The following is a 115,343-nucleotide window of genomic DNA, read 5'->3' as shown; positions in this document are numbered from 1 at the left end:
GCCGGCGAAGGGCTGGCAATTGTCGATCCGTTCACGGCCGTCGGCGCCAGGGCCGGCGGGCTGGATGTCTGCCCACTGTCACCCGCCATCGGCGTTACCCTGTACGCCCTGACGCTAAAGGATCGCGAGCCGAGCGCCGCCTTGAAGGCCCTGCTGGAGATCGTCGGCGAAAAAGCCGTGGCGATGCTGCTCTGAGCCTGTCGCCCGTCAGGGCTGCCCGGCAAACAACAGGTACCAGAAGATCGCCACTTCCGAGGTCTGTGCATCGATCCCGCGATAACGCAGATAATCCAGGCCACCCAGCACATAGCCGCAACGCTCGTACAGGCGGCACGCGCCCAGGTTGTTGTTCTGGGTTTCGAGCATGATCCCCGGCAGGTTCTTCTTGTGGGCCCAGAAGCGCACCACATCCAGTAGCGCCCGGGCTACCCCGTGACGCCGCGCCGAGGCGTCGACCGCCAGCTCATCGACATGGGCGAAGCCGTTCCAGTTGGTGCTGACCACCACATGGCCCACCGCGCGACCGTCCAGATAAGCCATGAAGATCTCGCTGTCCACCGCCGAGCGATAACTGGCGAACTCCTCGGGATCGATGCCGTAGCACTTGCGGTAGGGCGGCACCGGGACCAGTGGCCACTGGTCGACCCGCTTGCCGATTTCAGCCAGGCCGTGGGCCTTGACCTCAAAGCTGAAATCGCTGCCCCAGATGTACTCGGAGAAACCAGCGTCAGCTACACGGACCGATACCTCGGGATACTTCGGGTTCGTGACTAAATGCATTGGGCCAACCATCCTCAAGCCTTGATGTCACGGTGCACAATCAGGAGGGGAAACGTCGAGTTCCAGTCCATGGGCATTCCTGTCCCTGGACGATGAACCTCTGAGCACCGGCTCCTTCAGCTTAGAAGGTCAATCGCCGGTGCACAAAAGATCAACCACGGGCCACTAGTGGCGTTGCGCCTCGGCTTCGGCCAACTGCGTCCAGAGCGCCGGGGCGCCGGCGGACTTGGCGATGGCCTCGAGGCGCGAAAGGTGTGCGGCCAGATCGTTTTCACTGGCGCGAATGATCCGCGCCGGCTGGCGACCGGCCGGCAAGCGGCGAATTTCGCTGGCCTGATTGCCTGAACCCTCACCGGAACCGTTGCCATCGCTGGCGTTGCCGGCCAGGGACAGGCTGGTCTGGCCACCGGTCATGGTCAGGTAGACGTCGGCGAGAATCTCCGAGTCGAGCAAGGCGCCGTGCAGTTCGCGGCCGGAGTTGTCGACGCCATAGCGCTTGCACAGGGCATCGAGGCTGTTGCGCTGCCCCGGGTGACGTTCCCGGGCCATCAGCAGGGTGTCGAGGATGCCGCAGTGCCGGGTGATATCGGCGCGATCCTGCTGGCCCATCAAGGCGAATTCGTTGTTGATGAAGCCCACGTCGAACGCCGCGTTGTGGATGATCAGTTGGGCGCCCTTGATGAATTCGAAGAACTCGTCGGCCACCTCGGCAAAACGCGGCTTGCCCACCAGGAATTCGTTGGTGATGCCGTGCACGCCGATGGCGCCTTCGTCACTTTCACGATCCGGTTGCAGGTACACATGGAAATGCCGGCCGGTAAGGCGGCGGCCCATCAGCTCGACACAACCGATCTCGATGATCCGGTGGCCGTCGGTGACCGGCATGCCGGTGGTTTCGGTATCGAGCACCACGCTACGCATGTTTGATCCCTCGTACTTCATCCACGCCACGGTTGGCCAGTTGGTCGGCGCGCTCGTTGCCGTGATGGCCGATATGCCCGCGCACCCACTTCCACTTCACCGTGTGACGACTGACCTGCTCGTCGAGCAGTTGCCACAGGTCGGCGTTTTTCACCGGTTCCTTGGCTGCGGTCTTCCAACCGCGTTTCTTCCAGTTGACCATCCACTCGGTGATGCCTTTCATCACATACTGCGAGTCGGTCACCAGCAACACCTCGCAGGGACGCTTGAGTTCTTCGAGGCCGCGAATCGCCCCCATCAGTTCCATGCGGTTGTTGGTGGTGTTGGTTTCGCCGCCCCAGAGTTCTTTCTCGACGCCCTTGCAGACCAGCAAGGCACCCCAGCCCCCCGGGCCGGGATTGCCCTTGCAGGCACCGTCGGTGAAGAGTTCAACGCTATCGCTCATTACAACCTTTCCATCGAAAATGACCCCGTGGCGCGCCGGTAACTGACCGACGTATCCCGGGCCGAGCCAGCTCGACCCTCCAGGAAAAAATGGTTACTGCTCGCTTTGCCGCCGGTTGACCTTGGCCATCGGCAGTGGCACCAGCTTGCCGACCGGTTCACGGCGCACCTGGCGCACGGGCCGCAAGCCGACCACGATCTTGCGCGCCACCAATAGATAGAAGCCGCCACCCGACAGCTGCCAGCCGCCGGCAACCCGTTCCCAGCCCGCCAATCGCGCTTGCCAGGCGGTTGACGCCAGCGGCGGACGATAGCACCCGAAGCGGCGTTTCTCCAGCGCAAAGCCCAGCAGGTTGAGCCAGTCGGCCACTCGCGAGGGAGAAATGCAACGGGCCTTGCGCAGCGCATCATGGGCGAATACATGTCGCAGCCCCCAGGCACTCCAGGGGTTGATGCCGAGGATCAGCAAGTGCCCGCCGGGACGCACGGCGGCGGCGGCCTCGCGCAGCAGGCCGTGGGGCGACAGGCAGAAATCCAGGCCGTGCTGCAGCACCACCACATCGGCGGCATGCTCGCTCAGCGGCCAGGCCTGCTCCTCACAAACGATTTCCACCCCCGGCAACGGCGCCCCGAGACGCACGTTGCGGCGCACCTGCTCGGCCTGCGGAGGGTTCTCGGCCGACGGGCCGTAGTGCACCAGGTAGCCGCCGAAATAGCGCCCCAGCTCGTCCTCGAGCATGCGCCGCTCCTCGTCGAGCAGCAGTTGCCCCAGGGGGCCGGACAACCAGTCGCGGGCCGCGCTGATCAGTGCCAGCCAGTCAGGATCAGCCTGAGCGAACGCTTTATCGGTCATTGCCTTCTCCAACTCGCCACAAGTACTTCACAAGCACTAAGATGCGCCATTGTTTTGCGCTTGGGAATTGCACCATGATACAGATCGACGCGCTGCCCGCCTTCACCGACAACTACATCTGGTTGTTACAGGATACCGCCCGACGCCGTTGCGCCGTGGTCGACCCGGGCGATGCCGCGCCGGTACTGGCCTGGCTGGAACAGCATCCGGGTTGGCAGCTCGCCGACATTCTGGTCACCCATCACCATCACGATCATGTCGGCGGTGTCGAACGCCTGAAGCAGGCCAGTGGTGCCCGCGTACTGGGTCCGGCGAGCGAAAACATCCCGGCTCGCGACCTGGCGCTGAATGACAACGACAGCGTCACGGTCCTCGACCTCGACTTCCAGGTGTTCGCCGTGCCCGGCCATACCCTGGGGCACATCGCCTTCTACCATGAGGATGACAGCCGCCCGCTGCTGTTCTGCGGCGATACGTTGTTCGCCGCCGGTTGCGGCCGCCTGTTCGAAGGCACGCCACGGCAGATGCACTACTCCCTGAGCCGGCTGGCGACACTGCCGGCGGCAACCGCCGTCTACTGCACCCATGAGTACACCCTGAGCAACCTGCGTTTCGCCCAGGCGGTCGAACCGCACAACCCGGACATTGCCGAACGCCTGGAGCAGGTCAGTCAGTGGCGGGCCGAGGGGCGCATCAGCCTGCCGTCGAACCTGGCCCTGGAACTGCGGACCAACCCGTTCCTGCGGGTCGAAGAAACATCTGTTAAAGAAAAAGCAGACGAACGGAGCGGCCTCGACAACACCTCGCCGAGTGAGGTTTTTGCGGCCCTGCGTCGTTGGAAAGACAGCTTTTGAATACAGTCGCGGTCGGCGCTGAAAATCTGAATGGTTGACCGCACCCCGAGCGCTTTCTAGAATCGCCCGACATTTTCGCCCGGAACTCACTTCCAGCCAATGTCGTCATCCAACCGTAAATCCATCAATTCAGACGCATTGACGCGATTAGCTCAAGCTATCGCCGTGGCTGTGTCCGCTACCCTGGCGGGCTGTTCAGGCTTTCATCACCCTTCGGACAGCAGCACCGAACCGGCCCCGAATCTCAGCACCCGGATCAAGCAGAAACCGATCTGGCTCAGCGAAAAGTCCAAGCCCCCTCAGGACGTCTGGGAGCGCATGCGCCAGGGTTTCCAGTTACAGGATGGCCTGGGCGTGAACCCGCGCATCGAACAACAGCGCCTGTGGTTCGCCAGTAATCCCTCGTTCCTGGAAAACGCCAGCGAGCGCGGCAGTCTCTATATTCATTACATCGTCGAGCGCCTGGAAGAGCGCAACATGCCGCTGGAATTGGCGCTGTTGCCGGTGATCGAGAGCGCCTACAACCCGATGGCCTATTCGCGCGCCGATGCCGTGGGCCTCTGGCAGTTCATTCCGTCCACCGGACGCTCTTTCAACCTGCGCCAGGACCGCTTCTACGACGGGCGCAAGGACATCACCGCATCAACCCTCGCGGCCATGAACTACCTGACCCGCCTGCACGACATGTTCAATGGCGACTGGCTGTTGGCGCTGGCGGCCTACAATGCCGGCGAAGGCACGGTCAGCCGGGCCATCGAGCGTAATGAAAAGCTCGGCCTGCCCACCGACTACTGGAACCTGCCACTGCCGCAGGAAACCCGCGACTACGTGCCCAAGCTGCTGGCCCTGTCCCAGGTGGTCCTGGCGCCCGAAGCCTACGGCGTGAACCTGAACCCCATCGCCAACGAACCGTATTTCGCCACCGTCGAAGTCAACCAGCCCATGGACCTGAGCCGGGTCGCGGCGCTGGCCGAGATCGACGAAGACGAGATGATCCAACTCAATCCGGCCTTCAAGCAGAAAGCCACGATGGACGGCCCGCAGCACCTGCTGGTACCCAGCTCCAAGGCGCAACTGCTGACCGCCAGCCTGTCACGGATGAAACCCGAGGAACTGATCAGCCTGCGACCGAAGAAGCCGGTATTCGAGCCCATTGCCGGCGACTCGCCTACACGCCTGACCCGCCGCTACAAGGTGAGGACTGGCGACAACCTGATCTCGATCGCCAAGGCCAACCGGGTCGACGTCAAGGACCTGCAGCGCTGGAACAAGCTCTCGGGACACCATCTCAAGGTCGGCCAGACCCTGGTCGTGCAGGACAACGCCCGGGCCGTGGCCAGCAAGAAGGCGACAACCACCTACAAGGTGCAGAAAGGCGACTCGCTGTATATCGTCGCCAAGCGTTTCAACGTCGAGATGCAGCACCTCAAGCGCCTCAACCCACGCACCGGCCAGGCGCTCAAGCCGGGACAGATCCTCACGGTCGCCCAGCCCCGCTGAAAACCCGTAACCTCAAAAACACCACTCCCCTGTAGGAGCAGCGTCGCCTGCAAGCCCACATTTCCAACCTGTCCAACCTGGCATTCGCGCCTATTCGGGCAAGCCTTTTTCCACCCGATACAAGCTGTTAAGGTACTGGCCCATAGCCCAAGCCGCCTGGATCGGATCTCTGCCTTGATGCGTCCCCTCCTTCTGCTGTTCATCAGCCTGGCCTTGAGCTCTCCCGCAAGCGCGACGATCAGCGAAAGCCACGGTTATGCGCAATTCGGCACGCTCAAGTACCCCGCCAGGTTCACCCACTTCGACTGGGTCAACCCCGACGCGCCCAAAGGTGGCACCTTGCGGGTGATGGCGTTCGGCACCTTCGACACCCTCAATCCCTACACCTTCAAGGGCACCAGCCCGGTGACCACGCCGAATTTCCTGCAGTACGGCGTCAACGAGCTCAACGCCACCCTGATGGCCGGCACCGGCCAATATGCGCCCTCGGGGGATGAACCGAACGCCAGCTACGGCCTGATCGCCCAATCGGTGGAGTACAGCGAGGACCGCAGTTGGGTCGTGTTCAACTTGCGTCCCGAGGCGCGCTTCCATGACGGCACGCCGATCACCGCCTTTGATGTGGCCTTTTCCTACCGTCTGCTGCTCAAGGAAGGCCATCCGCAATACCGCACCAGCCTGCAAGAGGTGTCGCGGGTCGACATCCTCACGCCCCAGCGGATCCGCTTCGTCTTCAAGCGCTCGGGCAACCCACTGCTGATCCTGCGCCTGGGTGAACTGCCGGTGCTCGCGCAACACTATTGGCAAGGTCGCGACTTCACCGCCACCACTTTCGAACCGCCACTGGGCAGCGGCCCCTATCGCATCACCCGGGTGCAGCCAGGCCGTCAGTTGGTCTTTGAACGCGTCAGGAACTGGTGGGGTGAAAACCTGCCGGTCAATCGTGGCAAATACAATTTCGACCGCGTCGAAGTGGAGTTCTATCGCGATAGTGACGTCGCTTTCGAGGCGTTCAAGGCCGGCGAGTTCGATATCTATATCGAACACCAGGCCAAGAACTGGGCCAACGGCTACAGCTTTCCCGCCGTGGATCGGGGCGAGGTGATCAAGGCCCGGATCGCCCACCGGATTCCGACCCAGACCCAGGGCCTGTTCATGAACAGCCGCCGCGCTGGCTTTGCCCAGGAGCAAGTGCGCGAAGCCCTGGGCCTGATGTTCGACTTCGAATGGACCAATCGCACACTGTTCGGCGGCGCCTACCAGCGGGCCATGAGTTTCTATCCCAACAGCGAGTTTTCCGCCACGGGCGTTCCGGCCGGGCAGGAATGGCTGCTGCTCGCGCCGTACCGCGAACAACTGCCCGCCCGGCTGTTCAGCGAACCGTTCAGTCTGCCGCGGACCGACGGTCGTGGCATCCCCCGCGAGACCCTGCGCCGCGCGCTCGCCCTGCTCGACTCGGCCGGCTGGAAGCTGGACGGCCAACGCCTGCTGAACAAGAACGGACAGCCCCTGCGCTTTGAAATACTGCTGGTCAATCCGAACCTGGAACGGATCCTCCAGCCCTACGTCGAAAACCTCGCGAGCATAGGTGTAGACGCCCGCTTGCGAACAGTGGATCGTGCCCAGTACAAACAACGCCTCGACCAGTTCGATTTCGACATGATTCTGATGACCCTGGACCAGACCCTGAGCCCGGGACTCGAGCAGTGGCAGTACTTTCACTCAAGCCAGGCCAACGTCAAGGGCAGCAAGAACTATGCAGGTGTCGCCAGCCCGGTGGTCGACCACCTGCTCGACGCCCTGCTGGCGGCCCGCAGCCGCGACGAGCAACTGGCCGCCGGTCGCGCCCTGGACCGGGTCCTGCTCTGGCAGCACATCATGATTCCCAACTGGTACCTTGATTATCATCGCCTGGCCTACCGCAACCGGTTCGCCTTCGTCACCACGCCGCCGTACACCCTGGGCCTGAGTGCCTGGTGGATGAAAGCTTCGGAGAAAGCCCAATGAGGTTTCCACGCGTCCTGTTCCTGCCCGCCAGCGGCCTGCTGTTCAGCGCCCTGGCCGGCGTCGCCGTCGCCGCCCCGCAACATGCCTTGACGCTCTACAACGAGCCGCCGAAATACCCGGCCAATTTCCAGCATCTCGACTTCGTCAATCCCGACGCGCCCAAGGGCGGCACCTTCCGCCAGTCGGCCATGGGCGGCTTCGACAGCCTCAACCCCTTCATCACCAAGGGCGTGCCAGCCGACGGTCTGGACCTGATCTACGATACATTGCTGCGCCATGGTCTGGACGAGCCCTTCAGCGAATACGGCCTGGTGGCCGAGAAAATCGAAAGGGCCCCGGACAACAGCTGGGTGCGCTTTTACCTGCGCCCCGAGGCGCGCTTCCATGACGGCCACCCGATGCGCGCCGAAGACGTCGTATTCAGCTTCCAGACCCTGATGAAGGATGGCGCGCCGCTGTACCGGACCTACTACGCCGACATCGACGAGGCTATCGCCGAGGATCCGCTGCGGGTGCTGTTCAAGTTCAAGCGCACCAGCAACCGTGAACTGCCGTTGATCCTCGGCCAATTGCCGGTGCTGCCCAAGCACTGGTGGGCCAGTCGTGACTTCAACAAGGGCAACCTGGAGTTCCCCCTCGGCAGCGGACCGTACAAACTGGCCGAGGTCAGAGCCGGACGCTCGGTACGCTATGAGCGGGTCAAGGACTACTGGGCCAAGGACCTGCCGATCAACCGTGGGTTCTACAACTTCGACGCCATGGTCATGGACTACTACCGTGACGGCACCGTGGCCCTGGAAGCCCTCAAGGCCGGGCAGTTCGATTATTGGTTGGAGAACAGCGCGAAGAACTGGGCCAATGCCTACAACACCCCGGCGGTCGCACAGGGTCGACTGATCAAGGAGCAGATCCCCAATCGCAACCCGACGGGCATGCAAGGCTTTATCTACAACCTGCGCAAGCCGATGTTCCAGGACATCCGCGTGCGCGAAGCCCTGAGCCTGCTGTTCGACTTCGAGTGGACCAACAAGCAGCTGTTCAATGGCGCCTATCACCGTACCCGCAGTTATTTCGAAAACTCCGAAATGGCCGCCACCGGCCTGCCGGACGCCGCGCAGCTGGCAATCCTCGAACCCCTGCGCGGACGAATTCCCGAGCAAGTCTTCAGCCAGGCCTTCGAACCCTCGGTGTGCGACGCCAGCGGCATGATTCGCCCACAACAACGCCGTGCCTACCAGCTGTTGCAGGAGGCCGGCTGGCGCATCGTCGACGACAAGATGGTCGACCCCCAGGGCAAGCCGGTGAGCATCGAGTTCCTCCTGGCCCAAACTGATTTCGAACGAGTGCTGTTGCCGTTCAAGCGCAACCTCGCGGACCTGGGCATCGACCTGGTGATTCGCCGGGTCGATGTCTCCCAGTACATCAACCGCCTGCGCTCGCGGGACTTCGACATGGTCGTCGGCAGCTTCCCGCAGTCCAATTCACCGGGCAACGAGCAACGCGAGTTCTGGAAGTCCTCCAGCGCCGACAAGCCCGGCAGCCGCAACCTGATGGGCCTCAAGGACCCGGCGGTGGATGAACTGGTGGAAGCGCTGATCGATTCCGACTCCCGGCAGAGCCTGGTGGAACACGCCCGCGCCCTGGACCGGGTGCTGCAATGGGGCTACTACGTGATTCCCAACTGGCACATCAAGACCTGGCGCGTGGCCTACTGGGACCATATCGGCCACCCGAAACTCTCACCAGCCTACGATATCGGCGTCAACACCTGGTGGATCAAGCCGGACGCCAAGCCGGCGGTATCGGCGCAAACCGACAGCACGCGCGCGGAGCAAGAATAAGATGCTGGCCTATATTTTTCGCCGACTGCTGCTGATCATCCCGACCCTGTTCGGCATCCTGCTGATCAACTTCGTGATCATCCAGGCCGCGCCCGGCGGCCCGGTGGAGCAGATGATCGCCAAGATCGAGGGTTTCGAAGGCGCTACCAGCCGGATCGCCGGCGGCGGTGCCGAAGTCTCGGTGGCCGGTTCCAGCTATCGCGGCGCCCAGGGTCTGGACCCGGCCCTGATCAAGGAGATCGAGCACATGTACGGTTTCGACAAACCGGCGCCGGAACGTCTGTGGATCATGATCAAGAACTACGCGACCCTGGACTTCGGCGACAGCTTCTTTCGCGATGCCAAGGTCGTCGATCTGATCAAGGAAAAAATGCCGGTGTCGATTTCCCTCGGGCTCTGGAGCACCCTGATCATGTACCTGGTCTCCATCCCCCTGGGCATCGCCAAGGCCACCCGCCACGGCAGTCATTTCGATGTCTGGACCAGCTCGGCGATCATCATCGGCTATGCGATTCCGGCGTTCCTGTTCGCGATCCTGCTGATCGTGGTGTTTGCCGGTGGCAGCTACCTGAACTGGTTCCCCTTGCGCGGCCTGACCTCGAACAATTTCGAGCAGTTGAGCCTCGGCGGCAAGGTCCTCGACTACTTCTGGCACCTGGCGCTGCCGGTCACCGCCCTGGTCATCGGCAACTTTGCCACCATGACCCTGCTGACCAAGAACAGCTTTCTCGATGAAATCAACAAGCAGTATGTGATCACCGCCAAGGCCAAGGGCCTGACGCAGCACCGCGTGCTCTACGGCCACGTATTCCGCAATGCGATGCTGCTGGTCATCGCCGGCTTTCCCTCGGCCTTCATCGGTATCTTCTTCACCGGCTCCCTGCTGGTGGAAGTGATCTTCTCCCTCGACGGCCTGGGCCTGATGAGTTTCGAAGCAGCGATCAATCGCGATTACCCGATCGTCTTCGGCACCCTGTTCATCTTCACCCTGCTGGGGCTGGTGGTGAAACTGATCGGCGACATCACCTACACCCTGGTCGATCCACGGATCGACTTCGAACATCGGGAGCATTGAGATGCAGTTATCCCCCCTCAATCGCCGACGTTTCGCGCGCTTCAAGGCCAACAAGCGCGGCTGGTGGTCGCTGTGGCTATTCCTGGTGCTGTTCGTCCTGAGCCTGGGTGCCGAACTGATCGCCAACGACAAGCCGCTGCTCGTGCACTACGACGGCGGCTGGTATTTCCCGGCCCTCAAGCGTTATCCGGAAACCACCTTCGGTGGCGAATTTCCGCTGGAAGCCAACTACAAGAGCCCCTACATCCGTGAACTGCTCAAGGCCAAGGACGCCTGGACCCTGTGGGCGCCGATTCCATTCAGCTATCAAAGCATCAACTACGACTTGCGTGTCCCGGCCCCGGCGCCGCCGTCGATGGTCAATCTGCTCGGCACCGACGACCAGGGTCGCGACGTGCTCGCCCGGGTGATCTACGGCTTCCGCATCTCGGTGCTGTTCGCCCTGACCCTCACCGTGCTCAGCTCCATCATCGGGGTTATCGCCGGCGCATTGCAGGGCTTCTATGGCGGCTGGGTCGACTTGGCCGGCCAGCGCTTCCTGGAGATCTGGTCCGGACTGCCGGTGCTCTATCTGCTGATCATCCTCGCCAGCTTCGTCCAGCCGAACTTCTGGTGGCTGCTGGGGATCATGCTGCTGTTTTCCTGGATGAGCCTGGTGGATGTGGTGCGCGCCGAGTTCCTCCGTGGGCGCAACCTGGAATATGTGCGCGCGGCCCGGGCCCTGGGCATGCAGAACGGCGCGATCATGTTCCGCCATATCCTGCCCAACGCCATGGTCTCGACCATGACCTTCATGCCGTTCATCCTCACCGGCGCCATCGGCACCCTGACCGCCCTGGACTTCCTCGGCTTCGGCCTGCCGGCGGGCTCGCCGTCCCTGGGCGAACTGGTGGCCCAGGGCAAATCCAACCTGCAGGCGCCCTGGCTGGGCATGAGCGCGTTCGCCGTGCTGGCCTTGATGCTCAGCCTGCTGGTGTTTATCGGCGAGTCCGCTCGCGATGCCTTCGACCCGAGGAAGTAAGATGAATCAGGACAATCTGATCGAAGTGCGCGACCTCGCGGTGGAATTCGTGGTCGGCGAGCAACGCCAGCGGGTGGTGGAAAACGTCAGCTTCGATATCCGCCGTGGCGAAACCCTGGCCCTGGTCGGCGAAAGCGGTTCGGGCAAATCGGTCACCGCGCACTCGATCCTGCGCCTGCTGCCCTACCCGCTGGCCCATCACCCCAGCGGGACGATCCAGTATTCCGGGCAGGACCTGCTGACCCTCAACGAGAAGACCATTCGCCACATCCGCGGCAACCGCATCGCGATGATCTTCCAGGAGCCGATGACCTCGCTGAACCCGCTGCACTCCATCGAAAAGCAGATCAACGAAGTGCTTGGCATCCACAAGGGCCTGACCGGCAAGGTCGCTACGCGGCGCACCCTGGAGCTGCTGGAGCTGGTAGGCATCGCCGAGCCGCACAAGCGCCTCAAGGCCCTCCCCCACGAGCTCTCGGGCGGCCAGCGCCAACGCGTGATGATCGCCATGGCCCTGGCCAACGAACCGGAACTGCTGATCGCCGACGAACCGACTACCGCCCTGGATGTGACGGTGCAACTGAAAATCCTCGAATTGCTCAAGGAGTTGCAGGCACGCCTGGGCATGGCCCTGCTGCTGATCAGCCACGACCTCAACCTGGTCAGCCGGATCGCCCACCGCGTGTGCGTCATGCAGCGCGGTCGGATCGTCGAACAGGCCGACTGCGAAGCCCTGTTCCGGGCCCCGCAACACCCCTACACCTGCGAACTGCTCAGCGCCGAACCGCGTGGCGAACCGGCCCTCACCAAGGTCGGTGAGCCGCTGCTGGAGGTCGACGACCTCAAGGTCTGGTTCCCGATCAAGAAAGGCCTGCTGCGCAGCACCGTGGACCACGTGAAGGCCGTGGACGGCATCCACTTCAGCCTGCCCCGGGGTCAGACCCTGGGTATTGTCGGCGAAAGCGGTTCCGGCAAATCCACCCTCGGGCTGGCGATCCTGCGACTGATCGGCAGCCAGGGCGATATCCGTTTCGAAGGCCAATCGTTGAGCTGCCTGTCCCAGCAACAGGTACGGCCGCTGCGCCGGGAAATGCAGGTGGTGTTCCAGGACCCGTTCGGCAGCCTCAGCCCGCGCATGTGCATCAGCCAGATTGTCGGCGAAGGTCTGCGCATCCATAAGATCGGCAACGAGCAGGAGCAGGAAGCCGCGATCATCGCGGCCCTGAAGGAGGTCGGCCTGGACCCGGAGAGCCGCAACCGCTACCCCCACGAGTTCTCCGGCGGACAACGCCAGCGCATCGCCATCGCCCGCGCGCTGGTGCTCAAGCCAGCGCTGATCCTGCTTGACGAGCCGACTTCGGCCCTCGACCGCACGGTGCAGCGCCAGGTCGTCGAATTGCTGCGCTCGCTGCAGATCAAGTACAACCTGACCTATCTGTTCATCAGCCACGATCTGGCAGTGGTCAAGGCGCTGAGTCACCAACTGATGGTGGTCAAGCATGGCAAGGCCGTCGAGCAAGGTGATGCCAGGGAGATCTTTGCCGCGCCGCAACACCCCTATACAAAACAGTTGCTGGAGGCGGCATTCCTCGTCCCCGAGACGGATCCCCTGTAGCGGACTTTCACCTCCAAGTCATCCGACTCGCCAGCACGGTCGACCGAACAGCAGCATGCCTGGCGCACCATAAAAAAAGACCGCTCAATGAGCGGTCTTTTTTTATGGTGCGGGCTGACTGAATCAACCGCTTCAGAAGCGCTTGATGTCCGCCTGGCTTTCCAACTGCTTGCGGTACGCCGCGAAGTCCTGCTGACCGGCACGGGACGCGAGGAAGCGACGATAGGACGCCTTCTCTTCTTCGCTGGGTGCCGCGCCCTCGTTCACGCCGTTCAAGCGCACGAGCACCAGGCTACCATCGGCCAGGGTCACGGTGCTGAAGGTCGGCTTGTCCTTGGCTTCAGGCTTGGGCATGCGGAACAGTGCTTGCAGCACCGCCGGATCGATACCTTCCTGGCCACGGGTGACGGCTTCCTGGGTTTTCCAGGTCTGGCCGGCCGGCAGCGCCTTGCCTTCACGCAGGTTGGCGATCAGTTGCTCAGCCTTGACCTTGGCCGCGGCCGTGGCGTGCTCCTTGGTCAATTGCTTGCGAATCGCCGCATCCACGCTGGCCAACGGCAACTGCTCAGGCTTGTGGTGTTCCTTGGCACGCAACACGATCACGGTATCCGGATCCAGCTCGATGGCGCTGCTGTTGGCACCTTCATCCAGCACTTCCGGACTGAATGCCGCGGTCACCACGGCACGGTTCGCCGCTACACCTTCACCGCCTTCACGACCGAACGGCGCGGAGGTATGCACCTTCAGGTTCAGGTCCTGGGCCGGCTGGGCCAGGTCGGAGGCTTCGAACGAAGCGTCCTCGAGCTGCTTGCTCGCCTCGACGAAACGCTGCTCCACCTGCTGGGTTTTCAGCTCGCGGGTCAGCTTGTCCTTCAGGCTGGCGAAGCTCGGCACCTGTGGTGCCTCGACGCCCAACAGCTTGATCAGGTGATAACCGAACTCGCTGCGCACCGGACCCGACACCTGGTCCTTGGTCAAGGCATACAGCGCCTTTTCAAAGGCCGGATCATAAACACCGGGACCGGCGAAGCCGAGGTCGCCGCCATGGCTGGCCGAGCCTGGATCCTGGGAGAGCTCCTTCGCCAGGACATCGAAATGCTCACCCTTGGCCAGACGCTGCTGGATCTCTTCGATCTTCGCCTTGGCCTGGGCGTCGCTCACCTTGTCATTCACTTCAATCAGAATGTGCGCCGCCCGCCGCTGCTCGGCGAGATTCGCGGTTTCTTTCTGATACAGCGCCTGCAGGTCTTCATCCTTGACGCTGACCTGATCGAAGAACGAGGACTTCTTCAGCTCCAGGTAATCGATAACCACCTGGTCCGGCGTCATGAACTCCTTGGCGTGCTTGTCGTAGTGCGCCTTGACCTCGTCATCGGTCAGCTTGACCGCCGATGGATCGATCGAGACATTCAGCGAGGCGAAATCACGGGTCTGTTTTTCCAGACGGGCAAAGGCCAGCACCTGGGCATCAGTGACGAAACCGCTACCCGCCAGACCGGCACGGATCTGGCCGATCAGCATTTCCTGGGCCAGCATCTGGCGGAATTGCAGGCGACCGTAGCCCAGTTGGCGAATCACCTGGTCGAAACGATCGGAGCTGAACTTGCCGTCCACCTGGAACTCAGGGGTTTGCAGGATAACCTGGTCCAGAGCGCCCTCGGAGAAGGCAAACTTCGACTTCTCGGCCCCCTGAAGCAGCAGCTTGCGGTCGATCAGCCCCTTGAGGGCGGATTCGCGCAGCATTTTCTCATCCAGCAACGAGGCGTCGAAATCCTTGCCCAACTGTTGCATGAGTTGACGACGTTGCATGTCGACCGCCTGGCTCAGCTCGGTCTGGGTGATCTCGTCACCGTTGACCTTTGCCGCATCCTGGCTGGTGGAGGTAGCCCTGAAAATGGCATCGAAACCGGTCAGCGCCATCAATGCGACGATGACTCCGATGATGGTCTTGGCAATCCAGCCTTGTGAATTGTCCCTGATATTTTGCAGCATGCGTCCCCCAGAAACGGTTGAACTTCAATGTGGGCAACCGTGGAGCGTGGGTAGAATCCGGATAGAAGAAAGGCGCATCCGAGGATGCGCCTTCTCGTAACTGGCGGAGCGGATGAGGGCTCGAATACGCGTCCCTCGGCGTGTCAGACCGGCCCAGTGAAAGGACCATGGCCGACCGCTTCACCGCTCCGCGGCCAGATCAGGCAAGAACCCGACCCGGATAGGCAAAGGCTTGAACGACTGTCAGTTGACAGCTTCTTTCAGTGCTTTACCGGCTTTGAAACCTGGTTTTTTGGCTGCAGCGATTTCCAGCGTCTTACCGGTCTGAGGGTTACGACCGATGCGAGCAGGACGATCGGTCACGGAGAAGGTGCCGAAACCTACCAGTACAACGGAGTCGCCAGCCTTCAGAGCGCCAGTGACGGATTCGATGACTGCGTCCAGCGCACGGCCGGCAGCAGCTTTCGGGATATCAGCGGATGCAGCGATAGCATCAATCAGTTCCGACTTGTTCACTCTAAGTCCCCTTATATCTATTGAGTATATTTCTAAGTTTTTTGGGTGAAAGCTAAACCTGTGCTGAATGGCCTACAGACACTTAAGAGCCGCTTTATAACAAGGGCTCTAAAAAGCTGTCAAGGAAGCCACCCAGGCTTGAATCGTACTTAATGCGTGCTGATTCTTTCCTTGGAATCGGAGTCGCGCTTCTCATCCTTGGCAACGATCTCCGGAACCACATCTGGCAAGGGCTCCGGCGCGTATTGCAGCGCAATTTGCAGGACCTCGTCAATCCATTTAACCGGTTTAATCTGAAGATCCTGCTTGATATTGTCAGGAATTTCCTTCAGATCGCGCACATTCTCCTCCGGAATGATTACCGTCTTGATCCCGCCGCGATGTGCCGCCAGCAGTTTCTCCTTCAGACCACCAATGGCCAGCACCTGACCGCGCAAGGTAATTTCACCGGTCATGGCTACGTCGGCGCGCACAGGAATGCCAGTCAAGGCTGACACCAGGGCTGTACACATGCCTACGCCAGCGCTGGGGCCGTCCTTGGGGGTCGCCCCTTCCGGCATATGGATATGGGTGTCGCGCTTCTCATGGAAGTCCAGGGGAATGCCCAGGCTCTTGGCGCGACTGCGCACCACGGTCAACGCGGCGGTGATCGACTCGACCATGACATCGCCCAGGGAACCGGTCTTGATCAACTGGCCCTTGCCCGGCACCACGGCGGCTTCGATGGTCAACAACTCGCCACCGACCTGGGTCCAGGCCAGGCCCGTGACCTGACCGATCTGATCCTGCTGCTCGGCCAGGCCGTAGCGGAATTTGCGCACCCCGAGGAAATGCTCCAGCAGGTCGGCCGTGACTTTGACCGAAAAGCGTTTTTCCAGGGCATGCTCTTTCACCGCCTTGCGGCAGACCTTGGCAATTTGCCGCTCCAACCCACGCACACCGGCTTCGCGGGTGTAGTAGCGGATGATGTCGCGAATCGCCTCGACCTCGAATTCCAGCTCGCCTTTTTTCAGGCCGTTGGCCTGAATCTGCTTGGGCGACAGGTACTTGGTGGCGATATTGATCTTCTCGTCCTCGGTGTAACCCGGCAGGCGGATCACTTCCATCCGGTCCAGCAGCGCTGGCGGGATGTTCATCGAGTTGGAGGTGCAGAGGAACATGACATCGGACAGGTCGTAGTCAACTTCCAGGTAGTGGTCGTTGAAATTGTGGTTCTGTTCCGGGTCCAGCACCTCAAGCAACGCCGAGGCCGGATCGCCACGCATGTCGCTGCCCATCTTGTCGATTTCGTCAAGCAGGAACAGCGGGTTGCGCACGCCAACCTTTGTCATTTTTTGTATCAATCTTCCTGGCATCGAACCGATGTAAGTCCGCCGATGGCCACGAATTTCCGCTTCGTCACGCACGCCACCAAGGGCCATCCGTACAAATTTTCGATTGGTCGCGTGAGCAATCGACTCAGCCAGGGAAGTTTTACCCACGCCAGGAGGTCCGACCAAGCACAGTACCGGACCGCGAATTTTCTTCACGCGCTTCTGCACGGCGAGGTATTCGAGGATTCGCTCCTTGACTTCGTCCAGACCGTAATGGTCCGCGTCAAGAATGTCCTCAGCCCGTGCCAGGTCCAGGCGCACCTTGCTCTGGGCCTTCCACGGCACTTGCACCAACCAGTCGAGGTAGGTACGCACCACGGTCGCCTCGGCGGACATCGGCGACATCTGCTTGAGCTTGTTCAATTCGGCCAAGGCCTTGGTCAGGGCATCTTTCGGCAGACCGGCGGCGTCGATGCGCTTTTTCAGCTCCTCGACTTCGTTATGACCTTCGTCGCTGTCGCCCAACTCCTTCTGAATGGCTTTCATTTGCTCATTCAGGTAGTACTCGCGCTGGCTGCGCTCCATCTGCTTCTTGACGCGGCCACGGATACGTTTCTCGACCTGCAGCAGGTCGATTTCGGCATCCAGCAAGGCCAGCACGTGTTCGACACGGGCCGACAAATCGACGATTTCGAGGATTTCCTGCTTCTGCTCGATCTTCAGGGCCATATGGGCGGCCATGGTATCGACCAGGCGGCTCGGCTCATCGATGCTGTTCAACGAAGACAGCACTTCAGCCGGGACTTTCTTGCCCAACTGCACGTACTGCTCGAACTGTGCCAGCAGGCTGCGGACAAAGACTTCGGACTCACGGTCCGGCGCATCGGCCTCGTCGATCAGCGCCACTTCGGCGCGGCAATAGCCATCGACCTCACTGAAACGCTCCACGGTGCCGCGCTGCTCGCCTTCAACCAGCACCTTGACGGTGCCATCAGGCAATTTGAGCAATTGCAATACGGTAGCGACTGTACCTACGCGATACAGCGCATCTTCGCCCGGGTCATCATCGGCAGGATTACGTTGGGCCAGCAGCAGGATCTGCTTGTCGCCCGTCATCGCTGCCTCGAGGGCTTCGATAGATTTCTCGCGCCCCACGAACAGCGGGATAACCATGTGCGGATACACCACGACATCGCGCAATGGCAGGAGAGGCAATTCGATGGTTGTCTTCATGATTTCGCCTCTACGGCGGCCGTACGGCCGGAAACAGGTGGATAAGCTTGAAACCAAGATGGGGGCTTGTTCGGAAAAAAACAAGCGCCAATAGAAAAGGGGCCCGAGGGCCCCTTGTCAGGTCACAGTCTGGCGCACTCAGGCGTCAGGCGCGGCCTTGGCCTGCGGCTCGCTGTTCTCGTAGATATACAGCGGCTTGGATTTACCCTCGATCACGCTTTCATCGATTACCACTTTGCTCACCTCGGACTGCGAGGGGATTTCATACATGGTATCGAGCAGGACGCCTTCGAGGATCGAACGAAGGCCACGAGCACCGGTTTTACGCTCCAGGGCACGCTTGGCGACGGATTTCAGTGCGTCGGCACGGAATTCCAGATCAACCCCTTCCATTTCGAACAGCTTGGCGTACTGCTTGGTCAAGGCGTTCTTCGGCTCGGTAAGGATCTGCATCAATGCAGCCTCATCCAGCTCGTCCAGCGTGGCCAGGACCGGCAGACGACCGACGAACTCCGGAATCAGACCGAACTTGACCAGATCGTCAGGCTCGACTTCACGCAGGGACTCACCAACCTTCTTGCCTTCTTCCTTGCTGCGGACTTCGGCGCTGAAGCCGATGCCGCCACGGGTGGAACGGTTCTGAATGACTTTTTCCAGACCGGAGAACGCACCACCACAGATAAACAGGATGTTGCGGGTATCTACCTGCAGGAATTCCTGCTGCGGGTGCTTGCGACCGCCCTGAGGCGGAACGGAGGCCACCGTGCCTTCAATCAACTTCAGCAAGGCCTGTTGCACGCCTTCACCGGAAACGTCCCGGGTAATCGACGGGTTATCGGACTTGCGGGAAATCTTGTCGATTTCATCGATGTAGACAATGCCCATCTGGGCCTTTTCCACATCGTAGTCACATTTCTGCAGCAGTTTCTGAATAATGTTTTCCACGTCTTCGCCCACATAACCCGCCTCGGTGAGGGTGGTTGCATCGGCGATGGTGAACGGCACATTCAGCAAGCGGGCCAGGGTTTCGGCCAGCAGGGTCTTGCCCGAACCGGTCGGACCGATCAGCAGTATGTTGCTTTTGCCGAGCTCGACGTCGTCACTTTTCTTGTCACGCTGGTTCAGACGCTTGTAGTGGTTGTAGACCGCTACCGCCAGAACCTTTTTCGCACGTTCCTGACCAATCACATACTGATCAAGGATGCCGCTGATTTCTTTAGGCGAAGGCAATTTATGCGCGCTGCTTTCGGCCTGTGCTTCCTGCACCTCCTCACGGATGATGTCATTGCACAAGTCGACGCACTCGTCGCAGATAAAGACCGAGGGGCCGGCAATCAATTTGCGTACTTCATGCTGGCTTTTGCCACAGAAGGAGCAATAAAGCAGCTTGCCGTTGTCCTCGCCGTTGCGGGTGTCAGTCATTCGTTCGATCCAAATCCGATAGGCTTGCAACACAAGATGAAGGCTATTGCGGGCTTTTTCAAGCCCGCTGGTGATCGGAGCAGCCGACCAACCCTATTTTGAGCTGCTTAATGTTAAGCGGGGCGCTTGTTGATCACTTCGTCGATCAGCCCGTAGTCACGCGCGGCTTCTGCGCTCATGAAATTATCACGGTTGGTATCGCGTTCGATTTCTTCAAGGGTACGCCCGCTATGCTTGGCCATCAGCGTGTTGAGACGCTCACGAATGAAGAGGATTTCCTTGGCATGGATTTCGATATCCGAAGCCTGGCCCTGGAAACCGCCCAGTGGCTGGTGAATCATCACACGCGAGTTCGGCAGGCAGAAACGCTTGCCGTGGGCACCGGCCGTCAGCAGGAACGCGCCCATGCTGCACGCCTGACCGATACAGGTAGTCGATACGTTTGGCTTGATGAACTGCATGGTGTCGTAGATCGACATGCCCGCCGTCACCGAACCGCCCGGGGAGTTGATATAGAGATGGATGTCCTTGTCCGGGTTTTCCGCTTCAAGGAACAGCAGCTGCGCACAGATCAGGTTGGCCATGTAGTCCTCTACCGGGCCCACCAGAAAAATCACCCGCTCCTTGAGAAGGCGCGAGTAGATGTCATAGGCGCGCTCGCCACGAGCGGACTGCTCGACAACCATCGGGACCAGGCCGCCAGCGGCCTGGATATCAGAGTTCTGCTGAATATAAGAATTACGGAACATGCTCTGCAGTCACTCCCAAATAGTCATGTCTTGAATACGCATAAGCCAGCGCGAGGCTGGCTTATGGTGTGTATTTTCCAACGAGTCAGAAAATCAGTCGGCTTGCGGAGCTTCCACCGGCTTGACTGCTTCTTCGTAGGAGACCGATTTATCGGTCACATTCGCCTTCTGCAGAACAGTATCCACAACTTGTTCTTCCAGCACAACCGAACGGACTTCGTTCAGTTGCTGGTCGTTCTTGTAGTACCACGACACAACCTGTTCCGGCTCCTGGTAGGCCGAGGCCATTTCCTGGATCAGCTCGCGCACACGGGTTTCATCAGGCTTGAGTTCGAACTGCTTGACCACTTCAGCCACGATCAGGCCGAGCACGACGCGGCGCTTGGCTTGCTCTTCGAACAGCTCGGCCGGCAGTTGATCAGGCTTGATGTTGCCGCCGAACTGCTGAACAGCCTGCACGCGCAGACGGTTCACTTCGTTTTCCAGCAGGGCCTTGGGCACTTCGATCGGGTTGGCGGCCAGCAGACCGTCCATTACCTGGTTCTTGACCTTGGATTTGATCGCCTGACGCAGCTCACGCTCCATGTTCTTGCGAACTTCGGCGCGGAAACCGTCCAGACCGCTTTCCTTGATACCGAACTGGGCGAAGAAGGCTTCGTTCAGCTCAGGCAGGGTCGGTGCGGACACGCTGTTCACGGTGACAGTGAACTCGGCGGTTTTGCCAGCCAGGTCCAGGTTCTGGTAGTCAGCCGGGAAAACCAGGTTCAGAACGCGTTCTTCACCGGCTTTAGCGCCGACCAGGCCATCTTCGAAGCCCGGGATCATGCGGTTGGAGCCCAGCACCAGCTGGGTGCCCTTGGCGGAACCACCGGCGAAGACTTCACCGTCGACCTTGCCGACGAAATCGATGTTCAGCTGGTCTTCGTTCTGCGCGGCGCGATCGGCCACTTCGAAACGGGTGTTCTGCTTGCGCAGGATTTCCAGCATGTTGTCCAGATCCGAGTCCGCCACGTCGGCGCTCAGGCGCTCGACAGCGATGGAGTCGAAACCGGCAACGGTGAACTCAGGGAACACTTCGAAAGTCGCGACGTATTCCAGATCCTTGCCCTTCTCCAGCACTTTCGGCTCGACGGAAGGCGAGCCAGCCGGGTTCAGCTTCTGCTCAACCACGGCTTCATAGAAGGAGGCCTGGATCACATCGCCCACGGCTTCCTGACGGGCATCCGCCTCATAACGCTGGCGAATCACGCTCATTGGCACCTTGCCAGGACGGAAGCCTGCAATCTTGGCCTTTTGGGCAGTCTGCTGCAGACGCTTGTTGACCTGGGTCTCGATGCGCTCAGCTGGCACGGTGATGCTCATGCGGCGCTCAAGAGCCGATGTATTTTCAACAGAAACTTGCATGGATATTCCTCGTTGCACAGACGTTAGCCGGCCGTTTCCGACCCCAGAATCAAGGGCATGCATTCTAGTGGGTCAAACACAAGAAGTCACCCTACTGAAACGGGTCAAAAAACAGCGGGCGTTTATTGGACGCGGGGCGCCACTCAAACGCATCCCACGACACGCAGCCAATCGCGCCAGAGCCTTGATCCAGCCCCTCTATATATAGAAAGAACTTTACCACCACCCAGACGATCGGTCCGTCAAACAGACCGAAGGTTGAATCAAGCAACATCCAGCAACAGCTCAGGACGGGGAAATCTCACCCCAGCCGAAACCAGCGGCGTTGCTGGCGACACAAATCCCTGAAACAAAAACGGCGCAGCCCTTTTCAGGTACTGCGCCGTTTTTTTGTGTTTCAAGCTAACTGGTGCGGACGAAGAGACTCGAACTCTTACACCTCGCGGCGCTGGAACCTAAATCCAGTGTGTCTACCAATTCCACCACGTCCGCAAATCAAACCGTTAAAGCAAAGACGCCAGATAATTAATCTGGCGTCTTTATTCGAATATGGGGTGGACGATGGGGATCGAACCCACGACAACAGGAGTCACAATCCTGTGCTCTACCAACTGAGCTACGCCCACCATATTGCGTTACTTGTGCCAAAGCTGCCTAATGGCGCACCCGGCAGGACTCGAACCTGCGACCATCCGCTTAGAAGGCGGATGCTCTATCCAGCTGAGCTACGGGCGCCTTATTAATCTGTATTCGGTGACGACTACAAACCAAGTGCTTCAATCTTGCTGAGCTAGACATCCACTCTGCTCGACCTTCTCAACCAGTGCTAGGCTGTGCCCGACAAGTGCGACGAATGTTATAGGTGAGCCTGAAGGTCGTCAACTCTTTTTTAAAAAAAATTCAGAAATATAAAGGGCTTAGGGGAATATCCGGACCAAGCGCCTTTGCCCTCGCGTCACGGCGTGCGAGAATGCGCACTCTTTTTCAACCCCTCTCGATGGTTAATCACGCGTCATGACTGCACAACTAATCGACGGCAAAGCGATCGCCGCCCATCTGCGCCAGCAGGTCGCCCAACGTGTCGCCGAGCGTCGCCAGCAGGGTCTGCGCACGCCAGGCCTCGCGGTGATTCTGGTCGGCAGCGATCCTGCCTCTCAGGTTTATGTCTCGCACAAGCGTAAAGACTGCGAAGAGGTCGGCTTCATTTCACAAGCCTATGACTTGCCCAGCGACACCACGCAACAGGCGCTCACCGACCTGATCGATCGCCTCAACGACGATCCAAAAATCGACGGCGTCCTGCTGCAACTGCCCCTGCCCGAGCACCTGGATGCCTCCAAATTGCTGGAGCGCATTCGCCCGGACAAGGACGTCGACGGCTTCCATCCTTATAACGTCGGCCGCCTGGCCCAGCGCATTCCGCTGCTGCGCCCATGCACCCCGAAAGGCATCATGGCCCTGCTGGAAAGTACCGGGGTCGACCTGTACGGGATGGATGCGGTGATTGTCGGCGCCTCCAATATCGTCGGGCGTCCGATGGCCATGGAGCTGTTGCTCGCCGGCTGCACCGTGACCGTCACCCACCGCTTCACCCGGGACCTGGCCGGCCATGTCGGGCGCGCCGACCTGGTGGTGGTGGCCGCCGGCAAGCCGGGCCTGGTCAAGGGCGAGTGGATCAAGGAAGGCGCTATCGTTATTGACGTCGGCATCAACCGCCAGGCGGACGGCAAGCTGGTGGGCGACGTGGTGTACGAAACCGCCCTGCCCCGCGCCGGCTGGATCACTCCAGTTCCCGGCGGGGTCGGTCCGATGACCCGCGCCTGCCTGCTGGAAAATACCTTGTATGCCGCCGAAACGCTGCATGCCTGAAGCCGCGAAGCATCCGGCGGCGCCAGCGCGCTGAAAAGCCTTCGACCAACAAAAAACCGCCAATTGGCGGTTTTTTGTTTTTACCCGAGCCCGACTCAGTCAGCCAGACGCCAGGTAGTCCCGCCCTTGCCGTCTTCCAACAGCACGCCCATGGCAGTGATCTGGTCACGGATGCGGTCGGATTCCGCCCAGTCCTTGTTGGCTCGCGCCGCCAGGCGTGCCTGGATCAACCCTTCGACCACGGCCGCATCGACCCGCCCTTCGGCGCCCGCCTGGAGGAAGTCATCAGCCTCCAACTGCAAGACCCCGAGCACGCTGGCCAGCTCTTTCAGACGCGCGGCCAGACCGGCTGCAGCCGCTGGGTCGCTGTCGCGCAGACGGTTGATCTCGCGCACCATCTCGAACAGCACCGCACAGGCTTCCGGCGTGCCGAAATCGTCGTTCATCACCTCGGTGAAGCGCTCGACAAAGGCTTCGCCACCGGCTGCCGGCACTTTCGGCAGGCCTTTCAACGCATGGTAGAAACGCTCCAGGGCAGCCTTGGCGTCCTTGAGGTTGTCTTCCGAATAGTTGATGGCGCTGCGGTAATGGCTCGACACCAGCAGGTAACGCACGACTTCCGGGTGATACTTGTCCAGCACATCGCGAATGGTGAAGAAGTTGTTCAAGGACTTGGACATCTTCTCGCCATTGATGCGAATCATGCCGCAGTGCATCCAGGCATTGGCGTAGGTCTTGCCGGTGGCCGCCTCGCTCTGGGCGATTTCGTTTTCATGGTGCGGAAACTCGAGGTCGCTGCCGCCGCCATGAATATCGAACGTCTCGCCCAGGCAGCAGGTGGACATCACCGAGCACTCGATATGCCAGCCCGGACGCCCGGCGCCCCACGGCGACTGCCAACTCGGCTCGCCCGGCTTGGCGGCTTTCCACAGAACGAAGTCCAGTGGATCCTGCTTCGACTCGCCGACCTCGATACGCGCACCGATGCGCAGGTCTTCGATCTTCTTGCGCGACAACTTGCCGTAGCCGAGAAACTTGCCGACGCGGTAGTACACGTCGCCATTGCCCGGCGCATAGGCGTAGCCCTTGTCGATCAGGGTCTGGATCATGGCATGCATGCCGAGGATATGCTCGGTGGCCCGCGGCTCCATATCCGGCTTGAGGATGTTCAGGCGTGCCTCATCCTCATGCATCGCGGCAATCATGCGCTCGGTCAGCGCTTCGAACGATTCGCCGTTCTCGTTGGCCCGATTGATGATCTTGTCGTCGATGTCGGTGATATTGCGCACATAGGTCAGGTCGTAGCCGCTGAACCGCAGCCAGCGGGTCACCAGGTCAAAAGCGACCATGCTGCGACCATGGCCCAGGTGGCAGTAGTCATACACGGTCATTCCGCAGACATACATGCGCACCTTGTTGCCATCCAGCGGCTTGAAGACTTCCTTGCTCTTGCTGAGCGTGTTGTAGATCGTTAGCACAACGCTTTCCTCAAAGAATCACTGGCCCCACGAATCACGCAAGGTCACGGTACGGTTGAATACCGGAGCACCGGGCTTCGAGTCCTTGATATCCGCGCAGAAGTAACCTTCGCGCTCGAACTGGAAACGGTCTTCCGGTTGTGCGTTGCCCAGCGAGGGTTCGGCACGACAACCAGTGAGCACTTGCAGCGAGTCAGGGTTGATGTTGTCCAGGAAACTGGCGCTGTCTTCGGCCTTCTCGGGGTTGGCCGAACGGAACAGACGATCATACAGGCGCACCTCGCATTCGATGCTGGCCGCCGCCGGCACCCAGTGCACCACGCCTTTGACCTTGCGCCCTTCAGGGTTCTTGCCCAGGGTCTCGGGATCGTAGGAGCAACGCAGCTCGACGATGTTGCCATCGGCGTCCTTGATCGCCTCGTCGGCACGGATCACGTAGCTGCCGCGCAGGCGCACTTCGCCGGCCGGCTCAAGGCGCTTGTAGCCTTTTGGTGGCTCTTCCATGAAGTCTTCACGGTCGATGTAGATTTCACGGGCAAACGGCAGTACGCGCACGCCCATGTCTTCTTTCGGGTGGCAGGGCAGTTCGAGGTTCTCGACCTGGCCTTCCGGGTAATTGGTGATCACCACCTTCAGCGGACGCAACACGCACATGGCCCGTGGCGCGCTGTGGTCGAGGTCGTCACGGATGCTGAATTCGAGCATACCGAAGTCCACCACGCCGTCGGAGCGGTTGGTGCCGACCATTTCGCAGAAGTTGCGGATCGATTTCGGCGTGTAGCCACGGCGACGGAACCCCGAGAGCGTCGACATGCGCGGGTCGTCCCAGCCATTGACGTGTTTTTCATCGACCAACTGCTTGAGCTTGCGCTTGCTGGTAATGGTGTAGTTCAGGTTCAGACGGCTGAACTCGTACTGGCGCGGCTTGCACGGCACCGGCAGGTTGTCGAGGAACCACTCATACAGCGGACGGTGGCTTTCGAACTCCAGGGTGCAGATGGAGTGGGTGATGCCTTCGATGGCATCCGACTGACCATGGGTGAAATCGTAGTTCGGGTAGATGCACCACTTGTCACCGGTCTGGTGGTGGTGGGCATGACGAATGCGATACATGATCGGGTCGCGCAGGTTCATGTTCGGCGAAGCCATGTCGATCTTGGCCCGCAACACGCGTGCGCCGTCCGCGAATTCGCCGGCTCTCATGCGGGCGAACCAGTCGAGGTTCTCTTCCACCGAACGCTCGCGGAACGGGCTGTTCTTGCCCGGCTCGGTCAGGCTGCCACGGTATTCCTTGGCCTGTTCGGGGGTCAGGTCGTCGACGTAGGCCTTGCCGGCCTTGATCAATTCCACCGCCCACTCGTGCAACTGGTCGAAATACTGCGAGGCATAGCGCACCTCACCGGACCATTCGAAGCCCAGCCACTTGACGTCGCTTTCGATGGCGTCGATGTATTCCTGGTCTTCCTTGGCCGGGTTGGTGTCGTCGAAGCGCAGGTGCGTGATACCGCCGAACTCCTGGGCCAGGCCGAAGTTCACGCAGATCGACTTGGCGTGGCCGATGTGCAGGTAGCCGTTGGGCTCGGGGGGGAAGCGCGTGACGATCCGGGTATGCTTGCCCGAGTCCAGGTCGGCCTGAATGATCGGGCGCAGGAAGTTGACCGGGACAGCCGGACCGGTCTTGGCGTTCGAGGTAGGGTCGACAGTGGGCTTGCTCATAGGATCCTTGGGCTTGCGGGTGCGCGGCCGGATACGGCCTGATCAATCAAAACGGGTATCATAGCCGATGCAATCGGGCAGCTGACAGTGGCGCGCCAAAAACGGCGGCTATTAATAGTGCCCGGATGAAAAAACCGCCTCGAAATTCTCGCGCCTCACGCTAAACTGCGCAACCTGGTGGTTGTATGCCAGATCGGTTCGGCGCCGCGAGCGCAGCCCGCACGCCGAAGCCCACGAATTCCTTCAAAGAGTAGCCAAGATGACCCAAGTCAAACTGACCACCAACCACGGCGAAATCGTCCTCGAGCTGAACGCCGAGAAAGCCCCGATCACCGTGGCCAACTTCATTGAATACGTCAAAGCCGGCCACTACGAAAACACGGTTTTCCACCGCGTGATCGGCAACTTCATGATCCAGGGCGGCGGCTTCGAACCGGGCATGAAAGAAAAGAAAGACAAGCGCCCGAGCATCCAGAACGAAGCGGACAACGGCCTGCCGAACGAGAAATACAGCGTTGCCATGGCCCGCACCATGGAGCCGCATTCGGCCTCCGCGCAGTTCTTCATCAACGTCACCGACAACAGCTTCCTGAACCACAGCGCCAAGACCGTCCAGGGCTGGGGCTACGCGGTATTCGCCAAAGTGGTCGAAGGTACTGACGTGGTCGACAAGATCAAGGGCGTCGCCACCACCATGAAGGCCGGCCACCAGGATGTTCCAGCAGAAGACGTGATCATCGAGAAAGCCGAGATCGTTGAGTGATACTGCTGATTTCAGATTTGCATCTGGAAGAGGAACGCCCGGACATCACCCGGGCGTTTCTGGATTTCCTCGCCGGACGCGCCCGTTCGGCACAAGCGTTGTATATCCTCGGCGATTTTTTCGAAGTCTGGATCGGCGACGATGCCATGAGCCCCTTTCAACACTCGATCTGCGCGGCCTTGCGCACCTTGAGTGACAGTGGCACGCAGGTTTTCCTGATGCACGGCAATCGTGACTTCCTGCTGGGCCGGGCCTTCTGCAAGGCGGCCGGGGCCACCCTGTTGCAGGATCCGAGCGTGGTGCGAATGAATGACGAGCCGGTGCTGTTGATGCATGGCGACAGCCTGTGCACCCGGGACGAGGCCTATATGCGCCTGCGGCGTTATCTGCGCAATCCCGTCACCCTGTTCATCCTGCGCCACCTGCCGCTACGCAGCCGCCACAAGCTGGCACGCAAACTGCGCAGCGAGAGTCGCGCGCAGACGCGCATGAAAGCCAATGACATCGTTGACGTGACGCCGCAGGAAGTGGCGCGGGTCATGCAGCAGCATGGCGTGCACACCCTGATCCACGGCCATACCCATCGGCCGGCCATTCACAAGTTGCAACTCGGCGCGCAAGCGGCGAAACGGATTGTGCTGGGGGATTGGGATCGCCAGGGTTGGGCCTTGCAGGTGGATGAACAGGGTTTCCAGTTGGCGGCGTTTGATTTCACGCCGCCAGCCTGAACACTGACCTGTAGGAGCGTGGCTTGCCCGCGTATAGGTCCGCAAGGCTCCTACAGATATTGTATCGTGCGTATTATCGTCAATGCCCCGCCGCCGCCGGCCCGGCCTTCGCCGCGAACGGCGGCTTGGCCAGCCACACCAGCAGCATCAGGGCCATGAAGCCCCAGCCCAGCAGCGTGAAGTAATCCACGGTCGAGAGCATGTAAGCCTGACTGGTCAGCACCTGATCCAACTGGGCATAGGCCCGGCTGCCCGCCCCACCGAGACTGCCCAGGGCATCGCGTGTCGCCGGATCGAACGGGGTGAGGCTTTCACTGAGATACGCATGATGCTGGTCCGCCCGACGAATCCAGATCCAGGTGGTCAGCGACGCCGCGAAGCTCCCCCCCAGGGTCCGCAGGAAGGTGGCCAGGCCGGCACCATCGGCAATCTGACTCGGTGGCAGGTCCGACATCAGGATGCTCAGGGTCGGCATGAAGAACAGCGCCACACCGATCCCCATGAACAGTTGCACCATGGCAACATGCTGGAAGTCCACCTCATTGGTGAAACCGGCGCGCATGAAGCAGCTCAGACCGATCGCCAGGAACGCCAGGCCGGCGAGCAAGCGCAGATCGACTTTGTTGGCGTATTTACCGACGAAAGGCGACATCAGCACCGGCAGGATTCCGATCGGCGCCACCGCCAGGCCCGCCCAGGTCGCGGTGTAGCCCATCTGGGTCTGCAGCCACTGCGGCAGGATCAGGTTGATGCCGAAGAACCCGGCATAGCCAAGGACCAGCACAATAGTGCCGATCCTGAAGTTGCGGTGGGCGAACAGGCGCAGATTGACCACCGGATGCTTGTCGGTCATCTCCCAGATCACGAATACCGACAGGGCAATCGCCGAGATGACCGCGCCGATCACGATGAAATTCGACTCAAACCAATCCAGGTCGTTGCCCTTGTCGAGAATCACCTGCAAGGCCCCGACGCCAATGATCAAGGTCAACAGGCCGACATAGTCCATCGGCTGGCGACTGATCTCCACCGGCCGGGTCTTGAGTTGCTGGCGGACCACCATGGCGGCGAATACGCCGATGGGCACGTTGATAAAGAAAATCCACGGCCAGCTGTAGCTGTCGGTAATCCAGCCGCCAAGAATCGGCCCGGCAATCGGCGCGACCACCGTGACCATCGCCAGCAGCGCCAGGGCCATGCCGCGCTTGGCCGGCGGATAGACCGCAATCAACAGTGTCTGGGTCATGGGATACAGCGGCCCGGCCACCAGTCCTTGCAGCACGCGAAAACCCACCAGTTCCGGCATCGAGGTGGAAATACCGCAGAGGAATGAAGCCAGCACGAAGAGGATCGTCGCCCAGATAAACAGCTTCACCTCGCCAAACCGCCGGCTCAACCAGCCGGTCAGCGGCAAGGCAATGGCGTTGCTCACGGCAAAGGAAGTGATGACCCAGGTGCCCTGCTCCGAGCTCACGCCCAGGTTGCCGGAAATGGTCGGCAACGCCACGTTGGCGATAGTGGTGTCGAGCACCTGCATGAAGGTCGCCAGCGACAGACCGATGGTACTGAGCAACAGGCTGGGCGGAGTGAAAGACGCATTCGAACTCATCGCGAATCCTTGGAAACGAGGCAGGTGCCGCGACACTCGGGTCGCGGCTGGATTGGCGACTCAGCGTTGCGCGGTTTTCGCCGCGGTGGCGCTGTTTTCATGGATCAGGCGGGTAATCACCGCATCGGCTTCGGCCAGTTGTTCGGCATACACATGGGTGCTGAAGGACGCTTTCTGCGGCGGCTGCTGGGCCAGTACCGGCCCGCTCTGGTCATGCAGATTGACCTCGACCTGGGTCGACAGGCCGACCCGCAGCGGGTGTTTGGCCAGCTCCTCGGCGTTGATGTGAATACGCACCGGCACCCGCTGGACGATCTTGATCCAGTTACCGGTGGCGTTCTGCGCCGGCAGCAGGGCAAAGGCGCTGCCGGTGCCAGCACCGAGACTGTCGATGGTGCCGCTGTATTTCACCGAACTGCCATAGAGGTCTGCCTCGATGTCGACCGGCTGACCGATACGCATGTCACGCAGTTGGGTTTCCTTGAAGTTGGCGTCGATCCACAGCTGGTCCAGGGGGATCACCGCCATCAGCGCCGCGCCCGGCTGGACCCGCTGCCCCAGTTGCACGGTACGCTTGGCGACATAACCGGTCACCGGCGCAATCAGGGTAGTACGGGCATTGGCCAGATAGGCCTGGCGCAGTTGCGCGGCAGCGGCTTTGACATCCGGATGATTGGACACCACGGTGTCGTCCACCAGGGCGCTGCTGGTGTTGAGCTGATGCTGGGCATTGCTCAGCGCGCTCTGCGCCGAAGTCAGGTCGTCACGGGCATGGGACAGCTCTTCCTGGGAAATCGCCCCACCGGCCGCCAGGTTCTTGCGCCGGGTCAGGTTTTCCTGGGCTTTCTGCACCACCGACTTCTGTTCCGCGACCTGGGCCTTCATACCGTCGACATTGCTGTACAAGCCGCGCACCTGGCGCACGGTCTTGGCCAGGTTGGCCTCGGCGCTTTGCAGGCCGACCGCCGCATCGCTCGGGTCGAAGTTCAGCAGCACCTGGCCTTCGTGCACCAGGTCGCCGTCGTCGGCGCCGATACTGATCACGGTACCGGTCACCAGCGGCGTGATTTCCACCACGTTGCCGTTGACGTAGGCGTCGTCGGTGCTTTCATTCCAGCGCCCGTAGAGCTCATGCCAGCCCCAGACACCGAGGCCGCCGAGGACGACCAGCAGGGTGAGCCCCACCAGCATGACTTTGCGCTTGCCGGAATTGCCAGCGCCCGGGGTTGTTTCAGTAGTGTTCATTTCAGTGGCCATGGCAGGTACCTTGAATTAATGAGTCTGAGCCGCGGGAAGGCTGGCGTTCGAGGCGATGTTGTCGACCTGGAAACCACCGCCCAAGGCCTGCATCAGCTGGATGGAGAAATCGATCTGTTGGGCATTCAGGTCCGCCAGTTGACGCTGGGCCTGCAACAGGGTCTGTTCGATGGTGAGCACGTCCAGGTAGTTGCCGATACCGGCGCCATAGCGCTGTAACACGGTGTTGTAGGAGTCCTGGGCGATATCCGCGGCATGCTGCTGGGCGACGATCTGCTGGCCGAGGGCGTGCAACTGCTGGAGGCTGTCGCTGACATCGCCCAAGGCCTGGACCAGGCTCTTGTTGTACTGCGCCACCGCCAGGTCATAGTCGGCGTCCTTGGCGTCGAGGCCGGCGCGCAGGCGGCCGCCGTCGAAGATCGGCAGCGAGACGGTCGGGGCGATGCTGAAGAAACGACTCGGGGAGCCGAACAGGGCATCCCCCAGCAGCGCCTCGCCACCCGCGGCGGCACTCAGGTTGAGGTTGGGGTAGAAGCGGGTCTTGCCGGCGGCGATATCCTTGCTCGCGGCCTCGACGCGCCAACGCGCGGCCACCAGGTCGGGACGCCGTCCCAGCAGTTCCGCCGGCAGCACCGATGGCAAGGCCACGGCGCTTGGCTGGAGGATCTTCGGCCGGGCGATCTCATTGCCACGGTCCGGGCCCTTGCCCAGCAATACGGCCAGGGCGACCTTGGCGCTTTGCAGCTTTTTCCCCGCGTCGATCACCTGTTCTTCGGCGCTGGCGGCCAGGCTTTCGGTCTGCTGGTACTGGTAGTGGCTGTCGATACCGGAGCTCAGCCGACGCTTGCCCAGATCCAGCAGCTTGTGGGTGCGCTGCAGATCATCGTTGGCCAAGTCATAGACGATATGCGCCTGCCCCAGGTTACTGTAGGCCCGCGCCACATCGGCGGCCAGGGTCAACTGCGCGGCCTGGCGGTCGATTTCGGCGGCACGCGCCTGGCCCAGCGCGGCTTCCCAGGCATCACGCTGGCCACCCCAGAGGTCGAAGCTGTAATTGAAGCTGACGCCCAGCTTGCGCACGGTGTCGTAGACCCCGCCGCGACCGCTGGGGTCCTGGTCCCGCGCCAGCCGGGAACGGGTGACGCCGCCACTGGCATCAAGGGTCGGCATCCGTGCCGCGTCGGCGGCATAGGCCGCGGCGCTGGCCTGGTGCGCCCGTGCGCTGGCGACCTGCATATCGGGACTGTCGTGCAGGGCCTCGCGGATCAGGCCATCGAGTTGCGGATCGCCCAGGCTTTTCCACCAGTCGTTTTTCGGCCAGGCCGCCGGCGACAGCGTGACCCCCTTGAGGGATTGTTCGGCCTTGAGGTTTTTCGCCTCGAGGTTGACGCCTTCGGTGTGCAGGCCGCTATAGCTGGCGCACCCCGCCAGGAGCATCGACAGGAATACCAGACTGAAACCGGCATGCAGGGTTTTACCGCTCATTTTTTTCACCTACCCGCAGCAGGGTGATCGAGTCCCCGGCCGCCAGCAAAATTTTCTTCAGGAGGTCTTCCAGGGTCCGCAACTCTTGCTCGGTGATGGCCCCCGCCAGCTCGTTCATCGCATCGGCGCCGATTTCCGGCAAACGGTCGGCGAGGGTCTGCCCCTGCGCCGTAAGCACCAATCGGACCTGACGCCGATCCCCCTCGGAGCGCTGGCGGGCGAGCAGATCCTTCTGCTCCAGGCGATCGAGCATGCGGGTCATGGAACCGCTGTCCAGGGACAGATGGCGACACAGCTCGGCCGGAGTATCGACACCGAACTGGGCCATGATGATCAGCACCTTGAACTGCGCGGCGGTGATGCCGTACGGGACCATATGGGTGTCGATGATCCGATCCTTGAGCAATGCGGCACGCCCCAGGAGCAAGCCGAGATGGCAGTTGTGAAAGTCATCCGGGGTGAAATGTTTCATAAAGCCACCAAAAGCTGCTTAGGCAGAGAGTTGGGGAGATATTACTGCTTAGGCAGCTAATGTCAAAGCATTAGTTAGGAAGCTCACTACTTAGCCGATAAATGGCCGCGAGACAAATAGATAACTCTAGACACACCTTTTAATTCGATGCTTGATAGAGGGACGGCTAGGATTCCCTGACATACCCGACAAGGCGTCACAGGTGAAAAGCAGGGATTTGATCGCCGAACTGGAGGCCGTTGGCTGGATGCCGCAACGAATCAGGGGCGGTCATCATGTATTTGTCCACCCCAGCAGCCCCCACTCGATCCCCGTGCCACATCCGAAGAAGGATCTGCCGCTCGGGACCATCAGAAGCATCAGAAAACGGGCGGGCTTGCTATGAACCCGTTCAGTCAGGAGACCATCATGCAATATCCCATCGCGATCGAATGGGGTGATGAACACACCGCCATCGGCATCCAGATTCCGGATATTCCGGGGGCCGTGACCGCTGGCGATACATTCGAGGAGGCCTATAACGCCGCCCTGGAAATCGCCCACATCATGCTCGAGGAGATCGTTTCGGCCGGTCAGCCCGTGCCCACGCCATCGTCCTCTTTCGACCATCGGAAAAATCCAGAGTTCGCGGACATGGGTTGGGGCATGCTGGAAATCGATATCTCGCCCTATCTGGGCAAGACCGAGAAGGTCAACGTGACCCTTCCCGGCTTCGTGATCCAGCGCATCGACCGTTACGTGCGCGACCACCGAATCAAGAGCCGCTCATCGTTCCTGGCGGACGCGGCGCTGGAAAAGCTGGTGCGTACTTAAGCGCCGGCAGCCGCCGGGACACCACTGTGGAAGCGGAACTCGCTGTCCGGCGACTCGATCAGCTCCCGCTCGACCGCCCGCACCTTTTCGATGACCCGGCCAATGTCCTCGGCGTCGCCGTACTGGTAGGCCAGTTTCAGGTAGCCCTGGAAGTGCCGGGCCTCGCTCTTGAGCAGGCCGAAGTAGAACTTGCCGAGCTCCTCGTCCAGATGCGGCACCAGGGCCTCGAACCGCTCGCAACTGCGAGCCTCGATAAAGGCCCCGACCACCAGGGTGTCCACCAGCTTGACCGGCTCATGATTGCGCACCGCCTTGCGCAGCCCGGAGGCATAGCGACCGGCGGACAACTGCCGCAACTCGATCTTGCGCCGCTTCATCAAGCGCATGACCTGTTCGTGGTGCACCAGTTCTTCCCGGGCCAGGCGCGACATCAGGTTGATCAGGTCGACGTGGGCGTGATACTTGGCGATCAGGCTCAAGGCGGTACTGGCCGCCTTGAACTCGCAGTTCTTGTGATCGATCAGCAACGTTTCCTGATCCGCCAGCGCCGCCCGCACCCAGCCTTGCGGGGTCGGGCAACCAAGGAACTCGTGGATTTGCGGCAGATTCACAGGAAGGCCCCCATCACAGGAGAGACTTGGCAGCGGAACAAAACGGAAATAGTCGACATGGGACTCACAAAAACCGGAGATCAGGCGGGACAAGGCCGCCGATTATACGGGCCCCGGGGCAGATCGCCAGCCGCCCTGCTTGATATGCATCAAGGTTGCGCCCGGTGGACTACAACTATAGTTGTATCACGCCGTCTTCAGTCTTCTTCGGAGCTCCCCGACCATGCAAGCGATCCGCAGCATCCTGGTGATACTCGATCCCGATCACGCCCACAGCCTGGCCCTCAACCGCGCCAAGCTGATCGCCGGTGTCACCGATGCGCATCTGCACCTGCTGATGTGCGACCCCAAGCACGATCACAGCGCCCTGCTCAGCCTGCTCAAGAGCCAGTTGCATGACGACGGCTACAGCGCCACGGCCGAGCAGGCGTGGGACAAGACCCTGCACGAGACCATTATCGGCGTGCAGCAAGCCGAAGGCTGCGGCCTGGTGATCAAGCAGCATCGCCCCGACAGCCCGCTGAAAAAAGCCCTGCTGACCCCTTCAGACTGGAAGCTGATGCGCTATTGCCCATCCGCGGTGCTGATGGTCAAGACCGAGGCGCCCTGGTCGGGCGGCGTGATTCTCGCGGCGGTGGATGTGGGTAACTCCGATGACGAACACCGGCAGTTGCACACAAGCATCATCGATCACGGCTATGACATCGCCAGCCTGGCCAAGGGCCACTTGCACGTGATCAGCGCTCACCCCTCGCCCATGCTGTCGGCCGCCGACCCGGTGTACCAGCTCAAGGAAACCATCGAGCGCCGTTATCGCGATCAATGCCGGGAATTCCAGAGCCAGTTCGATGTGGATGACGAGCACCTGCATATCAAGGAAGGCCCCGCCGATGTGCTGATTCCGCACATGGCCCACACACTGGGGGCGGTGGTGACGGTCATCGGCACGGTGGCGCGCACCGGGATTTCAGGCGCATTGATCGGCAATACCGCGGAAGTGGTGCTCGATGCGCTGGAAAGCGATGTGCTGGTGCTCAAGCCCCAGGAAATCATCGATCACCTGGTGGAAACAGCACCCCGGCCCTGAGGATATCCCGCGACCTTGTGACCGTCTTCGCGGGCAAGCTCCGCGCCCACAAGTTCTGTGTCGAACACAGAATCCGGACCTGACTCAAAAACAACGTGGGAGCGGAGCTTGCCCGCGAAGAGGCCCGAACAGGCAAAACAATCTCAGGCGCCGAACGCAGCCTTGAGGAACCCCGGAGCGATATAACGCTGGTAATGCGCTTCGGACAGAAGGAAAAACTCCCGATCGATGGCATCGCGCAATTCGGGCAGCCCCCAGTCGCGAAACTCCGGCAACAACACCATGCCATAGGCGTCCAACTGGCTGATGACCCGCGCACCACGGGCAATCAGCTGGTACGCCCAGCAATATTCCGACTGATGGGGCACGAAGCGAATCTTGCGGGTTTCCAGTTGCCGGCGCAGCATCGACGGATCGAATACCTCGACCTTGGCCACCATGACCTGGACCAACAACTGCTCCAGGCGCAACCAGACCGCACGCTTTTCTTCCTCGTTGTAGCCGTTCCAGTGGATGACTTCATGGTGAAAGCGCTTGCAGCCACGGCACACCAGATCACCATAGACAGTGGAACAGAGGCCGATACAGGGGGTCTTGATGGTCTGATTGGACATGGGCAGGGCAAACGCGCGGAAGCAGAACAGGCCCGCATGTTAGCCCTTTGTCTAAGAAGGGTCACCCCCGAACCTGCCGGGCTTAACTTACCTTTCTTTGGAATATGCCGTAGAATCGGCCTGCCTTTTTAGGCGCCAATGTCCGTTGGAAGCTGTTTTCAAAGCGTCACGAGCACAGTGCAGGGTGAAATCACGTCCGAAGACGCTTCACCCTTCGGGCGTAAATCGCCCTCATCCTAAAGAACGGCGTTGGCGCGGGAATTTCCGCCCGGAAGCCCCCGCGCCAACCCTCATCAGCTCCCGTTCCGCAGGCGTAAAACTTTGAAAACAGCTTCTGTTGGAAATCGTGGAAACTCTGGCTAAGCGGCTCAAAAAGCCCCGCAGCGCATGAGTGCCGTGCATTTCTGGATGAGCGTCCCGGACACCCATTTGGGACCACTGATGAGGGTAATAACTGTGCTTGAAGCCTACCGCAAACATATCGAAGAGCGTGCAGCACTGGGTATCGTGCCCCAGCCGCTTAACGCCGAACAAACCGCAGGCCTGGTCGAGCTGCTGAAGAATCCCCCGGCTGGCGAAGAAGCTTTCCTCGTTGACTTGATCACCAACCGCGTTCCACCTGGAGTGGACGAAGCGGCCTACGTCAAGGCCGGTTTCCTTTCCGCCCTGGCCAAGGGTGAAGTCAAATCCCCCCTGATCGACAAGAAGCGCGCGGTAGAACTGCTCGGCACCATGCAGGGCGGCTACAACATCGTGACCCTGGTCGAACTGCTGGACAGCGCCGAGCTGGCAGCCGTTGCCGCCGCGCAACTCAAGCACACCCTGTTGATGTTCGATGCTTTCCACGACGTCGCGGAAAAAGCCAAGAGCGGCAACGTTCACGCCAAGGAAGTGATCCAGTCCTGGGCCGACGGCGAGTGGTTCAAGAACCGCCCGGTACTGGCCGACAAGATCAGCCTGCGGGTGTTCAAGGTCACTGGCGAAACCAACACCGACGACCTGTCCCCGGCCCCGGATGCCTGGTCGCGTCCTGATATCCCGCTGCACGCCCTGGCCATGCTGAAAATGGCCCGCGACGGCATCGTGCCTGACCAGCAAGGCGCCATCGGCCCGATGAAACAGATCGAGCAGATGCGCAACGACGGCTTCCCGATCGCCTATGTCGGCGACGTGGTCGGTACCGGTTCGTCGCGTAAATCGGCAACCAACTCGGTCCTGTGGTTCTTCGGCGACGACGTCCCTTACGTACCGAACAAGCGTGCCGGCGGCTTCTGCTTCGGCAGCAAGATTGCCCCGATCTTCTACAACACCATGGAAGATGCTGGCGCACTGCCGATCGAGTTCGACGTTTCCAACATGAACATGGGCGACGTGATCGACCTGTACCCGCATGCTGGCAAAGTCACCAAGCACAACAGCGATGAAGTCCTGGCCACCTTCGAAATGAAGACCCCGGTCCTGCTCGACGAAGTCCGTGCCGGCGGTCGTATCCCGCTGATCATCGGCCGCGGCCTGACCGAGAAGGCCCGTACCGAACTGGGCCTGCCACCTTCGAACCTGTTCAAGCTGCCGGAAGCTCCGGCCGAGAGCACCAAGGGTTACACCCTGGCGCAGAAAATGGTCGGCAAGGCCTGCGGCGTGAAAGGCGTTCGTCCTGGCACCTACTGCGAGCCGAAGATGACCACCGTCGGTTCCCAGGACACCACTGGCCCGATGACCCGCGACGAGTTGAAAGACCTGGCCTGCCTGGGCTTCTCCACCGACCTGGTCATGCAGTCGTTCTGCCACACCGCGGCTTATCCGAAGCCGATCGACGTCACCACGCACCACACCCTGCCCGACTTCATCATGACCCGTGGCGGTGTTTCCCTGCGTCCAGGCGACGGCATCATCCACAGCTGGCTGAACCGCATGCTGCTGCCGGACACTGTCGGCACCGGTGGTGACTCCCACACCCGTTTCCCGATCGGTATCTCGTTCCCGGCCGGTTCCGGCCTGGTGGCCTTCGCCGCCGCCACTGGCGTGATGCCACTGGACATGCCGGAATCGATCCTGGTGCGTTTCAAGGGCAAGCTGCAACCTGGCGTCACCCTGCGTGACCTGGTTCATGCCATCCCTTACTACGCCATCCAGAAAGGCCTGCTGACCGTCGAGAAGAAAGGCAAGAAAAACGCCTTCTCCGGCCGCATCCTGGAAATCGAAGGCCTGGAAACCCTGACCGTCGAACAGGCTTTCGAACTGTCCGACGCCTCGGCCGAACGTTCCGCCGCCGGTTGCACCATCAAACTGTCGAAAGAGTCGATCGCCGAATACCTGAAGTCGAACATCACCCTGCTGCGCTGGATGATCGGCGAAGGCTACGGCGATGCCCGCACCCTGGAGCGTCGTGCCCAGGCGATGGAAGCCTGGGTGGCCAACCCTGAGCTGCTGGAAGCCGACAAGGACGCCGAGTACGCCGAAGTCATCGAAATCGACCTGGCCGACGTCAAGGAGCCTGTACTCTGCGCACCGAACGACCCGGACGACGCCCGTCTGCTCTCCAGCGTTGCCGGCGAGAAGATCGACGAAGTGTTCATCGGCTCCTGCATGACCAACATCGGCCACTTCCGCGCCGCGGGCAAGTTGCTGGAGCAGGTCAAGGGTCAGCTGCCAACCCGTCTGTGGCTGTCGCCGCCGACCAAGATGGACGCTCACCAGCTGACCGAAGAAGGCTACTACGGCATCTACGGCAAGGCTGGCGCGCGCATGGAAATGCCGGGCTGCTCGCTGTGCATGGGTAACCAGGCACGGGTAGAACCGAACTCCACCGTGGTTTCGACTTCGACCCGTAACTTCCCGAACCGTCTGGGCGACGGCGCGAACGTCTACCTGGCTTCGGCCGAGCTGGCGTCCGTGGCTTCGATCCTGGGTCGCCTGCCGACCGTCGAGGAATACATGGAATACGCCGGCAAGATCGACAGCATGGCAGCGGACGTGTATCGCTACCTGAGCTTCGACCAGATCGCCGAGTTCCGTGAAGCCGCGGCGAACGCCAATATCCCGGTCGTTCAAGCCTAAGCTGTACGCGCAATAGAAAAAGCCCCGACTTGTCGGGGCTTTTTTATGCCTGCTGTCACCTCAGCGAGCCGCTCAATGTGGCGAGCGGGCTTGCCCGCGCTCGACTGCGCAGCAGTCGCAAAACCGGAATCCTTGATCTGCCTGACAAACCGAGCTTGCCGGTTTCAGGGCCGCTTCGCGACCCAGCGCGGGCAAGCCCGCTCACCACAAGTAAGAAGTACGCTTACTGGCGCACCAACCGCAGGTTCTGAAATGCGACCTTCTCAGTACTGCGATATGGATTGATGTCCAACCCGCCCCGCCGCACATAACGCGCATACACGGTCAACTTCTCCGGCTTCAGCAAGCGCTGCAGGTCAAGGAAGATCCGCTCCACGCATTGCTCGTGGAAGTCCGAGTGCTGACGAAAGCTCACCAGGTAAGCCAGCAGGCTCGCGTGATCCAGCGCCGCACCGCGATACTCCACGACCACACTGCCCCAGTCCGGCTGACTGGTCACTGGACAATTGGACTTGAGCAAATGGCTGTGCAACGCCTCCTCAACCACCCGCGACTCATCGCAACGCAGCAGTTCCGGACGTGGATGGGCATAGTCACTGACACTGATCTCCAGGTCGTCGATGCACACACCCGGCAAGGCGACCACTCCCTCGGCCTGCACCTCGCTCAATCGGCGAACCCGCACGCCCACCGGTTTTCCAGCGGCCGCCGACAGATCGGCACGCAGCACCGCTTCCAGGCTGGCGATATCGACGAACGGCGTCTGGTTCAGGGAATTGAGGTACAGCTTGAAGGATTTGGATTCGATGATATTCGGCGAATCCGCCGGGATGCTGAACTCGCCGATCGCCACCACCGGCTTGCCGGACGGCAACAGCCAGGACAACTCGAAGCAGTTCCAGAAATCCACGCCGACATACGGCAAGGTCTCGGCGCTCAGGCCCAGCTCGGCCCATTTGGTCGCCCGGGGAATCGGGAACAACAAAGATGGCGTGTAGGTGGCGATGTATTCACTGGACTTGCCCAGTGGCGAGTGTTCGGCGGCGGGATGCATGACAAAAACCTGACTGAATAAACGCCACCAGTCTATCGCAAATCACCCACGCGCACGAAAGCCCTCGACCCGGCTCTGGCCAATTCAGTCCTCGATCTTCAACGTCCCGACCATGCCCGCCTGGTAGTGCCCGGGAATATTGCAAGCAAACTGCAGGTTCTTGGCCTGGCTGAAGGTCCAGGTCAATTCAGCGGTCTTGCCCGGTTCCACCAGCACACTATTGGGATCGTCGTGCTTCATCTCATGCCCCATGGACGCATGGTCCATGCCGGCCATATTCATATCGGCCATCTTCATGCCAGTAGCCGTCAACTGGCCGCTCTGCTGCATCTTGAGCATCTCCTGTTGATGCTCGGCATGCGCCGCCGCGTGCCCCAGGTTGAATTCATGCAGCAAATGGCCTTTATTGATCAGCACGAAACGCACGGTTTCACCAGCCTTCACATCCAGCTCCTTGGTGCTGAAGGCAATGTCGCTCATGTTCACCTCAACCGTACGGGTAGCCTTGCTCGCCGGCGCCGGCTGGCCGAAGTCGTAGCCGCCCGCGGACGAGGCCCAGACAGGAAAACTCAGGACCAGCAAGCCGGCAAACAGCAGGCTGTTACGCAAAAACATAGTCACACTCCAACTTCGATGGGCTGCGGATTGTGTGAAACTGTAGCGTCCGGTCGCTGGCATTGAGCTGACCTGCAGATTACAACTTTGTCAGCTTGGCCCCCACCCATCGAGCGCGCGGTATAACACGCCGGTTCCATTTGCCATGAGTCGCCCATGAAACTGCTGATCGTCGAAGACCAACCGAAAACCGGCCAATACCTGCGCCAGGGCCTGAGCGAGGCCGGCTTCAACACCGAACTGGTAGCCGACGGCATCACCGGCCAGCACCTGGCCCTGACCGGCGACTACGCGCTGCTGATCCTCGATGTCATGCTGCCCGGTCGCGATGGCTGGCAGATACTGCAAGCGGTGCGCGGCGCCGGCCTGGACATTCCCGTGTTGTTCCTGACCGCCCGCGACGCCGTGGAAGACCGGGTCCATGGCCTGGAACTGGGCGCCGACGACTACCTGGTCAAGCCTTTCGCCTTTTCCGAGCTGCTGGCCCGGGTCCGCAGCCTGTTGCGCCGGGGCAGCGCGGCCAGCCAGGAAACCAGCCTGCAACTGGCCGACCTGCGTCTGGACCTGATTCGTCGTCGGGTCGAGCGGGCCGGACAGCGCATCGACCTGACCGCCAAGGAGTTCGCCCTGCTGGAAATGCTCCTGCGCCGCCAGGGCGAGGTCTTGCCCAAGTCCCTGATCGCGTCCCAGGTCTGGGACATGAATTTCGACAGCGATACCAACGTCATCGAAGTGGCAATCCGCCGCCTGCGCCTGAAAATCGACGATGGCCACCCCCACAAGCTGATCCACACCGTGCGCGGCATGGGTTATGTGCTCGAAGAGCGTAACGCCTGATGCGCCGCCTGTCCCTGGGCAGCCGCCTGGCCCTGCTGTTCGCCGCCTGCACCGCCGTGGTGTCGTTGACCGCGGGGGTACTGTTCAATCGCGCCAGCGAATCGCACTTCATCGAACTCGACCAGCAACTGCTCGACGCCCGCCTGGGAGCGCTGCGTAACAGCCTGGAGGGGGTCGAGAGCCGCGCGGACTTCCAACAGCGCAGTGCTCGACTGCAAGCCGAAATCAAGCTGAGCCCCGAGCTCGCCCTGCGTGTCAGTGGCGCCGATGGCCGACACTGGTTCAGCGCCCCGGGGGCGCTGCCCGACGACTTGCCGACGCAAGCCGGACTTACCAGCCTGCGGATCGGAGGCACTGCCTACCGGGTCTTCAATGCTTCGCTGAACCCGAGCAAGGCCGACTCGCCGCAACTGACCCTGATCCTCGACATCACCCACCACCAGCACTTCCTGCAACGCATGCAACACCTGATCTGGCTGACGGTCGGTCTTTCGGCCCTGGCCACCGCCCTGCTGGGTGCCTGGGCCGCGCGCAGCGGCCTGCGTCCCTTGCGGCGCATGAGCGAAATCGCCGCCGGTGTCTCGGCCAGTTCGCTGACCCAGCGCCTGCCCGAGGAACAGATGCCGCCGGAGCTGGCCGAACTGGCGCAGTCGTTCAATGCCATGCTCGCGCGCCTGGACGACTCCTTCCAGCGGCTCTCGGCCTTCTCCGCCGATATCGCCCATGAACTGCGTACACCGCTGTCGAACCTGCTGACCCATACCCAGGTCACCCTGACCCGGCCTCGGACCCTGGAGGACTACCGCGAAACCCTGCACAGCAACCTCGAGGAACTGCAATGGATGGCGCAACTGGTCAACGACATGCTGTACCTGGCCAAGGCCGACCATGGTCTGCTGACACCCCGCCGCGAAGCGCTTGAGCTGGCCGATGAAGTGGACGCCCTGCTGGATTTCTTCACGCCGCTGGCCGAAGAGAATCGAGTGCGACTCAAGCGCGAAGGCAAGGCGAGCCTGGCGGGTGATCGCGGCATGCTGCGTCGGGCGCTGTCCAACCTGCTGGACAATGCCTTGCGCTTCACGCCTGAAGACGGAGAGATAGCGGTAAAGCTGGAAAGCCTGCCGCGGGGCTTGCGGGTCAGCGTCGAGAATACCGGGGAAGGCATTGCGCCGGGCTTGTTGCCACAGCTGTTCAACCGTTTCTATCGGGCCGATCCGGCTCGCCGTGAAGGCAGCAGTGAACATGCGGGGTTGGGGCTGGCGATTACCCAGTCGATCGTTCGTGCCCATGGCGGGCGGATTCGTTGTGAATCAGAGAATGGTTGGACGCGGTTCGTGATTGACCTACCCACCTCTCACTGACACAACACCCTTTGTGGCGAGCGGGCTTGCCCGGGTTCGACTGCGAAGCAGTCGCAAACCCGGCTACCTCGGTCTACCTGATGCAGCGGATTCGCCGGTTTTGGGGCCGCTTCGCGGCCCAGCGCGGGCAAGCCCGCTCGCCACAGGCGCCATCCCGGATTACGAATAACGCAAGGCATGCGCCGGCTCGATCTTCGCCGCCCGATACGCCGGATACAGCGTCGCCAGGAAACTCAGGACAAACCCGGCCGAACAGATCAACAGCACATCCCCACCCTGCAACTGCGACGGCAGGTTACTGACGAAATACACGTCGGAACTGAAGATATGCTGCCCGCTGACCCGCTCGATCCAGCCCACTATCTGGCTGACATTCAACGCCGCGATCACCCCCAGCACACCACCGATCAGGGTCCCGACTATCCCGATCACCGTGCCCTGAACCATGAAGATCGCCATGATCTGCCGTGGCGTGGCACCAATGGTGCGCAGGATCGCGATGTCCGCGCCCTTGTCATTCACCACCATGATCAGGGTCGCGATGATGTTGAATGCCGCCACCGCGACGATCATCAGCAACAACAGGCCGATCATGGTCTTTTCCATCTTCATGGCACTGAACAGGCTGCCCTGGGTATGGGTCCAGTCATCGGCCTTGAAACCGCCGCCCAGGCCCGAAGCAATGTCCGTGGACACCTGCGGCGCCGCATACAGGTCCTTCACCGCCAGCCGCACGCTCTGCACCTGGTTCGGCTGCCAGTGCTGGATATCCGCCGCGTCGCTCATATGGATCAGCGCCATCGAGCCATCCAGCTCCGCGCCGACCTTGAACACCCCGACCACGTTCAGGCGCTGCATGCGCGGCGTGATCCCGCCCGGCTCGGAGCTGAGTTCCGGGACGATCAGGGTCAGCTTGTCGCCGACATTCACGCGAAAGCGCCGCGCGGTGATCTCACCGATCACCACCCCGAACTCACCCGGTTTCAGATCTTCCAGACGGCCCTGGACAATATGCTGGGCGACAATCGACACCTTGCCTTCCTGGGCCGGATCGACACCGCTGATCTGGATCGGCTGCATCGAGCCCTTGTAGGAAAGCATGCCGTCCATTTCGGTAAAGGGCACCGCCGCCGTCACTTCGGGGTTCTTCAGCGCCGCGGCGGCCACCGGTTGCCAGTCGTCGATGGGCTTGACCCCGACGATGGTGGCGTGGGGCACCATGCCGAGGATCCGCGAACTCATTTCCTTCTGGAAGCCGTTCATCACCGACAGCACCACGATCATCGCCAGCACGCCCAGGGCGAGGCCGATCATCGAGGTCATCGAGATAAAAGAGACAAAACGGTTGCGGCGCTTGGCGCGGGTATAGCGCGTGCCGATGAAAATCGATAACGGTCTGAACATTCGCTGGCCACCGTAGAAAAATAATCGACCCGACACCCGCGCAATTCAACGGGTGTGGGTCCTGGCGAATCAGATAGCGACGAGTTTTCCGTCTTCCAGGTGCAACACCCGGTCCATTTGCCGGGCCAGGTTCATGTCATGGGTCACCACCAGGAACGCGGTGCGCATCGAGGTGCTGAGCTCCAGCATCAGGTCCTGGATGCCCTGGGCGGTGTGGTGGTCGAGGTTGCCGGTGGGCTCGTCGAGCATCACCAACCCCGGTTTGTTCACCAGGGCCCGGGCAATCGCCACGCGCTGGCGTTCGCCACCGGACAGTTCCGCCGGCTTGTGCTCCAGGCGATGGCCGAGACCGACCCGCTCCAGCAACGCCGTGGCACGCTGACGCGCCTCGGGGATTGCGGTGCGTCCGATCAACAGCGGCATGCAGACATTCTCCAGCGCGGTGAACTCGGGCAGCAGGTGGTGGAACTGGTAGACAAACCCCAGCGAGCGGTTGCGCAGCAGGCCACGGGCTTTCTCGCCAAGCGCGGAAAGCTCCTCGCCGGCCAGCCAGACACTGCCCTGGGACGGTGTATCGAGGCCGCCGAGCAGATTGAGCAAGGTACTTTTGCCCGACCCCGAGCTGCCGACGATCGCCACCCGCTCACCGGCGTGCAGCTCCAGTTGCAGGCCCGCCAGAACTTCCACCGATTCCGGGCCTTCCTCGTAGGACTTGCCCAGGTTGCGGCAACTCAGCACTGCTTTATCACTCATGCCCAACTCACTCATAACGTAGCGCCTCCGCGGGCTGGGTGCGCGCGGCACGCCAGGCTGGATACAGGGTGGCGAGGAAACTCAGGACCAATGCCGCGCCGCAGACCATCAAGACATCCTCGGCCATCAGTTGGGACGGCAGGTAGTCGATGAAATACACGTCGGCATTGAGGAACTTGTGACCGATCAAGCGCTCGAGGGCGGCAATCGCGGCGCTGACATTCAGCGCGGCGAGGATCCCGACCACCGCGCCGATCAGCGTACCGATCACCCCGATCACGGTGCCCTGGACCATGAAGATCGCCATGATCTGTCCAGGCGTGGCGCCCAGGGTGCGCAAGATGGCGATATCGCCTTTCTTGTCGTTCACCACCATCACCAGGGTCGAGATGATGTTGAACGCCGCCACCGCCACGATCAGCAGCAACAGCAGACCGATCATGGCTTTTTCCATTTTGATCGCCTGGTACAGGTTGCCGTGGGTACGGGTCCAGTCACGGGCGTAGTAATGGCTTTCACCCAACTGCTGGGCGATTTCCCAGGCCGTGCGCGGAGCCTGGAACAGGTCGTCGAACTTCAGGCGCAGACCCTGGACCTGGTCCGGCTTCCAGCGATGCAGGCGCGCCAGGTCCTCGAGGTTGGTCAGGCCCAGGTAGCCGTCCAGCTCACCGGCGCCGACATGGAAGATGCCGACCACGGTAAAGCGCTTCATCCGCGGAAACATGCCCGCCGGGGTCACCGTGACTTCCGGGGCGACGAAAGTCAGCTTGTCGCCGAGCCCGACCCCCAGCTTGGTCGCGGCCTTGTCGCCGATCACCATGCCGAAGCTGCCAGGGGTCAGCGCATCGAGCTGGCCCTGCTGCATGAACCGGTCAATGATCGAAACCTTGCGCTCCTGCACCGGGTCGATGGCATTGAGGATCACCTTCTGCACCTGGCCGTTGTTGGTCAACAAGCCCTGCATCTGGGTGAACGGCGCGACCGCCTCGACTTTCGGGTTCTTGAGGACCTTGTCGGCCAGCGCCGGCCAGTGACTGATCGGCTCGCCGGACTCGATGGTCGCGTGGGGCACCATGCCCAGCACGCGGGTGCGCATCTCATGATCGAAGCCGTTCATCACCGAGAGCACCACGATCATCACGACCACGCCAAGGGCCAGTCCGATCATCGAAGTCAGGGAAATGAAAGACACAAAATGATTGCGACGCTTTGCACGGGTATAACGCGTGCCGATAAATACGAAGAGTGGTCTGAACATGTCGGGGCTTGTTCGGAGGAAAAGAAGACGTCCTTGTGGCGAGGTAGGGTCAGCAGCTTTACACTCAGACCATCACCTCTGCCCTGGGTTCGCCATGTCGACATTAGATGAAGAAGATCGCCGCGAATACTACCGTATCGAGGACACGATCGCACTGGAAATAAGCCCCCTGTCCGCCCCCGACGCGGCGAGCAAGGAAGTGTTGCAGGATGCTTCGCCGCTCTTCAACCTGCTGAGCGAACTGCACCTGAGCGAATTCGAGTCGCAGCACCTGCTGCGCCAGGTCAGCGAGCGTGATCGAACCCTGACCGCCTTCCTCAAGGCCCAGAACAAGCGCATCGACCTGCTGAGCCAGGTGATGGCCTATTCGGCGCTGGGCGAGTTCGGCGAACTGCAGCGGGTGATCCTTTCCGAAGGCGGCCTGGAGTTCGAGCACCATATGGCCTATGCCATCGGCAGCCACCTGGCGGTCAAGATGGTCCTGATGCCCCAGGCACACGGGTTACTGCTGCGGGCCAAGGTGACCCACTGCGCGCCCCGCAGCTTCGGCACCTTCGACATCGGCACCGAATTCGAAGCCTTGACCGATGCCCAACGCCAGTTGCTGGCGCGTTATATCTTGCAGAAACAGGCGCAACAACGACGCCTGGCCCGGGAGCAGGACAACCCCGAGGCCCGTTGATGCTTGCGGCTGCGATCAGCCTACCGTCTTGACCCTATAACCGCATTTTCCCTGAAGGAGCAGTCGTGACTCTGATTTATGGCCATCGTGGCGCCAAAGGTGAAGCACCGGAAAACACCCTGACCAGTTTCCAGGAATGCCTCAAGCACGGCGTACGCCGGTGCGAACTGGACCTGCACCTGTCCATGGACGGCGAGTTGATGGTCATCCACGACCCGACGCTCAAACGCACCACCGACCGCCGCGGCAAGGTGGTCGAACATAGCGCCGCCGAGCTGGTGACCTATGACGCGCGCAAGGGCGGTCCGGGCTGGATCAAGCCCTGCCCGATTCCACGCCTGGAAGAGCTGTTCGAACAGTGCGATTTCGAGCACTGGCAACTGGAAGTCAAGAGCGCCTCGCGCACCCGGGCCGCGACCACCGTGCTGGCAATCCGCGAAATGGCCCAGCGTTTCGGCCTGCTCGACAAGGTCACCGTCACCTCCAGCTCCCGGGAAGTGCTCAAGGCCGCCCTGGAGCTGACCCCGGACCTGTCACGCGGCCTGGTAGCCGAATACGCCTGGCTCGACCCGTTGAAGGTCGCCCAGAGTTATGGCTGCGAGATCCTGGCGTTGAACTGGACACTCTGCACCCCGGAACGCCTGATCAAGGCCCAGCGTCAGGGTCTGCATGTGTCGGTGTGGACGGTCAACGAGCCGGCGCTGATGCGCCGCCTCGCTGACTTCGGCGTCGATAGCCTGATTACAGACTTTCCCGGTTTGGCCAAGGCCACACTCGGGAATGGCTGAAATCGGTCTCCCCGGCCGGCTCAGGCCACCGGCCGGAGTCGCTCAAAAAAGCCGGTTGAGGCCATCGTAAGCCGCTACCCGATAGGCTTCGGCCATGGTCGGGTAGTTGAACGTGGTGTTGACGAAGTACTTCAGGGTATTTTGCTCGCCCGGCTGGTTCATGATCGCCTGGCCGATGTGCACGATCTCCGATGCCTGGTAGCCGAAGCAATGCACCCCCAGGACCTGCAAGGTCTCGCGGTGGAACAGGATCTTCAGCATGCCCTGCGGTTCGCCGGCGATCTGCGCCCGGGCCATGCCCTTGAAGAAGGCCTTGCCCACTTCGTACGGCACCTTGGCCTGGGTCAGTTCCTGCTCGTTCTTGCCGATCGAGCTGATCTCCGGAATGGTGTAGATGCCGGTCGGCACGTCATTGACGAAGCGCCAGCTACCATTGTCGACAATGCTGCCCGCCGCCGAACGACCCTGGTCGTGGGCGGCACTGGCCAGGCTCGGCCAGCCGATCACATCGCCGGCGCCGTAGATGTTCGGCACGCAGGTGCGATAGTTCTCGTCCACCTCGATCTGGCCGCGGCTGTTGACCTTGACCCCGATGTTTTCCATGCCCAGCTTGTCGGTGTTGCCGGTACGGCCGTTGCACCAGAGCATGGCATCGGCCTTGATCTTCTTGCCAGACTTGAGGTGCAGGATCACCCCGTTATCCAGGCCTTCGATCCGATCGTATTCTTCATTGTGGCGTACGGTGATGTTGTTGTTGCTGAAGTGGTAGCTCAGGGCCTGGGAAATTTCCGAGTCCAGGAAGCTCAGCAACTGGCCGCGGTTATCCACCAGCTCCACCAGCACCCCCAGGCCGCTGAAGATCGATGCGTATTCGCAGCCGATCACCCCGGCACCGTAGATGATCAGCTTGCGCGGCGTGTGGCCGAGGCTGAGGATGGTGTCGCTGTCGTAGACCCGTGGATGGTGAAAGTCGATGTCGGCCGGGCGGTACGGACGCGAGCCGGTGGCAATGATGATGTGCTTGGCCACCAGCTTCTCGACCACGCCGTTGGCGCAAACCACTTCGATGGTCTGCTCGTCGGCGAAGCTGCCGGTACCGAAGAACAAATCGACCCGGTTGCGAGCGTAGTAGCCGGTGCGCGAGGCAACCTGCTTGGAGATGACCTTCTCGGCGCTTTTCAGCACGTCCGGAAAGGAAAACCAGCGCGGCTCGCCAATGGCCCGGAACATCGGATTGGTGTTGAACTGCATGATCTGCCGGACCGAGTGACGCAAGGCCTTGGACGGGATGGTGCCCAGGTGCGTGCAGTTACCGCCGACCTGGCGACGGCTGTCGACCATTGCCACCTTGCGCCCAGCTTTCGCGGCGTTCATTGCCGCCCCTTCACCCGCCGGGCCGGAACCCAACACCACTACGTCGTAGTTGTAGACAGCCATGCGTACTCCTCAGAACGGGCCGAGGCACCCCTCTGGCACCTGCGGCTAAATCATGTCGCGGCCAGCGACATGAAGGATCAAATCTCGGTGTGCAGTCTATAGAAGCATCAACGCCGCGCACATTAACCCTTGGTCGCGTCGTAGGCCAGCTTTGCCTGCACTACATGTTATGCCCGTCACCCTTGACCAGGCGCTCGAACGCCTGGTTGGTCCGTGTGACGAAACCTGTATCGGCACGCATCACAAAAAGTGCGGCGATCGCGTGTTTTTCCGCATAATCCCAGCCGCGCTCGGGGCCCAGTATCAGCAACAGGGTCGACAGACCGTCGGCCATCAGCGTCGAAGGATCGATCACCGTGACCGACGCCAGGTTATGGGTAATGGGCGCCCCGGTCAGGGCGTCGAAGGTATGGGAATAGCGCTTGCCGTCCTGCTCGAAATAATTACGGTAATCGCCCGACGTGGAAACGCCATAGCCGTCCAGGGCGACGATCCGCTGCGCCACCTGCTCGTCGCCCCGCGGCACCTCCAGCGCGATCCGCCAGGGTTGGCCATCGGGCTTCTTGCCCAGCGCCTTCAGTTCGCCGGTGGCTTCGGCGAGGAAACTGTCGAGCCCCATCGCCTTCAGCCGTTCGACGATACGGTCCACCGTATAACCCGCCGCGATGCTGTTGAAGTCCACCTCCACGGCGGCATCCTTGCACAGTTTTTCGCCGTCGATACGCAGATGGCGGTAGCCGACGCGCTGGCGCACCTCGGCCAATTGCGCCGCGTCCGGCACCTTTTCCTGCCGCCCCTGCGGACCAAAACCCCAGAGGTTCATCAAGGGCTCGACCGTCAGGTCGTAGGCACCGTCGCTGTCCGTTGACAGCTGTTCGCCAACACGCACCAGTTCCAGGATCGAAGCCGGCATGACCTGGCAACCTTGGGCTGGCAGCTCGTTGAAACGTTCGATATCCGAGTCGGCGCGATAGGTCGACATCTGCCGGTCCACCGCTGCCAGGATCGCCTCGACCTCGGGCTTGACCTCGGCGACCGCCGGCCCGCCGGGGTGCCGAACATACTGGATGGAATAGGTGCTGCCCATGGTCGGGCCACCGAACTGTTCCAGCGAGTCAGCATTACCGCAACCGGCGAGCAGGACAAAGGCGCCACTCAACAGCAGGGCTCGTAGCAAAGGCGCGATGGCCTGTGGATTTGACATGGTTTCCAGGAAGACTCTTCTCGAGGTTGGCCATTATGCGCCAGACAAGCGCCTGCTTATTGCCAATCTTCTGTTCGCGGCACTGGATCGACCCTTCCGAACGCCTACCGGAAGGTGTCTAGATCAAGGGTTGTGCCATTTAGCCAGCAAGCCAGGTTTTTTTGTTGCCTGGCGCCCCTATTACACATATCGTTACAAAACTGTTCTGCCAGCGTGCGTATGCCTGAAAGGTTCAGTGAGGACGAGCAGAGACGACGGATTGCTTATAAGACAGATAAAGTGAGTGAAAAAATGGCCTCAAATACAGGCAAGGGCAAGGCGATCTTTCGCGTTGTCAGCGGCAACTTCCTCGAGATGTTCGACTTCATGGTTTATGGCTTCTATGCCACGGCCATTGCCAAGACCTTCTTTCCCAACGACAGCGCCTTCGCGTCCCTGATGCTCTCGCTGGCGACCTTTGGCGCCGGCTTCCTGATGCGTCCACTGGGGGCGATTTTTCTCGGTGCCTACATCGACCGTCACGGCCGTCGCCAGGGCCTGATCATCACCCTGGCCCTGATGGCCGCGGGCACGGTACTGATCGCCTGTGTGCCGGGCTATTCGACCCTGGGCGTCGCCGCACCGCTGCTGGTGTTGCTTGGCCGGCTGCTGCAAGGCTTCTCCGCCGGCGTCGAACTGGGCGGTGTCTCGGTCTACCTGGCCGAGATCTCGACCCCGGGCCGCAAAGGCTTTTTCGTTAGCTGGCAGTCCGCCAGCCAGCAGGCCGCGGTGGTGTTCGCCGGCCTCCTGGGCGTGGGCCTCAACCACTGGCTGAGCCCTGAGCAAATGGGTGATTGGGGCTGGCGCGTACCGTTCCTGGTCGGCTGCATGATCGTTCCGGCGATTTTCATCATCCGTCGCTCGCTGGAAGAAACCCCGGAGTTCCAGGCCCGCAAACATCGTCCGAGCTTGTCGGAAGTGATGCGCTCGATCGGCCAGAATTTCGGCCTGGTGCTGGCGGGCATGGCCCTGGTGATCATGACCACCGTGTCCTTCTACCTGATCACCGCCTACACCCCGACCTTCGGCAAGGCCGAACTGCACCTGTCGGACTTCGATGCCCTGCTGGTGACCGTGTGCGTCGGCCTGTCGAACTTCTTCTGGCTGCCGGTCATGGGTGCGCTGTCCGACAAGATCGGGCGTAAACCGCTGCTGCTGGCGGCAACCATCCTGGCGATCCTCACCGCGTATCCAGTGCTGTCCTGGCTGGTGTCGGCCCCGAGCTTCAGTCACCTGCTGATTGCCTTGCTGTGGCTGTCGTTCCTCTATGGCTCCTACAACGGCGCCATGGTGGTGGCCCTGACCGAGATCATGCCGGTCGATGTGCGGACCACCGGTTTCTCCCTGGCCTACAGCCTGGCGACAGCGACCTTCGGCGGCTTTACCCCGGCGGTCTGCACCTACCTGATCCACGTGCTGGACAACAAGGCGGCACCGGGCATCTGGCTCAGCGCCGCGGCAGTACTGGGCTTGATCGCGACCCTGGTGTTGTTCCGTGGCAACAAGCACGAACTGCGCACCGCACAGATGGCAGTGTCCAGCCGCGGCTGAGCAGACGCCTTCGCCAGCCAGCCGGCGCCTGCACGGGCGCTGGCTGTTCACACCGCGCGCGGCATGGACGCGACGCGCGGTTTGCCAAGTCAGACCCGGGCTTGCCCGTCGTCATCAGCGCTTATCGGCGACCTTCAACGACTGGCTCCACCCCCCTCCCAGGGCCTTGTACAGGTTCACCTGATTGATCTCCCGCGCCAGTTCCAGTTGCGACCATTTCTGCTGCGCCTCGAACAGCGAACGATGGGCATCCATCGTCGAGAAATAGCTGTCCATGCCCGCCTCGAAACGCAAGCGCGACTGTCGATAGGCCTCCTGGTAATCCTCCACCAGACGCTTCTGCGCCGCGACCTGGACGAGCATCTCCTGACGGGCATTGAGCGCATCGGCCGCCTCGCGAAAGGCATTCTGCACCGTCGCCTCATAGGCCGCGGTCCGGCCATCGAATCGCGCATGCGCCGCATCCACCCGAGCCCGTCGGGCACCACCGTCGATCAGCGTCAGGGAACCGCTCAGGGCGGTCGACCAGAACTGCGCCGGGGCGCTGAGCAAGCGGGAAAAATCGCCACTCAAGCTGCCCAGCGCCGAAGTCAGGGAAAAGCTCGGGAAGTAGGCGCTGCGCGCCGCGCCAATGTCCGCATTGGCCGCACGCAGCAAAGCTTCGGCCGCCATGATGTCGGGGCGCCGCTCCATCAGTGACGAAGGCAGCCCGGCCGGTACATCGGCGGTGGCCAGGGACTCGCCCAACACCCCGCTGGGCAGCAGGGCGGCGGGCACCGGCTGCCCCACCAGGACCCGCAAGGCGTTCATGTTCTGCGCCACTTGCATGCGATAGGTGTTGATCTGCACCGCCGCGGTATTGGTTTGCGCATCGGCCTGATGCACATCGATCTGCGCGCTGGAACCCAGGTTGTAGCTCTTGCGCAGTAACTGCCCGTAGTTGTTCTGGGCCTCGTAGGTGGTCTGAGCCAGATCCAGCAGGTTCTGATTGGCCTTGAGGCTCAACCAGGTGCTCGCGACCTCCCCGATCAGCGCCAGCCGAGCCGTCTGATAATCCGCCTCGGAGGCTTCGAAACGAGCGCCGGCAGCGCTTCTCTGGCTACGTATGCGTCCGAACAGATCCAGCTCGTAGGAGGTAAAGCCGGCCGTCGCCTGGAAGGTGTTGGCGATGCTGCCCGCACTGTCCCCGCCTCCCGGCGTGCGCACCAGCGGCGGCAACTTGCTGCGCCCGGCGTAGGTATCGATGCCGATCGAGGGAAACAACGCCGACTGCGCACTGGCATAGCCGGCCCGGGCCTCTTCCACGCTGGCGGCGAACTGACGCAGGCCGCGATTGTTGTCCAACGCCAGCTCGATCAGCGAACGCAGCCGCTGATCGACGATAAACCCATGCCAGTCGTGATCGAACGCCTCCCTGGCCGAACAGCAGGAGCCTGCCGAGCTGGCCGGCCATTGCTTGTCGATCGGCGCATCGGGTTTTTCGTAGGCCGGTTCCAGCGAACAAGCGCTGAGCAAAAACAGGGACATCAGACAAGTCGAAGGTAGGCAACGGTTCATGATCCACCTCTATCAACGCAAACCCAACAAGGCTCGCAAGGGTGAAACCAGGGCATCCCACAGGCCACCACGGGCCCCGGCCACCCGTGACAGGGACGGTTCAGGCAAACGCACGGCAGCCGGTCGATAACGCGCCAGCGCTTCATATGACGGCACCCTGGATGGCCGCGAGAACGACGGCCGTGAACGTCGCTCACCCAACAGCGAACGGCGCAACAAGGTGCCAAAGGCCATGGCCGGCGCCGCCTGGCTGGCCACGTTGACGCTGGCGTCACTGAACAGCCGGGCAATAAGACGCTGGCGCAGCCCTTCATCAAGGTCGACAAAACGCAACCCCAGGCGATCGTCCCCCTGGTTGCGCATGACCTCGACGCCCAGCCATCCGAGCGAGCGGATCCACAATTGCCCACGGACACCCGGCTTGATCGAGGCGGCCAAGCTGCAAGACAAGGACGCCCCGCTGACTGAAACATCCACCAGACGCGCCGCAAAGGTTTTCGTCCCCAGGCGCAAGCCCGTGGCTTCATCGAAGGGAAAGCGTTCCTCGCCATGCAACCGCGGTCGGTCAACGCAGGCTACCAGCGTTGCCAGGTTGTAGATCAGCGCGACCACGGTCCAGCACAGGTTGAACAACATGTTGCCGTCGAAGGCCGCAGCCGTGGCAATGGCGGTGAACGCACCCACCTGGGAGAACAGGATCAAGGCCAGAAAGAACCCGAACAGCTTCCAGTGGATCAACGTGCGGGTGCGGTCGAGGCCCTTGGCGGTCACCTTGAAAGGACGGCCGAACGGACGAATCATTGCACTGGCAATCGTCGCGGTGACCGCCAGGGACGCGACGATCTGCGTGACTTCGGTGAACACCGGCAAGGTTCGCCGTGCCGTGACCCAGGTGCCATACCCCCAGAAGGCGATCAGTGCCGGCATGCCAAAGGCCAGGAAATCCACGGGTTTGGCATAGAACCCGGCAATGCCGAAGTACCAGTAGAGCACCGGTGACACCAGCAGCATCAGGATGAAAGGCTTGGAGAACCAGTGCATCAGACCGTGCAGATAATGCATGCGGTCATTGAGACGGTAGCCACCGCCGCGCAGCGGCCCCTCCTTCAACAGCGCGACCTGAATGGTTCCCAAGCACCAGCGCGCGCGTTGGTTGATGTATTCGGTCAAGCCCTCGGCCGATAAGCCGATGGACAGCCGCTCATTGAGCCAGCGGGTCACATAGCCTTGTTGCAGCAGCCGGCAGGTGGTGTAGATGTCCTCGCAGACCGAACCGGTGGGGAACCCACCGATACGGGTAATCAGGTCGCGCCGCACCACAAAGGAGGTACCCACGCAAAACGCCGCGTCCCAGCCGTCCTTGGCCGGCTGGAAGACATCGAAGAAAACTCGTTGCTCGTCCACCCAGCAGTCGGACGAGCCAAGGTTGTGCTGGATCGGATCCGGGTTGTAGTAGAACTGCGGGGTCTGCACCAGGCCCACCCGTGGGTCGTCGAACAACCCCAGGATGCGCATCAGGATCGGTCGCTGGGCGGCGAAGTCGGCGTCCAGCACCAGGATGTACGGCGCATTGCTGCTGGCTGCCGACTGGCGCAGCCCATTGTTCAGATTACCGGCCTTGGCGTGGGTATTGTCCGCACGCCTGGCGTATTGCACGCCGGCCTCGGCGCAATAGTCGCGCAACCAGTCGCGCCGGGTATCGTCCAGCACCCAGACAGTGAAGTTGGGGTAATCGATGGCCTGGGCGGCAATAATGGTTTTCTCCAGGATCTCCAGGCCTTCGTTGTAGGTGGCGATAAACACATCCACTGCCGGCACGGCGCGCCCGGCCGCTCGCAAGCGGCGCTCGCCGGCATCGGCACTGGCGCGGTGATCGCTGCGACAGAGCATGACGATAATGGAGAACAGCGTATAACCAATGGCCATCATCTCGAAAAACAAAAAGGCATAGGCCCATACCGCGGCAAATCCACTCTGGCTGTCGGGCAAGGTGTCGCGGATGCGCCAGGCGGCGTAATTGATCAGCAGCACGGCGGTGATCGCACCAAAGCCGGCTCGGGCACCCCATTGCTCACGCCGGGTCAGGCAACTGAAGAGAATGACCAGCGCCAGGGTCCAGAAATTGATTTGCACAAGCTGCAACGCGTCCAGTGCCTGCATATCAGTCAGCCTCCTGAGAGCCGGTAAAGGGGTTGACGCCGGTGGCCGCGATAGCGGCCCATGCCGTGGCGCCCAGATGAGGCAGGTGGTAGTAGAAGAAATCGTTGTTCGGCGAGTCCGGGCCGATGGCCAGGCCGGTGCTGATTTGCGCCTGCGGCGTCGCCAGCAGCCAACCGTGACCGGCCTGCAGCGCCAGCAGTACCGCCCACAAAGGTCGGGCCCTGTCGGGCAAACCACTCAGGCGCGCGACTGCCGCGGCCTGGGCGGTGCCCTCGGTCCAGACCCCGTCGGGGTTGCGGTTGAAGCCGTAGCCGTCGGCAAAACGGTGGCTTTGGTCAATAAAAGCAAACACCCGACGCCAGTCCGGCGGTGGCTCGGGGACCGCCAGCAACGGCCAGAGCTGCGCATCCAGCCCTGAGCGCAGGCGATCCGAGGTTTGGCCGTCTTCTCCCGTGCCAATCAGGAAACGCCCTTCCCACTCATCCCACTGACTCTGCACGAAGCGCCGGGCAACCTGCGCCTGGAGCCGAGCATCCGCGTCCGTCGACAGCTGGTCGAGCGCGGTCCAGGCGGCCACCAGGTCGACATTATGCTCGGTGGACTTCCAGCCTTGCCGGACCTGCCGATTCAGGTAGCCATAGACGCCACCGCTGAAACCCGCAGGTGCCTGATTGTCGTAAGTGTTCTGCTGGACCCAGCGCAGCACCCGGCGGGCCGCATCAAGGTAGGACGGCTCGGCGGTCTGGCGGAAAGCCTCCAGCAGCGCGAGCGCCCCCCAGGCCTGATTGCCGGTGGCACTGCCGACCTGATAGGCATCCTGGCTCCAGGCGTTGCGCTCAGTGCTCCAATACCCTGACAAGCCCATGACCCGGCCCTTGACCGGACCGGCCGCATAGGCATTGCGCAAGCGCCCGTCGCCGTACTCGGGATCATGTTCCACTGCGAATACCAGGGCATCGGCCAGCCTGCGGGCCGACTGCGCCTTGCCGCAGGCAAACAAGGCGATGCTGGCCAGGGCGTTGTCATAAGTGAAGGCCACCCCGCGCAGGGCCAGTATCGCCGGTGGCTGTCCGTCCAGCGCCGGATAGCTGGTCAGCAGCACCGGATCGGAACCAGGATAGGCCCGTGTCGCCTGCTCCAGTGCGGCACAAGTGGCCGTCGCCAGTTGCATGCGCGGTGACACCGCCCAGGCCACCTGCCCGGATCCCAGCAACAACCCGCCAAGCATCCAGGCCACGACGCGCCAGCGGCTCATTTGCCGGCGACCTCGGCGGAGGCCCAGAGCCCGGGCTTGCACACCATGCTGCGTTGTTTGTCACTGAGATTCGCGGCAAAGGTAGCGACCACATACACCGAGTTCTGCTCGGCATAGGGGAACGGCACGCTGTAAGTCCCCGGTTGCAGGTCCGATGAATGGGACAACAGTTGCACGACCTTGGCACTCAGTGGCTCATCCAGGCCACGGATGTTCACCGTCAACACCGTGTCGCGATCAATCTTGCTCGCTACCCGCTCGGGAAATACCGCGATGACATAGCTTTCCCCGCAATTGGTGGCGCGCACCAGGGTCGAACCGGCGCGCACCAGCGTGCCTTGGGGGGCCACCACCTCCTGGACCGTCCCGGCGGAATAGGCCACCACGTCATAGCCGGACATCAATTTGATCCGGCTGTTTTCCGCCTCGATCAGCGCATCGAGCTTTTGCAGTTCCTGTTCTATTGTCGAGCGATTGTGCTCCTGGTTGTCCAGGCTCAGCTTCAAGGTGACCAAATGTGAGTTGAGATCGAACATGCGCAACTGGTCGGGATCCAGGTAGACCTGCTGATTGGCCGCGCTCAAATCGCCATTGCTGATGCCCAATTGCGACCTGACTGTCTCCGCGGCCCCCTGCAACGAGGCCAACTGGGATTTCGACGACTCGACCAACGCACCACTGATCGCGCCCTGGCGGAACAACTCCAGATTGCGCTCCACGGTTTCCTCAGCCTCCTTCAAGCGCGCGCTGGCGGCGAAACTTTCGGCGCGCAGGGCTTTCTGGCCATATAACTGACGGGTATGGAAAGCCGTCTGGTATTGCTGGCTGATTTTCTCCAGTGCCTGGTAGTACTGCTGGTCGTGTTCGAACTGACTGAGGGAAGACGACAACTCCTGCTCCAGGCTCAAGCGCCGGGTTTGCAAGGTCAGCAAGGTGTCTTGATTGGCCCGGGGATTTTCCACCACGGCAAGCTTCTCGCCCTGGACAAAGGCGGTTCCCGACTTGATGTCGAGGGAACTCACGACACCATCGATGGGTGTGGTCAGCAAAATCACCGGAGCATTGAGAATGGCTCGAGTAGCCGAAGTCGATAGCAACGGCATGAACAAGGTCGACAACAACAGCCACAGGATAAAGAGCAGGATGCCCACCCCCGCCAGACGGGGTAACAGGGACAATGGAAAGTGCCTTGTGCGCTCTTCTTCGGTCATGTCAGGCTCTCCCGATAGGACATGAAGACATTCATTCTCAACAAGCAGCCAATAGCCGCACGTTATCGTGAAAGGCATAAAGCAGGTGTTACCAGCAAAGATGTCCCTACATCAGACGACCACTCGATCAGCCTGACTTAGTTGGTTTCTTAGTGTTGTGAGCAGGAATGATATTCCTGTCTTTTTGGAAGTTGGCATCCGATCATAGTGACCACTTATCCACTACTTTTGTTGCCTGTTTATTACGGAAAGGAACCTGACGAATCTTGCCGCTGCCTGATGGCTAAACACAGGCATTTTGATAGCTAGTTCTTGGCAAGCTCGGGCGTTGTCAGAGGCGACACTAAGTTCAGTCTTTTCCAGTGTCAAGCGTCTCAGCACGAACATTTTCATGACGCCAATTATCTAGCACCCTCAAAAATGGATCCATTAAATGAGTACATCCAACAGCCGATCCGCAAGTAATTATTTTTCCTGGCGTTTTAATTTATTAAAAAATAAAATTGAAATTCCACCTATATTGATATTACCTCAACTGAACAACTTGCCAGACTAAAGCGATATAAAACATCGCCCCACTTGCACATCTAAACAACCCTGACGACAAATTCCTTACACCATTCCCCCATGAAAAACGCCCCGACAAGTCGGGGCGTTTTTCATATACGGCGAGTGCTTAGCGCGGGAACGCAGGCGGGTTGACCCCGGCCATGTCTTCCATCACACGGACCACCTGGCAGCTGTAACCAAACTCGTTGTCGTACCAGACGTACAGCACAACGCGGTTGTCATTGCAGATGGTCGCCTCGGCGTCGACCACACCGGCGTGGCGCGAACCAACGAAGTCGGTGGACACCACTTCCTGGGAGTTGACGAAGTCGATCTGCTTGTGCAAATCCGAGTGCAGCGCCATGTAGCGCAGGTACTCGTTCATCTCTTCGCGAGTAGTGGCTTTCTCGAGGTTCAGGTTGAGAATGGCCATCGACACGTTCGGCGTCGGCACCCGGATCGCGTTACCGGTCAGCTTGCCGGCCAACTCAGGCAGGGCCTTGGCCGCGGCGGTGGCGGCACCGGTCTCGGTGATCACCATGTTCAGCGCGGCGGCGCGGCCACGGCGATTGCCCTTGTGGAAGTTGTCGATCAGGTTCTGGTCGTTGGTGTACGAGTGAACCGTTTCAACGTGACCGTTGAGGATGCCGAACTTGTCGTTGACAGCCTTGAGCACCGGCACGATGGCGTTGGTGGTGCAGGACGCCGCGGAAACGATCTTGTCCTCGGCGGTGATTTCGCCGTGGTTGATACCGTGCACGATGTTCTTCAGCTTGCCCTTGCCCGGCGCGGTCAGCACCACGCGGTCGATACCCGGGCAGACCAGGTGCTGGCCCAGGCCGTCGGCGTCACGCCAGACACCGGTGTTGTCCACCAGCAGGGCGTTCTTGATGCCGTACTGAGTGTAGTCCACCTCGGCCGGGTTTTTCGCGTAGATCACCTGGATCAGGTTACCGTTGGCGGTGATGGTGTTGTTTTCTTCGTCGATGGTGATGGTGCCGTTGAAGGAACCGTGCACCGAGTCACGACGCAGCAGGCTGGCGCGCTTGATCAGGTCGTTCTCGGCGCCTTTGCGCACGACGATGGCGCGCAGGCGCAGGCCATCGCCGCCACCGGTTTTCTCGATCAGGATACGGGCCAACAGGCGACCGATACGACCGAAACCGTAGAGCACCACGTCGGTGCCCTTGCGACCGGAAGCGTTCTGCTGACCGACCACATCGGCCAGCTCTTCACGAACGAACTGCTCGGCGCTGCGGCCATTGCCTTGCGCCTTGAATTTCACGGCCAGCTTGCCCAGGTCCACCGAAGCGGCCCCCAGCTTGAGCTCGCTCATCGCCTTGAGCAGCGGGAAAGTCTCGTGGACGGACAGTTCGACATCATCGTTCTGACGATGGCGAGCAAAGCGGTGAGCCTTGAGAATCGCGATGACAGACTGGTTGATCAGACTGCGGCCATAGATCGAACTCACCACATTGTTATTGCGGTAGAGCTGACCGATAAGCGGGATCATCGCTTCTGCAAGCGCTTCACGATCAATCCACTCACCAAGACACTGGTCGGGCTTCTGAGTCACGGGAACCTTCCACATGTAGGGGCTGAAAAAAGGGGCTACATTATGCCGCCGAGTGGCCCTGCGAGCAATGCGCGCCTGTCGTGCATCCGCCAACAAAAACCCTTTTCAAAAAATAACCCCTCGCGCAAGCCCAGCAAATACGCGGGCTGCAGCAGGATGGGAATTTGCCGATCGCCGACGACTTGTCTGTAACCCTTCAAAAAATATGCCCAATATGGCACTACATTTCGCGCCGAAAAGCGCTATTTATTGTCATAGCCACTACATTTCCCCCGATGCGTAATAGAAACAGTCTGCAACTGACAGGCGGCACCCGGGACCGTTACAATTACCGACTTTGTCGCAACGCTTGGAGCTCAACCTTCCGTGCCCGTTCTGCGTCTACCGTTACTCCCTGCCGCGGCAGGTAAACAGCACTGGGGCAATCTCCCCGGCGCCGCCCTGAGCCTGGCCATTGCCGAGGCTGCCAGCGCTGCCAAGCGCTTCACCCTGCTGCTGACCGCCGACAGCCAAAGCGCCGAACGGCTGGAACAGGAGCTGAGCTTCTTCGCCCCGGACCTGCCGGTGCTGCATTTCCCGGACTGGGAAACGCTGCCCTATGACCTGTTTTCACCGCACCAGGACATTATTTCCCAGCGCATCGCCAGCCTTTATCGCCTGCCGGAGCTGGCGCATGGCGTCCTGGTGGTACCGATCACCACCGCCCTGCACCGCCTGGCCCCGACCCAGTTCCTGCTGGGCAGCAGCCTGGTGCTGGATATCGGCCAGAAACTGGATGTGGAGCAGATGCGTACCCGGCTCGAGGCCACGGGTTACCGCTGTGTCGACACGGTCTACGAACATGGCGAGTTCGCCGTGCGTGGCGCCCTGATCGACCTGTTCCCGATGGGCAGCAAGCTGCCGTACCGCATCGACCTGTTCGACGACGAAATCGAGACGCTGCGCACCTTCGATCCGGAAAACCAGCGTTCCATCGACAAGGTCGACTCGGTGCGCCTGCTCCCGGCCAAGGAGTTTCCACTACAGAAAGAAGCAGTGACCCGCTTCAAGGCGCGTTTTCGCGAACGCTTCGACGTCGACTTCCGCCGCTGCCCGATCTTCCAGGACCTGAACAGCGGGATTACCCCCGCCGGTATCGAGTACTACCTGCCGCTGTTCTTCGAGGAAACCTCGACCCTGTTCGACTACCTGCCCCAGGATACCCAGGTGTTCTCCCTGCCGGGTATCGAACAGGCGGCGGAGAATTTCTGGAACGACGTGCGCAATCGTTACGAGGAACGTCGCGTCGACCCGACCCGACCGCTGCTACCGCCGGCCGAACTGTTCCTGCCGGTGGAAGACTGCTTCGCCCGCCTGAAAAACTGGCCGCGGGTCGTCGCCAGCCAGCAGGATGTGGAAACCGGCGTCGGCCGCGAACGCTTCGCCGCCCGCGAGCTGCCGAACCTGGCGATCGAGGCCAAGGCCAACCAACCGCTGGCGGCACTCTCCGGGTTCCTCGAACAGTTCCCCGGCCGCGTGCTGTTCACCGCCGAATCCGCGGGTCGCCGGGAAGTGCTGCTGGAGCTGCTCGAACGCCTGAAGCTGCGCCCGAAAACCGTCGACAGCTGGCCGGACTTCATCGCCGGCAAGGAACGCCTGGCAATCACCATCGCCCCGTTGGACGAAGGTCTGGTGCTGGACGATCCGGCCTTGGCGCTGATTGCCGAAAGCCCGCTGTTCGGTCAACGCGTGATGCAGCGCCGACGCCGGGAAAAACGTGCCGACGCCAACAACGACGCGGTGATCAAGAACCTCACCGAACTGCGTGAGGGCGCGCCGGTGGTGCATATCGACCACGGGGTCGGCCGCTACCTGGGCCTGGCGACCCTGGAGATCGACAACCAGGCCGCCGAATTCCTCACCCTGGCCTACGCCGAGGGCGCCAAACTCTATGTGCCGGTGGCCAACCTGCACCTGATTGCCCGCTACACCGGCAGCGACGACGCCCTCGCCCCGCTGCACCGCCTGGGCTCGGAAACCTGGCAGAAAGCCAAGCGCAAGGCCGCCGAACAGGTGCGCGACGTGGCCGCCGAACTGCTCGACATCTACGCCCGTCGCGCCGCCCGCGAAGGCTATGCGTTTGCCGATCCGAAAGCCGACTACGCGACGTTCAGCGCCGGCTTCCCGTTCGAGGAGACCCCGGACCAGCAGACCACCATCGAAGCGGTGCGCGCCGACATGCTCGCGCCCAAGCCGATGGACCGCCTGGTCTGCGGCGATGTCGGCTTCGGCAAGACCGAAGTGGCCATGCGCGCGGCCTTTATCGCGGTCCACGGCGGCAAGCAGGTGGCGATCCTGGTGCCCACCACCCTGCTCGCCCAGCAGCACTACAACAGCTTTCGTGATCGCTTCGCCGACTGGCCGGTAAGCGTGGAAGTGATGAGCCGCTTCAAGTCCGCCAAGGAAGTGAACGCGGCGGTGGCCGACCTCGCCGAAGGCAAGATCGATATCGTCATCGGCACCCACAAGCTGCTGCAGGACGATGTGAAGATCAAGAACCTGGGCCTGGTCATCATCGACGAAGAACACCGTTTCGGCGTGCGCCAGAAAGAACAGCTCAAGGCCCTGCGCAGCGAAGTCGATATCCTCACCCTGACCGCCACGCCGATTCCGCGCACGCTGAACATGGCGGTGTCGGGCATGCGCGACCTGTCGATCATCGCTACCCCACCGGCGCGCCGGTTGTCGGTACGCACCTTCGTCATGGAGCAGAACAAGAGCACGGTCAAGGAAGCCCTGCTGCGCGAGCTGCTGCGTGGCGGCCAGGTCTACTACCTGCACAACGATGTCAAGACCATCGAGAAATGCGCCGCCGACCTCGCCGAACTGGTGCCAGAAGCGCGCATCGGCATTGGCCACGGGCAGATGCGCGAGCGCGACCTCGAACAGGTGATGAGCGACTTCTACCACAAGCGCTTCAACGTGCTGATCGCCTCGACCATCATCGAGACCGGCATCGACGTGCCGAGCGCCAACACCATCATCATCGAGCGCGCCGACAAGTTCGGCCTGGCCCAATTGCACCAGTTGCGCGGCCGGGTCGGACGCAGTCACCACCAGGCCTATGCCTACCTGCTGACCCCGGGTCGCCAGCAGATCACTCCCGACGCGGAAAAGCGCCTGGAGGCCATCGCCAATACCCAGGACCTCGGCGCCGGCTTCGTGCTCGCCACCAACGACCTGGAAATCCGTGGCGCCGGCGAACTGCTCGGCGACGGCCAGAGCGGACAGATCCAGGCAGTGGGTTTCACCCTGTACATGGAAATGCTCGAACGGGCGGTCAAGGCGATTCGCAAGGGCGAGCAACCCAATCTCGACCAGCCCCTGGGCGGCGGTCCGGAAATCAACCTGCGCCTGCCGGCGCTGATTCCCGAAGACTACCTGCCGGATGTCCACGCGCGCCTGATTCTCTACAAACGCATCGCCTCGGCAACCGACGAAGAGGGCCTCAAGGACCTGCAAGTGGAAATGATCGACCGTTTCGGCCTGCTGCCGGACCCGACCAAGAACCTGGTGCGCCTGACCCTGCTCAAGTTGCAAGCCGAGCAGTTGGGGATCAAGAAGGTCGACGGCGGGCCGCAAGGCGGCCGCATCGAGTTCGCCGCGGACACCCCGGTCGATCCGCTGTCGCTGATCAAGCTGATCCAGGGCCAGCCCAACCGCTACAAATTCGAAGGCGCCACCGTGTTCAAGTTCATGGTACCGATGGAACGCGCCGAAGAACGCTTCAACACACTGGAGGCGCTGTTCGAGCGCCTCACCCCGAAATCTGCCTGAAGGACGCCGTATGCGCCTGATCCCCTCACTGGCCCTGTTGTTGACCCTGATCGCCCCCGCGGCACTGGCCGACGAGCTGTATCAGATCGAAATGATCCTGATCCGGCAGAACCTGGAGCAACCCTTCCAGAGCCAACCCGCGCCCGAGGATTGGGCCAAGGGCGCCAAGCCGGTCAGCGCCGACCAGGAGCGCACCCCCAGCCTCAACGAGATGACCGCCAAGCTGGAAGCCAGCGGCAACTACACGGTATTGCTGCACAAGGCCTGGCAACAGACCCTGAGCGATCAGCCGAGCCTGGTGTCGATCACTGCCGGCCAGGAGCAATTCGGCCAGTTCCCGGTAGAAGGCACGCTGAGTTTCACCCTTAAGCGCTTCACCGACGTGCAAGCGCAGTTCTGGGTCAACCAGTTCGACAACAACGGCGTGGTCAGCGCCAGCGAACGCCTGAACCAGACCAGCCAGACCAAGAATGGTCAACTCAACTTCCTCGACGCCGGCCACCTGGCCCTGCTGCTCAAGGTGACCTCATTCGCCGCATCGAAACGCGAAGCGCCGCCACAGAACCTCGATCAGTGAAAGCCCGATGCCCTCGTCCCTGACGCCCACCCTGACGAAACCGCTCGCACCGTCCTGGGTCAGTCGCTTCAAGGAACAGAGCCTGGAGCGGGGTCGGCGCTACGCTCTGGAAAACCGCGTGCGGATCGTCCAGGCCGGTGACAGCACCATCACCGCCAGTTGCGAAGGCTCGGGCGGCAATACCTATCGGCAGACCATTCATCTGCGCGAGTCCGCCAAAGGCACGCTGCTGGTGGTCGACGCCACCTGCACCTGCCCGGTGCGCAACCGTTGCAAGCATACCGCCGCCGTATTGCTGCAAGTCCAGGAAACCCTGGCCTACCCCGCGGCGGAAAAGGACGCCGAGCTGCTGGAAAAACTCCAGGCCGTGCTGGATGCCCGTACGCCACCACCCTTGCCGCAACAATGCATCGACGACCTGATGCCGGTGCCGCGCCTGTGGCTGGCAAGTATCGAATTCAGCGCCTTCGAGCCGCGCAACGGGCGCATGCAACGCTATATCCAGCACCGCGCGGCGCTGTCCTTCAACTACCTGGGCGAATACGTCAGCGGTCAGAAAAACACCGACATCATCCTGCGCCAGGAGCACCAGAGCCTGCGCATCAAGCGTCAGCTCGAAGCGGAAAAAGCCTGTCGCGAGCAACTGCGCCTGCTCGGGTTCAAGATCGCCACGCGCCAGAGCAAAGCCCTGCCGGAAAGTGCCGGCGAGCTGTTCGAAATGGTCAATGACAGTGCCTGGCTGAACTTCACCCTGAACGAGCTTCCGGGCCTGCGCGCCCAGGGTTGGGAGCTGCAGATCGAGGACGACTTCGGCTTCGACCTCAGTCCCGTCGAGGACTGGTACGCCACGGTCGACGAAGCCCCCGAGCGCGACTGGTTCGACCTGGAACTGGGGATCATCGTCAACGGCGAGCGCCTGAGCCTGCTGCCGATCCTGTTGAACCTGGTACGCTCGCATACCGAACTGCTCAATCCCGAGCGCCTGGCTCGGCGCCGCGACGACGAACTGATCCTGGTGAATATCCCCGCCTCGCCCGGCGGCAGCCATGCATCGCTCCAGGTGGCGCTGCCCTATGGTCGGCTCAAGCCGGTGCTCAACACCCTGGGCGAGTTCTACCTGCAAGAGCCCGGCACTACCCGCCTGCGCCTGAGCCATGCCGATGCGACCCGGCTCAACCCGCTGGACGAATTGTCACTGCTGTGGGAAGGCGGCGAACAGATCCGCGGCTTCGCCCAGCGCCTGCGGGACATCCGCGACAACAGCGCGGCGATCCCCGAGGGCCTCAACGCCACGCTGCGCCCCTACCAGCACGAGGGCCTGAGCTGGATGCAATCGCTCCGGCAACTGGAAGTCGGCGGCATCCTCGCCGACGACATGGGCCTGGGCAAGACCCTGCAGACCCTGGCCCACATCCTCAGCGAAAAACAGGCCGGACGCCTCGACCGCCCGTGCATGGTGGTGATGCCCACCAGTCTGATTCCCAACTGGCTGGACGAGGCCGCGCATTTCACCCCGCAGCTCAAGGTGCTGGCGCTCTACGGAGCCGGGCGCAAGCAGCATTTCGAGCACCTGCGGGACTACGACCTGCTGCTGACCACCTACGCCCTGCTGCCCAAGGATATCGAACGCCTCAAGGCCCAGCCGCTGCACGTGCTGGTACTCGACGAGGCGCAGTACATCAAGAACCCCGGCAGCAAGGCCGCCCAGGCCGCCCGCGAACTGGACGCACGGCAACGCCTGTGCCTGAGCGGCACGCCACTGGAAAACCATCTGGGCGAGCTCTGGTCGCTGTTCCACTTCCTGTTGCCGGGCTGGCTGGGCGATGTGAAGAGCTTCAACCGCGACTACCGCACGCCGATCGAAAAACACGCCAGCGAAGTCCGCCTGCAACACCTCAACGCCCGGATCAAACCGTTCCTGCTGCGCCGCACCAAGGAACAGGTGGCTACCGAGCTGCCGCCCAAGACCGAAATCATCCACTGGGTCGAACTCAACGAAGCCCAGCGCGATGTCTACGAGACCATGCGCCTAGCCATGGACAAGAAAGTCCGTGCCGAGATCACCCGCAAAGGCGTGGCCCGCAGCCAGATCATTATCCTCGAGGCGCTGCTCAAGCTGCGCCAGGTCTGCTGCGACCTGCGCCTGGTCAACGACGCACCCCTGCCCACGCGTGGCAGCACTTCCGGCAAGCTCGACAGTTTGCTGGAGATGCTCGAGGAATTGTTCGACGAAGGCCGGCGCATCCTGCTGTTCTCGCAGTTCACCTCGATGCTCTCGCTGATCGAGGTCGAATTGCGCAGACGCGGGGTGGCCTATGCCCTGCTGACCGGACAGACCCGCGACCGGCGCACGCCGGTCAAGGACTTCCAGAGCGGCAAATTGCAGATTTTCCTGATCAGCCTCAAGGCCGGTGGCGTGGGGCTTAACCTGACCGAAGCCGACACGGTGATCCACTACGATCCGTGGTGGAACCCGGCCGCCGAGAACCAGGCCACCGACCGCGCCTATCGGATCGGCCAGGAAAAACCGGTGTTCGTCTACAAGATGATTGCCCGCGGCACGGTGGAAGAGAAGATCCAGCACCTGCAACAGGAAAAATCGGACCTGGCCGCCGGCGTGCTCGACGGGCGTCAGGCCGGCGACTGGCAGTTGCAGAACGACGATATCGAAGCGCTGTTCGCCCCGCTGCCAGACAACAAAGTCGAGGGCTGAGCCCAGAGCCGGCTTGTCGGGGCGCCGCAGCGCAGCGAAGCTTTTGACGACCTCAAGGGCCTCTTCGCGGATGAATCCACACAGAGGCCCCGCTCCGCCATTACACTGCTGCCAGCACCCGCGCCAGGGTCGATTTCACCTGCCCCATGCCGTCATGTAAGGCCTGCTCGATCTCGGCCATGGTAATCACCGCCGTCGACTTGCCCGCCGCCGGGTTCACCACCAGCGCCAGACAGGCATACTCCAGCTCCAGCTCGCGAGCCAGCGCGGCTTCCGGCATGCCGGTCATGCCGACGATATCGCAGCCGTCGCGTTCCAACCGGGCGATCTCGGCCACGGTCTCCAGGCGCGGCCCCTGGGTGCAGGCGTAGACGCCATGGCTGCTGTAGGCACAGCCTTCGGCCGCCAGCGCCGCGATCAGCCGTGCCCGCAAGCCTTCACTGTAGGGATAGCTGAAGTCGATATGGGTCACCTGCTCCAGATCATCGGCGAAGTAGGTGTGCTGGCGCCCGCTGGTATAGTCGATCAGTTGATGCGGCACGCAGAAATGCCCGGTGCCCATCGCCGCATGAATCCCGCCCACCGCATTGACCGCCAGGATCGCCTCGGCACCCGCCTGTTTCAGCGCCCAGAGATTGGCCCGGTAATTCACCTGATGCGGCGGAAAACGGTGCGGATGCCCGTGACGCGCCAGGAACAGCACGTCGCGGCCGGCGTACTCACCGACCTGGATATCCGCCGAGGGCGCACCATAGGGTGTATCCATCGCCAACGACTGACGAATGCTCAAGCCGTCAAGCTGGGTCAGGCCCGTGCCGCCGATAATTGCGTAAACCGTCATGCAAGCTTCCTCAGTCAATCAGTTGAGCATCTTTGAGTGCGCCGAGAGCCACCAGCCAACGCGGCTCCTGGCGGTAATCGGTACGGGCGAACGCCTGGCCGCGCATCCGCGCAATACGCGGCGACGGCTTGACCTTCAGGCGCTGGGCGGCACTCAAGGCCAGTTCGGCGGCCGCCCGGTCGTTGCACACCAGGCCCATGTCACAGCCCGCGGACAACGCCGCCTCGATCCGACTGGCGGCATCGCCGACCACATGAGCACCGGCCATCGACAGGTCATCACTGAAGATAACCCCGTCAAATTGCAATTCGCCACGCAGAATCTCCTGCAGCCAACGGCGCGAGAACCCGGCGGGTTGCGCATCGACCTGCGGATAGATCACATGGGCCGGCATCACCGCGGCAAGCTGCCGGCTCAAGCGGGTAAAAGGCAGCAGGTCGTTGGCGCGGATTTCATCCAGGCTGCGCTCGTCCGTGGGAATCGCCACATGGGAGTCGGCCTCGGCCCAACCATGGCCGGGGAAATGCTTGCCGGTGGCGGCCATGCCGGCGCTGTTCATCCCACGGATAAACGCCCCGGCCAGCAACGCCACGCGCGCGGGGTCGCCCTCGAAGGCGCGGCTGCCGACCACGGCACTGCGCTGGTAGTCCAGGTCCAGTACTGGCGCGAAACTGAGGTCCAAGCCGACAGCCAGGACCTCGGTGGCCATCAGCCAGCCGCACTGCTCGGCCAGGTATTCGGCATTCGGATTGTCGGCAATGGCACGCATCGCCGGCAAGCGCACGAAGCCCTGGCGCAGGCGCTGCACCCGCCCACCTTCCTGGTCGACCGCCAGCAACAGGTCCGGGCGCACGGCGCGAATGGCCGCGCTCAGCTCGCGGACCTGGCGTGGGTGCTCGATATTGCGCGCAAAGATGATCAGGCCGCCGACTTGCGGCTGGCGCAACAACTGGCGATCTTCAGCCGTCAGCCAGGTACCGGCGACGTCCACCATCAGGGAGCCTTGCAGGGCAGTACTCATAGGGAATCCTTGGGTAAAAGTGCCCGTTGCCCTCGCGGCCCCGCGCGCCGGCCAGCGACGGACAGGCACACCGACACCTTGCCATGGACGGCACCAGGCAAACGGGAACGGGCAAGGAGGGCTTGAAGCGGAAAGAAATCAGGCATGGGCGCCAAGCTTAGCGGATCGAAGCCGGCGCGCCCACCCGTAGCGTGAGGTGCCGCACGAAAACTGCCTGCGCGACGCGTTTTCGTACAGCCCCTAAACCTTGGCCACCGCAGGCGTCGACGTCGACTTGCTGCGCGGGCGCAACTGCGCCGCCGCCATACTGGCGTCGGTCACCCCGCTGTCGGCGCGCATGCCGGCCGCCAGGAACGGCACCATCAGGCGCATGACCTGCTCGATGGAGGTGTTGACCCCGAAGTCGGTCTCGGCAATGGCCCGCAACGCCTTGATCCCCGACATGCTGAACGCCGCCGCGCCGAGCATGAAGTGCACGCGCCAGAACAGTTCGATCGGAGGAATCCGCGGCGCGGCATCGTTGACCAGCAGCATGTAGCGGCGGAACACCTTGCCGTACATGTCTTCCAGGTAGCGACGCAGGTGGCCCTGGCTCTGGCTGAAGGCCAGCCCCAACAAGCGCATGAAGATCGACAGGTCGTTGCCGCTGCGCGGCTGCACCACCAGCGCCTGCTCCACGAGGATTTCCAGCAGCTCTTCCAGCCCGGGCTTGACCTCGGGCTTGGCCTGGCGCCGCTCCAGCTCGCGGTCGAGGCTGATACAGAACGGTCCGAGGAAACGCGAGAATACCGCCTGGATCAAGGCTTTCTTCGAGCCGAAGTGGTAGTTCACCGCCGCGAGATTGACTCCCGCCTTGCTGGTGATCAACCGCAATGAGGTCTCGGCGAAACCTTTTTCCGCGAACAATTGCTCGGCAGCATCGAGAATGCGTTCAACGGTTTCCGACTGGGCCATGGTTACTCCGTCTGACAAACACTTGTTTGAAACATACGTTTCAGCCCCGGGAATGTCAAGTCCGATGGTCCATCCGCGACCCGCCGGTCAGGCATTAAACCATACAACTCGTGGCCTGTAGCCACCCTGCCGATAGCGCGCGGTTGCCGTGTTCCGGCGACCGTCTGGCGGACACGATAAAAAGGAGGATTGCCAAGCGCTTTGCACTGTATATAATCCCAGTCACTGTATAAAAAGACAGAGCGCTCAAAATGATAAAACTGACGCCACGCCAAGCTGAGATTCTGGCTTTTATCAAACGTTGCCTGGATGACAATGGCTATCCGCCCACCCGTGCGGAAATTGCCCAAGAGCTGGGCTTCAAGTCACCGAACGCGGCTGAAGAGCACCTCAAGGCCCTGGCCCGCAAGGGCGCGATCGAGATGACCCCGGGTGCGTCCCGTGGCATTCGCATCCCCGGCTTCGAAGCCAAGGCGGACGAGTCCACCCTGCCGATCATCGGTCGCGTGGCCGCCGGCGCGCCCATTCTCGCCCAGCAGCACGTCGAAGAATCTTGCAACATCAACCCGACCTTTTTCCATCCCCGGGCCGACTATCTGTTGCGCGTTCACGGCATGAGCATGAAGGACGTCGGTATTTTCGACGGCGACCTGCTGGCCGTGCATACCTGCCGCGAAGCCCGCAATGGCCAGATCGTGGTGGCGCGGATCGGCGACGATGTCACCGTCAAGCGCTTCAAGCGCGAAGGCAGCAAGGTCTGGCTGCTGGCGGAAAATCCCGAGTTCGCCCCCATCGAAGTCAACCTGAAAGACCAGGACTTCGTCATCGAAGGTTTGAGTGTCGGCGTCATTCGCCGCTGAAGGAGGCGTCATGCAATTCCAGCAAACCCCACAACACGCACAGCTTTCCCTGTTTGAGGCGTTCATGGCGCAACCGCTCGCGCCCTTGCTCAAGGAGGTGGTCGAAGCGCCCTGGAGCAGCGAGCCGGAAGTCTTCAGCGAGCTGTCGTTGCGGGGCGCTGCCGGGAGTTGCCTGAGCCTGCTGGCCCCGATCCTGCGAGAGTTGAGCCAGGATCAGGAGGCCCGCTGGCTGACCCTGATCGCGCCGCCAGCAAGCCTGACACAGGCCTGGCTGCGGGATGCCGGACTCAACCGCGAGCGGATTCTGCTGTTGCAGCCGAGCAGCGCCCAAAACGCCCTGCAATTGACCTGTGAAGCCTTGCGCCTGGGCCGCAGCCACACCGTGGTCAGTTGGCTGAACCCGCTGAACGCGAACGCTCGCCAACAGTTGATCAGCGCGGCCCGTCAAGGCGATGCGCAAAGTCTGAATATTCGTTTGGGCTGACTGATTGAGCGGCCGTCAGGGCCGATATTACACACCAATCGTCTCAGGGCTTCTCCAGAATAGAGAAGCCGATCTGAAACGCTGTCCAACGCCGAACGAGCCTCGGCTCAGTGAAGAACCCGTGGCCCGCCGTCGTCTTTCTCGATATCACCTTCGACCAAACGCCCAGCCATCTGCACGCCCACGCTCAACATGGCCTTCGCCACCTCGACATGCTGGCCCTGCAGGAACGCCTTGGCATCTTCGGAAAAGTTAAGGGTGACCAGAGAACCTTCGTCCTCGGCCCGACGCAGCTCGATACGGCCGTCCGGCAGCTCGACAATTTCTAGAAAGGACGTAGGCATAATGTCTGTTCTCCACGAAAGGCCAGCATTATATCAGTCATTGCTGGCACCTCGCAGAGGAACTGCAGTGCTTTCTTTACCGCTTGATGAACATCTGACAGATGGATACTACTTTTAGCGAAGAAAAAGACGGCAAAATAATCACCTTCCGTTCATCCATATGCGTGTTCAATCACTCAGCATTCGTTTAGCCCGTCGCGAAAACGGATCGCCAGCGCCTTCAGGTTCTGCCGCCAGCTCTCCAGCTCCTCACGCCCCAACTCGGGCGCTTCTTCCTCATCCAGGCTGACCGCCACGATCAACGGCTGCAGCACGTCGCCCTTGGCCTTCCTGGGCGCCTGGGGCGGCAGATACAAAGCGGCATGGGCACTGATCAGACGGGCCAGCCAGGTTTGTCGATTCTGGGCCAGCTCCACCAGCTCGGCCATTTCAGGGATGGCGATCGTTTCCAGCGCCTCACGGGTCAGCAACAACTCGGCCCGCGGCGCCGCGGCCTGGGGCAAGCGGTAGAAACCGGCAATCTCATGGCACAACCCGAGCAACGCGCCATACAGATGAAACACCGCCGCTTCGCGTTCGGCCTGGATCAGCGCCAGGGCATTCATTGCCCGGCTCTCCTCGGCTTTGCCCAGGGCTTCCAGGGCGAGGCCGGCGTAGAAAATCTTCTGGTTGGTGCGGGTATAGAGTTCGTTGGCCATGACGGCACGCTCCAGGAAAAAAGGCCACAGGCAGGTCAGTCAGTTTCAGGGATCGACCAAGTTCACCGCAAGCGCAAAAAACAAAGGCCGCGTGAAAACCCTAATATCGCTTAGTCAGGGCTTTCACACGGCCTGAAGACACAGGAGAGGAAACTGTGGGAGGTCGACCTCCAATACAAGCTCCACCCCCACACCTACCCGATCAGTTGATCAGGGGCTCAGTTCACGAGCGCTTGTCTTCCACCTTCCATTTGCCGCCGTCGTAGAACGCCTTCCAGCCAGTCGGCTTGCCGTCCACTTCGGTCTGCACGTACTGCTCCTTGGTCTTGCGACTGTAGCGAATGACCGCCGGACGACCGTCCGGGTCCTTCTGCGGAGCCTCACACAGGAAGTGGTACTTGGGATCGATCTCGGCCTTGTGCGGCAGGATCTCGATCACCAGCGGCGCACGGGTTTCGCGGTTTTTCGGGAACTGGCTGGCAGCCAGGAACAGCCCGGAAGCGCCATCACGCAGGATGTAGGTATCGTTGACCTTCTCGCACTTGAGCTCCGGCATCTTCACCGGGTCCATCTTCGGCGGCGCCGCGTCACCGCTCTTGAGCAGCTTGCGGGTGTTCTTGCAGGTCGGGTTGGTGCAACCGAAGAACTTGCCGAAACGGCCGGTCTTGAGCTGCATCTCGCTGCCACACTTGTCGCATTCCAGGCTCGGACCTTCATAGCCCTTGATGCGGTAGCTGCCTTCTTCGATCTCATAGCCGGCGCAATCCGGGTTGTTGCCGCAGATGTGCAACTTACGCTTTTCGTCCAGCAGGTAGGCATCCATCGCCGTACTGCAGATCGGGCAGCGATGCTTGCCACGCAGCACCAGGGATTCGGACTCACCCTCGTCGTCGGCGGCGATTTCATCGCCCGGCACCAGGTTGACGGTGGCCTTGCAGCGCTCCTTGGGCGGCAGGCTGTAGCCCGAGCAACCGAGGAACACACCGGTGGAGGCCGTCCGAATCTGCATCGGCCGACCGCAGGTCAGGCACGGGATGTCGGTCATCACCGGCTGGTTGGCGCGCATGCCGCTGTCGGGGTTTTCCGCCACTTCGAGTTTTTTCTTGAAGTCGCCGTAGAATTCGTCGAGTACGTTCTTCCAGTCGCGCTCGCCCTGGGCCACGTCGTCGAGATGCTCTTCCATGCTGGCGGTAAAGCCGTAGTCCATCAGGTTGGAGAAACTCTCCGACAGACGCTCGGTGACGATGTCGCCCATTTTCTCGGAGTAGAAGCGGCGGTTGTGCAGCGCCACATAACCACGGTCCTGGATGGTGGAGATGATCGCCGCATAGGTCGAGGGACGACCGATACCACGTTTTTCCATTTCCTTGACCAGGCTGGCTTCGGAGTAACGCGCCGGCGGCTTGGTGAAGTGCTGGGTCGGATCCAGCTGGATCAGTTTCATCACCTCGCCCTGGACCATGTCGGGCAGCACGTCGTCGTCGCCCGGCTTGCTCATCTGCGGCAGTACCCGGGTGTAACCGTCGAACTTGAGGATGCGACCCTTGGCACGCAGCTCGAAGTTACCGGCGGCGACGCTGACGGTGGTCGACAGGTATTGCGCCGGCAGCATCTGGCAGGCCACGAACTGGCGCCAGATCAGCTCGTAGAGACGCTCGGCATCACGCTCCATGCCCGACAGCTTGCTCGGGTCGGTGTTCACATCCGAAGGACGAATGGCTTCGTGAGCTTCCTGCGCGCCGGCTTTGCTGCTGTAGACGTTAGGGGCGGACGGCAGGTATTTCGCGCCGAACTCGCTTTCGATATAAGTGCGCGCCATCGCCACGGCATCAACCGAGAGGTTGGTGGAGTCGGTACGCATATAGGTGATGTAGCCCGCTTCGTACAAGCGCTGGGCCATCATCATGGTTTTCTTCACCCCGAAGCCCAGGCGGTTGCTCGCGGCCTGCTGCAGGGTTGAGGTAATGAATGGCGCCGACGGTTTGCTGCTGGTCGGTTTGTCCTCGCGCTTGACGATGCTGTAGCTGGAGGCCTTGAGCTGGTCCAGGGCCGCCATGGCCTGGGCTTCATTGAGCGGCTTGAACGCCTCGCCCTTCTCACGCGCCACTTCAAAGCGCACCTTGGCGCCCTTGGTGGTGCCGAGGTCGGCGTGGACTTCCCAGTACTCTTCGGGGTTGAAGGCACGGATCTCGCGCTCACGCTCGACCACCAGCTTCACCGCTACCGACTGCACGCGACCGGCGGACAGACCACGGGCGATCTTCGACCACAGCAATGGCGAGACCATGTAACCCACCACACGGTCAAGGAAGCGCCGGGCCTGCTGGGCATTGACGCGGTCGATATCCAGCTCGCCAGGCGCCGAGAAGGCTTCCTGGATGGCTTTCTTGGTGATTTCGTTGAACACCACGCGCTTGTAGCGGCTGTCATCGCCACCGATGGCTTCGCGCAGGTGCCAGGCAATGGCTTCCCCTTCGCGGTCCAAGTCCGTTGCGAGATAGATGGTGTCGGCATCCTTGGCCAGGCGGCGCAGCTCCTCGATCACCTTCTCCTTGCCGGGAAGGATCTCGTAGCGGGCTTTCCAACCGTGGTCCGGATCGACGCCCATGCGCGAGACCAGCTGCTTGCGCGCCTTGTCCTTCGCCGACAGCACCGGGGCTTCGCCAGCCGCCGCCTTGCCGCGCTTGGCAGCGGGCTCTTTGGTGGCACTCGCCGAACCGCTGGTGGGCAGGTCTCGGATATGGCCGATACTCGACTTCACCACGTACTGGGTACCCAAGTACTTGTTGATGGTCTTGGCCTTAGCCGGGGATTCCACAATGACCAGCGATTTGCCCATGGATCGGAAAATTCCTGAATGCTAGAAGTGAGAGGCGGACTGCGCCTGACGCGGCACCGCTATATATAGTGGCTACAAGGTGAGGTCAAGCACAGGGTTCTGCGCGCCCTCCCCTCAGGGCCTTGAAAAAAGGCTCGGTTCGGCTTGCACCAAAGCAAAGCGCGGGACCTGTTCGCCGTCAACCTCGACCGACTCCAGGAACATGCTCAAGGGCCGTACCCAAAAGCCGTAATCGCCATACAGGGCTTGGTAGAACACCAATTCCTCATTGGTCTCGGAGTGCCGTGCCACGTTGAAAACTCGGTACTGCGGCCCCTTGTAATGCTGATAGAGCCCGGGTTCCAGTTTCATGTATCGGCTCCTTACAAATAAAAATAAAAAAATCGGAAAAACAAAAGCCGGGGCACCAGGCCCCGGCTTCCTTCGACGAGACGCTTAGACGCGTTCGAAGACGGTAGTGATGCCTTGGCCGAGACCAATGCACATGGTGGACACCCCGAGGGTACCGCCATTCTGCTTCATCACGTTGAGCAAGGTGCCGGAGATTCGCGCACCGGAACAACCGAACGGGTGGCCCAAGGCGATGGCGCCGCCGTGCAGGTTAACCTTCTCGTTCATCTTGTCGAGCACTTTCAGATCCTTGAGCACCGGCAGGGCCTGTGCGGCGAAGGCTTCGTTGAGCTCGAAGAAGTCGATATCGGAGATAGCCAGGCCCGCGCGCTTGAGGGCTTTCTGGGTCGCCGGTACCGGACCGTAGCCCATGATCGCCGGGTCGACACCCGCCACGGCCATGGAGCGGATCACCGCCAACGGCTGGATACCCAGGTCCTGGGCACGCTGTGCCGACATCACGATCATGCACGAGGCGCCGTCGGTGATCTGCGAGGAAGTCCCCGCCGTCACGGTACCGCCCTTGGGGTTGAACGCCGGCTTCAGGGCCGCCAGGCTTTCCAGGGTGGTTTCCGGACGAATGGTTTCGTCGTAGTCGAACACCTTGAGGAAACCGTTCTCGTCATACCCCTGCATCGGGATGATCTCGTCCTTGAACTTGCCTTCCACGGTGGCCTTGTAGGCCAACTGGTGGGAACGCACGCCGAAGGCATCCTGTTGCTCGCGGGTGATGCCGTGCATCTTGCCGAGCATCTCCGCGGTCAAACCCATCATGCCCGAGGCTTTCGCCGCGTACAGGGACATGTGTGGGTTCGGATCGACACCGTGCATCATGCCCACATGGCCCATATGCTCGACGCCGCCGACGACGAAGACGTCACCGTTGCCGGTCATGATTGCCTGGGCGGCGGTGTGCAACGCGCTCATTGACGAACCGCACAGGCGGCTGACGGTCTGGCCGGCGGCGGTATGCGGGATCTGGGTCATCAGCGAGGCCATGCGGGCGATGTTCCAGCCCTGCTCCAGGGTCTGGTTCACACAGCCCCAGATCACGTCCTCGACTTCGTTCGGGTCGACCTTGACGTTGCGTTCCAGCAGCTTGCTGATCAGGTGCGCCGACATGTCCTCGGCGCGGGTGTTACGGTGCATGCCGCCCTTGGAGCGGCCCATCGGAGTACGACCGAAGTCGACAATCACGACGTCTCTAGGATTCAAGCTCATATCGTTCACTCTCGCTCTAATGTGGGCGCTTAACCGAAGAACCGCTGGCCGTTGCGGGCCATTTCACGCAGCTTCGCGGTCGGGTGGTACAGCGCGCCCAGGTCGGCGTACTGATCGGCCAGGGCAACGAATTCGGCCACACCGATGGAGTCGATGTAGCGCAACGCACCGCCACGGAAGGGAGGGAAACCGATACCGTAGACCAGACCCATGTCGGCTTCGGCGGCGGTTTCGACGATACCGTCTTCCAGGCAGCGCACGGTTTCCAGGCACAGCGGGATCATCATCCAGTTGATGATGTCCTCGTCGCTCACTTCACGCTGCTCGTAGATGATCGGCTTGAGCACTTCCAGCACCGACGAGTCGGCGACTTTCTTCTGTTTGCCGCGCTTGTCGGTCTCGTAGGCGTAGAAACCCTTGCCGTTCTTCTGGCCCAGGCGCTTGGCCTCGTAGAGGGCATCCACCGCCGAACGACGGTCGTCCTTCATGCGATCCGGGAAACCTTCGGCCATGACGTCACGGCCGTGGTGACCGGTGTCGATGCCAACCACGTCCATCAGGTAGGCCGGGCCCATCGGCCAGCCGAACTTCTCCATGATCTTGTCGATACGGACGAAGTCCACACCGGCGCTGACCAGTTTGGCGAAACCGCCGAAGTACGGGAACAGGATACGGTTGACCAGGAAGCCCGGGCAGTCGTTGACCACGATCGGGTTCTTGCCCATTTTCTTGGCATAGGCCACGGTGGTGGAGACCGCTTGTTCGCTGGACTTCTCGCCGCGAATCACTTCCACCAGCGGCATCATGTGCACCGGGTTGAAGAAGTGCATGCCGACGAAGTTTTCCGGACGCTTGAGGGCCTTGGCCAGCAGGCTGATGGAGATGGTCGAGGTGTTGGAGGCCAGGATGGCATCTTCCTTGACCTGGGCTTCCACTTCCGCCAGTACCGCCTGCTTGACTTTAGGGTTCTCGACGACCGCTTCGACCACCAGGTCGACATGGCCAAAGTCACCATAGGACAGGGTCGGACGAATGCCGTTGAGCACTTCAGCCATTTTCGCGGCGGTCATGCGGCCCTTGTCAACGCGCCCCACCAGCAGTTTCGCGGCTTCCGCCAGCCCCTGCTCGATGCCGTGCTCGTTGATGTCCTTCATCAGGATCGGCGTACCTTTGGAAGCCGACTGATAGGCGATACCGCCGCCCATGATACCGGCACCCAATACGGCGGCCTGTTTCACGTCCTTGGCGATTTCGTCGTAGGCCTTGGCCTTTTTCTTCAGTTCCTGGTCGTTCAGGAACAAACCGATCAGGCTTTGCGCAGCCGCGGTCTTGGCCAGCTTGACGAAGCCGGCGGCTTCGATTTCCAGGGCCTTGTCACGACCGAAGTTGGCGGCCTTCTGGATGGTCTTGATCGCTTCGACCGGAGCCGGGTAGTTCGGACCGGCCTGACCGGCGACGAAACCCTTGGCGGTTTCGAAGGCCATCATCTGCTCGATGGCGTTGAGCTTGAGCTTGTCCAGCTTCGGCTGGCGCTTGGCCTTGTGATCGAGTTCGCCGGAGATGGCGCGCTTGAGCAGTTCCAGAGCGGCTTCCTGGAGCTTGTCCGGAGCGACCACGGCATCGACGGCGCCGACTTTCAGGGCGTCTTCGGCGCGGTTTTCTTTACCCGCGGCGATCCACTCGATGGCGTTATCCGCACCGATCAGGCGCGGCAGACGGACGGTACCACCGAAGCCCGGGTAGATTCCCAGCTTGACTTCCGGCAGGCCGATCTTGGCGCTGCTGGACATGACCCGGAAATCCGCGGCCAGGCACATTTCCAGGCCACCGCCCAGAGCAATGCCATTGATTGCGGCGACAGTCGGCACGGCCAGGTCTTCGAAATCGCTGAAAATCTTGTTGGCTTCGAGGTTGGCGGCCACCAGCTCGGCATCCGGCAACTTGAAGTTGTCGACAAATTCGGTGATATCGGCGCCAACGATGAACACATCCTTGCCGCTGCTGACGATAACGCCCTTGACGGACGCGTCAGCCTTGAGGGCGTCCACGGCCTGGCGCAATTCGCCCAGGGTTAGACGGTTGAACTTGTTGACGGACTCACCCTTGAGGTCGAACTTCAGTTCGACGATGCCACTTTCAAGAGCCTTAACCGTGATGGCTTTACCTTCGTAAATCATCAACTGATCTCCACGATATGGAAGCTGAACAGTACACGTCGGACGCGAGCGGATGGTACGGCACTGACGTTACCGTCGATGCTACGCCAAGCCGCCAGGCACACCCGCCAACGCGATAGTCGGGATTCTGTTTGGAGCCGTCTGATCAGACAAACGCTCAATTCATACGCCCGTTTGATTTGGGTGTGAACACCTTCACGGAATTCGCGGCAATTGTCAATTGCCGAAAACATTGCGGAAAAAGCGACTTCCCAGTCATATTCCGGGCGTGAATATGCGCGAGCCACAAGGTCTATGGCCAGCCATTCAGCGAATCAATAGTGTAGCGTCGACCGGCCGATCCTGCGTCAGGCCAGGGCCTTGAGTACTGCCGCGATGGCCGGCAAGGCCTGGGCATCGCCGCGCTCGCCCCAATACACGGCAATCATCTGCTTATCCGCCTCGATCTTGTAAACGCTGTCCGGCAACGTTCTGAACTGCGCCAGCAGCTTGTCGTCCGTCAGCGGCTCACGCCATTGATTGGCCCATACTCCGGGGGCGATCTGCCAATAGCACCAGCAAGGGCTGTCGCCGCGCAAGCGCGGCCGATGGTACTGCGCGCAAGGGCTGGGAGGCTCGTGCGGCAACCAGTGCGGCCACTCCTGGGGCGCCAATTGCATCCCCAGGCCGAGGCGGCGCGCCTCCATGCGCACGGCCATCATCCCGCTCTGGCGGCGCGAAGGACGCAACCAGGCCAGGGGGCTCAACACCAGCGCCAGGATTGACACCACTATCCATACCGTCATATCTCTAACTCTCTCGATTCTTGATGAGCGCTTGGCTCGCCGATGAGCCAATCCGCTTGAAACCAGCCATACTTAACGTTATTGCGATCCTCAGGAGTGCCTTTCATGAGCTACGAACACATTCTGGTAGCTGTCGACCTGACAGAAGAATGCGACCCGGTCATCAAGCGCGCACGCGAACTGTCGGTCAGCAGCCAGGCCAAGCTATCACTGGTGCATATCGTCGAACCCATGGCCATGGCCTTCGGAGGGGATGTGCCCATGGACCTTTCCCAATTGCAACAACAGCAATTCGACCAGGCCAAGGAGCGCCTCGATCGGCTGATCGCCAAATATCCGGAACTTTCCAAAGACCACTGCCACCTGACCTATGGCCAGCCGCGCCAGGAAATCCACCACCTGGCCAAGGAACAGCAGTGCGACCTGATCGTGGTCGGCAGCCATGGCCGCCATGGCCTGGCACTGCTGCTGGGCTCCACCGCCAACGATGTGCTGCACGGGGCGCCGTGCGATGTACTGGCGGTGCACCTGATCAAACGACCGAGCTGATCCTGGATACCAACTGACGGACCTTGAAATAGCAACTGCAAGAGCCAGCTTGCTGGCGATGGCATCCGTGAGATCAATGCAAGACTCAAGGGCCTCATCGCCAGCAAGCGGGCTCCCACAGATTTGCGCAGATCACAAAACATCGGTACTACTTCAAGAGAACGGCGCGACCAATGAAAAGCCCGGCTCCCACACAAGTTGGGACCGGGCTTTTCGTTACTCGGCGATCACTCAGGCGTCCAGCTCGGCCCAACGCTCCACCATCACCTCCAGCTCGGCCTGGAGTTTTTCCAGCCCAGCGATGACCGAAGCCGTCTCCGTCGCCGGACGCTGATAGAAGCGCGTCTCGGCCATTTCCGCCTCGACCGCGGCAATCTGCTGCTCCTTGGCCTCGATCTCACCCGGCAGCGCTTCCAGCTCGCGCTGCAACTTGTAGCTGAGCTTTTTCTTCGCCGCCGGCTGCTCGACAGCCGCCACCGGCGCCGCCTTGACCACCGCCGAATTGAGTTCGGCCTTGCCGGACTTGTTCTCGGTCACCCCAAGCAAACGCGGCGAACCGCCCTGGCGCAGCCAGTCCTGGTAACCGCCGACGTACTCGCGCACCTTGCCCTCGCCTTCGAAAACCAGGGTACTGGTCACCACGTTGTCGAGGAATGCCCGGTCGTGGCTGACCATCAACACGGTACCGCTGAATGTCAGCAGCACTTCTTCCAGCAACTCGAGGGTTTCCACATCGAGGTCGTTGGTCGGTTCGTCGAGCACCAGCAGGTTGGACGGTTTGCTGAACAGCTTGGCCAGCAACAGGCGGGCACGCTCACCGCCGGACAAGGCCTTGACCGGGGTGCGGGCGCGCTGCGGACTGAACAGGAAGTCGCCCAGGTAACTCAGCACATGACGGCTCTGGCCATCGATATCGATAAAGTCGCGACCTTCGGCGACGTTGTCGATCACGGTCTTTTCCAGGTCCAGTTGATGGCGCAACTGGTCGAAGTAGGCCACGTCGATCCGCGTGCCCTCTTCCACCGTGCCGCTGGTCGGCTGCAAGCCATTGAGCATCAGCTTGAGCAAGGTGGTCTTGCCGGTGCCGTTGGCCCCCAGCAGGCCGATCCGGTCGCCACGCTGCAGGACCATGGAGAAGTCCTTGATCAGGAACGGCCCGCCCGGGTGAGCGAAGCTGACGTTTTCCAACACCATCACCTGCTTGCCGGACTTGTCGGCGGTGTCGAGCAGAATGTTCGCCTTGCCAGTGCGCTCACGACGCTCGCTACGCTCCACGCGCAGGGCCTTCAACGCGCGTACACGGCCTTCATTGCGGGTCCGGCGGGCCTTGATACCCTGGCGGATCCACACTTCTTCCTGGGCCAGGCGCTTGTCGAACAAGGCGTTGGCGGTTTCCTCGGCGGCCAGCGTGGCCTCCTTGTGCACCAGGAAGCTGGCGTAATCGCCATTCCAGTCGATCAGGCCGCCACGGTCCAGCTCGAGGATGCGGGTCGCCAGGTTCTGCAGGAAGGAACGGTCGTGGGTGATGAACAACACCGCGCCCTGGAAATCCTTCAAGGCTTCTTCGAGCCAGGCAATCGCGCCGATGTCCAGGTGGTTGGTCGGTTCGTCGAGCAGCAACAGGTCCGGTTCGGACACCAGCGCCTGGGCCAGCAGGACACGCCGCCGCCAGCCGCCGGACAACTCGGCAAGCGTCTTGTCGGCGGGCAGTTGCAGGCGGCTCAGGGTACTGTCGACCAGGGTCTGCAAACGCCAGCCATCGCGGGCCTCGAGGTCATGCTGGACATGCATGAGCTTGTCCAGGTCGGCATCGGTGACGATGTTCTGGCTCAGGTGATGATACTGGGCCAGCAACTCGCCAACGCCATCCAGGCCCTCGGCAACCACATCGAACACGGTGCGGTCGTCGGCCAGCGGCAATTCTTGCGGCAACTCGCCGATCTTGAGCCCGGGCGCGCGCCAGACGGAGCCGTCATCGGGCTTCTGAACGCCCTTGACCAGCTTCAACATGCTGGACTTGCCTGTGCCGTTGCGGCCGATAATGCACACCCGCTCACCACGGGCGATCTGCCACGACACCTTGTCCAACAACGGCATAGCGCCGAAAGCAAGGGACACATCGCTGAATTTGAGCAGGGTCATGAGCTTCTCCAAAAACCGGGGGCGTATTCTACCTGACTTGGACCCGGAGGCGGCCGGCATTTTTACCCAGGCCCTGGTCAAGATGACAATTGGTATCAAGTTGCGTACAGCGGCCGGTAAAACGTTCTCCCACGGTTGGCAAACAGCTAAGCTATTAGTAATCAACCGTGGAATTTTCCACGGCTTATCCGGTTTTATTTTTTCGGAAGTCCCATGCGCAGCCGTCTGTTCAATTTTTTATCATTCCTGCTTCTTTCTACCTGCGCTGTCCAAGCCGTTCAGGCGGTGGAACTCTCCCAGCAACGCCAGTTTTACGATGAAGCCAAGCGCGCGCTCGCCAACGGTGACTCGGGCCCCTACTTCCGTTACCAGGACGCCCTCCGTGACTACCCGCTGGAGCCGTACCTGGCCTACGACGAGCTGACCGCGCGCCTGAAGACCGCAAGCAACGCCGAGATCGAGCAATTCCTCGCCGAGCATGGCGACCTGCCCCAGGCCAACTGGATGAAACTGCGCTGGTTGCGCTGGCTGGCCGAACGCGGCGACTGGCAACCCTTCGTCAAGTACTACGACCCCAAGCTGAACTTCACCGAACTGGACTGCCTCAATGGCCAGTACCAGCTCAGCCACAACCTGCGTGCCGAGGGCTATGCCACGGCGGAAAAACTCTGGCTGACCGGCAAGACCCAGCCGAGCGCCTGCGACGCCCTGTTCGGCACCTGGGCCGCCGACGGCCAACTGACCGAACAGAAACGCTGGCAGCGCCTGAAACTGGCGGCCGAGGCGCGCAACTATGGCTTGGCCAGCAGCCTGGTCAGCGGGCTGACCAGCCTGGCCCCGCAGGGCCGGCTGATGATTGAAGTGGCGCAGAAACCTGAGCTGCTGAGCCAGCCCGCACGCTTCATTCCAGCGGACGAGGCCATGTCCGACGTGGTCGGCCTCGGCCTGCGCCGCCTGGCCCGCCAGGACCCGGACAAGGCCATGCCGCTGCTCGACAGCTACGCCGTGAGCATGCACTTCTCCCGTGACGAAAAGGTTGCGATCGCCCGTGAAATCGGCCTGACCCTGGCCCGCCGCTACGACAGCCGCGCACTGGAGATCATGACCCAGTACGATCCGGAACTGCGGGACAACACCGTGACCGAATGGCGCCTGCGCCTGCTGCTGCGCCTGGCCCGCTGGGAAGACGCCTACCAGCTGACACGCCGGCTGCCACAGGATCTGGCGACCACCAATCGCTGGCGCTACTGGCAAGCCCGCAGCCTGGAGCTGGCGGAGCCGCAGAACCCGCAGGCCCTGGAACTGTTGAAAAGCGTCGCCCGCGAGCGCGACTTCTACGGTTTCCTCGCCGCCGACCGCTCCCAATCGCCCTATCAACTGGCCAATCGCCCCCTGGTGCTCAGCCAGCAGATAATGAACAAGGTCCGTAATACCCCGGGCATACGCCGTGCGCTGGAGTTGCATGACCGCGGCCAGATCGTCGACGGGCGCCGCGAGTGGTACCACGTCAGCCGCCTGTTCAGCCGTGATGAAATGGTCGCCCAGGCTCGTCTGGCCTATGACTTGAAATGGTATTTCCCGGCCATTCGCACCATCAGCCAGGCGCAATACTGGGATGACCTGGATATCCGCTTCCCCATGGCGCATCGCGACACTCTGGTGCGGGAAGCCAAGGTACGCGGACTGCACTCGAGCTGGGTGTTCGCCATCACCCGCCAGGAAAGCGCCTTCATGGATGACGCCCGTTCCGGCGTGGGAGCCAGCGGCCTGATGCAACTGATGCCGGGGACGGCCAAGGAAACCGCGCGCAAGTTCAGCATTCCGCTGGCCTCGCCGCAGCAGGTCCTGGACCCGGACAAGAACATCCAGCTGGGTGCGGCCTACCTGAGCCAGGTGCATGGGCAGTTCAATGGCAACCGCGTATTGGCAACCGCCGCCTACAACGCTGGCCCCGGTCGCGTCAGACAATGGCTCAAGGGGGCCAACCATCTAGGCTTCGACGTGTGGGTGGAAAGCATTCCGTTCGACGAAACCCGACAGTATGTGCAGAACGTATTGTCGTACTCGGTGATCTACGGTCAGAAGCTCAACGTGCCGCAGCCGTTGGTCGATTGGCATGAGCGGTATTTTGACGACCAATAAGGCGCGCCCTTGGGAGCCGGCGATGACGATGCAAGCGCACTGTCGCCATCGCCGGCAAGCCGGCTCTCGCACGACCCATGCTGAGCCAAGGGTCAACGCGTTATCTGCAAAAGCGTGAAAAACAGCGGTTATTCGAGCACGGTGACAGGCATCCCGACTTCCAGCACACCCTGGCCATCATTGACCAGGTTCTGCCCGAACATCACCTCGCCATCGCGCTCACGATAGGTCTTGAGGGTCGTCAACGGCTCGCGATCCGCACTGCGCTCACCGGTCCGCGGATCGAGGGTGGTCAGGATGCAGCGGGAACAGGGTTTCACCAGCCGAAACTCGACTTCACCGATGCGAATACGCTTCCAGGTGTCCTCGGCAAAGGCATCGCCGCCCTCGATCACCAGATTTGGCCGAAAACGCAGCATCTCCAGCTCTCGCCCGACCTTGCGCGACAGGTCATCCAGCGAAGCCTGGCCAATCAGCAGCAAGGGGAAACCATCGGCGAACGCCACCCGGTCATCCTCGTTGCCGTAACCCGCTTGAGTCAGGCGCGCTCGTTCCAGTGGCACATGCACCAGACGAGTAGGCTTGCCAATAAACCCGCTCAGCCAGGCCGCCGCCTCATCGCCGGCATCCGGCACGCGCAAGGTGTCGCTCCAGATGGTCACGCCACGCAAGGCGTCGTTCTTCCCGGGCAAGGCCACGTCCAGCGCCGCATACCCGGGAGCGCTCAGGGTCAGGCCACCGGCCAGGTTCCACAGCGCCGACAACTGACTCATCTTGCCCACCGCGCGCTGAGTCAGAAAGCGCCCGCTGGTCTCGTCCACCAGCATCCAGCGCCGATCCCCGGCCAGACCCAGTTCGTCCAGCGGGCTTTGGTGCAGGGCCTCGGCCCTGGCGGATTTCAACGGATATCGATACAACGCGCTCAGACGCAACATCCCCTGCTCCCGGTGAGAAAAACAACGATTCTACAGGAGCGGGGGGAGATCAGGCGTTATCCAGCATCAGCCGCTGGCGCACCACATCCACCAGTTTGTCCGGCTGGAACTTGGAGAGGAAGTTGTCGCAACCCACCTTCTTCACCATGGCATCGTTGAAACTGCCGGACAACGAGGTGTGCAGGACCACATACAGCCCGCGCAGGCGAGGGTCGTTACGAATTTCGGTGGTCAGGCGATAGCCATCCATTTCCGGCATTTCCGCATCGGTAAAGACCATCAGCAGCTTGTCGGTCATGACCTCACCGGCATCCGCCCAGCCCTTGAGCATGTTCAAGGCTTTCAGGCCGTCGCTGGCAATATGCATTTTCACCCCCAACTGCCCGAGGGTATCGCGCAGTTGCGACAGGGCCACGTTCGAGTCATCGACCAACAACACTTCGCGGCCACGCGCCTGCTCCATGACCGGGTCGTCGAGTTTTTCACGGGACACTTTGGCGTTGTAGGGCACAATCTCGGCCAGGACCTTTTCCACGTCGATGATTTCCACCAACTGGTCGTCCACCTTGCTGATGGCGGTCAGGTAATGCTGGCGGCCGGCGCTGGTAGGTGGCGGCAGGATCGCTTCCCAGTTCATGTTGACGATACGGTCCACGCCACCGACCAGGAACGCCTGGACCGAACGGTTGTACTCGGTGACGATGATGGTGCTGTCGGGCCCGGGCACCAACGGGCGCATGCCAATCGCCTGGGACAGATCGATCACCGGCAGCGTCTGGCCCCGCAGGTTGACCACGCCGCAAACGAACGGATGGCGCTGGGGCATCAAGGTCAGCTTGGGCAGTTGCAACACTTCCTGAACCTTGAACACGTTGATCGCAAACAGCTGGCGCCCCGCCAGACGAAACATGAGAATCTCCAGCCGGTTCTCACCCACCAGTTGCGTACGTTGATCTACTGTGTCGAGAATGCCGGCCATTAGTGACTCCTGGGCTTGGTGCTGAAAGTGACATTGAATAGGTTATCGGCTGAGAATATCGGACCTTGACCCCCTGACAAAATGCCGGCCAAAAGCATTGATGTCATATTAGCATCATGCTTTACTCGGTTCATCCCTCGCTGTCGCCATGCGCGACCACAGATTTCAGCTATAGTTCCTCATACTAGGGGAATCCCCTAGCGACAATCAGGCCCAACCTGATATTCGCAATATCCAATAGCCATTAATGTGACGCCATTCTCATTGCATGAATGGAGTCAGGCTTTTGCTTTCGATTGCAGGACCATGTCCAGACAGCCTGGTGAAAACGCTCACCAGTCATGCTCAAGCCCTCTGGACCGCCGCTTCCGGCCGATTCCTGCGAGCTTGTCCGTGGGTTTTTCCAACGCCCGCCAGCAAGCACCTGAGAACAAAATGCAATAACAGCGATTCGAAACAATCGGAAACAGACTACAGACACACACGGCCTGCCGGCATTAACTTTAAAACCGTTCGCCCCGCGCGACCTTCTATCGCCTGCCTATGCAATCAAGGAGATAAAGCATGCTGAACGGTAAAGAGCGGCAAGCCAGCTTGCCGGAATTCCTGGTGGAGGCCCACGCCCTGCAGACGAAGATGCAGGAGTGCTGCCAGCATCTGGAACTGATCCGCAACGACAAGGACGCCATTGATTGCCTCCTCGTCTCGCTGCACACGCTGGCCAGCTGCGCGCAAGGCCTGGGCGTGCGCTCGATGGCCCGCTTCTCGCGGCAGATCCACGCCCTCCTGAGCCAGCCCCAGGACCCGCTCAACCTGCACGAAGATGCCTTGCTGGCCTTGCGCAACTGCCTGACACTGCTGGCTTGGCAGGTCGAACTGATCGACCCGCGTACCGGCCAACTGAGCCTGGACGACGAAGAACAATCCGAACTGATTACCGCCCTTGCCATCCAGACCGGCCAATATGGATCGACCATCGGCGAGCCGAAGACCTTCACCCTGATCACGTTCCCTGAACGATCCGCTTGAAACGCTGGCCCTCCCACGCCCATCGAAACGCCCTGGCTCGCCACTCTTGGCACGTCTTCGACCCATCCCGCTTCACAGCCAGAAACGACAACAGCAACTAACCTCGAACTTTCGGGTTTCAGGCCGTGGATTTTTAATGCAAAAAGAATAACTAGTGTCTACACGACTAAAGTCCCGGAACACTCTTCCAGTGTCAATTAGAGTAAGATATCCAACACCACTTGTGGAACAATCGTACAAGAAAAAACTGACCACTCGGACATATATCAACAGGGAGCGACCGACCTTGAATGACGTGGTATTATGCGCGCCGTTCTCATATGTACTTGTACAGGCTAGTAATTTTCCAACTAGATATCAATATGACATCATTGCGCAAAGTTGCTCACCCTGACACTGTTTCACCCTGAGTTGGCGCATTAACCCGTACCCGCTTTTCAAACTTGGCCTGTCGGTTGTCCTGACGGTCTACCCGTAGCGAACATTCATTGGCTCCATACGCTATGTACGTCAGCCTCAAGTCATTCAAGCCTTGGTTCCCCTCTCGAAAGAATGCCCGCCGGCTGACAGCCGCGCTATGCATCAGCTCGGCCATTGCCAGCCTACTTATCTACAGCACCAGCGCCAGCCTGCCATTGGGATTGCTGATCCTGAACCTGGCCGCCTTGGCCAGTGTCTGGCTCCAGCACCGCGACTCAAGCACCTCGATCCAGTTCCAGCCGCAGGAACTGGCTGATCGCCTGCTTCAGGTGCAGGAAAACGAACGGCACCGCCTCAGTCGCGAGCTGCATGACGACATCGGCCAACTGCTCACGGCGGCCAAGCTCCAGGCCCAGTGGTTGCAACGGCGCTTGCCCGACGACCTGCAAAGCCAATACCAGACGCTGAACGACACCCTGGACGAAACCCTGGCCAAGGTTCGCGACGTCTCGGCCATTCTCAATCCGCGCCAGTTGAGCAGCCTTGGCCTGGAGGCCAGCCTGCGGGCACATTTGCTCAAGACCCTGGAAAACACCGACGTGCTCTGGAGCCTGGAATGTCACCAGCGGTTGACCGGTATTCCTGAAGAAATGGCGGTAACCACATTCCGCGTAACCCAGGAAGCTGTCACCAACATGCTGCGCCATGCCCAGGCGCACAACCTGCTGGTTCGCATCAAACGCTTGCCCGAGGGCTTGTTCCTGCACATCGCCGATGATGGCCAGGGGTTCTCACCGGCGGCCAATCCCGGCGAGGCAGGCCAGCGCGGCATGGCCGGCATGGCCGAGCGCATCGAACAGGCCGGCGGAACATTGACAGTCACCAGCGAACCCGGCAAAGGTACGCAGATCGATGCACTGCTGCCCTGGGCGCCGCGCGCCCTGGAACGCGCCAGCAAGAATAAGACGCCATGACCTGCAACCTGCTTCTGGTAGATGACCACTCACTGATCCGGGCCGGTGTCCGCGCCTTGGTCCAGGATATCCCGGGATACGCCGTGATCGGCGAAGCCAGCGATGGCGCACAGTTGCTTGAGGCCGTGGAACGCTTGAACCCGGATATCATCCTGCTCGACCTGTCCATGCGCGGGACCGGAGGCCTGGACGCCCTGCGCCAACTCAAGGCCGCGCGTCCGCAGAGCAAGGTGCTGATCCTGTCGATGCACACCGACCCGCAACTGATCATGCAGGCCCTGGAAATCGGTGCCCACGGCTACCTGCTCAAGGACACCACGGCCACCGAGCTGGCCCAGGCGCTGGACGCTCTGCGTGGCAACGAACGCTACCTGAGCCCGGCCATCGCCCATACGGTGATCAACCAGGCCCTGACCCAGGTCCAGCGCAACCTGCCGGCCGAACGGGCCGAGACCCACAACCTGACCGGGCGCCAGCTGGAAATCCTGCGGCTGATCGTCCGTGGCAAGTCGACGCGGGAAATCGCCCATGGCCTGGGCCTGAGCATCAAGACCGTGGAAACCCACCGCTCGCAGGTCATGAAGCGACTACAGATCTTCGACGTCGCCGGCCTCGTGCTGTTCGCCGTGCGCGAGCAAATCATCAGCCTCGACGACTGAGCGGCGGCGAGCCCTTGCCGCATTGAATTTATCTGCCACGCTCGTCGCTCTGGCGCACATTGCCCAGTGCGACTTTTTTTTGACTATCAGTCACATTAGGGCTGGCAACTTACTGTTTTATGAGCTTTACTCAAGCCTTGGTCGTCAGAACCAGAGAAAAATACGACACATCAGGTCGATGACCCTCGCAAAACGACGAGCAGGAAGCCCCATTTGTTGGGTTGACGCTGTTCGATCCGGAAAACAATCAGCCTCCAGGGATGAGGTCAGCGCAAAAACACCTCGGTATTTCCATTGGAAATAACTGCCGTAATGTTTCATTGCCATTTCGCGATGGTGAAACGGGAGGGGGGAGTTATGCGCCTGCAGCCGGTTGACAGCCTGTTACTGACCCGACCCAGCATGGTCGAGTATTTCCTGTTCGGCATCCGCCTGGTCCACGGCGTGACCGTGATGTTGCCCGGCCTGATGCTGCTGGCTTACCTGCGCGAACAGAATCCCGACCTCATCAAGAGCTACCTCTCGCTGCTGCTGTTCTTCAGCTTCATCAGCGTCCTGATCTTCCAGGCGCTGGGCGTGTATGCCGAGGCGATCTTCAGCAACCTGTTGCGTTTCCGGCTCACCTTCTTCGCCTGGTCGTCGGCGTTCTGCCTGCTGCTGTTCATGCATCAGCGCCTGCTACTGTTCAGCTTCCTGAACAACACCGGGCTGTTGGCCTGCTTCCTCGCCAGCCTGGTGCTGTTCGGCATCGAGCGCCTGATCCTGCTGACCCTGTTTCAGCAACTGATGCAACGGGGCATCTTCCTGCAACATGCGGTCATCCTCGGCGCCACCGAAAACGGCCAGCGCCTGGCCGAGTACCTGGCCCAGCACCAGGACATTCGCTCCGGCGTCATCGGTTTTATCGACGACCGCATCGCTCGCCTGCCCAAGACCCTGGTCGACCTGCCGCTGTTGGGTAACGCCCATGACCTTGAACACCTGATCCGCGAAGAAAAAGTCACCCAGGTGCTGGTCGCCCTGCCCTGGTCCGCGGAAAACCGCATGGACTGCATCATCCGCGAACTACGCCGCCTGCCGGTCAACGTACTGCTGGTGCCGGACATGGTTGCCTTCCGGCGTGCCCACAACCGCATCACCGAAGTCGCCAACCTGCCGATGTTCAACGCCTCCGAGGTGCCCCTGCGCGGCTGGTCGCCGATGTTCAAGCGCCTGGAGGACATGGTCCTGTCGAGCACCGCGCTGATCCTGTTGTCACCGCTGATGCTGCTGGTGGCCCTGGCGATCAAGATCGACTCACCGGGCCCGGTACTGTTCCGCCAGAAGCGCTACGGCTACAACAACCGCCTGATCGAAGTCTTCAAGTTTCGTTCGATGCATCAACACCAGAGCGATGCCAACGCGGAAAAACAAACCATCCGCGACGATCCCCGGATCACCCGGGTCGGGCGTTTTATCCGCAGGACCAGCCTCGACGAACTACCGCAACTGTTCAATGTCTTCGCCGGTAGCATGTCAATGGTCGGCCCGCGCCCCCACGCCACGGCCACCAAGGCGGCGGGCATCCTGTTCGAGGAGGCCGTCAAGGAATACACCTCGCGCCACCGGGTCAAGCCGGGGATCACCGGGCTTGCTCAGATCAACGGCTACCGGGGTGAAACCGACACCCTGGAGAAAATCGAAAAACGTGTCGAGTTCGATCTGGAATACATAGAAAACTGGTCGATCTGGTTCGACCTCTACATCCTGTTCCGTACTGTTCCGGCAGTGCTCATGACCCGCGAGGTTTTCTGAATGAGCCCACTCATTCCCTGCATTATCGCCGGTGGCGCCGGTACCCGCCTGTGGCCGGTCTCCCGCGAGGCCATGCCGAAACCCTTCATGCGCCTGCCCGACGGCGAAAGCCTGCTGCAGAAGACCTTCCGCCGGGCCGTCGGGCTTACCGATGTCCAGCGGGTGCTGACGGTGACCAACCGCGAAGTGTTCTTCCGTACCCTGGATGACTATCGCGCGCTGAATCGCGACGGCGCGGCGCTGGACTTCATCCTCGAGCCCTTTGGCCGCAATACCGCCCCAGCCATCGCGGCGGCGGCCCTGCATGTGGCCAGGCTCTACGGCGAAGATGCGCAGTTGCTGGTGCTGCCGGCCGATCACCTGATCAACGATCTGGACGCCTTCGCCAAGGCGGTCGACAACGCCCGGTCACTGGCTGACCAGGGCTGGTTGGTGACCTTCGGCCTGGTCCCAACCCGGGCCGAGACCGGTTTCGGCTATATCGAGAAAGATCAGGCGCTGGGCAGCGACGGCTTTCAGGTCACGCGCTTTGTCGAGAAGCCCGATGCGGCGACGGCACGCCAATACCTCAATGGCGGCCGACACCTGTGGAACGCCGGCATGTTCTGCCTGCGGGCCGACACCGTGCTGCGTGAACTGCGCGAACACGCCCCGGAGGTGCTCGACGCCATGATCGAGTGCCTGGCCCACAGCCACCGCCGCGAAGGCAGCCAGGAGCTGCAATTGGAGCTCGACGGCCAGAGCCTGGCCCGGGTGCCGGATATTTCCATCGACTTCGCGCTGATGGAGCGCTCCCGGAACGTCGCGGTGGTGCCCTGCCAACTCGGCTGGAGCGATATCGGCTCCTGGCAGGCGGTGCGTGAACTGACCCCCGCCGATGACCAGGGCAACCAGTGCAACGGCGAGACCGTGCTGCATGATGTCAGCAACTGCTACATCGATTCACCCAAGCGCCTGGTGGGTGCCATCGGTCTCGACAACCTGATCATCATCGACACCCCGGACGCGCTGCTGATCGCCGACGGCAAACGCAGCCAGGACGTCAAGCTCATCGCCCAGGAGCTCAAGCGCCAGGGCCATGACGCCTATCGCCTGCACCGTACCGTGACCCGTCCGTGGGGCACCTATACCGTGCTCGAGGAAGGCAAGCGCTTCAAGATCAAGCGCATCGTGGTCCGGCCCAATGCCTCGCTGTCGCTGCAACTGCACCACCACCGCAGCGAACACTGGATCGTGGTCAGCGGCATGGCGTGGGTCACCAGTGGCGACAAGGAATTCATGCTCGACACCAATGAATCGACCTTTATCAAGCCGGGCAGGCAACACCGGCTGGTCAACCCCGGGGTGATCGACCTGGTGATGATCGAAGTGCAGAGCGGCGAATACCTCGGCGAAGACGACATCGTGCGCTTCACCGACATTTATGGGCGGGTTCCCGCCGAAACCGGCAGCACCTGAAACACCTGAAACAGCAGGAGCGCCCGCGTCGACGGAGCAGTGTCTGCCCGCGGGAATGACCACGCACATAGGGGAGACCGATCAATGCACAAACTGCTGCTGATCCTCAGTGTTTTATTCATCAGCGCCTGCAGTATCCCGGCCAAGGTGGAACTACCGGACGGCAACATCCTGCGCGAAGGCCACCGGGCCGGTGAGTCCCTGGCCGGCAAACCGCTGCCGGACCAGCGCATCCGCGCCGGAGACACCTTGCGCATCGTCCGCAACACCGGCGAAGCGCCGTCCATTTCGGCCTTCACCGCCAACTCGATCTACGAGTTGACGCTGTTCACCGTGATGAACGACGGCAGCTTTTCCTACCCCTATGTCGGCAACGTCAAGGCAGCCGGCCTGACCCCGCAACAACTGACCCGGTTCCTCGAAGACAAGCTCAAGAACATCTACCAGGATTCGGCCCTGACCGTGAACATCTCCCAGGCACCGAGCAACACCGTGTTCGTCGGAGGCTCGGTGCGCAGTCCGGTGAGCCTGCCGGTGACCACGGTCACCACCCTGGAACAGGCCCTGATCGGCGCCGGCGGCCTGTTGCCGGTGGGTGACAGCAGCAACATCGCGCTGCTGCGCCAGGACGACGACGGACGCTACAAGACCTACTTCTTCGATTACCGCGACACCCTGCTCGCCGGTGCCAGCAACCGGGCACCGGTGCTGCTGCAACGCGGCGACGTAGTGTTCGTGCCCAAGTCCCACGTGGGCAACGGCATCGAGTGGGTCGATCTGTACCTGAACCAGTTGATCCCGTTCCAGAAATCGCTGGGTATCGGCGCGACCTACAACTTGAACAACAGCAATCGCACCAACTGATCGTCAAGGACAACAGACATGATGAATATCCGCTCCTTGCGCGATGTGTTGCGCCTGTTCTTCATTTTCAAACGTGAAGTGAAAATCACCGTGCTGGTGACCTTCATCGTCATCCTGCTCGGGGCCTTCCTGCTGCCCAACCGCTATGAGTCCACCGCCCTGCTACTGGTCAAGCCGGGGCGCGACACCAGCACCTTGCCGATCGAGATTTCCGACCGCCGGGCGAGCATCATCCCCAGCATCCAGCGCGACCCGATCCTCGACGAGGAACGCATACTCAGCGGGCGCCCCATCGCCAAGCAGGTAGCCGAGCAATACCTCGACGAGTTGTCCAGGGTGCCACCTCGGGAGGGTTTCATCGCCGCCCTCAAGAGCCTGCTCAAGAGCACCGCGCAGAGCCTGCTGGAGCTCGGGCGTGGCGTGCTGCAACAGCTCGGCCTGGTGGAAAAACAGACCCCGGTCGAACGCCTGGCGGAGCAGTTGTTGAAGCACTTCACCGTGACCCACGCCACCAGTTCCTCGGTGATGGAAATCAGTTTCACCTGGAACGACCCGCAAGTGGCCCAGACCATCGTCAGGAGCTGGATCGAGCAGTACGAGCAGGAACGCACCCATACCCTGGGGCGTAAAAGCCTGTACACCTTCTACGAAGACGAAAGCACCGCGACCGACAAACGTATCCTCGACTACAAGAAGCAGATCCAGGCCCACCTCAACGAGCTGGGGGCCGTGAGCATCAGCGAGCGCCTGAGCGATATCTCGCGCAACCTCAACAACCTGCGCGGCGAGCACCTGAACACCCTGCGTACCCTGGCCGCGACCCAAAGCGCGCTGGAGCAGATAAAAGTCCAGCGCGACAGCTTGCAAAAAGAAATCAGCGTCGGCCGGCAGATGAGCCTCAACCCGGACCGCCAGGACCTGCAACAGCGGATCAACGCCAAGCAGATCGAACGCCAGGAAATGCTCCGTACCTTCAAGGAAGGCGCTCCCCCCGTAATCGCCATGGACCAGGCGATTGCCAACCTGCAGGAGTTGCTCAAGTCGCAGAGCACAGTGGTCCAACGTAGCGATAACCTGGCTCCGAACCCGCTCTATACCCGTCTGCTGAACAGCTTCGCCGATCAGCAGGTCAGTCTCAGCCGCTTGCAGACCCAGGCAGCCCAGCAAGAGACCCAGATCAACCAGTTGGAGCAGGACCGCCGCCAGGCCCTGGCCCTGGAGCCGGAAATGGACCGCCTGCAACGCGAGCTCGATGCCGCGCAAAAGAACTTCGCCCTGTACAGCAGCAGTACCGAGAAAGCGCGGATCGACCGTGAACTGGACAAGAGCCAGATCAGTAACATCGCGGTGATCGAACCGGCCACCCTCAACGAAAGCCGGGTCTTCCCGAAAAGCCTGAGCATGCTGTTGCTGGCCATTCCACTGAGCCTGGGGGTCGGCCTGCTGGCCCTGTATTTCTTTTATCTGTTGGACCAGCGCATCCACGACGGCGACAAGATCGAGTCGCGCTTCGGGGTCAAGGTCTGGACCAGCCTGCAAGACCTCGGCAACCACAGCTCCCAGCGCCGCACCGCGTTCACCGCCAGCCTGTACCGGCTCTATGGTGTCCTGCCGCTGGAACAGGTCGCCGAGAAAGGCCTTGCCATCGGCCTCACCTCGGCGCGGCCTGGCGAAGGGGTCGGCTTCGTCATCGAGCACCTGGCCAACCTGCTGCGCGAACGCGGCCATCGTGTGCGCGTCGACGGCACGGGGCCGGCCCATCCAGGGGAAATCCTGCTGCTCAACGCCAGCGCTTTCTTCTCCAATCAGGAAGCCTTCGTGATCCTGCGTCAGGCGGACCTGATCGCGCTGATCATCGAGGCGCAAACCACCACCCTACCGATACTGGAAAATGCCCTGTCCACACTCAATACGGCGTTCAGGCGCGTCGACGGCATCATCCTCAATCGTCGACGCTTCGAAATCCCCCAGTGCCTGCTCAATACCCTGGCCCGTACCCGGAGCCATGCCTGATGCATATCGCCCTGATCGCGCCCCTGGCACCGGAACAGAATGGCATTGCCGACTATGCCGGACACCTGAAGGCCGCCCTGGAAATCCTCGGAGTACGCGTCAGCACGCCCTTGGCCGGACTGGGCAATGACCCGCAACGGGCCCGGGAACGGGTGGCGCAAACGCAGTGGCAAGGCATCGATCTGGTCCACGCCGAAATAGGTGGCGGGCGCCTGGCCGAATTCCATGCCTTGAAGGCCCTGCGCGAACGCTTCCCCCTGCTCCCCCTGACCGCCACCCTGCATGATCCCGAACGCCTGGTCTGGCGCCGCGAGCACTTGCCCTGGCCGCTGTCGCTGGCCGCGCACCTGCCGTCACCGCTGCCGCAAGTGGCCACGGTGCTGGCCGACCCGCTGTGCCTGTACGAAGAACGACAACTGGCGCGCAGCCTGACCCGCCTGGTCACCCTTACCCGCTCGGGCGGCTATTGCCTGCGCCAGCGCATGGGCTTGCGCAGCGAACAGATGGCGGTGATCCCCCATGGCAACCTGGCCATTGCCGCGAAGCCCCTTCCGGCGCTGGAGCCGCTGCGGCTGCTGTACTTCGGTTTCATCTACCGTGGCAAGGGCATCGAAGACCTGCTGGACGCCCTGGCCATCACGTTCACCCAGCAAGCGGACTTACGCGCCCGCTTGCGCTTGACCCTGGCCGGGGGCAGCGAGCCGGAGATGGCCTTCGGACCGTCGGGCAGCTACCTCGATCAACTGCGTCGGCACATCCGCAGCCTGGGTCTGCAAGACAGCATCGACTGGCAACTGGACCTGCCGGCCGCCGACATCCCCCGGCTGATCCAGGCCCATCACGTGATGGTGCTGCCATACCGCGAGTCGAGCAAACTCAAACTGCTGGGCAGTCTGCGCGGCACCAGCGGTGCCCTGTCCTGGGCCGTGGCCTGCGGACGCGGCGCCATCACTTCCGACGCCCGCTCCTTTGCCGAGGAAGTGGCCCAGGGCAACGGCGTGATTTTCCCCCAGGGCAATGTCGCGGCCCTGGCGGCGGAGTTGAGCCAGTTGTGCGCCCAGCCGGAACTGGCGATTGGCTGGGCCGAACAGGCCAGCTTGATCGGCGAACAGCGGCGCTGGAGCCACACCGCCGAGTGTTTCCTGCGGCTGTTCGAACAGGCTTGTGGGGGGCGCGAAGATGTGGCGTAGAGGTTTTTTCTGGCTGCCGGCCCTGCTGGTGTTGGCGAGCGTCGCCAGCCTGATGCCCTGGAGCCCCCGGGTCAGCGCCCAGACGACGCTCAAGGCGCCTCGCGCGGTGGAGTGGAAAGACTTTCTCGGGGTCAACGCGCAATTCCAGTATTTCGACCCGGCCGTCTACCAGAAACAGATGGCGCGGCTCGATGCCCTGGGCCTGAACTGGGTACGCCTGACTATTCACTGGTTCATCATCGAACCCCACCAGGGGGATCTGCAGTGGCGCGAACTGGACGGCGCCATGGCCGCGATGCAGCGTCACGGCTATAACACCATCGCCTACCTGGTCGGCTCGCCGCCTTTCGCCAGCAGCGCCCCGGCCGGTACCTCGAACCGCGACCAATACCCGCCCAGCGACTTCAAGCTGTTCGCCTCGCGCATGGTCAGCCTGGCCCAGCGTTACCCGCAAGTGAGTACCTGGCAGGTCTGGAACGAACCGAACATCTTCTGGCGGCCCAAGGAAGACCCCACGGCCTACTATCGACTGCTGACCACGACGGCCGATGCCATCCGTGCCCAGGTGCCGGGCAAAGCCATCGCCGCCGCCGGCATGGCCTATTACAGCCAGATGCACAGCACCCCCGGGTTGATTCTCGATATCCTGTTGAAGCAGGGTCTGGCCGGACAAAACCTTATCGCCGCCTATCATCCCTACTCCCAACTGCCAGAAGGCGACGACGCCGCCGCCCAGGACTTCCTGGTCCGTGGCAATGCCCTCAACAGCGCGCTGCACAACAATGGCGTCGCCCAGGTCTGGGCAACCGAGTGGGGTTGGTCGAGCTATGACGGCCCCCGGGAAATGCAGGCCCTGATCGGCATCGACGGGCAGGCCGACTACACCCTGCGGCGCCTGGCCCTGATGAGCGCCATGGACTACCAACGGGTCTTCCTGTTCAATCTCAGCGACCTGGATGCCCGGGTCAGCCCGCGTGACCGCTACTACGGCCTGCTCGACCTCGACGGCCAACCGAAACCGGTCTATACCGCGCTGCGGAACTTCCTCAACGTCACCGGTCCGCGACTCCTGCCCGCCGATGCCCCGGTGTCGAACAACGCGCCGACCGACCTGTACAACATCGCCTGGACCCGCAACGACGGTGCCCATGTCTGGATGTTCTGGAGCGCCAGCGGTCAGAGCCTGCAACTGCCCGGGGTGACCCAGGCGACACTGTTCGACCCCCTGGCCGGCAGCCACACGAACCTGAGCGATGGCACAGCCATTACCGTGCCGCTGAAAACCAGCCTGCAGCTATTGGTATGGACGCCATGAAAATTCTCTGGACCCTGCCCTATCTGCCTTGGCCCACCACCAGCGGCGGCAAGACCCGGCAATTTCACCTGCTGCGCAGCCTCGCGGCGCGCGGGCATCGCATAACCCTGCTGGTGCAGGCGAAAAGCCAGGTCGACGAGGCCACGCGCCAGGCCCTCGCGCCCATTGTCGAGCGCCTGATCGTGGTGCCGCGACGTTCGTTGCGTAGCCTGAAGACCCTGCTCGGCGTGCTGTTGGCGCCCTACCCGATGCTGACCGTGATCAACGGCCTGGCACCGCCCCTGCAGACCCGCTTGCGCACCTTGCTGGAAGAAGACTGGGATGTGATCCAGATCGAGCATAGCTACAGCTTCCAACCCTTCGAGCAACCGCTGATTGACGCCGGGCGCCCGTTCATTCTCACCGAACACAATGTCGAGTCAGCCCTCGGCGCCGCCAGTTATGACCGTCTGCCGGGCTGGATGAAACCTTTCACACGCTATGACCAATGGCGCTACCGGCGCTGGGAAAGCCGGGTGTTTCGCCAGGCCGCCGAACTGATCGCCGTGACCCAGGAGGACGCCGAGGTCCTGCGCCGGCATACCGGCCAGCCAGTGGCGGTGGTTGTCAACGGTGTCGACAGCGACCTCTATGCCGGCGTCCAACCCGACTTCCAGGCCCGGCGCCTGCTGTTTATCGGCAACTACGAATACAGTCCGAACCTGGATGCCGTCGAGTGGGCCCTGGAGGAAATTCTCCCGGCCCTGTGGCGGATCAACCCACAAGTGCGTTTCGCCATTGCCGGATTCGGCTTGCCGGATGCCTGGCGCGCGCGCTGGAGCGATCGGCGTATCGAGTGGCGGGGCTTCGTCCCCGATCTGCGCGCCCTGCAAAGTACGGCGTCAGTGTTCTTCGCCCCCCTGCGTCAGGGTGGAGGGTCCAAGCTCAAGGTCCTCGAAGCCATGGCCGCCGGCCTGCCGGTAGTCAGCACTGGCCAGGGCGTGTCGGGCCTACGGGTAGAAAACGGCCAGCACTATCTGGGCAGCGAAGACCCGCAAACCCTCGCCCGGATGCTCGCCGACGTCCTTGAACAGCCATCGCGACTGCGGCAGATCGCCGAAGCCGGCCGGACCTACGTCAAGGCCGAGCACGACTGGAACGTCGCTGCCGCGCAACTGGAAGCGGTCTATCGCCGAATCCCCCCTCCCCCTCCCAAGGAAACAGAGTCCGTATGCGCATAGGTCTGGATTATCGCCCGGCAGCGGGCTACCCCCACAGCGGTTTCGGCCGTCAGAACCTGGCCCTGGAGCAAGCCCTGCGGGCCCATCCCGAGGTGAGCCTGCAACTGTTCGGCGTGGCCCCGGAGGATCACCCGCTGCGGCGCCGCGTCCACTGTCCGAAGTGGGGGGCGCCGTTACAAGGCGTACACCGCCTGCCGGTACGCCTGCGCTTCGAGGCCGGCTTCCTGCCCGGCGCACTGCGCGAAGCCGGAATCGAGGTCTACCTCTGTAACGCCAACATGGGCCTGCCGCTGGGGCGCAAGCCCGCCGGCCTGCGCTATGTGTTGCAACTGCATGACCTGTTCCAGTTGACCTTGCAAAACCGGCACGGCTCGAAACTCAAGGAACACGTCTATCGCGTCACCGACCGCCTGTCGATCAATCACTCGGTCAAGGTCGCCGAGCGGATCTGGACACCGTCGCAATACACCGCCGACGAGTTGCTCAAGGGGTTTCCCGAGGCCCGCGACAAGATCCGGGTGTTGCCCAACCTGGTCAGCGGTTTCACCGGCGAAGCCGCCGACATCACTGACTTACAAATGCCCGCGCGCTACTGGCTGGTCGTCGGCACCCGCGAACCGCGCAAGAACATCCCTTGGTTCGTCAGCGCCTGGCAGGCCGCCCGCCAGCTATCGTCCGAGGTGCCGGAGCTGGTGCTGATCGGCGCCCCCGACGACCTCCCCGCAACACTGCGACATCTGCCGGGCCTGCACTACCTCAGCGACCTCAGCGACGCGCAGCTGCACGGCGTGTACCAACAGGCCGAGCGTTTGTGGCAACCGTCCTATGCCGAAGGCTTCGGCCTGCCGGTTATCGAGGCCCTCGGCGTCGGCACCCCGGTGGCCGTCGCCAGCGGTTCGGCGCTGGACGAGATCACCCCGCCGGACAGCCCGCGCTTCTCGCCCACCGACGGCCCGGCCCTCAGCGCGCTGATGGTCCGCCTGACCGCCACCCCCAACGAGGATCCCGACACGCTGCGGGCCTGGGCCAAGGGTTACGCCACGGCGGCCTACCGGGAGCGTTTCAATCACCTGATCGAGGAGCTGAAATAATGCCCTTGGCGCTACCCATCGCCCTGTTGTCCGGCCTGGTCTTTGGCATCCTGGCCTGGCTGCTGCCACCGTTCAAGGTGGCCGTGCTGCTGCTCGCCATCGGTGGCGGGGTGAGCATCGTCCGCCAGCCGCTCTGGGGCCTGCTGCTGTTCAGCGTGCTCGCCACCTTCCTGCCCTACTCGACGGTACAGGTCGGCCTGCGCACCACGCTATCCGAGGCCCTGATCCTGCTGGTCTGGGGCAGCGTGCTGGTACAGAGCCTGTTCGACAACCTGCCGCGCAAACCGCCACTGCTGCGCACCGAACGCTGGGTGGCGGCCTTGATGGTGTTCAGCGCCGTTCCCTTTATCATCGGCCAGTTGACGATCAACGCCGCGGGCAACGGAGCGGTGAACTGGATACGCTGGCTGCTCAACCTGTCCGTACTGTTCCTGGTACCGCGGCTGCTGGGCCAGGAAAAAGCCCGCGAACAGCTGGTCACCGGCTTGCTGCTCGGGACCCTGCTACTGCTGTTGCTGTCGATCCCGGTGTTCCTCAAGAACGGAACCGCCACCAGCATGACGCCGATCCTCGCCACACTCGGCTACGGCGACATCGACGTGCTCGGCGACAACCTGTCGGCGATGTCCAACCGCATGGGCTCGCCCTGGATGCATCCCAACACCCTGGGGGGGGCCATGGCTCTGCTGTTGCCCCTGGCCTTTTGCTTCGGGCTGACCCGCCAAGGCTGGCGGCGGGCACTGGGCCTGGCGGTAGCCGGCCTGGGCGTGATCGGCCTGCTACTTTCAGGCTCGCGCGGGGCGTTGCTCAGCCTGTTTATCGTACTGCTCTGGATGGCCCGCAAACGCGTGCCCTACACCAGTCAACTGATCCTCGCCGGCCTGCTGTTCGGCAGCCTGCTACTGATGTTCTACCCGTCGCTGCAGGACCGCCTGCTGGCGCTCTTTTCCAACAACGACGCCAGTACCCAGGTCCGTTTCGAGGAATACTCACACTTCCCCGATGCCATGGCCAGGTACCCTTTCGGTATCGGCTTCAAGGTCGAGCCGCCCGTGCCCGGCAGCGGCCTGTGGGGCATCTCCAACCTGTGGCTGAGTTTCATCTACAAGCTTGGCGTGCCCGGCATGCTGCTGTTTGTCGCGGTGATCTGGAGCTGGTGGGGTGAAACCCGCTCGTCCCTGGCGACTCTCCAACTGAGCGAAGACAACGCGATCTGGCTCGGCAGCACGTGTGGCCTCATGGCGGCGCTGCTCAGCGGGTTCTTCGACCACTATTTCAGTTTCACCCAAGTGCTGATCGCCTTGTTCTGGCTGCTGCTCGGCCTGAACCTGCACGAAGCCTGGCGCCTCAAGCTCAAAGCCACCCCTCGACCAGGAGTCCGCCCATGAAACACCGCATATTCCACTCGTTGAACCTGAGGCAGGCACTGCCCGAATACGCCGAGAAAATGGGCGTCAGCCTGGAAGAACTGGATAGCAGCTACCAATGGATGCTGGAAAACGACGTGTGTTTCGAACAGCCGCGCAAGGGCAACACGCTGTGTTTCATCAGCTATCTGAATATCGAACCGCGGATCGAACCGCCCCTGGCCCGGCGCTTCTATGCCTTGCTCGGTCGCGAGCTCAAGAGCACGCTGATGCCGCTGTACGGGATCAACTGGCCGACCCTGCGCGACCGGATGCTGCGCAGCTGGGAGCAGGTCTACAACCTCATCATCTGCAAGATTCCCAGCCATACGTTGAGGCTGTTGTGGCTACGCGCGGGCGGGGCGAAGATCGGCAAGGGCTCGACCGTGTGGCGCAACACCGAAGTGCTGGGCGTGGACAACCTGAGGATCGGCAACGACAGCACGGTCGGCTGGCATTGCCAACTGGACGCTCGAGGCGGCCTGATCATCGGTGACCACGTGACCATTGCCTCCCATGTGCTGATCGTGGGCGGTGGCCATGATCTCCAGGCCGCGGAATTCTGGGCCGTCGGCGGATCGATCCATATCCGTGACTACGCCTGGATAGCCAGCCGCGCCCTGATCTCGTTCGGCGCCGATATCGGCGAAGGCGCCGTGGTCGGTGGCCAGTGCGTGGTGTCCAAGCCGATTCCGGCCTATGCCATCGTCGGCGGCCCGGACGCGGCGATCAAGGGCGAACGCTGCCACGACCTGAACTACAAGGTAGGCGGCAAGGGCCTGTTCACGTTGTTCCACTGAGGCACGGGCATGCCAGACTCGAAACTGCTCGGCTCAACCCTGTGGCTGACCCTGGCGACCCTCACGGGCCTCGCCGCCGGGTTCGCCCGGGAGTGGCTGCTGGTCGCCGCCTGGGGCGCCGGTGGGCGCAGCGACAGCTTCCTGGTCGCGCTGTTCCTCCCCGAAGCCTTGCGCATGGCCCTGGCGGCCGGCCTGCTCAGCGCGGCGGCGCTGCCACTCTACCAACAACGCGCGGCCGCCGAGCAAACCGCCTGGCTCGGCGCCCTGGCGCCCAGGCTGCTGCTCTGCGGCCTGCTGCTGGCCCTGTTGCTGAGCGCGGGCTCGCCGCTGTGGATCCGCTTGATCGGACCGGGACTCGACAGCCAGGGCTATGCGCTGGCCGGGAGCAGCCTGCGCTGGCTGGCCTGGTGCGCCCCCGGCTTTATTCTGCATGCCTTGTTCTGCATCCCCTTGCAGGCCCGTTCACGCTTCGTCCTGGCCGGGCTCGGCTCGCTGCTGTTCAACCTGCCACCGGTGTTGTACCTGGCGCTCCTGCGCCAGGCCGCGACCCCGATCGGCCTGGCCGGCGCCTGTGTGCTCGGCAGCCTGCTGATGCCAGCCCTGCTGCTGCCGGCCTTGTACCGCTGCGGCTGGAAGCCCTGGCAACCCGGCCACGCGCCCGGCGCCGTAAAGGAACTGGTGCAACGCATCGGTCCGCTGCTCGGCAGCAACCTGGCCAGCCAGGGCCTGGCCTTGCTCGAGCGCATGGTCGCCTCATTGCTGGGCGAAGGCGCCGTGACCTGGATCAACCTGGCGCGCAAACTGATCAACCTGCCACTGATTGCCCTGATGAGCCTGAACCAGGTACTCCTCGGCCTGATGAGCGGCAGCCAGGGCAGCGCACGCCTGGTCCTGCTGCGCAAGGGCCTGGCCAGCGCCACCTTGCTGACCCTGCCCGCCGTCGCCGGGCTGATCGGTGCCGCCGGGGCGCTGGTCAGCCTGCTGCTGCCGCAGCAGGCCGCCGACAGCCCGTTGCCGGAACTGCTGGCCTGGTTTTCGGTGCCGTTGACCTTCGGCGCCTGGAATGCCCTGCTCGCCCGCTACGCCTACGCCGCCGGAGACACCCGCCTGCCACTCGCCTGCGAACTGAGCGGTAGCCTGCTCAACGCCCTGCTGTTGGCTGTGCTGCCGTATTTTCTCGGCCTGATCGGCATCGCCTTGGCCGCCATCTGCGGGGTGATGCTCACCGGCCTGCTGCTGCTGCGCCGCCAACAGTTGCTGAGCCAGGTGCCGTGGCGCAGCCATGCCGTGCTGGGGTTGGCGGTCATGCTCGGGGCCGCGCTGGCCCTGCATCCCCTGCACGGTGTCTGGTTGCCACTGGGCCTGAGCAGCCTGAGCAGCCTGATCCTGCTGATGACCCTGGCCGCATGGCTGCGCCCCTGGCGCTCCCTGCCCGGCTGACCCTGGAGCGCGAATGATGTCGACCCCTCAAGTAGCCGTAGTGATTCCGACCTATAACGGACGCCGCGAGCTGGAACGCCTGCTCGACTCCCTGGCGACCCAGACGGCAACCTTCGACACCCTGATCGTCGACTCCAGCTCCAGCGACGGAACCTTTGAGCTGGCCTGCGCGCGCTGCCCGCAGGTGCGGCGCATCGACAGCCAGGACTTCAACCACGGGGGTACCCGCCAATGGATGGTCGAGCGCAACCCCGGCTACGAACTCTATGTGTTCATGACCCAGGATGCCTACCTGGACGATCCCGAAGGCATCGCCAACATCGTTCGGCCCTTTGCCGACGAGCAGGTCGGCGCCGTCTGCGGTCGACAACTGCCACACCTGGATGCCACCCCCCTGGCCATACACGCCAGGTTGTTCAACTACCCGCCGACCTCTCTCGTCAAAAGCCTGGCCGACGTCCCCAGGCTGGGGATCAAGACCGCCTTCGTGTCCAATTCCTTCTCCGCCTATCGACGCCAGGCCCTGATCGAGGTCGGCGGCTTTCCCCCGCATGTGATTCTGTCGGAAGACATGTATGTCGCGGCAAAAATGCTGCAAGCCGGGTGGAAGATCGCCTACGAAGGCCGCGCGCGTTGCCGACATTCCCATAACTACAGCCCCGGTGAAGAGTTCCGACGCTACTTCGATATCGGTATCTTCCACGCCCGCGAGCCCTGGATTCGCCAGCAGTTCGGCGGGGCCGGCGGCGAGGGTCTGCGCTACGTGGTCTCGGAACTCAAGTTCCTCGGTCCCGCGCGCTGGCTGGCCTGGCCCGGTTCGCTATGGCGCAACGCGGTGAAACTGCTCGCCTACAAACTGAGCCAGCAAGAGCACTATTTACCCATGCGCCTGAAAAAAAACCTGGGCATGTACAAACGCTACTGGGACAGCCCGTATGCCTGACTGAGCAGAGCCGTCAAACGCTGAGGACTTTTCCGATAAGCATCAGCGAACAACCTCAATTGACCCGGAAGCGAAATCAGGCGAATTTCTTCAAGCTCTTTTTATCGAGCGAATAACACTCTGGACCTGAACCATCGAGGAAGCACATTCACATGGAAGTCGAGCTACAGCACTGCACGGCAGCGCGCCTGAGCGCTTCGGCCCACGAGCCGGATCAGCAAGACGCGACACTGCAATTTCCGCCCCGCCATGACAAGGCCAAGACGACCCGTACCCCTGGAGGCGATGCTATGGAACCCCGAATCACAGAGCTGGAAACCCGCTTCGAATACATCCACCGCGACCTGAACGAGGTGCGCAACGATGTCAAATCCATCAAGAACCGACTGACCTACATTGCCGGCGCGGCAGCGGTGATCGGCGCGCCCCTGGCCTGGATTGCCAACAATCGCATGGACCAGATCCTGCTGCTGCTGACCTCCTGAGCCCTCCGGGTTACACGTGTCGCGCCACCTGGGCGCGACCGCGAACCCGGCAGGCCCGGAGCGTTGCGAGCACGCCTGGCTGGCTCACAACGAAATCGGCTTGCGTCCGGCAAACGAATGCGCCAGGGTTCCACCGTCCACCAGTTCCAGCTCGCCTCCCAGCGGCACGCCATGGGCGATACGCGAGGTGATCAGGCCTTTGTGGACCAGCAACTGGGCGATGTAATGCGCCGTGGCTTCACCTTCCACGGTCGGGTTGGTGGCGAGGATGATCTCGGAGAAACTGCCCTGCTCTTCGATTCGCGCCAGCAACTGCGGGATACCGATGGCTTCCGGGCCAAGGCCATCGAGTGGTGACAAATGTCCCTTGAGCACGAAATAGCGGCCACGGTAACCCGTCTGCTCCACCGCATAGACATCCATCGGTCCTTCGACCACGCACAACAGGCTGTCATCACGCCGAGGGTCGGCGCATTGCGGGCACAGATCGTCTTCGGTGAGGGTGCGGCACTGGCGACAATGCCCCACCCCTTCCATGGCCTGGCCCAGGGCCTGGGCCAGGCGCGAGCCGCCGCTGCGATCACGCTCGAGCAGTTGCAAGGCCATGCGCTGGGCGGTTTTCTGGCCGACGCCGGGGAGTACCCGCAAGGCATCGATCAGTTGGCGAATCAGGGGGCTGAAGCTCATGACAAAGGATCCGGCAGAACACGAGACGCGGTTTATACGCGTGCCTCCAGCCAACGTCCAGGGGGACGCTGGAACACAATTTCCTGCAGGAGCAGAGCTTGCTCGCGAAGAGGCCCCTGAGAGCGCCAAAAGCTTCGCGGCGGTGCGGCAATCCGACAAGCACCGCTCCCACGCGGGGCAGACGGTAGCGTCTTAGAACGGCATCTTGAAACCCGGCGGCAGTTGCATGCCGGCGGTCATACCGGACATCTTGTCCTGGCTGTTGGCTTCGATCTTGCGCGTCGCGTCGTTGAACGCCGCGGCGATCAGGTCTTCCAGGACCTCCAGGTCCTCTTCCTTCAGGCTCGGGTCGATGCTGACGCGCTTGACGTCATGACGACCGGTCATCACCACGGACACCAGGCCGGCGCCGGATTGACCGGTCACTTCGGCATTGGCCAGCTCTTCCTGCATCTTGGCCATTTTTTCCTGCATCTGCTGCGCCTGCTTCATCAGGCCGGCCATGCCACCTTTCATCATGGGAATCACCTCGAGAGTTACATATACAAAGAGACGCAAGGCACGGGCCTGGCGTCGTTCAGTTATTGACCCTGGGTCACCAGGGCATCGACAGGTTCGATTGTATCGCCACGGATCACCGCGCCGAACTGCTGCATCATCTGCTGGACGAACGGGTCGGCATGAATCGACGCCACGGCTTCGTCCTGACGTTCATGGCGCAGACGGGAAGCCGCCTGGGCCGGGGTTTCCTGCTCGGGCTTGATCAACTCGATGGTCAGCTTCAGCGGACGCCCGTGATACTGGTTCAGGGCGTCATTGAGGCGACGCTGCTGCGTGCTGTTGAACAAGGCGCTGTGGGCCGGGTCCAGGTGCAGCAACCAGTCGTCGCCGGTGACCGCGATCAGCGTGCAGTTGGCCGCAATGCTGCCGGTCATGCCGGAAACCGGCAGCTTCGGGAACAGCTCCAACCACTCCAGCGCCAGGCCCGTGGCCGGTGCCGCAGCCGGTTGCGGCTCGGGCTCCGGCGCCGGATCGGCGGCATGTTCGCTGGCCAACTCGTCGAGATAGCTGTAGGTCGAGTCTATATCGGGCTCGATATAGTCTTCATCCAGCGGCGGCTCGTCGTCCGGGTCCAACCCCGGTGTCGCGGCGTCCACCTGGCTGGGCGTGGGCTCGGGCAGAGTCGCCACGGCCCATTCAGGCGCGTCCGGGACCACGCTGTCCGGTGTCGGCAAGGGCATGGCGGCGAGTTCCGGTTGCTCGGCAACGGTTTCCAGCAGCGGCGCGGCAACGGGCTCCTGTACGACCTCGGGCGCGGCCGGATCGTCCCAGGGCAGGTCGACGACATCCACCGCGACAAGCGGCGCGGCCTCGGCCATGACAACAGCGGCCACCACAGGCGCGACCTCGGCCGGCGCGGCAACGGGTGTCGGTGCGGCGACAATCGGTGTCGGCGCCGTGGCCGGCGCGGCAGCCACCATCGGCGTCTCGCCAACCGGCGCGGCCACGGGCATCAGCGCTGGCGCGGCCACGGCCGCGCCAGCCACGTTCTGGGCGGAATCAACTGTGGCCTGGCTGATCCCCACTGGCTTTAGCGGCGGTCTTGGCGGTGCCGTGCTGTCGGCCGGGCGGAAAGCCAGCATTCGCAACAGGACCATCTCGAAACCGCCGCGCGGGTCCGGCGCCAGCGGCAGGTCGCGCCGGCCGATCAAACCCATCTGGTAATAGAACTGCACATCTTCGGCCGGCAGGGCCTGGGCCAACGCCAACACGCGGTCGCGGTCGCCATGGCCGTTATCGACCCCCTCCGGCAACGCCTGGGCAATCGCCACCCGGTGCAGCACATTGAGGATTTCCGACAACACGCCATTCCAGTCCGGCCCCTGTTCGGCCAGATGCCGCACCGCTTCGAGCAGGGCCCTGGCATCGCCATCGATCAACGCCTGCAACACGTCGTAGACCTGGCCGTGGTCGAGGGTGCCAAGCATCGCGCGCACGTCGACCGCCATGACCTTGCCCTCACCGAAGGCAATGGCCTGGTCGGTCAGGCTCATGGCATCGCGCATCGAACCATCGGCGGCGCGCCCCAACAGCCACAGGGCGTCCTCTTCAAAAGGGACGTTCTCGACCCCGAGGACGTGGGTCAGGTGCTCGACCACCCGCTCGGGGGTCATGTTCTTCAGGGAGAATTGCAGGCAGCGCGACAAAATCGTTGCCGGAAGTTTCTGCGGGTCCGTGGTCGCCAGGATGAACTTGACGTAGGGCGGTGGCTCTTCCAGGGTTTTCAACAGCGCGTTGAAGGAATGGCTGGAAAGCATGTGCACTTCGTCGATCAGGTAGACCTTGAAGCGCCCGCGGCTCGGTGCGTACTGCACATTGTCGAGCAGCTCGCGGGTATCCTCGACCTTGGTCCGGCTCGCGGCGTCGATCTCGATCAAGTCGACGAAACGTCCTTCGTCGATCTCCCGGCAGACCGAACAGGTCCCGCAGGGGGTCGAAGTAATCCCGGTCTCGCAGTTCAGGCACTTGGCAATGATCCGCGCGATGGTCGTCTTGCCGACACCGCGGGTGCCGGTGAACAAGTAGGCGTGATGCAGCCGCTGGCTGTCCAGGGCATTGATCAGAGCCTTGAGCACATGGGTCTGGCCGACCATTTCGCGGAACGAGCGCGGACGCCATTTACGTGCAAGAACCTGATAACTCATCGATAACCATCGCGTCGGGGAAGCGGAAGACCGCTAATGCTAGCGGAGCAGGGGTAAAAATGCATCCGGCATGGGAGGCTAATCTGGCCAAGCAGCACTTTGTGCAAGAATTGGCGGTCTCGTCGTGCTCCCGCCGGAGAGTTTGAGGCACGCGGTTGTTTATGCCCTCGCCATGCTGAAATCGGCAGGACCATCCGCCACTCTACCGGACATGACGACCAGACGGACGCGGTCAACTCAGGTGGCACTGCGCCATAACATCGGCGGCTCGAACACCGCGACCCAGGCCGGTACCGCGTCGGCCACCATCGGCCGAGCAATGAAATAACCCTGCGCCACATCGCAGCCCAGGCTCATCAGCAAACGGCCATGCTCGGCGGACTCCAGTCCCTCGGCAATCACCTCCCGACCGAACGCCCGGGCCAGGCCGATCACCGCCGTGGTCAGCGCCAGATCATCCTGGTCATGGAGAATGTCGCGTACAAAGGATTGATCGATCTTGATCGTCTGACTGGGCAGGCGCTTGAGGTAACTCAGGGACGAGTAACCGGTACCGAAGTCGTCCAGGGAAAAGCGCACCCCCAGTGCCTGGCAGTCCTGCAGGCACTGGCTCACCCGCTGGATGTTCTCGATCGCCACCGACTCGATGATTTCCAGGTCGAGCATGTGCGGCGGGACTTCGGCGTGGCGTATCAGCAAGCCACGCAGGCGCTCGACGAAGTCGCCGCGCTGGAAATGCCGGGCGGCGATATTGACACTGACTGGCCATTCGTGCCCCGCCTGGCGCCAGGCCCGCATCTGCGCCAAGACCCGGTCGATGACCCACTCGCCGATATCGATAATCACATCGGTCTGCGCCACCAGCGGCAGGAACGTGTGGGGCTCGAGCAGGCCCTCGTGCGGGTGCTGCCAGCGCACCAGGGCCTCGAAGCCGACCACGCGACCGGTACGCATATTGACCTTGGGCTGATAGACCAGGCGAAACTCATCGTTGGCCAGGGCCTGGCGCATCAACGCCACGGTCTGGTGGGTCGCCTTGACCTCCAGGTCCAACGACACGTCGAACAAATGGAAACGATTGCGCCCGCCCTGCTTGGCCAGGTACATCGCCTGGTCGGCGTGGCGCAACAGGGTATCGGCGTCTTCGTCGTCGGCGGGAAACAGCGTCACACCGATACTGGCATACACATGGATGGTCTGGCCGAGTATCGAATACGGCGCCGAAATCGCGCCGAGCACCCGTTGCAACGCCGCGTGCAATTCCTCTGCGTCGCGTACATAACGCAGGATCAGCACGAACTCGTCACCGGCCAACCGGGCCACCACGTCCTCGCCGCGCATGATACTGCGCAGGCGCGCCGCCACTTCCACCAACAACAAATCGCCGCTGGCATGCCCGTAGCTATCGTTGACCGCCTTGAAGCCGTCCAGGTCGAGCAGGCACACCGCCAGCGGAATCTCTTCGCGTCGGGAAAAATCCAGGGCCTGGTTCAACAGGTCCGAGAGGAACATCCGATTGGGCAGGCCGGTCAGCACATCGTGCCCCACCCGCCATTGCAGGGTATGCAGCAGGCGCAGCTTCTCGCTGACATCAAAACGGATCGACACGTACTTGCGTACCCGCCCGGTGACCTCATCCAGCAGCGGTACCATGGTACTGTCGACCCAGTACAGGGAACCGTCCTTGGCGCGGTTGCAGACTTCGCCTTTCCAGACGTGCCCCAGGGCGATGGTCCGCCACATGTCGACAAAAAACTCGGACGGGTGGTAGCCGGAATTCAATATGCGGTGATTCTGTCCCAGGAGCTCGTCGCGGCTATAACCGGAAATCACACAGAATGGATCGTTGACGTAGGTGATCCGCCCGTTCAGGTCTGTCTCGGAGAAAATAGCGGCGACATCCACGACCCTGCGATACGTCTCATCCATGAGTCAGCTCACCTGGGCGGCTAGAGGTTGTCCCGAATTCGCAGCACAACCGCACCTGGCGGCAGCGCCAGACCGTACTTCGACGAAGATCAACTAGGATTAAATGAAGGTCATCAGCAGTTGGCACAGGCATTCGAGACCGTCCCGAAACAATGCGTCGCTCAGGGCTTATGACCGCCACGGCATGGGCGCCAAAGAACTGCGCGGATTTCCCGTTTCACAAATACCTCACCTGAAACTGGATCACCAAATACCTGTCCTAGATGCCGATTCTACGAATTACATCACATTATGCAACAGAAGGTGATGATACATGGCGTTGTCTAATGTAAAGATTTGTCGTTAAGTTCTTGATTCTAAATGGGAATTGAGCGATGAAAATTTCAAGTTTGGGTGCAGCCATCAGGCGCTATCGCAAGGTAGCGGGGCTAACTCAGGCTGAACTCGGAGAGAAAACCGGTTTTGATCCCAAAACCATCAGCCGCTTCGAAACCGGCAGTTACACCCCCAGCGTCGAGGCCTTGTTTCTGTTTGCCGACGTCCTGGGGGTGAAGCTCAAAGCCTTTTTCACAGATCTGGGTGACGAAGACGAACAGCGTGCCTACCTGTTCGGCGTCATTCACAACGCTCCCCCGAAGGACCTGGGAAAGCTGATCGCAGCGGTCGATCTAGCCCTGTCCAAGCCTTAGCCTCATGCCTGCGACTTGTCCACCACCGAAATGCGGTCTTGCCCATTCGCGCAAGGCTGCAGGGTACCGCGTGCCCGCCTGAAACCCGGTTATCCAGAGTCACGTCCCATGGCCATTGCGAGCAATCGGGCGTCAACCAGCCACTTCGGAAAAAATCACTCCGAGCGTTTCGGCACAATGGTCGAGCGCAGCGGCACAACGCCCTCTTCCCCCTATCAATAAACTTGCCCCTCCTCTCCCGACAAAGACGAGACCCGCATGAAAACCAGACTCATCCTCAGCACCCTCAGCCTTGGCCTGAGCCTCACCGCCCAAGCCGCCGACTTCACCCTTAGCAGCCGCGACATCGCCAACGGCAAGCCGTTGAGCAGCCGTGAAGTGTTCCAGGGCTTTGGCTGCGAAGGAGGCAACACCTCGCCTGAACTGTCCTGGCAAAACGCCCCGGCCGATACCAAAAGCTTCGCCATTACCGTCTACGATCCCGATGCGCCGACCGGCAGTGGCTGGTGGCACTGGACGGTGGTCAACCTCCCGACGTCCACCCATGAACTGCCTTCCGGCGCGGGCACGCCATCGACCAGCCGATTGCCCGCAGGTGCCGTCCAGGGCCGCACCGATTACGGCCAGCCAGGCTTCGGCGGCGCCTGCCCACCGGTCGGCGACAAACCTCATCGCTATCAATTCACCGTCTGGGCCCTGAAGGTCGATAAACTGCCGATCAACGATCAGGCCAGCGGCGCCATGGTGGGCTACATGCTCAATGCCAACGCACTGGCCAAGGCCACCCTCACCGCCACTTACGGACGCTAGGAACCATGAACGCCCCCGTCGGTATCCAGCATCGCCAAAGCCGTATCGGCGCCAGTGTCATCCAGGCGCGCCAACCCCACGCCTTGCAACGGGTGCCGATTTTCGTCACCACCCTGTGCCGTGTCCGCCAGGGTGAAAAGCTGATGGGCTGGGAGGGTCGGGAAATGCGCGTGGGCTCAAGGCATCTGATCCTGATGCCCGCGGGCTGCGAAGTAAGGATCAACAACTATCCCGGGGCACAGGGTTACTACATCGCCGATGCGGTGACCTTTCCTACCGAGCTGTTGCGAGCGTTCAGTGTTCGCTACAACCAGCAGCTCGACACCTTTCCCGGGCGAGCGGCGACGCGGGAGTTCTGCGTGCCGTTGGATCGGCATACGACTCAGGCCTGGGAAAACCTGCTGGACTGCATCAACGCCGATTCACCGGACGCCCTGCGCACCCATTATGCGGAAGCGGTGCTGTTGGCATTGGCCTTGGCCGGCCAGGCCGGACCGCTGTTGCTGGATCGCCACGACCCGCTGTGCGAGCGCGTACAGCAGATCATCATGAGTGCTCCGGCGCGGGACTGGACCGTTGCCGGCGTCGCCGAGCGCCTGCACCTCGGCGCTTCGACCTTGCGCCGACAGTTGGCGAACGAGGGCGACAGCTTCAGCAATATCCTCGAGAACGTCAGACTGGGGATGGCATTGCAGTGGCTACAGGTCACGCCACGACCGATTGGGGAAATTGCCGCGGCCAGTGGCTATGCCTCGGCTTCACGGTTTGCGGTGCGCTTTCGCAAACATTATGGGTTATCGCCGCGAGAGTTGCGGGCAGCGCTTTAGCGTACCTCGCCAGGCATTCAATGCCTGCCAGCAGCTGCAAATTTCTAGCCACGGGGAAGCGCAGCGCTGATATTGATCTGGCACTGGGTTTTATATTCAGAGAGGGGGAGATACAGCTTGAGATGGCGTTATGGAGGCAACCCCACCAGCCACACCCCGGCACACAATGTTCCCGCTGTGGCTGCTTCCTTCCGGATCTGACCAGGTTCACGGGTAATCGTTGCGGGGCCTTGTATTACGGGGGTTCAGGCTGTTTAGGTTGCTTCCAATCATCCGTACCAACACTCGGCACGGACAGTCAGAACTTGGGGTGTAGCCAGCACTGTCACACATTGCTGTCACACATCGGTGTCACACCATGGCCTATCTGATCCGTCGCGGACCCTGTTATTACCTAAACCTCCGGCTCCCCCAACACCTGTTCCCACGCTGTCACACCTTACGTTTGAGCCTAAACGTTCGGCACCGGCAGAGCGCCCTATTCCTCGCGACCGCCCTCGCCCAGCAGGTACATGGACACCTGTCCGAACACCCTCTGGCAGACCTTCAGACGCTGCGTAGGCTTTGCACTCAATGGCGAGATGCATACCCTGCCCCATCCTCAATGCATCGCTCACACCAGCCTATAGTCAAGCCCGCGAAACCCATCGCTGATGGTCCCGCCCTGTCTACCCTGTCAAAGCTCTATATAGAAGAAGGGAAACGCGGCGGTACATGGAGAACCGTCAGTACCTTCGAGGTGGAACGTGCACTACGCGATCTGTTCGATCTGATGGGCGATATGCCCATCGAAGCCTTCGACACTCAACAAGCCCGACTGCTGAAAGAACGGTTGAGCCGCTGCCCGCAATACTTCGGCCTACGCCCCGAATTCGAAGGGAAGACTCTGCGACAGGTCGTCGAATCGGGTGGCACGCACAAGACCATTACGGCGGTAACGGTGAACAATCGGCTACGCAAACTTTCGGCGTTTATGAACTGGTGCAAGGCCAACGGCTATATCACCGACAACCCACTGGCCGGACTCAAGATGATGACCGGTGCATCCAAGGAGGCCCGCTTGTCATTCGACAATGGCGACCTACGCACACTCCTTGATCTGAACACACTCCTGGCTGAAGCACGCAAGCATCCATGGCGTTACTGGTTACCGCTGCTGGGTAGAAGCACAGGAGCACGACTCGAAGAGCTTTGCCAACTGCGCGTGGATGATTTCATCGAACAACAAGGAATCCAGTGCCTACGCATCGACGACACCCATGAAGGACAGAACCTCAAGAATGCCAGCAGTCGTCGCTTACTCCCGATCCACCCCACCCTGATCGAACTCGGTCTACTACGACACGTGGAGAAGGTCAGGACCAGCGGAGCAGATCGTCTGTTCCGTGAACTTGAACCCGTACGGGGAAAGCTAGGCCATGCACCGTCGAAGTGGTTCGGACGGTACAAGACAAAACGCGGAATCGTCGATCCCAAGAAAACCTTCCACAGTTTTCGGCACACGTTGATTGATGATCTCCGGGATGCAGGGGTCCAGGACTCGCTAATCAAACGGATTGTAGGGCACGAGGACGGAGCAGTGACATTCAGCATCTACGGTAGTCGCAGCCCATTGAGGGCTATGGTGGACGCACTGCGACAGATTGAACTGGCACCTCAAGCTCAAACCATACAAACATTCATGGGCTCGGAGAGCAACGGTGAATGACATCCGCTTGCTGGTCGATATGACCCCAGG

General features: G+C 61.7%; 94 protein-coding genes, 3 tRNA genes and 1 other RNA gene (1 of these 98 running past the window's edge). 47 read left to right on the top strand and 51 right to left on the bottom strand.

Annotated features, from left to right (window positions below; genetic code table 11):
- Positions 1 to 195 carry the end of a LysR family transcriptional regulator gene (locus tag PFEN_RS23045; RefSeq protein ID WP_191488971.1) on the top strand. The gene continues 696 nt to the left of window position 1, outside the view, so the window shows 195 of its 891 coding nt (coding positions 697-891); its start codon lies beyond the left edge, outside the window; its stop codon occupies positions 193 to 195.
- 12 nt (positions 196 to 207) lie between these two features.
- On the opposite strand, the gene PFEN_RS23040 is transcribed toward PFEN_RS23045, so the two are convergent.
- From PFEN_RS23040 to PFEN_RS23025, 4 genes are all read right to left on the bottom strand, one after another.
- The gene (locus PFEN_RS23040; protein ID WP_191488970.1) at positions 208 to 780 is read right to left on the bottom strand and encodes a GNAT family N-acetyltransferase; all 573 of its coding nucleotides are present in this window, start codon (positions 778 to 780) and stop codon (positions 208 to 210) included.
- A gap of 165 nt (positions 781 to 945) precedes the next feature.
- Entirely contained in the window at positions 946 to 1,701 is a 756-nt protein-coding gene (gene dnaQ, locus PFEN_RS23035) for a DNA polymerase III subunit epsilon (RefSeq protein WP_191488969.1), read from the bottom strand.
- Positions 1,694 to 2,146 (bottom strand): ribonuclease HI, encoded by a 453-nt coding sequence (rnhA, locus tag PFEN_RS23030; RefSeq protein ID WP_191488968.1) that lies wholly within the window; start codon positions 2,144 to 2,146, stop codon positions 1,694 to 1,696. Before rnhA ends, dnaQ begins: the two co-directional genes overlap by 8 nt.
- 93 nt (positions 2,147 to 2,239) lie before the next feature.
- A complete protein-coding gene (locus tag PFEN_RS23025) occupies positions 2,240 to 2,998 on the bottom strand; it encodes a class I SAM-dependent methyltransferase (protein ID WP_191488967.1) in 759 nt (252 codons plus the stop codon).
- A 74-nt stretch (positions 2,999 to 3,072) separates the two neighbouring features.
- Here PFEN_RS23025 and gloB point away from each other — a divergent pair, with 74 nt between their 5' ends.
- From gloB to PFEN_RS22990, 7 genes are all read left to right on the top strand, one after another.
- Positions 3,073 to 3,852: a hydroxyacylglutathione hydrolase gene (gene gloB / locus PFEN_RS23020; protein WP_191488966.1), complete on the top strand. Its 780-nt coding sequence runs from the start codon at positions 3,073 to 3,075 to the stop codon at positions 3,850 to 3,852.
- A gap of 99 nt (positions 3,853 to 3,951) precedes the next feature.
- Positions 3,952 to 5,352, top strand: a complete 1,401-nt coding sequence (locus PFEN_RS23015) for a transglycosylase SLT domain-containing protein (RefSeq protein ID WP_191488965.1) — start codon at positions 3,952 to 3,954, stop codon at positions 5,350 to 5,352.
- 177 nt (positions 5,353 to 5,529) lie between these two features.
- A complete protein-coding gene (locus tag PFEN_RS23010) occupies positions 5,530 to 7,359 on the top strand; it encodes an extracellular solute-binding protein (RefSeq protein WP_191488964.1) in 1,830 nt (609 codons plus the stop codon).
- Complete coding sequence (locus PFEN_RS23005) at positions 7,356 to 9,200, top strand: extracellular solute-binding protein (RefSeq protein WP_191488963.1); 1,845 nt, start codon at positions 7,356 to 7,358, stop codon at positions 9,198 to 9,200. Before PFEN_RS23010 ends, PFEN_RS23005 begins: the two co-directional genes overlap by 4 nt.
- A gap of 1 nt (position 9,201) precedes the next feature.
- The gene (locus PFEN_RS23000; RefSeq protein WP_191488962.1) at positions 9,202 to 10,275 is read left to right on the top strand and encodes a microcin C ABC transporter permease YejB; all 1,074 of its coding nucleotides are present in this window, start codon (positions 9,202 to 9,204) and stop codon (positions 10,273 to 10,275) included.
- A 1-nt stretch (position 10,276) separates the two neighbouring features.
- Positions 10,277 to 11,296 carry an ABC transporter permease gene (locus PFEN_RS22995; RefSeq protein ID WP_191488961.1) on the top strand — a complete coding sequence of 340 codons (1,020 nt, stop codon included), beginning with the start codon at positions 10,277 to 10,279 and terminating at the stop codon, positions 11,294 to 11,296.
- A 1-nt stretch (position 11,297) separates the two neighbouring features.
- Positions 11,298 to 12,911 carry an ABC transporter ATP-binding protein gene (locus PFEN_RS22990; RefSeq protein ID WP_191488960.1) on the top strand — a complete coding sequence of 538 codons (1,614 nt, stop codon included), beginning with the start codon at positions 11,298 to 11,300 and terminating at the stop codon, positions 12,909 to 12,911.
- A 132-nt stretch (positions 12,912 to 13,043) separates the two neighbouring features.
- On the opposite strand, the gene PFEN_RS22985 is transcribed toward PFEN_RS22990, so the two are convergent.
- The 9 genes from PFEN_RS22985 to PFEN_RS22945 all read right to left on the bottom strand — a co-directional run bounded on the left by PFEN_RS22985 (position 13,044) and on the right by PFEN_RS22945 (position 22,275).
- Positions 13,044 to 14,903, bottom strand: coding sequence for a SurA N-terminal domain-containing protein (locus PFEN_RS22985; RefSeq protein ID WP_191488959.1), 1,860 nt, complete (start codon positions 14,901 to 14,903; stop codon positions 13,044 to 13,046).
- A 243-nt stretch (positions 14,904 to 15,146) separates the two neighbouring features.
- Positions 15,147 to 15,419: an HU family DNA-binding protein gene (locus tag PFEN_RS22980; RefSeq protein ID WP_002552737.1), complete on the bottom strand. Its 273-nt coding sequence runs from the start codon at positions 15,417 to 15,419 to the stop codon at positions 15,147 to 15,149.
- Positions 15,420 to 15,568: 149 nt separating this feature from the next.
- Positions 15,569 to 17,965 carry an endopeptidase La gene (lon, locus tag PFEN_RS22975; RefSeq protein ID WP_191488958.1) on the bottom strand — a complete coding sequence of 799 codons (2,397 nt, stop codon included), beginning with the start codon at positions 17,963 to 17,965 and terminating at the stop codon, positions 15,569 to 15,571.
- A 138-nt stretch (positions 17,966 to 18,103) separates the two neighbouring features.
- Positions 18,104 to 19,387, bottom strand: a complete 1,284-nt coding sequence (clpX, locus tag PFEN_RS22970) for an ATP-dependent Clp protease ATP-binding subunit ClpX (protein ID WP_100942764.1) — start codon at positions 19,385 to 19,387, stop codon at positions 18,104 to 18,106.
- A 113-nt stretch (positions 19,388 to 19,500) separates the two neighbouring features.
- Positions 19,501 to 20,136, bottom strand: a complete 636-nt coding sequence (gene clpP, locus PFEN_RS22965) for an ATP-dependent Clp endopeptidase proteolytic subunit ClpP (RefSeq protein ID WP_191488957.1) — start codon at positions 20,134 to 20,136, stop codon at positions 19,501 to 19,503.
- Positions 20,137 to 20,229: 93 nt separating this feature from the next.
- The gene (gene tig, locus PFEN_RS22960; protein WP_191488956.1) at positions 20,230 to 21,540 is read right to left on the bottom strand and encodes a trigger factor; all 1,311 of its coding nucleotides are present in this window, start codon (positions 21,538 to 21,540) and stop codon (positions 20,230 to 20,232) included.
- Between the two features lie 407 nt (positions 21,541 to 21,947).
- A tRNA-Leu gene (locus tag PFEN_RS22955) sits at positions 21,948 to 22,032 on the bottom strand.
- 58 nt (positions 22,033 to 22,090) lie between these two features.
- Positions 22,091 to 22,166, bottom strand: a tRNA-His gene (locus tag PFEN_RS22950).
- Between the two features lie 32 nt (positions 22,167 to 22,198).
- Positions 22,199 to 22,275: transfer RNA gene (locus tag PFEN_RS22945), tRNA-Arg, on the bottom strand.
- Between the two features lie 279 nt (positions 22,276 to 22,554).
- On the opposite strand from PFEN_RS22945, the gene folD reads away from it, so the two are divergent.
- Positions 22,555 to 23,409, top strand: a complete 855-nt coding sequence (folD, locus tag PFEN_RS22940; RefSeq protein ID WP_191488955.1) for a bifunctional methylenetetrahydrofolate dehydrogenase/methenyltetrahydrofolate cyclohydrolase FolD — start codon at positions 22,555 to 22,557, stop codon at positions 23,407 to 23,409.
- Between the two features lie 95 nt (positions 23,410 to 23,504).
- Here folD and cysS read toward each other — a convergent pair whose 3' ends face one another.
- Entirely contained in the window at positions 23,505 to 24,887 is a 1,383-nt protein-coding gene (gene cysS, locus PFEN_RS22935) for a cysteine--tRNA ligase (protein WP_191488954.1), read from the bottom strand.
- An 18-nt stretch (positions 24,888 to 24,905) separates the two neighbouring features.
- Positions 24,906 to 26,603: a glutamine--tRNA ligase/YqeY domain fusion protein gene (locus tag PFEN_RS22930; RefSeq protein WP_191488953.1), complete on the bottom strand. Its 1,698-nt coding sequence runs from the start codon at positions 26,601 to 26,603 to the stop codon at positions 24,906 to 24,908.
- 259 nt (positions 26,604 to 26,862) lie between these two features.
- Between PFEN_RS22930 and PFEN_RS22925 the strand changes: the two genes are divergently transcribed.
- Both PFEN_RS22925 and PFEN_RS22920 read left to right on the top strand, forming a co-directional pair.
- Entirely contained in the window at positions 26,863 to 27,366 is a 504-nt protein-coding gene (locus PFEN_RS22925; protein ID WP_191488952.1) for a peptidylprolyl isomerase, read from the top strand.
- On the top strand, positions 27,363 to 28,094 hold the full coding sequence (locus PFEN_RS22920) for a UDP-2,3-diacylglucosamine diphosphatase (RefSeq protein ID WP_191488951.1): 732 nt from the start codon (positions 27,363 to 27,365) through the stop codon (positions 28,092 to 28,094). Before PFEN_RS22925 ends, PFEN_RS22920 begins: the two co-directional genes overlap by 4 nt.
- Before the next feature lie 79 nt (positions 28,095 to 28,173).
- Here the strand turns inward: PFEN_RS22920 and PFEN_RS22915 are convergent, their stop codons facing one another.
- From PFEN_RS22915 to PFEN_RS22900, 4 genes are read right to left on the bottom strand one after another with little or no spacing between them, the layout of a single operon-like run.
- Complete coding sequence (locus tag PFEN_RS22915) at positions 28,174 to 29,703, bottom strand: DHA2 family efflux MFS transporter permease subunit (protein WP_191488950.1); 1,530 nt, start codon at positions 29,701 to 29,703, stop codon at positions 28,174 to 28,176.
- Between the two features lie 60 nt (positions 29,704 to 29,763).
- On the bottom strand, positions 29,764 to 30,960 hold the full coding sequence (locus tag PFEN_RS22910; protein WP_191488949.1) for an efflux RND transporter periplasmic adaptor subunit: 1,197 nt from the start codon (positions 30,958 to 30,960) through the stop codon (positions 29,764 to 29,766).
- A gap of 15 nt (positions 30,961 to 30,975) precedes the next feature.
- Positions 30,976 to 32,445 (bottom strand): efflux transporter outer membrane subunit, encoded by a 1,470-nt coding sequence (locus tag PFEN_RS22905; protein ID WP_191488948.1) that lies wholly within the window; start codon positions 32,443 to 32,445, stop codon positions 30,976 to 30,978.
- Positions 32,435 to 32,917 carry a MarR family winged helix-turn-helix transcriptional regulator gene (locus PFEN_RS22900; protein ID WP_191488947.1) on the bottom strand — a complete coding sequence of 161 codons (483 nt, stop codon included), beginning with the start codon at positions 32,915 to 32,917 and terminating at the stop codon, positions 32,435 to 32,437. Before PFEN_RS22900 ends, PFEN_RS22905 begins: the two co-directional genes overlap by 11 nt.
- 202 nt (positions 32,918 to 33,119) lie before the next feature.
- Between PFEN_RS22900 and PFEN_RS22895 the strand changes: the two genes are divergently transcribed.
- Together PFEN_RS22895 and PFEN_RS22890 are read left to right on the top strand one after the other, a co-directional pair.
- Positions 33,120 to 33,302 (top strand): type II toxin-antitoxin system HicA family toxin, encoded by a 183-nt coding sequence (locus tag PFEN_RS22895; protein WP_191488946.1) that lies wholly within the window; start codon positions 33,120 to 33,122, stop codon positions 33,300 to 33,302.
- Positions 33,303 to 33,325: 23 nt separating this feature from the next.
- Positions 33,326 to 33,730 carry a type II toxin-antitoxin system HicB family antitoxin gene (locus PFEN_RS22890; RefSeq protein ID WP_191488945.1) on the top strand — a complete coding sequence of 135 codons (405 nt, stop codon included), beginning with the start codon at positions 33,326 to 33,328 and terminating at the stop codon, positions 33,728 to 33,730.
- Here PFEN_RS22890 and PFEN_RS22885 read toward each other — a convergent pair.
- Positions 33,727 to 34,341: a tRNA-(ms[2]io[6]A)-hydroxylase gene (locus PFEN_RS22885; protein WP_191488944.1), complete on the bottom strand. Its 615-nt coding sequence runs from the start codon at positions 34,339 to 34,341 to the stop codon at positions 33,727 to 33,729. The two genes, PFEN_RS22890 and PFEN_RS22885, sit on opposite strands and share 4 nt — an antisense overlap.
- Positions 34,342 to 34,564: 223 nt before the next feature.
- On the opposite strand from PFEN_RS22885, the gene PFEN_RS22880 reads away from it, so the two are divergent.
- Complete coding sequence (locus tag PFEN_RS22880) at positions 34,565 to 35,428, top strand: universal stress protein (RefSeq protein ID WP_191488943.1); 864 nt, start codon at positions 34,565 to 34,567, stop codon at positions 35,426 to 35,428.
- A gap of 143 nt (positions 35,429 to 35,571) precedes the next feature.
- Here the strand turns inward: PFEN_RS22880 and PFEN_RS22875 are convergent, their stop codons facing one another.
- A complete protein-coding gene (locus tag PFEN_RS22875) occupies positions 35,572 to 36,042 on the bottom strand; it encodes a DUF1289 domain-containing protein (RefSeq protein ID WP_191488942.1) in 471 nt (156 codons plus the stop codon).
- Between the two features lie 456 nt (positions 36,043 to 36,498).
- On the opposite strand from PFEN_RS22875, the gene acnB reads away from it, so the two are divergent.
- Complete coding sequence (gene acnB / locus PFEN_RS22870) at positions 36,499 to 39,099, top strand: bifunctional aconitate hydratase 2/2-methylisocitrate dehydratase (protein ID WP_191489065.1); 2,601 nt, start codon at positions 36,499 to 36,501, stop codon at positions 39,097 to 39,099.
- A 223-nt stretch (positions 39,100 to 39,322) separates the two neighbouring features.
- On the opposite strand, the gene queF is transcribed toward acnB, so the two are convergent.
- A complete protein-coding gene (queF, locus tag PFEN_RS22865; protein ID WP_191488941.1) occupies positions 39,323 to 40,153 on the bottom strand; it encodes an NADPH-dependent 7-cyano-7-deazaguanine reductase QueF in 831 nt (276 codons plus the stop codon).
- Between the two features lie 84 nt (positions 40,154 to 40,237).
- Entirely contained in the window at positions 40,238 to 40,768 is a 531-nt protein-coding gene (locus tag PFEN_RS22860) for a plastocyanin/azurin family copper-binding protein (RefSeq protein WP_191488940.1), read from the bottom strand.
- Positions 40,769 to 40,924: 156 nt separating this feature from the next.
- On the opposite strand from PFEN_RS22860, the gene PFEN_RS22855 reads away from it, so the two are divergent.
- Both PFEN_RS22855 and PFEN_RS22850 read left to right on the top strand, forming a co-directional pair.
- On the top strand, positions 40,925 to 41,605 hold the full coding sequence (locus tag PFEN_RS22855) for a heavy metal response regulator transcription factor (RefSeq protein ID WP_191488939.1): 681 nt from the start codon (positions 40,925 to 40,927) through the stop codon (positions 41,603 to 41,605).
- Positions 41,605 to 42,966: a heavy metal sensor histidine kinase gene (locus PFEN_RS22850; RefSeq protein WP_191488938.1), complete on the top strand. Its 1,362-nt coding sequence runs from the start codon at positions 41,605 to 41,607 to the stop codon at positions 42,964 to 42,966. The genes PFEN_RS22855 and PFEN_RS22850 overlap by 1 nt, the downstream gene beginning before the upstream one ends.
- 159 nt (positions 42,967 to 43,125) lie before the next feature.
- Here PFEN_RS22850 and PFEN_RS22845 read toward each other — a convergent pair whose 3' ends face one another.
- The 3 genes from PFEN_RS22845 to PFEN_RS22835 form a co-directional block, all read right to left on the bottom strand.
- Complete coding sequence (locus PFEN_RS22845) at positions 43,126 to 44,370, bottom strand: lipoprotein-releasing ABC transporter permease subunit (RefSeq protein WP_191488937.1); 1,245 nt, start codon at positions 44,368 to 44,370, stop codon at positions 43,126 to 43,128.
- A gap of 69 nt (positions 44,371 to 44,439) precedes the next feature.
- Positions 44,440 to 45,123: a lipoprotein-releasing ABC transporter ATP-binding protein LolD gene (gene lolD / locus PFEN_RS22840; RefSeq protein ID WP_191488936.1), complete on the bottom strand. Its 684-nt coding sequence runs from the start codon at positions 45,121 to 45,123 to the stop codon at positions 44,440 to 44,442.
- A 7-nt stretch (positions 45,124 to 45,130) separates the two neighbouring features.
- On the bottom strand, positions 45,131 to 46,381 hold the full coding sequence (locus PFEN_RS22835) for a lipoprotein-releasing ABC transporter permease subunit (protein WP_191488935.1): 1,251 nt from the start codon (positions 46,379 to 46,381) through the stop codon (positions 45,131 to 45,133).
- 94 nt (positions 46,382 to 46,475) lie between these two features.
- On the opposite strand from PFEN_RS22835, the gene PFEN_RS22830 reads away from it, so the two are divergent.
- Both PFEN_RS22830 and PFEN_RS22825 read left to right on the top strand, forming a co-directional pair.
- Positions 46,476 to 47,063, top strand: a complete 588-nt coding sequence (locus PFEN_RS22830; protein WP_191488934.1) for a PilZ domain-containing protein — start codon at positions 46,476 to 46,478, stop codon at positions 47,061 to 47,063.
- A 65-nt stretch (positions 47,064 to 47,128) separates the two neighbouring features.
- Complete coding sequence (locus PFEN_RS22825) at positions 47,129 to 47,851, top strand: glycerophosphodiester phosphodiesterase (RefSeq protein WP_191488933.1); 723 nt, start codon at positions 47,129 to 47,131, stop codon at positions 47,849 to 47,851.
- 42 nt (positions 47,852 to 47,893) lie between these two features.
- Here the strand turns inward: PFEN_RS22825 and sthA are convergent, their stop codons facing one another.
- Complete coding sequence (gene sthA / locus PFEN_RS22820; protein ID WP_191488932.1) at positions 47,894 to 49,288, bottom strand: Si-specific NAD(P)(+) transhydrogenase; 1,395 nt, start codon at positions 49,286 to 49,288, stop codon at positions 47,894 to 47,896.
- 160 nt (positions 49,289 to 49,448) lie between these two features.
- On the bottom strand, positions 49,449 to 50,492 hold the full coding sequence (locus PFEN_RS22815; RefSeq protein ID WP_191488931.1) for an FAD:protein FMN transferase: 1,044 nt from the start codon (positions 50,490 to 50,492) through the stop codon (positions 49,449 to 49,451).
- A 291-nt stretch (positions 50,493 to 50,783) separates the two neighbouring features.
- Between PFEN_RS22815 and PFEN_RS22810 the strand changes: the two genes are divergently transcribed.
- Positions 50,784 to 52,082, top strand: a complete 1,299-nt coding sequence (locus PFEN_RS22810; RefSeq protein ID WP_191488930.1) for an MFS transporter — start codon at positions 50,784 to 50,786, stop codon at positions 52,080 to 52,082.
- Positions 52,083 to 52,196: 114 nt separating this feature from the next.
- On the opposite strand, the gene PFEN_RS22805 is transcribed toward PFEN_RS22810, so the two are convergent.
- From PFEN_RS22805 to PFEN_RS22785, 5 genes are all read right to left on the bottom strand, one after another.
- A complete protein-coding gene (locus tag PFEN_RS22805) occupies positions 52,197 to 53,609 on the bottom strand; it encodes an efflux transporter outer membrane subunit (RefSeq protein ID WP_224771051.1) in 1,413 nt (470 codons plus the stop codon).
- Positions 53,610 to 53,651: 42 nt separating this feature from the next.
- A complete protein-coding gene (locus PFEN_RS22800) occupies positions 53,652 to 55,799 on the bottom strand; it encodes a glycosyltransferase family 2 protein (protein ID WP_191488928.1) in 2,148 nt (715 codons plus the stop codon).
- 1 nt (position 55,800) lies between these two features.
- Positions 55,801 to 57,054 carry a hypothetical protein gene (locus PFEN_RS22795; protein ID WP_191488927.1) on the bottom strand — a complete coding sequence of 418 codons (1,254 nt, stop codon included), beginning with the start codon at positions 57,052 to 57,054 and terminating at the stop codon, positions 55,801 to 55,803.
- Positions 57,051 to 58,265, bottom strand: coding sequence for a hypothetical protein (locus PFEN_RS22790; protein ID WP_191488926.1), 1,215 nt, complete (start codon positions 58,263 to 58,265; stop codon positions 57,051 to 57,053). The genes PFEN_RS22795 and PFEN_RS22790 overlap by 4 nt, the downstream gene beginning before the upstream one ends.
- A 676-nt stretch (positions 58,266 to 58,941) precedes the next feature.
- The gene (locus tag PFEN_RS22785; RefSeq protein ID WP_191488925.1) at positions 58,942 to 60,405 is read right to left on the bottom strand and encodes a glyceraldehyde-3-phosphate dehydrogenase; all 1,464 of its coding nucleotides are present in this window, start codon (positions 60,403 to 60,405) and stop codon (positions 58,942 to 58,944) included.
- Positions 60,406 to 60,756: 351 nt separating this feature from the next.
- Here PFEN_RS22785 and mfd point away from each other — a divergent pair, with 351 nt between their 5' ends.
- The 3 genes from mfd to PFEN_RS22770 are packed head-to-tail and all read left to right on the top strand — an operon-like array spanning position 60,757 to position 67,496.
- Positions 60,757 to 64,206, top strand: a complete 3,450-nt coding sequence (gene mfd / locus PFEN_RS22780; RefSeq protein ID WP_191488924.1) for a transcription-repair coupling factor — start codon at positions 60,757 to 60,759, stop codon at positions 64,204 to 64,206.
- 10 nt (positions 64,207 to 64,216) lie between these two features.
- A complete protein-coding gene (locus PFEN_RS22775) occupies positions 64,217 to 64,783 on the top strand; it encodes a CsiV family protein (RefSeq protein ID WP_191488923.1) in 567 nt (188 codons plus the stop codon).
- A 19-nt stretch (positions 64,784 to 64,802) separates the two neighbouring features.
- Positions 64,803 to 67,496, top strand: a complete 2,694-nt coding sequence (locus tag PFEN_RS22770) for a DEAD/DEAH box helicase (protein WP_191489064.1) — start codon at positions 64,803 to 64,805, stop codon at positions 67,494 to 67,496.
- 100 nt (positions 67,497 to 67,596) lie between these two features.
- On the opposite strand, the gene PFEN_RS22765 is transcribed toward PFEN_RS22770, so the two are convergent.
- The 3 genes from PFEN_RS22765 to psrA all read right to left on the bottom strand — a co-directional run bounded on the left by PFEN_RS22765 (position 67,597) and on the right by psrA (position 70,312).
- The gene (locus tag PFEN_RS22765) at positions 67,597 to 68,337 is read right to left on the bottom strand and encodes an S-methyl-5'-thioinosine phosphorylase (RefSeq protein WP_191488922.1); all 741 of its coding nucleotides are present in this window, start codon (positions 68,335 to 68,337) and stop codon (positions 67,597 to 67,599) included.
- Positions 68,338 to 68,347: 10 nt separating this feature from the next.
- A complete protein-coding gene (gene nagZ, locus PFEN_RS22760; protein ID WP_191489063.1) occupies positions 68,348 to 69,346 on the bottom strand; it encodes a beta-N-acetylhexosaminidase in 999 nt (332 codons plus the stop codon).
- Positions 69,347 to 69,598: 252 nt separating this feature from the next.
- Positions 69,599 to 70,312 (bottom strand): transcriptional regulator PsrA, encoded by a 714-nt coding sequence (gene psrA, locus PFEN_RS22755; protein ID WP_191488921.1) that lies wholly within the window; start codon positions 70,310 to 70,312, stop codon positions 69,599 to 69,601.
- A 251-nt stretch (positions 70,313 to 70,563) separates the two neighbouring features.
- Between psrA and lexA the strand changes: the two genes are divergently transcribed.
- Both lexA and sulA read left to right on the top strand, forming a co-directional pair.
- Positions 70,564 to 71,172 (top strand): transcriptional repressor LexA, encoded by a 609-nt coding sequence (gene lexA / locus PFEN_RS22750; RefSeq protein WP_191488920.1) that lies wholly within the window; start codon positions 70,564 to 70,566, stop codon positions 71,170 to 71,172.
- Positions 71,173 to 71,182: 10 nt separating this feature from the next.
- Positions 71,183 to 71,656, top strand: coding sequence for an SOS-induced cell division inhibitor SulA (gene sulA, locus PFEN_RS22745; protein WP_191488919.1), 474 nt, complete (start codon positions 71,183 to 71,185; stop codon positions 71,654 to 71,656).
- Between the two features lie 107 nt (positions 71,657 to 71,763).
- On the opposite strand, the gene PFEN_RS22740 is transcribed toward sulA, so the two are convergent.
- The 7 genes from PFEN_RS22740 to PFEN_RS22710 all read right to left on the bottom strand — a co-directional run bounded on the left by PFEN_RS22740 (position 71,764) and on the right by PFEN_RS22710 (position 80,110).
- Positions 71,764 to 72,000: a hypothetical protein gene (locus PFEN_RS22740; protein WP_191488918.1), complete on the bottom strand. Its 237-nt coding sequence runs from the start codon at positions 71,998 to 72,000 to the stop codon at positions 71,764 to 71,766.
- Positions 72,001 to 72,176: 176 nt separating this feature from the next.
- Positions 72,177 to 72,698, bottom strand: a complete 522-nt coding sequence (locus PFEN_RS22735; protein ID WP_191488917.1) for a DUF6586 family protein — start codon at positions 72,696 to 72,698, stop codon at positions 72,177 to 72,179.
- A gap of 223 nt (positions 72,699 to 72,921) precedes the next feature.
- Positions 72,922 to 75,537, bottom strand: coding sequence for a type I DNA topoisomerase (gene topA, locus PFEN_RS22730; protein ID WP_191488916.1), 2,616 nt, complete (start codon positions 75,535 to 75,537; stop codon positions 72,922 to 72,924).
- 114 nt (positions 75,538 to 75,651) lie between these two features.
- Entirely contained in the window at positions 75,652 to 75,888 is a 237-nt protein-coding gene (locus PFEN_RS22725) for a DUF1653 domain-containing protein (protein WP_040063192.1), read from the bottom strand.
- An 84-nt stretch (positions 75,889 to 75,972) separates the two neighbouring features.
- A complete protein-coding gene (gene fadA, locus PFEN_RS22720) occupies positions 75,973 to 77,148 on the bottom strand; it encodes an acetyl-CoA C-acyltransferase FadA (protein ID WP_191488915.1) in 1,176 nt (391 codons plus the stop codon).
- 29 nt (positions 77,149 to 77,177) lie between these two features.
- Positions 77,178 to 79,325, bottom strand: coding sequence for a fatty acid oxidation complex subunit alpha FadB (gene fadB / locus PFEN_RS22715; RefSeq protein ID WP_191488914.1), 2,148 nt, complete (start codon positions 79,323 to 79,325; stop codon positions 77,178 to 77,180).
- A 347-nt stretch (positions 79,326 to 79,672) separates the two neighbouring features.
- Complete coding sequence (locus PFEN_RS22710; RefSeq protein WP_191488913.1) at positions 79,673 to 80,110, bottom strand: hypothetical protein; 438 nt, start codon at positions 80,108 to 80,110, stop codon at positions 79,673 to 79,675.
- 105 nt (positions 80,111 to 80,215) lie between these two features.
- Between PFEN_RS22710 and PFEN_RS22705 the strand changes: the two genes are divergently transcribed.
- Entirely contained in the window at positions 80,216 to 80,659 is a 444-nt protein-coding gene (locus PFEN_RS22705; RefSeq protein ID WP_191488912.1) for a universal stress protein, read from the top strand.
- A 231-nt stretch (positions 80,660 to 80,890) separates the two neighbouring features.
- On the opposite strand, the gene PFEN_RS22700 is transcribed toward PFEN_RS22705, so the two are convergent.
- Positions 80,891 to 82,801 (bottom strand): ATP-binding cassette domain-containing protein, encoded by a 1,911-nt coding sequence (locus PFEN_RS22700; protein WP_191488911.1) that lies wholly within the window; start codon positions 82,799 to 82,801, stop codon positions 80,891 to 80,893.
- 213 nt (positions 82,802 to 83,014) lie between these two features.
- Here PFEN_RS22700 and PFEN_RS22695 point away from each other — a divergent pair, with 213 nt between their 5' ends.
- Positions 83,015 to 84,943 (top strand): transglycosylase SLT domain-containing protein, encoded by a 1,929-nt coding sequence (locus tag PFEN_RS22695; RefSeq protein ID WP_191488910.1) that lies wholly within the window; start codon positions 83,015 to 83,017, stop codon positions 84,941 to 84,943.
- A gap of 128 nt (positions 84,944 to 85,071) precedes the next feature.
- On the opposite strand, the gene PFEN_RS22690 is transcribed toward PFEN_RS22695, so the two are convergent.
- Positions 85,072 to 85,878, bottom strand: coding sequence for an MOSC domain-containing protein (locus tag PFEN_RS22690; RefSeq protein ID WP_191488909.1), 807 nt, complete (start codon positions 85,876 to 85,878; stop codon positions 85,072 to 85,074).
- A 49-nt stretch (positions 85,879 to 85,927) separates the two neighbouring features.
- Entirely contained in the window at positions 85,928 to 86,857 is a 930-nt protein-coding gene (locus PFEN_RS22685; protein ID WP_191488908.1) for a chemotaxis protein CheV, read from the bottom strand.
- Positions 86,858 to 87,421: 564 nt separating this feature from the next.
- Between PFEN_RS22685 and PFEN_RS22680 the strand changes: the two genes are divergently transcribed.
- The 16 genes from PFEN_RS22680 (at position 87,422) to PFEN_RS22605 (ending at position 105,958) form a co-directional block, all read left to right on the top strand.
- A complete protein-coding gene (locus PFEN_RS22680) occupies positions 87,422 to 87,886 on the top strand; it encodes a hypothetical protein (RefSeq protein ID WP_191488907.1) in 465 nt (154 codons plus the stop codon).
- 503 nt (positions 87,887 to 88,389) lie between these two features.
- Positions 88,390 to 89,280, top strand: coding sequence for a sensor histidine kinase (locus tag PFEN_RS22675; RefSeq protein ID WP_191489062.1), 891 nt, complete (start codon positions 88,390 to 88,392; stop codon positions 89,278 to 89,280).
- Positions 89,277 to 89,939: a response regulator transcription factor gene (locus tag PFEN_RS22670; RefSeq protein ID WP_191488906.1), complete on the top strand. Its 663-nt coding sequence runs from the start codon at positions 89,277 to 89,279 to the stop codon at positions 89,937 to 89,939. The genes PFEN_RS22675 and PFEN_RS22670 overlap by 4 nt, the downstream gene beginning before the upstream one ends.
- Positions 89,940 to 90,296: 357 nt before the next feature.
- A complete protein-coding gene (locus tag PFEN_RS22665; protein ID WP_191488905.1) occupies positions 90,297 to 91,733 on the top strand; it encodes an undecaprenyl-phosphate glucose phosphotransferase in 1,437 nt (478 codons plus the stop codon).
- On the top strand, positions 91,734 to 93,191 hold the full coding sequence (locus PFEN_RS22660) for a mannose-1-phosphate guanylyltransferase/mannose-6-phosphate isomerase (protein ID WP_191488904.1): 1,458 nt from the start codon (positions 91,734 to 91,736) through the stop codon (positions 93,189 to 93,191).
- A gap of 84 nt (positions 93,192 to 93,275) precedes the next feature.
- Complete coding sequence (locus tag PFEN_RS22655) at positions 93,276 to 94,055, top strand: polysaccharide biosynthesis/export family protein (protein ID WP_191488903.1); 780 nt, start codon at positions 93,276 to 93,278, stop codon at positions 94,053 to 94,055.
- Between the two features lie 18 nt (positions 94,056 to 94,073).
- Positions 94,074 to 96,068 (top strand): GumC family protein, encoded by a 1,995-nt coding sequence (locus tag PFEN_RS22650; protein ID WP_191488902.1) that lies wholly within the window; start codon positions 94,074 to 94,076, stop codon positions 96,066 to 96,068.
- Positions 96,068 to 97,258, top strand: a complete 1,191-nt coding sequence (locus PFEN_RS22645) for a glycosyltransferase (protein ID WP_191488901.1) — start codon at positions 96,068 to 96,070, stop codon at positions 97,256 to 97,258. Before PFEN_RS22650 ends, PFEN_RS22645 begins: the two co-directional genes overlap by 1 nt.
- Positions 97,248 to 98,573: a cellulase family glycosylhydrolase gene (locus PFEN_RS22640; RefSeq protein WP_191488900.1), complete on the top strand. Its 1,326-nt coding sequence runs from the start codon at positions 97,248 to 97,250 to the stop codon at positions 98,571 to 98,573. The genes PFEN_RS22645 and PFEN_RS22640 overlap by 11 nt, the downstream gene beginning before the upstream one ends.
- Positions 98,570 to 99,793 (top strand): glycosyltransferase family 4 protein, encoded by a 1,224-nt coding sequence (locus PFEN_RS22635; RefSeq protein ID WP_191488899.1) that lies wholly within the window; start codon positions 98,570 to 98,572, stop codon positions 99,791 to 99,793. The genes PFEN_RS22640 and PFEN_RS22635 overlap by 4 nt, the downstream gene beginning before the upstream one ends.
- Positions 99,784 to 100,884, top strand: coding sequence for a glycosyltransferase family 4 protein (locus PFEN_RS22630; RefSeq protein ID WP_191488898.1), 1,101 nt, complete (start codon positions 99,784 to 99,786; stop codon positions 100,882 to 100,884). The genes PFEN_RS22635 and PFEN_RS22630 overlap by 10 nt, the downstream gene beginning before the upstream one ends.
- Positions 100,884 to 102,272: an O-antigen ligase family protein gene (locus tag PFEN_RS22625; protein WP_191488897.1), complete on the top strand. Its 1,389-nt coding sequence runs from the start codon at positions 100,884 to 100,886 to the stop codon at positions 102,270 to 102,272. The genes PFEN_RS22630 and PFEN_RS22625 overlap by 1 nt, the downstream gene beginning before the upstream one ends.
- Positions 102,269 to 103,090, top strand: coding sequence for an acyltransferase (locus tag PFEN_RS22620; RefSeq protein WP_191488896.1), 822 nt, complete (start codon positions 102,269 to 102,271; stop codon positions 103,088 to 103,090). The genes PFEN_RS22625 and PFEN_RS22620 overlap by 4 nt, the downstream gene beginning before the upstream one ends.
- 24 nt (positions 103,091 to 103,114) lie before the next feature.
- The gene (locus PFEN_RS22615; protein WP_191489061.1) at positions 103,115 to 104,530 is read left to right on the top strand and encodes a lipid II flippase MurJ; all 1,416 of its coding nucleotides are present in this window, start codon (positions 103,115 to 103,117) and stop codon (positions 104,528 to 104,530) included.
- 16 nt (positions 104,531 to 104,546) lie between these two features.
- Entirely contained in the window at positions 104,547 to 105,473 is a 927-nt protein-coding gene (locus PFEN_RS22610) for a glycosyltransferase (RefSeq protein ID WP_191488895.1), read from the top strand.
- Between the two features lie 290 nt (positions 105,474 to 105,763).
- Complete coding sequence (locus tag PFEN_RS22605; RefSeq protein ID WP_191488894.1) at positions 105,764 to 105,958, top strand: hypothetical protein; 195 nt, start codon at positions 105,764 to 105,766, stop codon at positions 105,956 to 105,958.
- An 84-nt stretch (positions 105,959 to 106,042) separates the two neighbouring features.
- Here PFEN_RS22605 and recR read toward each other — a convergent pair whose 3' ends face one another.
- The 4 genes from recR to PFEN_RS22585 form a co-directional block, all read right to left on the bottom strand.
- Complete coding sequence (gene recR / locus PFEN_RS22600; RefSeq protein WP_191488893.1) at positions 106,043 to 106,645, bottom strand: recombination mediator RecR; 603 nt, start codon at positions 106,643 to 106,645, stop codon at positions 106,043 to 106,045.
- Between the two features lie 192 nt (positions 106,646 to 106,837).
- The gene (locus tag PFEN_RS22595) at positions 106,838 to 107,164 is read right to left on the bottom strand and encodes a YbaB/EbfC family nucleoid-associated protein (RefSeq protein ID WP_191488892.1); all 327 of its coding nucleotides are present in this window, start codon (positions 107,162 to 107,164) and stop codon (positions 106,838 to 106,840) included.
- 62 nt (positions 107,165 to 107,226) lie between these two features.
- Positions 107,227 to 109,350, bottom strand: a complete 2,124-nt coding sequence (gene dnaX, locus PFEN_RS22590) for a DNA polymerase III subunit gamma/tau (RefSeq protein WP_191488891.1) — start codon at positions 109,348 to 109,350, stop codon at positions 107,227 to 107,229.
- A 237-nt stretch (positions 109,351 to 109,587) separates the two neighbouring features.
- Complete coding sequence (locus tag PFEN_RS22585) at positions 109,588 to 111,279, bottom strand: putative bifunctional diguanylate cyclase/phosphodiesterase (protein WP_191488890.1); 1,692 nt, start codon at positions 111,277 to 111,279, stop codon at positions 109,588 to 109,590.
- 374 nt (positions 111,280 to 111,653) lie between these two features.
- Here PFEN_RS22585 and PFEN_RS22580 point away from each other — a divergent pair, with 374 nt between their 5' ends.
- The 3 genes from PFEN_RS22580 to PFEN_RS22570 all read left to right on the top strand — a co-directional run bounded on the left by PFEN_RS22580 (position 111,654) and on the right by PFEN_RS22570 (position 113,605).
- The gene (locus PFEN_RS22580; RefSeq protein ID WP_100939143.1) at positions 111,654 to 111,968 is read left to right on the top strand and encodes a helix-turn-helix domain-containing protein; all 315 of its coding nucleotides are present in this window, start codon (positions 111,654 to 111,656) and stop codon (positions 111,966 to 111,968) included.
- Positions 111,969 to 112,226: 258 nt separating this feature from the next.
- Positions 112,227 to 112,778, top strand: a complete 552-nt coding sequence (locus PFEN_RS22575) for a kinase inhibitor (protein ID WP_191488889.1) — start codon at positions 112,227 to 112,229, stop codon at positions 112,776 to 112,778.
- A gap of 5 nt (positions 112,779 to 112,783) precedes the next feature.
- Positions 112,784 to 113,605 carry a helix-turn-helix transcriptional regulator gene (locus PFEN_RS22570; RefSeq protein ID WP_191488888.1) on the top strand — a complete coding sequence of 274 codons (822 nt, stop codon included), beginning with the start codon at positions 112,784 to 112,786 and terminating at the stop codon, positions 113,603 to 113,605.
- Positions 113,606 to 113,752: 147 nt separating this feature from the next.
- On the opposite strand, the gene ffs is transcribed toward PFEN_RS22570, so the two are convergent.
- Positions 113,753 to 113,837: signal recognition particle sRNA small type (gene ffs, locus PFEN_RS22565), an RNA gene on the bottom strand.
- A gap of 126 nt (positions 113,838 to 113,963) precedes the next feature.
- Here ffs and PFEN_RS22560 point away from each other — a divergent pair.
- Positions 113,964 to 115,313 carry a site-specific integrase gene (locus PFEN_RS22560; RefSeq protein WP_191488887.1) on the top strand — a complete coding sequence of 450 codons (1,350 nt, stop codon included), beginning with the start codon at positions 113,964 to 113,966 and terminating at the stop codon, positions 115,311 to 115,313.
- Positions 115,314 to 115,343 lie beyond the last annotated feature (30 nt).

The sequence above is a fragment of the Pseudomonas sp. FEN genome, assembly GCF_904067045.1.
Classification (GTDB): domain Bacteria; phylum Pseudomonadota; class Gammaproteobacteria; order Pseudomonadales; family Pseudomonadaceae; genus Aquipseudomonas.
This window is presented reverse-complemented; position numbering and strand designations above follow the sequence as displayed.

Coding starts and splice junctions, on each gene's coding strand:
- PFEN_RS22910 (WP_191488949.1), bottom strand. CDS start 30,960: ATGGCCACTGAAATGAACACTACTGAAACAACCCCGGGCGCTGGCAAT.
- sulA (WP_191488919.1), top strand. CDS start 71,183: ATGCAATTCCAGCAAACCCCACAACACGCACAGCTTTCCCTGTTTGAG.
- PFEN_RS22850 (WP_191488938.1), top strand. CDS start 41,605: ATGCGCCGCCTGTCCCTGGGCAGCCGCCTGGCCCTGCTGTTCGCCGCC.
- folD (WP_191488955.1), top strand. CDS start 22,555: ATGACTGCACAACTAATCGACGGCAAAGCGATCGCCGCCCATCTGCGC.
- lolD (WP_191488936.1), bottom strand. CDS start 45,123: ATGAGTGATAAAGCAGTGCTGAGTTGCCGCAACCTGGGCAAGTCCTAC.
- PFEN_RS22665 (WP_191488905.1), top strand. CDS start 90,297: ATGCGCCTGCAGCCGGTTGACAGCCTGTTACTGACCCGACCCAGCATG.
- PFEN_RS22740 (WP_191488918.1), bottom strand. CDS start 72,000: ATGCCTACGTCCTTTCTAGAAATTGTCGAGCTGCCGGACGGCCGTATC.
- PFEN_RS22775 (WP_191488923.1), top strand. CDS start 64,217: ATGCGCCTGATCCCCTCACTGGCCCTGTTGTTGACCCTGATCGCCCCC.
- PFEN_RS22680 (WP_191488907.1), top strand. CDS start 87,422: ATGCTGAACGGTAAAGAGCGGCAAGCCAGCTTGCCGGAATTCCTGGTG.
- PFEN_RS22995 (WP_191488961.1), top strand. CDS start 10,277: ATGCAGTTATCCCCCCTCAATCGCCGACGTTTCGCGCGCTTCAAGGCC.
- PFEN_RS22930 (WP_191488953.1), bottom strand. CDS start 26,603: ATGAGCAAGCCCACTGTCGACCCTACCTCGAACGCCAAGACCGGTCCG.
- PFEN_RS22640 (WP_191488900.1), top strand. CDS start 97,248: ATGTGGCGTAGAGGTTTTTTCTGGCTGCCGGCCCTGCTGGTGTTGGCG.
- PFEN_RS22610 (WP_191488895.1), top strand. CDS start 104,547: ATGTCGACCCCTCAAGTAGCCGTAGTGATTCCGACCTATAACGGACGC.
- PFEN_RS22810 (WP_191488930.1), top strand. CDS start 50,784: ATGGCCTCAAATACAGGCAAGGGCAAGGCGATCTTTCGCGTTGTCAGC.
- PFEN_RS22790 (WP_191488926.1), bottom strand. CDS start 58,265: ATGACCGAAGAAGAGCGCACAAGGCACTTTCCATTGTCCCTGTTACCC.
- fadB (WP_191488914.1), bottom strand. CDS start 79,325: ATGATTTACGAAGGTAAAGCCATCACGGTTAAGGCTCTTGAAAGTGGC.
- clpP (WP_191488957.1), bottom strand. CDS start 20,136: ATGTTCCGTAATTCTTATATTCAGCAGAACTCTGATATCCAGGCCGCT.
- PFEN_RS23000 (WP_191488962.1), top strand. CDS start 9,202: ATGCTGGCCTATATTTTTCGCCGACTGCTGCTGATCATCCCGACCCTG.
- PFEN_RS22735 (WP_191488917.1), bottom strand. CDS start 72,698: ATGGCCAACGAACTCTATACCCGCACCAACCAGAAGATTTTCTACGCC.
- PFEN_RS22700 (WP_191488911.1), bottom strand. CDS start 82,801: ATGACCCTGCTCAAATTCAGCGATGTGTCCCTTGCTTTCGGCGCTATG.
- PFEN_RS22670 (WP_191488906.1), top strand. CDS start 89,277: ATGACCTGCAACCTGCTTCTGGTAGATGACCACTCACTGATCCGGGCC.
- PFEN_RS22785 (WP_191488925.1), bottom strand. CDS start 60,405: ATGTGGAAGGTTCCCGTGACTCAGAAGCCCGACCAGTGTCTTGGTGAG.
- dnaQ (WP_191488969.1), bottom strand. CDS start 1,701: ATGCGTAGCGTGGTGCTCGATACCGAAACCACCGGCATGCCGGTCACC.
- PFEN_RS22560 (WP_191488887.1), top strand. CDS start 113,964: ATGGCCTATCTGATCCGTCGCGGACCCTGTTATTACCTAAACCTCCGG.
- dnaX (WP_191488891.1), bottom strand. CDS start 109,350: ATGAGTTATCAGGTTCTTGCACGTAAATGGCGTCCGCGCTCGTTCCGC.
- PFEN_RS22710 (WP_191488913.1), bottom strand. CDS start 80,110: ATGACGGTATGGATAGTGGTGTCAATCCTGGCGCTGGTGTTGAGCCCC.
- PFEN_RS22655 (WP_191488903.1), top strand. CDS start 93,276: ATGCACAAACTGCTGCTGATCCTCAGTGTTTTATTCATCAGCGCCTGC.
- PFEN_RS23015 (WP_191488965.1), top strand. CDS start 3,952: ATGTCGTCATCCAACCGTAAATCCATCAATTCAGACGCATTGACGCGA.
- PFEN_RS22580 (WP_100939143.1), top strand. CDS start 111,654: ATGAAAATTTCAAGTTTGGGTGCAGCCATCAGGCGCTATCGCAAGGTA.
- PFEN_RS22725 (WP_040063192.1), bottom strand. CDS start 75,888: ATGAAACTGGAACCCGGGCTCTATCAGCATTACAAGGGGCCGCAGTAC.
- PFEN_RS22650 (WP_191488902.1), top strand. CDS start 94,074: ATGATGAATATCCGCTCCTTGCGCGATGTGTTGCGCCTGTTCTTCATT.
- PFEN_RS22880 (WP_191488943.1), top strand. CDS start 34,565: ATGCAAGCGATCCGCAGCATCCTGGTGATACTCGATCCCGATCACGCC.
- rnhA (WP_191488968.1), bottom strand. CDS start 2,146: ATGAGCGATAGCGTTGAACTCTTCACCGACGGTGCCTGCAAGGGCAAT.
- PFEN_RS22685 (WP_191488908.1), bottom strand. CDS start 86,857: ATGGCCGGCATTCTCGACACAGTAGATCAACGTACGCAACTGGTGGGT.
- recR (WP_191488893.1), bottom strand. CDS start 106,645: ATGAGCTTCAGCCCCCTGATTCGCCAACTGATCGATGCCTTGCGGGTA.
- PFEN_RS22675 (WP_191489062.1), top strand. CDS start 88,390: ATGTACGTCAGCCTCAAGTCATTCAAGCCTTGGTTCCCCTCTCGAAAG.
- PFEN_RS22595 (WP_191488892.1), bottom strand. CDS start 107,164: ATGATGAAAGGTGGCATGGCCGGCCTGATGAAGCAGGCGCAGCAGATG.
- PFEN_RS22905 (WP_191488948.1), bottom strand. CDS start 32,445: ATGAGCGGTAAAACCCTGCATGCCGGTTTCAGTCTGGTATTCCTGTCG.
- PFEN_RS22660 (WP_191488904.1), top strand. CDS start 91,734: ATGAGCCCACTCATTCCCTGCATTATCGCCGGTGGCGCCGGTACCCGC.
- PFEN_RS22625 (WP_191488897.1), top strand. CDS start 100,884: ATGCCCTTGGCGCTACCCATCGCCCTGTTGTCCGGCCTGGTCTTTGGC.
- topA (WP_191488916.1), bottom strand. CDS start 75,537: ATGGGCAAATCGCTGGTCATTGTGGAATCCCCGGCTAAGGCCAAGACC.
- lon (WP_191488958.1), bottom strand. CDS start 17,965: ATGAAGACAACCATCGAATTGCCTCTCCTGCCATTGCGCGATGTCGTG.
- PFEN_RS22645 (WP_191488901.1), top strand. CDS start 96,068: ATGCATATCGCCCTGATCGCGCCCCTGGCACCGGAACAGAATGGCATT.
- PFEN_RS22635 (WP_191488899.1), top strand. CDS start 98,570: ATGAAAATTCTCTGGACCCTGCCCTATCTGCCTTGGCCCACCACCAGC.
- PFEN_RS22705 (WP_191488912.1), top strand. CDS start 80,216: ATGAGCTACGAACACATTCTGGTAGCTGTCGACCTGACAGAAGAATGC.
- psrA (WP_191488921.1), bottom strand. CDS start 70,312: ATGGCCCAGTCGGAAACCGTTGAACGCATTCTCGATGCTGCCGAGCAA.
- PFEN_RS22585 (WP_191488890.1), bottom strand. CDS start 111,279: ATGGATGAGACGTATCGCAGGGTCGTGGATGTCGCCGCTATTTTCTCC.
- PFEN_RS22620 (WP_191488896.1), top strand. CDS start 102,269: ATGAAACACCGCATATTCCACTCGTTGAACCTGAGGCAGGCACTGCCC.
- lexA (WP_191488920.1), top strand. CDS start 70,564: ATGATAAAACTGACGCCACGCCAAGCTGAGATTCTGGCTTTTATCAAA.
- PFEN_RS22630 (WP_191488898.1), top strand. CDS start 99,784: ATGCGCATAGGTCTGGATTATCGCCCGGCAGCGGGCTACCCCCACAGC.
- PFEN_RS22795 (WP_191488927.1), bottom strand. CDS start 57,054: ATGAGCCGCTGGCGCGTCGTGGCCTGGATGCTTGGCGGGTTGTTGCTG.
- PFEN_RS22815 (WP_191488931.1), bottom strand. CDS start 50,492: ATGTCAAATCCACAGGCCATCGCGCCTTTGCTACGAGCCCTGCTGTTG.
- PFEN_RS22695 (WP_191488910.1), top strand. CDS start 83,015: ATGCGCAGCCGTCTGTTCAATTTTTTATCATTCCTGCTTCTTTCTACC.
- PFEN_RS22835 (WP_191488935.1), bottom strand. CDS start 46,381: ATGTTCAGACCACTCTTCGTATTTATCGGCACGCGTTATACCCGTGCA.
- PFEN_RS22575 (WP_191488889.1), top strand. CDS start 112,227: ATGAAAACCAGACTCATCCTCAGCACCCTCAGCCTTGGCCTGAGCCTC.
- PFEN_RS22915 (WP_191488950.1), bottom strand. CDS start 29,703: ATGAGTTCGAATGCGTCTTTCACTCCGCCCAGCCTGTTGCTCAGTACC.
- PFEN_RS22985 (WP_191488959.1), bottom strand. CDS start 14,903: ATGCTGCAAAATATCAGGGACAATTCACAAGGCTGGATTGCCAAGACC.
- PFEN_RS22570 (WP_191488888.1), top strand. CDS start 112,784: ATGAACGCCCCCGTCGGTATCCAGCATCGCCAAAGCCGTATCGGCGCC.
- PFEN_RS23025 (WP_191488967.1), bottom strand. CDS start 2,998: ATGACCGATAAAGCGTTCGCTCAGGCTGATCCTGACTGGCTGGCACTG.
- PFEN_RS22805 (WP_224771051.1), bottom strand. CDS start 53,609: ATGTCCCTGTTTTTGCTCAGCGCTTGTTCGCTGGAACCGGCCTACGAA.
- PFEN_RS22875 (WP_191488942.1), bottom strand. CDS start 36,042: ATGTCCAATCAGACCATCAAGACCCCCTGTATCGGCCTCTGTTCCACT.
- PFEN_RS22800 (WP_191488928.1), bottom strand. CDS start 55,799: ATGCAGGCACTGGACGCGTTGCAGCTTGTGCAAATCAATTTCTGGACC.
- sthA (WP_191488932.1), bottom strand. CDS start 49,288: ATGGCTGTCTACAACTACGACGTAGTGGTGTTGGGTTCCGGCCCGGCG.
- tig (WP_191488956.1), bottom strand. CDS start 21,540: ATGCAAGTTTCTGTTGAAAATACATCGGCTCTTGAGCGCCGCATGAGC.
- PFEN_RS22855 (WP_191488939.1), top strand. CDS start 40,925: ATGAAACTGCTGATCGTCGAAGACCAACCGAAAACCGGCCAATACCTG.
- PFEN_RS22765 (WP_191488922.1), bottom strand. CDS start 68,337: ATGACGGTTTACGCAATTATCGGCGGCACGGGCCTGACCCAGCTTGAC.
- PFEN_RS22830 (WP_191488934.1), top strand. CDS start 46,476: ATGTCGACATTAGATGAAGAAGATCGCCGCGAATACTACCGTATCGAG.
- PFEN_RS23005 (WP_191488963.1), top strand. CDS start 7,356: ATGAGGTTTCCACGCGTCCTGTTCCTGCCCGCCAGCGGCCTGCTGTTC.
- fadA (WP_191488915.1), bottom strand. CDS start 77,148: ATGAGCTTGAATCCTAGAGACGTCGTGATTGTCGACTTCGGTCGTACT.
- PFEN_RS22890 (WP_191488945.1), top strand. CDS start 33,326: ATGCAATATCCCATCGCGATCGAATGGGGTGATGAACACACCGCCATC.
- PFEN_RS22925 (WP_191488952.1), top strand. CDS start 26,863: ATGACCCAAGTCAAACTGACCACCAACCACGGCGAAATCGTCCTCGAG.
- PFEN_RS22690 (WP_191488909.1), bottom strand. CDS start 85,878: ATGTTGCGTCTGAGCGCGTTGTATCGATATCCGTTGAAATCCGCCAGG.
- PFEN_RS22845 (WP_191488937.1), bottom strand. CDS start 44,370: ATGTTCAGACCGTTATCGATTTTCATCGGCACGCGCTATACCCGCGCC.
- PFEN_RS22900 (WP_191488947.1), bottom strand. CDS start 32,917: ATGAAACATTTCACCCCGGATGACTTTCACAACTGCCATCTCGGCTTG.
- PFEN_RS23040 (WP_191488970.1), bottom strand. CDS start 780: ATGCATTTAGTCACGAACCCGAAGTATCCCGAGGTATCGGTCCGTGTA.
- clpX (WP_100942764.1), bottom strand. CDS start 19,387: ATGACTGACACCCGCAACGGCGAGGACAACGGCAAGCTGCTTTATTGC.
- gloB (WP_191488966.1), top strand. CDS start 3,073: ATGATACAGATCGACGCGCTGCCCGCCTTCACCGACAACTACATCTGG.
- PFEN_RS22605 (WP_191488894.1), top strand. CDS start 105,764: ATGGAACCCCGAATCACAGAGCTGGAAACCCGCTTCGAATACATCCAC.
- PFEN_RS23010 (WP_191488964.1), top strand. CDS start 5,530: ATGCGTCCCCTCCTTCTGCTGTTCATCAGCCTGGCCTTGAGCTCTCCC.
- PFEN_RS22860 (WP_191488940.1), bottom strand. CDS start 40,768: ATGTTTTTGCGTAACAGCCTGCTGTTTGCCGGCTTGCTGGTCCTGAGT.
- queF (WP_191488941.1), bottom strand. CDS start 40,153: ATGCATCCCGCCGCCGAACACTCGCCACTGGGCAAGTCCAGTGAATAC.
- PFEN_RS22990 (WP_191488960.1), top strand. CDS start 11,298: ATGAATCAGGACAATCTGATCGAAGTGCGCGACCTCGCGGTGGAATTC.